General features: G+C 66.8%; 119 protein-coding genes and 2 tRNA genes (1 of these 121 cut by a window edge). 83 read left to right on the top strand and 38 right to left on the bottom strand.

What is annotated here, in order from left to right; genetic code table 11:
- Nucleotides 1-1505, top strand: the 3' end of a protein-coding gene (locus LOS8367_RS03230; RefSeq protein ID WP_085895021.1) for a DNA translocase FtsK. 2107 nt of this gene lie to the left of the window's left edge; only the last 1505 of its 3612 coding nucleotides appear in the window; the start codon falls outside the window, past its left edge; the stop codon is at nt 1503-1505.
- Nucleotides 1506-1724: 219 nt separating this feature from the next.
- Entirely contained in the window at nt 1725-2333 is a 609-nt protein-coding gene (locus tag LOS8367_RS03225; protein WP_085895020.1) for a LolA family protein, read from the top strand.
- 63 nt (nt 2334-2396) lie between these two features.
- Here LOS8367_RS03225 and LOS8367_RS03220 read toward each other — a convergent pair whose 3' ends face one another.
- From LOS8367_RS03220 to LOS8367_RS03210, 3 genes are all read right to left on the bottom strand, one after another.
- On the bottom strand, nt 2397-2885 hold the full coding sequence (locus tag LOS8367_RS03220) for a cupin domain-containing protein (RefSeq protein WP_165761376.1): 489 nt from the start codon (nt 2883-2885) through the stop codon (nt 2397-2399).
- A 144-nt stretch (nt 2886-3029) separates the two neighbouring features.
- Nucleotides 3030-3614, bottom strand: a complete 585-nt coding sequence (locus LOS8367_RS03215; RefSeq protein ID WP_085895018.1) for a transglycosylase SLT domain-containing protein — start codon at nt 3612-3614, stop codon at nt 3030-3032.
- 73 nt (nt 3615-3687) lie between these two features.
- Complete coding sequence (locus LOS8367_RS03210) at nt 3688-4572, bottom strand: AEC family transporter (protein WP_085895017.1); 885 nt, start codon at nt 4570-4572, stop codon at nt 3688-3690.
- A gap of 83 nt (nt 4573-4655) precedes the next feature.
- On the opposite strand from LOS8367_RS03210, the gene hspQ reads away from it, so the two are divergent.
- The 4 genes from hspQ (at nt 4656) to LOS8367_RS03190 (ending at nt 6853) form a co-directional block, all read left to right on the top strand.
- A complete protein-coding gene (gene hspQ, locus LOS8367_RS03205; protein WP_085895016.1) occupies nt 4656-4982 on the top strand; it encodes a heat shock protein HspQ in 327 nt (108 codons plus the stop codon).
- Nucleotides 4983-5056: 74 nt separating this feature from the next.
- The gene (msrC, locus tag LOS8367_RS03200) at nt 5057-5539 is read left to right on the top strand and encodes a free L-methionine (R)-S-oxide reductase MsrC (protein ID WP_085895015.1); all 483 of its coding nucleotides are present in this window, start codon (nt 5057-5059) and stop codon (nt 5537-5539) included.
- 59 nt (nt 5540-5598) lie between these two features.
- Entirely contained in the window at nt 5599-6186 is a 588-nt protein-coding gene (locus LOS8367_RS03195) for a helix-turn-helix domain-containing protein (protein ID WP_085895014.1), read from the top strand.
- On the top strand, nt 6170-6853 hold the full coding sequence (locus tag LOS8367_RS03190) for an RluA family pseudouridine synthase (protein WP_085895013.1): 684 nt from the start codon (nt 6170-6172) through the stop codon (nt 6851-6853). Before LOS8367_RS03195 ends, LOS8367_RS03190 begins: the two co-directional genes overlap by 17 nt.
- Here LOS8367_RS03190 and LOS8367_RS03185 read toward each other — a convergent pair.
- The 3 genes from LOS8367_RS03185 to LOS8367_RS03175 all read right to left on the bottom strand — a co-directional run bounded on the left by LOS8367_RS03185 (nt 6850) and on the right by LOS8367_RS03175 (nt 9987).
- Complete coding sequence (locus tag LOS8367_RS03185) at nt 6850-7443, bottom strand: alpha/beta hydrolase (protein ID WP_085895012.1); 594 nt, start codon at nt 7441-7443, stop codon at nt 6850-6852. The two genes, LOS8367_RS03190 and LOS8367_RS03185, sit on opposite strands and share 4 nt — an antisense overlap.
- Entirely contained in the window at nt 7440-8378 is a 939-nt protein-coding gene (locus tag LOS8367_RS03180; RefSeq protein WP_085895011.1) for a ring-cleaving dioxygenase, read from the bottom strand. The genes LOS8367_RS03185 and LOS8367_RS03180 overlap by 4 nt, the downstream gene beginning before the upstream one ends.
- A 160-nt stretch (nt 8379-8538) precedes the next feature.
- Complete coding sequence (locus LOS8367_RS03175; protein ID WP_085895010.1) at nt 8539-9987, bottom strand: aldehyde dehydrogenase family protein; 1449 nt, start codon at nt 9985-9987, stop codon at nt 8539-8541.
- Nucleotides 9988-10105: 118 nt separating this feature from the next.
- Between LOS8367_RS03175 and LOS8367_RS03170 the strand changes: the two genes are divergently transcribed.
- Nucleotides 10106-10759: a peroxiredoxin gene (locus LOS8367_RS03170; protein WP_085895009.1), complete on the top strand. Its 654-nt coding sequence runs from the start codon at nt 10106-10108 to the stop codon at nt 10757-10759.
- Between the two features lie 43 nt (nt 10760-10802).
- On the opposite strand, the gene LOS8367_RS03165 is transcribed toward LOS8367_RS03170, so the two are convergent.
- From LOS8367_RS03165 to LOS8367_RS03125, 9 genes are all read right to left on the bottom strand, one after another.
- A complete protein-coding gene (locus LOS8367_RS03165) occupies nt 10803-11366 on the bottom strand; it encodes a L,D-transpeptidase (RefSeq protein WP_085895008.1) in 564 nt (187 codons plus the stop codon).
- Between the two features lie 141 nt (nt 11367-11507).
- Nucleotides 11508-12176, bottom strand: coding sequence for a hypothetical protein (locus LOS8367_RS03160; RefSeq protein WP_085895007.1), 669 nt, complete (start codon nt 12174-12176; stop codon nt 11508-11510).
- 184 nt (nt 12177-12360) lie between these two features.
- Nucleotides 12361-14493: a polyribonucleotide nucleotidyltransferase gene (pnp, locus tag LOS8367_RS03155; RefSeq protein WP_085895006.1), complete on the bottom strand. Its 2133-nt coding sequence runs from the start codon at nt 14491-14493 to the stop codon at nt 12361-12363.
- A 185-nt stretch (nt 14494-14678) separates the two neighbouring features.
- Complete coding sequence (gene rpsO, locus LOS8367_RS03150; RefSeq protein ID WP_085895005.1) at nt 14679-14948, bottom strand: 30S ribosomal protein S15; 270 nt, start codon at nt 14946-14948, stop codon at nt 14679-14681.
- Between the two features lie 159 nt (nt 14949-15107).
- The gene (locus LOS8367_RS03145; protein WP_085895004.1) at nt 15108-16064 is read right to left on the bottom strand and encodes a calcium-binding protein; all 957 of its coding nucleotides are present in this window, start codon (nt 16062-16064) and stop codon (nt 15108-15110) included.
- Nucleotides 16065-16154: 90 nt separating this feature from the next.
- Nucleotides 16155-16727 (bottom strand): cob(I)yrinic acid a,c-diamide adenosyltransferase, encoded by a 573-nt coding sequence (locus LOS8367_RS03140; RefSeq protein WP_085895003.1) that lies wholly within the window; start codon nt 16725-16727, stop codon nt 16155-16157.
- The gene (locus tag LOS8367_RS03135) at nt 16727-16930 is read right to left on the bottom strand and encodes a twin transmembrane helix small protein (RefSeq protein ID WP_085895002.1); all 204 of its coding nucleotides are present in this window, start codon (nt 16928-16930) and stop codon (nt 16727-16729) included. The genes LOS8367_RS03140 and LOS8367_RS03135 overlap by 1 nt, the downstream gene beginning before the upstream one ends.
- A 75-nt stretch (nt 16931-17005) precedes the next feature.
- A complete protein-coding gene (locus tag LOS8367_RS03130) occupies nt 17006-17836 on the bottom strand; it encodes an SDR family oxidoreductase (protein ID WP_085895001.1) in 831 nt (276 codons plus the stop codon).
- An 85-nt stretch (nt 17837-17921) separates the two neighbouring features.
- Nucleotides 17922-18425 (bottom strand): SH3 domain-containing protein, encoded by a 504-nt coding sequence (locus LOS8367_RS03125; RefSeq protein ID WP_085895000.1) that lies wholly within the window; start codon nt 18423-18425, stop codon nt 17922-17924.
- Nucleotides 18426-18564: 139 nt separating this feature from the next.
- Here LOS8367_RS03125 and parC point away from each other — a divergent pair, with 139 nt between their 5' ends.
- Nucleotides 18565-20883, top strand: coding sequence for a DNA topoisomerase IV subunit A (parC, locus tag LOS8367_RS03120; RefSeq protein ID WP_085894999.1), 2319 nt, complete (start codon nt 18565-18567; stop codon nt 20881-20883).
- Nucleotides 20884-21023: 140 nt separating this feature from the next.
- Nucleotides 21024-22199 carry an elongation factor Tu gene (tuf, locus tag LOS8367_RS03115; RefSeq protein WP_085894986.1) on the top strand — a complete coding sequence of 392 codons (1176 nt, stop codon included), beginning with the start codon at nt 21024-21026 and terminating at the stop codon, nt 22197-22199.
- Nucleotides 22200-22290: 91 nt separating this feature from the next.
- On the opposite strand, the gene LOS8367_RS03110 is transcribed toward tuf (LOS8367_RS03115), so the two are convergent.
- Nucleotides 22291-22980, bottom strand: coding sequence for a lysophospholipid acyltransferase family protein (locus tag LOS8367_RS03110; RefSeq protein WP_085894998.1), 690 nt, complete (start codon nt 22978-22980; stop codon nt 22291-22293).
- A 138-nt stretch (nt 22981-23118) separates the two neighbouring features.
- Here LOS8367_RS03110 and LOS8367_RS03105 point away from each other — a divergent pair.
- From LOS8367_RS03105 to LOS8367_RS03060, 10 genes are all read left to right on the top strand, one after another.
- Nucleotides 23119-23194 (top strand) — tRNA-Trp (locus LOS8367_RS03105).
- 79 nt (nt 23195-23273) lie between these two features.
- The gene (secE, locus tag LOS8367_RS03100; protein ID WP_045320283.1) at nt 23274-23474 is read left to right on the top strand and encodes a preprotein translocase subunit SecE; all 201 of its coding nucleotides are present in this window, start codon (nt 23274-23276) and stop codon (nt 23472-23474) included.
- A gap of 185 nt (nt 23475-23659) precedes the next feature.
- Complete coding sequence (gene nusG, locus LOS8367_RS03095) at nt 23660-24193, top strand: transcription termination/antitermination protein NusG (protein ID WP_085894997.1); 534 nt, start codon at nt 23660-23662, stop codon at nt 24191-24193.
- A gap of 415 nt (nt 24194-24608) precedes the next feature.
- The gene (gene rplK, locus LOS8367_RS03090) at nt 24609-25061 is read left to right on the top strand and encodes a 50S ribosomal protein L11 (RefSeq protein WP_085894996.1); all 453 of its coding nucleotides are present in this window, start codon (nt 24609-24611) and stop codon (nt 25059-25061) included.
- Nucleotides 25062-25065: 4 nt separating this feature from the next.
- Nucleotides 25066-25767: a 50S ribosomal protein L1 gene (gene rplA / locus LOS8367_RS03085; RefSeq protein WP_085894995.1), complete on the top strand. Its 702-nt coding sequence runs from the start codon at nt 25066-25068 to the stop codon at nt 25765-25767.
- 255 nt (nt 25768-26022) lie between these two features.
- Nucleotides 26023-26535 carry a 50S ribosomal protein L10 gene (rplJ, locus tag LOS8367_RS03080; protein WP_085894994.1) on the top strand — a complete coding sequence of 171 codons (513 nt, stop codon included), beginning with the start codon at nt 26023-26025 and terminating at the stop codon, nt 26533-26535.
- Between the two features lie 69 nt (nt 26536-26604).
- The gene (gene rplL / locus LOS8367_RS03075; RefSeq protein WP_085894993.1) at nt 26605-26982 is read left to right on the top strand and encodes a 50S ribosomal protein L7/L12; all 378 of its coding nucleotides are present in this window, start codon (nt 26605-26607) and stop codon (nt 26980-26982) included.
- Nucleotides 26983-27230: 248 nt separating this feature from the next.
- Entirely contained in the window at nt 27231-31370 is a 4140-nt protein-coding gene (gene rpoB / locus LOS8367_RS03070; RefSeq protein WP_085894992.1) for a DNA-directed RNA polymerase subunit beta, read from the top strand.
- Nucleotides 31371-31444: 74 nt separating this feature from the next.
- Complete coding sequence (rpoC, locus tag LOS8367_RS03065; protein ID WP_085894991.1) at nt 31445-35686, top strand: DNA-directed RNA polymerase subunit beta'; 4242 nt, start codon at nt 31445-31447, stop codon at nt 35684-35686.
- Between the two features lie 167 nt (nt 35687-35853).
- Nucleotides 35854-36450: a carboxymuconolactone decarboxylase family protein gene (locus LOS8367_RS03060; RefSeq protein WP_165761374.1), complete on the top strand. Its 597-nt coding sequence runs from the start codon at nt 35854-35856 to the stop codon at nt 36448-36450.
- 22 nt (nt 36451-36472) lie between these two features.
- Here the strand turns inward: LOS8367_RS03060 and LOS8367_RS03055 are convergent, their stop codons facing one another.
- Nucleotides 36473-37471 carry a glycosyltransferase family 2 protein gene (locus tag LOS8367_RS03055; RefSeq protein ID WP_085895444.1) on the bottom strand — a complete coding sequence of 333 codons (999 nt, stop codon included), beginning with the start codon at nt 37469-37471 and terminating at the stop codon, nt 36473-36475.
- Between the two features lie 74 nt (nt 37472-37545).
- On the bottom strand, nt 37546-38673 hold the full coding sequence (locus LOS8367_RS03050; protein WP_085894989.1) for a TauD/TfdA family dioxygenase: 1128 nt from the start codon (nt 38671-38673) through the stop codon (nt 37546-37548).
- A gap of 506 nt (nt 38674-39179) precedes the next feature.
- Here LOS8367_RS03050 and rpsL point away from each other — a divergent pair.
- The 36 genes from rpsL (at nt 39180) to LOS8367_RS02870 (ending at nt 62653) form a co-directional block, all read left to right on the top strand.
- On the top strand, nt 39180-39551 hold the full coding sequence (rpsL, locus tag LOS8367_RS03045; protein WP_017930005.1) for a 30S ribosomal protein S12: 372 nt from the start codon (nt 39180-39182) through the stop codon (nt 39549-39551).
- Nucleotides 39552-39565: 14 nt separating this feature from the next.
- Complete coding sequence (rpsG, locus tag LOS8367_RS03040; RefSeq protein ID WP_085894988.1) at nt 39566-40036, top strand: 30S ribosomal protein S7; 471 nt, start codon at nt 39566-39568, stop codon at nt 40034-40036.
- Nucleotides 40037-40054: 18 nt separating this feature from the next.
- Nucleotides 40055-42178 (top strand): elongation factor G, encoded by a 2124-nt coding sequence (gene fusA, locus LOS8367_RS03035; RefSeq protein WP_085894987.1) that lies wholly within the window; start codon nt 40055-40057, stop codon nt 42176-42178.
- 64 nt (nt 42179-42242) lie between these two features.
- On the top strand, nt 42243-43418 hold the full coding sequence (gene tuf, locus LOS8367_RS03030) for an elongation factor Tu (RefSeq protein WP_085894986.1): 1176 nt from the start codon (nt 42243-42245) through the stop codon (nt 43416-43418).
- 133 nt (nt 43419-43551) lie between these two features.
- Entirely contained in the window at nt 43552-43866 is a 315-nt protein-coding gene (rpsJ, locus tag LOS8367_RS03025; RefSeq protein WP_021693211.1) for a 30S ribosomal protein S10, read from the top strand.
- Nucleotides 43867-43877: 11 nt separating this feature from the next.
- Entirely contained in the window at nt 43878-44693 is an 816-nt protein-coding gene (gene rplC / locus LOS8367_RS03020) for a 50S ribosomal protein L3 (protein WP_085894985.1), read from the top strand.
- Entirely contained in the window at nt 44683-45300 is a 618-nt protein-coding gene (rplD, locus tag LOS8367_RS03015) for a 50S ribosomal protein L4 (RefSeq protein ID WP_085894984.1), read from the top strand. Before rplC ends, rplD begins: the two co-directional genes overlap by 11 nt.
- On the top strand, nt 45297-45593 hold the full coding sequence (locus LOS8367_RS03010) for a 50S ribosomal protein L23 (protein ID WP_085894983.1): 297 nt from the start codon (nt 45297-45299) through the stop codon (nt 45591-45593). Before rplD ends, LOS8367_RS03010 begins: the two co-directional genes overlap by 4 nt.
- A 149-nt stretch (nt 45594-45742) precedes the next feature.
- Nucleotides 45743-46585, top strand: coding sequence for a 50S ribosomal protein L2 (gene rplB, locus LOS8367_RS03005; RefSeq protein WP_085894982.1), 843 nt, complete (start codon nt 45743-45745; stop codon nt 46583-46585).
- A 3-nt stretch (nt 46586-46588) separates the two neighbouring features.
- Nucleotides 46589-46867 carry a 30S ribosomal protein S19 gene (gene rpsS / locus LOS8367_RS03000; RefSeq protein ID WP_085894981.1) on the top strand — a complete coding sequence of 93 codons (279 nt, stop codon included), beginning with the start codon at nt 46589-46591 and terminating at the stop codon, nt 46865-46867.
- Between the two features lie 3 nt (nt 46868-46870).
- Complete coding sequence (gene rplV, locus LOS8367_RS02995; RefSeq protein WP_085894980.1) at nt 46871-47251, top strand: 50S ribosomal protein L22; 381 nt, start codon at nt 46871-46873, stop codon at nt 47249-47251.
- Nucleotides 47251-47958: a 30S ribosomal protein S3 gene (gene rpsC / locus LOS8367_RS02990; RefSeq protein ID WP_085894979.1), complete on the top strand. Its 708-nt coding sequence runs from the start codon at nt 47251-47253 to the stop codon at nt 47956-47958. The genes rplV and rpsC overlap by 1 nt, the downstream gene beginning before the upstream one ends.
- A 14-nt stretch (nt 47959-47972) precedes the next feature.
- Complete coding sequence (gene rplP, locus LOS8367_RS02985; RefSeq protein WP_085894978.1) at nt 47973-48386, top strand: 50S ribosomal protein L16; 414 nt, start codon at nt 47973-47975, stop codon at nt 48384-48386.
- A 193-nt stretch (nt 48387-48579) separates the two neighbouring features.
- Complete coding sequence (locus LOS8367_RS02980) at nt 48580-49104, top strand: GNAT family N-acetyltransferase (RefSeq protein WP_085894977.1); 525 nt, start codon at nt 48580-48582, stop codon at nt 49102-49104.
- A 156-nt stretch (nt 49105-49260) separates the two neighbouring features.
- Nucleotides 49261-49476 (top strand): 50S ribosomal protein L29, encoded by a 216-nt coding sequence (gene rpmC, locus LOS8367_RS02975; protein WP_085894976.1) that lies wholly within the window; start codon nt 49261-49263, stop codon nt 49474-49476.
- A 4-nt stretch (nt 49477-49480) separates the two neighbouring features.
- The gene (rpsQ, locus tag LOS8367_RS02970; protein WP_085894975.1) at nt 49481-49711 is read left to right on the top strand and encodes a 30S ribosomal protein S17; all 231 of its coding nucleotides are present in this window, start codon (nt 49481-49483) and stop codon (nt 49709-49711) included.
- A 76-nt stretch (nt 49712-49787) separates the two neighbouring features.
- A complete protein-coding gene (gene rplN, locus LOS8367_RS02965; RefSeq protein WP_017928025.1) occupies nt 49788-50156 on the top strand; it encodes a 50S ribosomal protein L14 in 369 nt (122 codons plus the stop codon).
- On the top strand, nt 50156-50461 hold the full coding sequence (gene rplX, locus LOS8367_RS02960) for a 50S ribosomal protein L24 (RefSeq protein ID WP_085894974.1): 306 nt from the start codon (nt 50156-50158) through the stop codon (nt 50459-50461). The genes rplN and rplX overlap by 1 nt, the downstream gene beginning before the upstream one ends.
- A complete protein-coding gene (gene rplE / locus LOS8367_RS02955; RefSeq protein WP_085894973.1) occupies nt 50461-51024 on the top strand; it encodes a 50S ribosomal protein L5 in 564 nt (187 codons plus the stop codon). The genes rplX and rplE overlap by 1 nt, the downstream gene beginning before the upstream one ends.
- A 21-nt stretch (nt 51025-51045) precedes the next feature.
- Entirely contained in the window at nt 51046-51351 is a 306-nt protein-coding gene (gene rpsN, locus LOS8367_RS02950) for a 30S ribosomal protein S14 (RefSeq protein ID WP_017928028.1), read from the top strand.
- A gap of 13 nt (nt 51352-51364) precedes the next feature.
- Entirely contained in the window at nt 51365-51757 is a 393-nt protein-coding gene (gene rpsH, locus LOS8367_RS02945) for a 30S ribosomal protein S8 (protein ID WP_085894972.1), read from the top strand.
- Between the two features lie 12 nt (nt 51758-51769).
- A complete protein-coding gene (gene rplF, locus LOS8367_RS02940; RefSeq protein WP_085894971.1) occupies nt 51770-52303 on the top strand; it encodes a 50S ribosomal protein L6 in 534 nt (177 codons plus the stop codon).
- Nucleotides 52304-52315: 12 nt separating this feature from the next.
- The gene (rplR, locus tag LOS8367_RS02935) at nt 52316-52675 is read left to right on the top strand and encodes a 50S ribosomal protein L18 (protein WP_085894970.1); all 360 of its coding nucleotides are present in this window, start codon (nt 52316-52318) and stop codon (nt 52673-52675) included.
- 11 nt (nt 52676-52686) lie between these two features.
- Nucleotides 52687-53244 (top strand): 30S ribosomal protein S5, encoded by a 558-nt coding sequence (rpsE, locus tag LOS8367_RS02930; protein ID WP_021693348.1) that lies wholly within the window; start codon nt 52687-52689, stop codon nt 53242-53244.
- Between the two features lie 11 nt (nt 53245-53255).
- Nucleotides 53256-53441 carry a 50S ribosomal protein L30 gene (gene rpmD, locus LOS8367_RS02925; RefSeq protein ID WP_017928033.1) on the top strand — a complete coding sequence of 62 codons (186 nt, stop codon included), beginning with the start codon at nt 53256-53258 and terminating at the stop codon, nt 53439-53441.
- A 182-nt stretch (nt 53442-53623) separates the two neighbouring features.
- Nucleotides 53624-54262: a DUF1326 domain-containing protein gene (locus LOS8367_RS02920; RefSeq protein ID WP_085894969.1), complete on the top strand. Its 639-nt coding sequence runs from the start codon at nt 53624-53626 to the stop codon at nt 54260-54262.
- Nucleotides 54255-55046: a DUF2182 domain-containing protein gene (locus LOS8367_RS02915; protein WP_242665488.1), complete on the top strand. Its 792-nt coding sequence runs from the start codon at nt 54255-54257 to the stop codon at nt 55044-55046. Before LOS8367_RS02920 ends, LOS8367_RS02915 begins: the two co-directional genes overlap by 8 nt.
- A 134-nt stretch (nt 55047-55180) precedes the next feature.
- Nucleotides 55181-55657 carry a 50S ribosomal protein L15 gene (gene rplO, locus LOS8367_RS02910; RefSeq protein ID WP_085894968.1) on the top strand — a complete coding sequence of 159 codons (477 nt, stop codon included), beginning with the start codon at nt 55181-55183 and terminating at the stop codon, nt 55655-55657.
- A gap of 106 nt (nt 55658-55763) precedes the next feature.
- Nucleotides 55764-57137: a preprotein translocase subunit SecY gene (secY, locus tag LOS8367_RS02905; protein ID WP_085894967.1), complete on the top strand. Its 1374-nt coding sequence runs from the start codon at nt 55764-55766 to the stop codon at nt 57135-57137.
- Nucleotides 57137-57799, top strand: a complete 663-nt coding sequence (locus tag LOS8367_RS02900; RefSeq protein ID WP_085895442.1) for an adenylate kinase — start codon at nt 57137-57139, stop codon at nt 57797-57799. Before secY ends, LOS8367_RS02900 begins: the two co-directional genes overlap by 1 nt.
- Nucleotides 57800-58011: 212 nt before the next feature.
- On the top strand, nt 58012-58380 hold the full coding sequence (rpsM, locus tag LOS8367_RS02895; RefSeq protein ID WP_085894966.1) for a 30S ribosomal protein S13: 369 nt from the start codon (nt 58012-58014) through the stop codon (nt 58378-58380).
- 12 nt (nt 58381-58392) lie between these two features.
- On the top strand, nt 58393-58785 hold the full coding sequence (gene rpsK, locus LOS8367_RS02890) for a 30S ribosomal protein S11 (RefSeq protein ID WP_072780049.1): 393 nt from the start codon (nt 58393-58395) through the stop codon (nt 58783-58785).
- A gap of 115 nt (nt 58786-58900) precedes the next feature.
- On the top strand, nt 58901-59917 hold the full coding sequence (locus tag LOS8367_RS02885; RefSeq protein ID WP_085895441.1) for a DNA-directed RNA polymerase subunit alpha: 1017 nt from the start codon (nt 58901-58903) through the stop codon (nt 59915-59917).
- A gap of 109 nt (nt 59918-60026) precedes the next feature.
- Entirely contained in the window at nt 60027-60446 is a 420-nt protein-coding gene (rplQ, locus tag LOS8367_RS02880) for a 50S ribosomal protein L17 (RefSeq protein WP_085894965.1), read from the top strand.
- 154 nt (nt 60447-60600) lie between these two features.
- Nucleotides 60601-61212 (top strand): autoinducer binding domain-containing protein, encoded by a 612-nt coding sequence (locus LOS8367_RS02875; protein ID WP_085894964.1) that lies wholly within the window; start codon nt 60601-60603, stop codon nt 61210-61212.
- A gap of 91 nt (nt 61213-61303) precedes the next feature.
- Entirely contained in the window at nt 61304-62653 is a 1350-nt protein-coding gene (locus LOS8367_RS02870) for a replication-associated recombination protein A (RefSeq protein WP_085894963.1), read from the top strand.
- Nucleotides 62654-62657: 4 nt separating this feature from the next.
- Here the strand turns inward: LOS8367_RS02870 and LOS8367_RS02865 are convergent, their stop codons facing one another.
- Nucleotides 62658-63461 (bottom strand): sterol desaturase family protein, encoded by an 804-nt coding sequence (locus LOS8367_RS02865; protein WP_085894962.1) that lies wholly within the window; start codon nt 63459-63461, stop codon nt 62658-62660.
- A gap of 21 nt (nt 63462-63482) precedes the next feature.
- A complete protein-coding gene (locus tag LOS8367_RS18975) occupies nt 63483-63779 on the bottom strand; it encodes a putative quinol monooxygenase (protein ID WP_085894961.1) in 297 nt (98 codons plus the stop codon).
- Nucleotides 63780-63976: 197 nt separating this feature from the next.
- Between LOS8367_RS18975 and LOS8367_RS02855 the strand changes: the two genes are divergently transcribed.
- From LOS8367_RS02855 to LOS8367_RS02820, 8 genes are all read left to right on the top strand, one after another.
- Nucleotides 63977-64330, top strand: a complete 354-nt coding sequence (locus tag LOS8367_RS02855) for a fluoride efflux transporter FluC (protein ID WP_085894960.1) — start codon at nt 63977-63979, stop codon at nt 64328-64330.
- Nucleotides 64327-65385, top strand: coding sequence for an RluA family pseudouridine synthase (locus tag LOS8367_RS02850; RefSeq protein ID WP_085894959.1), 1059 nt, complete (start codon nt 64327-64329; stop codon nt 65383-65385). The genes LOS8367_RS02855 and LOS8367_RS02850 overlap by 4 nt, the downstream gene beginning before the upstream one ends.
- Nucleotides 65382-66053: an HAD-IA family hydrolase gene (locus tag LOS8367_RS02845; protein WP_106534983.1), complete on the top strand. Its 672-nt coding sequence runs from the start codon at nt 65382-65384 to the stop codon at nt 66051-66053. Before LOS8367_RS02850 ends, LOS8367_RS02845 begins: the two co-directional genes overlap by 4 nt.
- Entirely contained in the window at nt 66053-66760 is a 708-nt protein-coding gene (locus tag LOS8367_RS02840) for an ATP12 family chaperone protein (RefSeq protein WP_085894958.1), read from the top strand. Before LOS8367_RS02845 ends, LOS8367_RS02840 begins: the two co-directional genes overlap by 1 nt.
- Before the next feature lie 259 nt (nt 66761-67019).
- A complete protein-coding gene (locus LOS8367_RS02835; RefSeq protein WP_085894957.1) occupies nt 67020-68039 on the top strand; it encodes an amino acid ABC transporter substrate-binding protein in 1020 nt (339 codons plus the stop codon).
- Between the two features lie 135 nt (nt 68040-68174).
- Nucleotides 68175-69701 (top strand): amino acid ABC transporter permease, encoded by a 1527-nt coding sequence (locus LOS8367_RS02830; protein ID WP_085894956.1) that lies wholly within the window; start codon nt 68175-68177, stop codon nt 69699-69701.
- A 1-nt stretch (nt 69702) separates the two neighbouring features.
- Nucleotides 69703-71019, top strand: a complete 1317-nt coding sequence (locus LOS8367_RS02825; RefSeq protein WP_085894955.1) for an amino acid ABC transporter permease — start codon at nt 69703-69705, stop codon at nt 71017-71019.
- 10 nt (nt 71020-71029) lie between these two features.
- Nucleotides 71030-71821, top strand: coding sequence for an amino acid ABC transporter ATP-binding protein (locus LOS8367_RS02820; RefSeq protein WP_085894954.1), 792 nt, complete (start codon nt 71030-71032; stop codon nt 71819-71821).
- 85 nt (nt 71822-71906) lie between these two features.
- On the opposite strand, the gene LOS8367_RS02815 is transcribed toward LOS8367_RS02820, so the two are convergent.
- From LOS8367_RS02815 to ttcA, 6 genes are all read right to left on the bottom strand, one after another.
- On the bottom strand, nt 71907-72401 hold the full coding sequence (locus tag LOS8367_RS02815; protein WP_085894953.1) for a SixA phosphatase family protein: 495 nt from the start codon (nt 72399-72401) through the stop codon (nt 71907-71909).
- Nucleotides 72398-73294 (bottom strand): acetylglutamate kinase, encoded by an 897-nt coding sequence (gene argB / locus LOS8367_RS02810; protein ID WP_085894952.1) that lies wholly within the window; start codon nt 73292-73294, stop codon nt 72398-72400. The genes LOS8367_RS02815 and argB overlap by 4 nt, the downstream gene beginning before the upstream one ends.
- A gap of 33 nt (nt 73295-73327) precedes the next feature.
- Entirely contained in the window at nt 73328-73978 is a 651-nt protein-coding gene (yihA, locus tag LOS8367_RS02805; RefSeq protein WP_085894951.1) for a ribosome biogenesis GTP-binding protein YihA/YsxC, read from the bottom strand.
- 5 nt (nt 73979-73983) lie between these two features.
- Nucleotides 73984-75819 carry a membrane protein insertase YidC gene (gene yidC / locus LOS8367_RS02800; protein WP_085894950.1) on the bottom strand — a complete coding sequence of 612 codons (1836 nt, stop codon included), beginning with the start codon at nt 75817-75819 and terminating at the stop codon, nt 73984-73986.
- A 138-nt stretch (nt 75820-75957) separates the two neighbouring features.
- Nucleotides 75958-77505, bottom strand: a complete 1548-nt coding sequence (locus tag LOS8367_RS02795) for a putative bifunctional diguanylate cyclase/phosphodiesterase (protein ID WP_085894949.1) — start codon at nt 77503-77505, stop codon at nt 75958-75960.
- Between the two features lie 122 nt (nt 77506-77627).
- Complete coding sequence (gene ttcA / locus LOS8367_RS02790; protein ID WP_085894948.1) at nt 77628-78491, bottom strand: tRNA 2-thiocytidine(32) synthetase TtcA; 864 nt, start codon at nt 78489-78491, stop codon at nt 77628-77630.
- Nucleotides 78492-78575: 84 nt separating this feature from the next.
- On the opposite strand from ttcA, the gene LOS8367_RS19360 reads away from it, so the two are divergent.
- Complete coding sequence (locus tag LOS8367_RS19360) at nt 78576-78707, top strand: hypothetical protein (RefSeq protein WP_278247956.1); 132 nt, start codon at nt 78576-78578, stop codon at nt 78705-78707.
- Nucleotides 78708-78722: 15 nt separating this feature from the next.
- On the opposite strand, the gene yidD is transcribed toward LOS8367_RS19360, so the two are convergent.
- Genes yidD through rpmH form a run of 3 tightly spaced genes read right to left on the bottom strand, consistent with a single transcriptional unit; the run spans nt 78723 to nt 79488 of the window.
- Nucleotides 78723-78944, bottom strand: coding sequence for a membrane protein insertion efficiency factor YidD (yidD, locus tag LOS8367_RS02785; RefSeq protein ID WP_085894947.1), 222 nt, complete (start codon nt 78942-78944; stop codon nt 78723-78725).
- Entirely contained in the window at nt 78941-79321 is a 381-nt protein-coding gene (rnpA, locus tag LOS8367_RS02780) for a ribonuclease P protein component (protein WP_085895439.1), read from the bottom strand. The genes yidD and rnpA overlap by 4 nt, the downstream gene beginning before the upstream one ends.
- A gap of 32 nt (nt 79322-79353) precedes the next feature.
- A complete protein-coding gene (gene rpmH, locus LOS8367_RS02775; protein ID WP_017928060.1) occupies nt 79354-79488 on the bottom strand; it encodes a 50S ribosomal protein L34 in 135 nt (44 codons plus the stop codon).
- A gap of 242 nt (nt 79489-79730) precedes the next feature.
- On the opposite strand from rpmH, the gene LOS8367_RS02770 reads away from it, so the two are divergent.
- From LOS8367_RS02770 to LOS8367_RS02750, 5 genes are all read left to right on the top strand, one after another.
- Nucleotides 79731-80477 carry a TVP38/TMEM64 family protein gene (locus tag LOS8367_RS02770; protein ID WP_085894946.1) on the top strand — a complete coding sequence of 249 codons (747 nt, stop codon included), beginning with the start codon at nt 79731-79733 and terminating at the stop codon, nt 80475-80477.
- Entirely contained in the window at nt 80474-81892 is a 1419-nt protein-coding gene (locus LOS8367_RS02765; protein ID WP_085894945.1) for a dihydrolipoyl dehydrogenase family protein, read from the top strand. The genes LOS8367_RS02770 and LOS8367_RS02765 overlap by 4 nt, the downstream gene beginning before the upstream one ends.
- A gap of 34 nt (nt 81893-81926) precedes the next feature.
- Complete coding sequence (locus LOS8367_RS02760; protein WP_085894944.1) at nt 81927-83324, top strand: sensor histidine kinase; 1398 nt, start codon at nt 81927-81929, stop codon at nt 83322-83324.
- A gap of 106 nt (nt 83325-83430) precedes the next feature.
- A tRNA-Arg gene (locus tag LOS8367_RS02755) sits at nt 83431-83507 on the top strand.
- A 147-nt stretch (nt 83508-83654) separates the two neighbouring features.
- The gene (locus tag LOS8367_RS02750; protein WP_085894943.1) at nt 83655-84173 is read left to right on the top strand and encodes a DUF2934 domain-containing protein; all 519 of its coding nucleotides are present in this window, start codon (nt 83655-83657) and stop codon (nt 84171-84173) included.
- A gap of 87 nt (nt 84174-84260) precedes the next feature.
- On the opposite strand, the gene LOS8367_RS02745 is transcribed toward LOS8367_RS02750, so the two are convergent.
- The gene (locus LOS8367_RS02745; RefSeq protein ID WP_085894942.1) at nt 84261-84944 is read right to left on the bottom strand and encodes a tellurite resistance TerB family protein; all 684 of its coding nucleotides are present in this window, start codon (nt 84942-84944) and stop codon (nt 84261-84263) included.
- A gap of 154 nt (nt 84945-85098) precedes the next feature.
- Between LOS8367_RS02745 and LOS8367_RS02740 the strand changes: the two genes are divergently transcribed.
- Nucleotides 85099-86235 carry a glycosyltransferase gene (locus LOS8367_RS02740; protein WP_085894941.1) on the top strand — a complete coding sequence of 379 codons (1137 nt, stop codon included), beginning with the start codon at nt 85099-85101 and terminating at the stop codon, nt 86233-86235.
- Between the two features lie 6 nt (nt 86236-86241).
- On the opposite strand, the gene LOS8367_RS02735 is transcribed toward LOS8367_RS02740, so the two are convergent.
- From LOS8367_RS02735 to LOS8367_RS02725, 3 genes are read right to left on the bottom strand one after another with little or no spacing between them, the layout of a single operon-like run.
- Nucleotides 86242-87168, bottom strand: a complete 927-nt coding sequence (locus LOS8367_RS02735) for a galactosyltransferase-related protein (protein ID WP_085894940.1) — start codon at nt 87166-87168, stop codon at nt 86242-86244.
- 16 nt (nt 87169-87184) lie between these two features.
- Nucleotides 87185-88306, bottom strand: coding sequence for a glycosyltransferase (locus tag LOS8367_RS02730; protein ID WP_085894939.1), 1122 nt, complete (start codon nt 88304-88306; stop codon nt 87185-87187).
- Nucleotides 88303-90348: an HAD-IIB family hydrolase gene (locus LOS8367_RS02725; protein ID WP_165761373.1), complete on the bottom strand. Its 2046-nt coding sequence runs from the start codon at nt 90346-90348 to the stop codon at nt 88303-88305. The genes LOS8367_RS02730 and LOS8367_RS02725 overlap by 4 nt, the downstream gene beginning before the upstream one ends.
- Before the next feature lie 159 nt (nt 90349-90507).
- Between LOS8367_RS02725 and LOS8367_RS02720 the strand changes: the two genes are divergently transcribed.
- The 4 genes from LOS8367_RS02720 to LOS8367_RS02705 all read left to right on the top strand — a co-directional run bounded on the left by LOS8367_RS02720 (nt 90508) and on the right by LOS8367_RS02705 (nt 95659).
- Nucleotides 90508-91299, top strand: a complete 792-nt coding sequence (locus LOS8367_RS02720; RefSeq protein WP_085894937.1) for a sulfotransferase family protein — start codon at nt 90508-90510, stop codon at nt 91297-91299.
- Nucleotides 91300-91402: 103 nt separating this feature from the next.
- Nucleotides 91403-93082 carry a coiled-coil domain-containing protein gene (locus tag LOS8367_RS02715; RefSeq protein WP_085894936.1) on the top strand — a complete coding sequence of 560 codons (1680 nt, stop codon included), beginning with the start codon at nt 91403-91405 and terminating at the stop codon, nt 93080-93082.
- A 20-nt stretch (nt 93083-93102) separates the two neighbouring features.
- Nucleotides 93103-94128: a sodium:calcium antiporter gene (locus LOS8367_RS02710; RefSeq protein ID WP_085894935.1), complete on the top strand. Its 1026-nt coding sequence runs from the start codon at nt 93103-93105 to the stop codon at nt 94126-94128.
- A 94-nt stretch (nt 94129-94222) separates the two neighbouring features.
- A complete protein-coding gene (locus LOS8367_RS02705) occupies nt 94223-95659 on the top strand; it encodes an alanine/glycine:cation symporter family protein (protein ID WP_085894934.1) in 1437 nt (478 codons plus the stop codon).
- Nucleotides 95660-95720: 61 nt separating this feature from the next.
- Here the strand turns inward: LOS8367_RS02705 and LOS8367_RS02700 are convergent, their stop codons facing one another.
- From LOS8367_RS02700 to LOS8367_RS02680, 5 genes are all read right to left on the bottom strand, one after another.
- The gene (locus LOS8367_RS02700; RefSeq protein ID WP_085894933.1) at nt 95721-96371 is read right to left on the bottom strand and encodes a trimeric intracellular cation channel family protein; all 651 of its coding nucleotides are present in this window, start codon (nt 96369-96371) and stop codon (nt 95721-95723) included.
- Nucleotides 96372-96466: 95 nt separating this feature from the next.
- Nucleotides 96467-96862, bottom strand: coding sequence for an antitoxin Xre/MbcA/ParS toxin-binding domain-containing protein (locus tag LOS8367_RS02695; protein WP_085894932.1), 396 nt, complete (start codon nt 96860-96862; stop codon nt 96467-96469).
- A 107-nt stretch (nt 96863-96969) separates the two neighbouring features.
- The gene (locus tag LOS8367_RS02690; RefSeq protein ID WP_085894931.1) at nt 96970-97899 is read right to left on the bottom strand and encodes a LysR family transcriptional regulator; all 930 of its coding nucleotides are present in this window, start codon (nt 97897-97899) and stop codon (nt 96970-96972) included.
- A 72-nt stretch (nt 97900-97971) separates the two neighbouring features.
- Entirely contained in the window at nt 97972-98625 is a 654-nt protein-coding gene (locus tag LOS8367_RS02685) for a hypothetical protein (protein ID WP_085894930.1), read from the bottom strand.
- Between the two features lie 74 nt (nt 98626-98699).
- Entirely contained in the window at nt 98700-99467 is a 768-nt protein-coding gene (locus LOS8367_RS02680) for a DeoR/GlpR family DNA-binding transcription regulator (protein WP_085894929.1), read from the bottom strand.
- 269 nt (nt 99468-99736) lie between these two features.
- Here LOS8367_RS02680 and glpD point away from each other — a divergent pair, with 269 nt between their 5' ends.
- The 9 genes from glpD to LOS8367_RS02635 all read left to right on the top strand — a co-directional run bounded on the left by glpD (nt 99737) and on the right by LOS8367_RS02635 (nt 110091).
- Nucleotides 99737-101329, top strand: a complete 1593-nt coding sequence (gene glpD / locus LOS8367_RS02675; RefSeq protein ID WP_085894928.1) for a glycerol-3-phosphate dehydrogenase — start codon at nt 99737-99739, stop codon at nt 101327-101329.
- Nucleotides 101330-101358: 29 nt separating this feature from the next.
- Nucleotides 101359-102447 (top strand): ABC transporter ATP-binding protein, encoded by a 1089-nt coding sequence (locus LOS8367_RS02670; protein ID WP_085894927.1) that lies wholly within the window; start codon nt 101359-101361, stop codon nt 102445-102447.
- A 1-nt stretch (nt 102448) separates the two neighbouring features.
- Complete coding sequence (locus LOS8367_RS02665) at nt 102449-103543, top strand: ABC transporter ATP-binding protein (protein WP_085894926.1); 1095 nt, start codon at nt 102449-102451, stop codon at nt 103541-103543.
- Nucleotides 103543-104415, top strand: coding sequence for a carbohydrate ABC transporter permease (locus tag LOS8367_RS02660; protein ID WP_085894925.1), 873 nt, complete (start codon nt 103543-103545; stop codon nt 104413-104415). Before LOS8367_RS02665 ends, LOS8367_RS02660 begins: the two co-directional genes overlap by 1 nt.
- Nucleotides 104415-105308 (top strand): carbohydrate ABC transporter permease, encoded by an 894-nt coding sequence (locus tag LOS8367_RS02655; protein WP_085894924.1) that lies wholly within the window; start codon nt 104415-104417, stop codon nt 105306-105308. Before LOS8367_RS02660 ends, LOS8367_RS02655 begins: the two co-directional genes overlap by 1 nt.
- A 15-nt stretch (nt 105309-105323) precedes the next feature.
- The gene (locus LOS8367_RS02650; protein ID WP_085894923.1) at nt 105324-105596 is read left to right on the top strand and encodes a DUF2160 domain-containing protein; all 273 of its coding nucleotides are present in this window, start codon (nt 105324-105326) and stop codon (nt 105594-105596) included.
- A gap of 65 nt (nt 105597-105661) precedes the next feature.
- Entirely contained in the window at nt 105662-107383 is a 1722-nt protein-coding gene (locus LOS8367_RS02645; RefSeq protein ID WP_085894922.1) for an ABC transporter substrate-binding protein, read from the top strand.
- Between the two features lie 90 nt (nt 107384-107473).
- The gene (glpK, locus tag LOS8367_RS02640) at nt 107474-108955 is read left to right on the top strand and encodes a glycerol kinase GlpK (RefSeq protein WP_085894921.1); all 1482 of its coding nucleotides are present in this window, start codon (nt 107474-107476) and stop codon (nt 108953-108955) included.
- Nucleotides 108952-110091 carry an iron-containing alcohol dehydrogenase gene (locus LOS8367_RS02635; protein ID WP_085894920.1) on the top strand — a complete coding sequence of 380 codons (1140 nt, stop codon included), beginning with the start codon at nt 108952-108954 and terminating at the stop codon, nt 110089-110091. Before glpK ends, LOS8367_RS02635 begins: the two co-directional genes overlap by 4 nt.
- Nucleotides 110092-110515 lie beyond the last annotated feature (424 nt).

Genomic DNA, 110515 nt, shown 5'->3' with positions numbered 1-110515 from the left:
TGCTGATGGACCCCGCCGCGATCGAGCGGCACCACCTGCCGGATGCGCAGCTCGAAGAGAACGCGCGCCAGCTCGAAAGCGTGCTCGAGGATTACGGCGTCAAGGGCGAGATCGTCTCGGTCCGCCCCGGCCCTGTGGTCACCATGTACGAGCTGGAGCCCGCGCCGGGCCTCAAGGCCAGCCGCGTCATCGGCCTCGCCGACGATATTGCGCGCTCCATGTCGGCGCTCTCGGCGCGGGTCTCGACCGTGCCGGGCCGCTCGGTGATCGGCATCGAACTGCCCAATGCCAAGCGCGAGATGGTGGCGCTGCGCGAGATCCTCACCGCGCGCGACTACGGCGACAACCAGATGAAGCTGCCGCTGGCGCTCGGCAAGGATATCGGCGGCGAGCCGGTAATCGCCAACCTCGCCAAGATGCCGCACCTTCTGATCGCCGGTACCACCGGCTCGGGCAAGTCGGTGGCGATCAACACGATGATCCTGTCGCTGCTCTACAAACTCACCCCCGAGGAATGCCGGCTGATCATGATCGACCCGAAGATGCTGGAACTCAGCGTCTATGACGGCATCCCGCATCTGCTCTCGCCCGTGGTCACCGACCCCAAGAAGGCGGTCGTCGCCCTGAAATGGGTCGTGGGCGAGATGGAGGAGCGCTATCGCAAGATGTCGAAGATGGGCGTGCGCAACATTGACGGCTATAACGGCCGGGTGCGCGACGCGCTGTCCAAGGGCGAGATGTTCTCGCGCACGGTGCAGACTGGCTTCGACGAGGAGACGGGCGACCCGATCTTCGAGACCGACGAGTTCCAGCCCGAAGTGCTGCCCTACATCGTCGTCATCGTCGATGAGATGGCCGATCTGATGATGGTCGCGGGCAAGGAGATCGAAGCCTGCATCCAGCGCCTCGCGCAGATGGCGCGGGCCTCCGGCATCCACCTGATCATGGCGACCCAGCGCCCCTCGGTCGACGTCATCACCGGTACCATCAAGGCCAACTTCCCGACCCGGATCTCCTTCTCGGTCACGTCGAAGATCGACAGCCGCACGATCCTCGGCGAACAGGGCGCCGAGCAGCTCCTGGGCATGGGCGACATGCTCTACATGGCGGGCGGCTCCAAGATCACCCGCGTGCACGGGCCGTTCTGTTCGGACGAGGAGGTCGAGGAGATCGTGACCTACCTCAAGGGCTTCGGCCCGCCCGATTACGTGGGCGGCGTGGTCGAGGGCCCGGACGAGGACAAGAGTTCGGATATCGACGCGGTGCTGGGCCTCGCGGGGGGCGGCTCCTCGACCTCCGGCTCCGACAGCGAGGACGCGCTCTACGACCAGGCGGTGCAGATCGTCGCCAAGGATCGCAAATGCTCCACCTCCTACATCCAGCGCAAGCTGGCGATCGGCTACAACAAGGCCGCGAGGCTGGTCGAACAGATGGAGGATCAGGGCGTGGTCTCCTCCGCGAACCACGTCGGCAAGCGCGAAGTGCTGGTGCCCGAGGTGCACTGACATTGCCGCGAGTCCTCCGTGAGGGGGCCGTGATCCTAGATTTTCCAATGGGTTAAGCCCCCTGCCCCGCCGGGCGGGGGGCTTTTCATGGCGCGGTCATTGACTGGCGGCGCGCGCGATATCGCCTAGCGGCGGACAATCCGGCAGACCGACCCTATATCGAGTGCCAAGGCGCCCTGCTGTCCATTCGGGGCCACGACATGAAGGACAACGCGAGACATGACCATGATCCGACGCAGCTTCCTCGCCTCGCTCGCCGCGGCCGCCACGCTGGCGGTCACCACCGGGCCGGCCTTTGCGCGCCAGCTCTCGCTGGGCGAGATTTCGAACTATCTCAACCAGCTCCAGTCGGCGACCGCGGGCTTCACCCAGATCAACGGCGACGGCTCAATCAAGACCGGCACGATGTATATCAAGCGGCCCGGCCGGATCCGCTTCGAATACGCGGGCGACCGTTCGATGATGATCGCCGGTGGCGGTCAGGTCGCGGTGTTCGACGCCCGCTCCAACACCGGGCCCGAGCGCTACCCGCTGAACCAGACGCCGCTCAACATCATCCTCGAGCGCAACGTAAATCTCGGACGGGCGGGCATGGTGACGGGGCACACCTCCGACGGCACCAAGACCACGGTGACCGCGCAGGACCCGGCGCATCCCGAGTACGGCTCGATCCAGATGGTGTTCACCGCCGATCCGGTGGAACTGCGCCAGTGGATCGTCACCGACAATGCCGGGCAGAAAACCACCGTGGTGCTCAACGACCTGCGGCCGGGCGCGGGCATTTCGGATGCGAAGTTCAACATCCGCTCCGAGATGTCGAAGTGGTGACGGGCCACGCCTGAACCCTCTCGGGGCCGCCGGTCATCCGACCGGCGGCCCTTTTCGTCGTGGTCAGTTGGTCTGGCCGCGCGGATCGTCGGCGGGATCGAGGTAGGTCACCGCGAACGGCCCCTCGCCATTGATCTGAATCACGGTCTCGCCTTCGGCCGTCGCCCGGTGCGGGTGGTCGGGAGGGATCATGATGAAGCCGCCGGCCGCGACCGGCTGCGGCTCAGCCGTTGCGGGGTCCTCGCCATGGGCGAAGAGCAGGGTGCCGGAGATCACCGTCACGTGCTCTGCGGTGGGGTGGGTGTGCGGTGGCACCGCGAAGCCGTCTGGAAAGCGCAATCGCACCACGAAGGGGCCGGCCTCCATCGGGTTGCCGCTCAGCACGGCAAGCTCGGCGCCCTCGGGCAGGGTGGGCGGCCCGGCGCCCCACTCCAGCATATCCGGCGCCATCGATTTCGCCATGTCGTCCATGCCGAAGGCCATGGAGCCGGTCAGGGCGAGGACAAGGGCGATGCCCCCGCCGCGCCACGGGTGATCTGGGAATCGAAACATGTCGAGTATCTCCCATGATCGGGCCGCAACTCGGCCCGTGCCGCAGGGTAGGCTTCGCGCCCCGAGTCGCACAGCTCCCCGAAGGGACTGCATCGGCCTGCCGCACAAGGAAAGGGCGGCCCTAGGGCCGCCCGCATCCGTGGTTCAGCGCTTGCCGCAGGCGCGCAGCTGGCTGTCGTAAAGCAGCGTGCGCCGCGCCAGTGCGTCGGAGACGTTGATTAGCCAACCCTTGGACTTCCAAGTGCCACGCCGGTAGCCCGCGCGCCCATCGTGATAGGCAAGGTACTGGTTGCGGGTATCGTAGAGCGGGATGCCCAGTTCGCGCTGGGTGCCGTTCATGTACCAGCCCATGAAGTTGGTCGCGTGCTCGATCCGGTCACGCTTGTGCCGGAAGCCGCCCTCCTGCTCCATGTACTCCTCCCAGGTGCCGTCGAGCGCCTGGCTGTAGCCATAGGCCGAGGATTGCCGGCCGACGGGAATCACCCCGAGCTTCCACTGGAACGGCGTGCGCGCGTTGCCGATGAATTTGCTCTCCTGGTAGATGATCGCCATCTGGACCGGGACCGGCACGCCCCATTTGCGCTCGGTCGCCTTGAAGGCACGGAGATAGTCGGGATGCTGGCGCACGATGCTGCAGGCGTCGTCCAGCTCGCGCGGGGCGGCGAAGTCGCGCGGCCCGCATCCGGCCAGGACGGCCAACAGAATCATGGCGCGAAAGAGTCTGCTCATCTGCCCCTCGCAAGTGCTCGTTTTTTTGCGAGCCTAGCCGAAGCCGGGCCGCCGTGGAACAGGGCAGGGTAGATCAAGCGATCACGATTGCCAGTATGAGCGGCAAAGCGATCACCGAGAGCAACGTGGATGTGACCACCAGACCCGCCACGGCCTGCGCGTCGGAGCCGTATTTCTCGGCAAGCAGGTAGGAGGTCACCGCCACCGGGGTCGAAATCTGCAATACCAGCACCGCGAAGGCCACCGGCGGCAGGCCGAACCACAACCCCAGCCCCACGGCGACACCGGCGCAGAGCGCAATTTTGGTGGCCGAGAGCCCGGTCGAGAGCGCCAGCGTGCCGGGCCTGAGCCGCGCCACCGCGACGCCCAGCGTGATCAGCATCAGCGGAATTGCCATCTGGCCCACCAGCTCCAGCGTGTTGGTGACCACCTGCGGCGTCTGCCAGCCCTGCCACAGGAACAGCGCGCCCAGCACCGTGCCCCAGACCAGCGGTTCGCGCAGCACCCGGCCCAGCGATCCGCGCCCCGCCACCAGCCAGATGCCGAATGTGAAGGAGCCGATTGCCATGACCGCGAAGACCACGACCGCGTAGCCCAGCCCCTCCTGCCCGAAGGCGAAGAGCGCCAGCGGCAGGCCGAGATTGCCGGTATTGCCGAAGATCAGCGGCGCCAGATAGGTCGGCATGTCGAGCCGCATCACCGCCAAAAGCGCCGCGAGGAGCGCCGCCAGCACCGCGTAGCTGAGGGCGGCGGCGAACGAGAGGGTGGCCAGCGCCGAGGGGTCGATCTCGGTCTGCATCAGCGCCACGAAGATCAGGCAGGGTACGGAGATGGTCATCGCCATGCGGCTGACGAAGGGCACGTCGTAGGCGAGGCCGAGTCGCACCCAGACGAAGCCGATCGTGGCGAGGGCGAAGACCGGCGCGGTGATCTCCAGCACTGTCAGGACAAGGTTCACGGACTGTTTCTCCCCTACTTGACCGCCCCGCATGGACCTGTGAGGGGCTTTGCGGGTATTACTGGTGGAAAGGACGGTCTGCCATGCTGAAGTCGCGCGCGAAATATTCCTTGGGTCAGGTGGTCCGCCATCGCAAGCACCCGTTCCGGGGCGTGATCTTCGATGTCGACGCGATCTTCTCGAACACCGAGGAGTGGTATCAGTCGATCCCCGAGGACAGCCGTCCGGCCAAGCAGCAGCCCTATTACCACCTGCTCGCAGAGAACGCGCAGAGCTATTACGTGGCCTATGTGAGCGAGCAGAACCTCGTCGCCGACTATTCCGGCGAGCCGGTCGATCACCCCGATCTGGACGATCTTTTCGGTCCCTTCGAGGACGGGCACTATCCCCTGCAGGTGGATCTCAACTAGAGGGGCGCCGTCAAAGGGTTGCGCGGGCCGCGCCGCTCGTTACACCTGTTGGATCGCCTCAGCGGGAGCCCCTCATGACGACGACCACACTGCCTTTCGACGAGTTGCGCGCGCGTATCCTCGCTTTGACCGAGGGGGAAACCGACGAGATCGCGCTGATGGCGACCATCGCCTGCGAGTTGCACCACGCCGATGACCGCTTCGACTGGACCGGCTTCTACCGGGTGACGGCGCCCGGCCTTCTCAAGATCGGGCCCTATCAAGGCGGCCATGGCTGCCTGACCATTCCCTTCGACCGCGGTGTTTGCGGCGCCGCCGCGCGCAGCGGAGAGACCCAACTCGTGCCGGATGTCGAGGCGTTCCCGGGCCATATCGCCTGCGCGGCTTCGACCCGTTCGGAGTTGGTGATTCCCCTGCGCGATTCGCAGGGCGAAGTCTTTGCCGTGCTGGACATTGACAGCGACCAACCGGATGCCTTCGACGCGCAGGATGCCGCACGCTTGGAGGCGCTCATGAAAACCGTGTTCTTTGGACATCAGCGCGCCGCGCGCGGTTGAATCGTGTTGCGGTGTGCTTCGCCTTGGTAGAGAAGGCGCCGTGCCCTGTACTAAAGGCCATGTGGTTGATGAGTGACGCTTCGCCAGAACGCGGCAGTTTGGGGCGGGACCTGCGACGCCTTCGAAAGTCGCGGGGGTTGAGGATCGCGGATCTCGCGGCTCTTACCAACCGCTCCACCGGCTGGATCAGCCAGGTGGAGCGGGATCGCTCCCAGCCCGGTTACGCCGATCTGGTCGCCATCGCGCGGGCGTTCGATCTGCCGTTGTCGCAGCTGTTTCTCCGCGATGCGGAGCCGATCCCCGAGGCGGGCAACGTATTGCGCGCCGGTCAGCGCCGTCCGCTGCCGGCCGACAATACCGGGGCGATCGATGACCTGCTCGCACCGCTCGTCCACGGAATCCAGTTCTATCGCAGCACTCTCGACGCCCATTCCGCTTCGGACCAGCCGAGCCGAAGGGGCGGGGTCGAGATGGGCTACGTGCTGGAGGGCCGGTTCGAGATCCGGATCGGCGGGCGGCATCATGCGCTTGGCCCCGGCGACAGCTTCTGGGCCCGGGGCGAGGAGATATCCTGGCTCAATCCCCACGACACCCCTTGCACGGTGGTCTGGCTGCTGGCACCGCTGCGGGATGACCCGGACGCCTGACACCCCGCCCGAACCCGATATCGGCAGCGCCTACGACCCGCCGATGGAGCCGCTCGTCGTGATTCACGAGGACCACGAGGTGCTGATCGTCGACAAGCCCGCCGGGCTTCTTTCGGTCCCGGGCAAGGGCGAACACCTTGCCGACTGCCTGCTGGCCCGGGTGCAGGAAGCCTATCCGATGGCACTCTTGGTGCATCGGCTCGACCGCGATACCTCGGGCGTCATGGTCTTCGCACTGACGCCGCACGCCCAGCGCCATCTCGGGCTGCAATTCGAAAAGCGCCAGGCGAAGAAGACCTATGTCGCGCGGGTACGGGGACGGCTGGAGCCCGCGACCGGCACCGTCGACCTGCCACTGATTGTCGACTGGCCGAACCGGCCACGGCAGATGGTCGATCACGAGAACGGGCGACAGGCGGTCACCGACTGGCGGGTGCTGCGCGCCGATGCGGACGAAAGCCGGGTGCGGCTGATGCCGAAGACCGGGCGCAGCCACCAACTACGCGTGCACATGCTGGCGCTCGGTCACCCGATCCTTGGCGACCCGTTCTATGCCGAGGGCAAGGCGCGCGATCATCCGCGGCTGATGCTGCATTCCGAAACCCTGCAGTTCCGTCACCCCGATGGCGGCAAGGGCGTACGTTATACCGCCAAGGCGCCGTTCTAGCCGACGAAGTCTCTCACAGCGTCGATCTCGGCGGGCCGGATTTCGTGGCCGCCGGGATGCCAGGCTTGGGTGATTTCGGCCCCCTGCGCCTGAAGATAGGAGATGAGGGCCCGTGTCATCGGCGCCGGGCAGATCGGATCGCGTTCGCCAGCGGAAATGAGCACGCGGCGACCGGAGAGGCCGGGCTGCGGTGCCGGGGTCCACGGGATCAACGGGTGCAGCAGCGCCAGATCGGTGAATAGATCGGGCCGCTCCAGCGCCACGGCGGCGAGGATGTTTGCGCCGTTGGAATAGCCGAGGCCCAGAACCCGCGTGGCGCCAGTCCGGGCGATCTCGGCTGCAACGAATTCCGCCATTTCGTCGCGGCGCAGCGCCAGATCCTCCATGTCGTAAACGCCCTCGGCACGGCGCCGGAAGTAGCGCAGCGCGCCGCCCTCGTTCACCGTGCCGCGCGGCGAAACGACATGCGCACCGGGTAGCAGTTCGGTGCCGAAGCGATGGAACTGCTGCTCGCCGCCGCCCGTGCCGTGAAAGGTCAGGAGGAGGGGCGCGCCGGGGCGCCCGTCTTGGCGCGCGGCGTGAAGCGTCACGCGCCATCTCCCAACGGCTCGAGCCGGCGCTCGAGTTCGGCGCGCAGATGTTCGTGCTGCTTGGGCAGCTTCAGCGCCTCGCCCAGATGCGCGCGATCCTCGTCGCGGTCGAAGCCGGGCTCGTTGGTCGCCACTTCGAACAGCACGCCGCCCGGGCTGCGGAAATAGATCGCGAAGAAGTAGTCGCGGTCGATCTGCGGCGTGGTGGGCCAGCCGGCCCCGGCCAGCCTTTCGGCGACCTCGGCCTGCGCAGCGCGGTTTTCGACAGCGAAGGCGATGTGGTGCACCGAGCCCGCGCCGGCCTGTGCACGCGGCGCCGCAGGATCGACCCGGATGTCGATGCGGCTCGCCGGGTTGCCACCCGCGATCTCGTAGCGTGTCACTGCTCCGTCAGCGGCCGCTTCGCGGTATCCCATGAATTCCAGCAGCTCGACCGTCGCCGCCTTGTCGCGCAGCAGCATTTCGACCGAGTGAAAGCCGCGAATCGCGATCTCTTCCGACACGCCCCCGGCGGTCCACGGCGAACGCCCGTCTGCCGCTGCCTCGACCAGCGCCAGCCTTTCGCCATCGGGGCCGTCGAACAGGAGGCGGGGGGCACCGAAGCTGCTGTCGCGAAGGATGTTCTCGACATGGCGCTCGCGCAGCCGGGTCTCCCACGCATCGGTGCTGCCCTGCGGAATGGCGAAGGCGGTCAGCGCCACCTCGCCCGCGCCGCGACGCCCCCGCCCGGCATTCGGGAATGGGAAATAGGTCATCACCGTGCCGGGCGTTCCGATCTCATCGGCATAATAGAGGTGATAGACGTCGGGCGCGTCGAAATTCACCGTCTTCTTCACCCGGCGCAGGCCGAGCGTATCGGTGAAGAAGGCGTTGTTGGCCCGGGCCCCAGACGCCATCGAGGTGACGTGGTGCAGGCCCCTGATCTGATCCAGCATGGCATTGGCTCCCCTGTGCTCGGCTCAGAGATAAGCTAGCACGGTCGAGCCGAAATCCCCGGTCCGGGCGCGGGATCGGTGCATGGGCGCACAGGTCGCACATGCTTGGCCGGAACCGAGGCGTGAACGGGCGCGCCCCGAGAGGGACGCGCCGCCATGGCTATTCCGCGGCGTCGAGGCCCCAGCCGGAGATCGCCTTGACCTCCAGAAACTCCTCGATGCCCCAGACCCCGCCCTCGCGAGCCCGGCCCGACTGGCCGACGCCGCCAAAAGGCGCGCCTGCGCCGCGCGGCCGGCCATTCATCTCGATCATGCCTGCATGCAGCGCAAGCGCGAGACGGTTGCGCCGTGCCGGGTCGGCGGACTGTACGTAGTTGGTCAGGCCATAGGGCGTGTCGTTGGCGATCTCGATCGCCTGCGCCTCGTCCTCGAAGGGCATGATCGAGAGCACCGGGCCAAAGATCTCTTCGCGCGCGATGGTCATATCGGGCGTTACGTCGGCAAAGACCGTGGGCCGCACGAAGTAGCCGCGATTGACCCCCTCGGGCAGGCCGGGGCCACCCGCGACGAGCCGCGCGCCCTCCTTGATGCCGGTCTCGATCAGATCCTGCACCTTGGTCCATTGCGTTTTGTTGACGAGCGGGCCGATATGGCGGCCCTCCTGGCTCGCCGGACCGACGCCGGTTTCCTGCGCGGTGCGGGCGGCGATCTCCACCGCCTCGTCGTAGAAACCGCGCTCGACCAGCATCCGGGTCGGCGCGTTGCAGGACTGGCCGGTGTTCTGCATGCAGTGCCGCACACCGCGCACCACCGCCTTTTCCCCGGCATCGCCGAAGATCAGGTTGGCGCCCTTGCCGCCCAGCTCCAGCGTTACCCGCTTGAGCGTCTCGGCCGCGGCCTTGGAGATAGCGCGGCCGGCCCGGGTCGAGCCGGTGAAGGAGATCATCTGCACGTCCTCGTGGGTCGACAGCTGCGTGCCGACGCCGGCGCCATCGCCGTTGACAAGGTTGAACACGCCCGGCGGAACGCCGGCCGCGTCGAGCATCTCGGCGAAGACGATCGAGGACAGCGGCGCTTCCTCGGAGGGCTTCAGCACCACGGTGCAGCCCGCCAGCAGCGCCGGGATCACCTTGAGCGTGACCTGGTTCATCGGCCAGTTCCACGGCGTGATCAGCCCGACCACGCCGATCGGTTCGAGCGAGATCATCGTGTCGGGCGCATGATCGCCCAAGGGCCGCAGCCAGTCGATCTTGTCGAAAGCAGTCAGGAAATTCTCGAGGTGATAGGGCAGGGAGGTGGCCTGGCTGTTGCGCGCCAGATCGATCGGCGCGCCCATCTCGCGGCTCATCGCCTGCGCCAGATCCTCCTTGCGGGCCTCGTATTGCTCGAGGATGCGCGCGACCACGGCGCGCCGCTCGGCGGGCGGGGTGGCGCGCCAGCCGGGGCCTGCGCGCTTGGCAGCGGCGACGGCAGCATCGGTGTCGGCCTGACCGCCGAGAGAGATGACGGCGCAGGGCTCTTCAGTCGAGGGGTCGATCACCTCGCAGTCGCGCCCGTCCAGGGGCGCGGTCCAGCGGCCGTCGATGTAGAAGTCGCGTTTCTCGATCATGGGGATCTCCTCCGTGTCGCGGCGCAGAGTGTCACCGGCGGATCGGGGCCGCAAGCTATGGCAGGCGGTGCCGCGGCTTCCTATGTTGGCCACGGGAACAGTGTTACAGGAGGTTACCATGGCCCTGCGCATCAATGACGAGATTCCGAATCTGACCGTCAAGACCGACCAGGGCGAGTTCGCCCTGCATGACTGGGTCGGCGATAACTGGGCGATCATCTTCAGCCATCCCAAGGACTTCACCCCCGTCTGCACCACCGAGTTCGGTGCCGTGGCACGGCTCGACGCCGAGTGGAAGAAACGAGGCACCAAGGTGCTCGGCGTCTCGGTGGACGGAGTCGATGAGCATGTCCGCTGGAAGAAGGACATCGAGAAGGCCGGCGGCGTTGCGCCCGAGTTCCCGATCGTCGCCGATGACGGTCTGGACATCTCCAAGGCCTTCGACATGCTGCCCGCCGACGCCTATCTGCCCGACGGCCGCACCCCCAATGACAGCGCCACCGTACGTGCCGTCTTCGTCATCGGTCCCGACAAGCAGCTGAAGCTGTCGATGACCTATCCGATGACCGTCGGTCGCAACTTCTCGGAGGTGCTGCGCGCGCTCGACGCGCTGCAACTCACCACCGGCAAGGGCGTGGCGACGCCGGCCGACTGGCAGGTCGGTCAGGACGTGGTGATCCCGGCCACGCTCTCGGACGAGGACGCGAAGGCCAAGTTCGGCGAGTTCGAGACCGTGCTGCCCTATCTGCGGATGACCAAATCGCCGCAGTAAGGCGAAACGCGCGGCGCGCCCCGTCGAGAGGGGCGCGCCGGGTTTAGATGACGACGACCGTCGTGCCGATCGGCACGCGGTCGTAGAGATCCTCGACATGCTCGTTGATCAGCCGCACGCAGCCCGACGAGAATTTGCGCCCCATGGTCCAAGGCTGCGGCGTGCCGTGGATGCGGTAATAGGTGTCGCGCCCGTTCTGATAGAGATAGAGAGCGCGCGAGCCGAGCGGGTTGCGGGCATGGCCGCCGGGCAGCCCGCCCGAATAGGGGCCGTAAACTGCCGGTTCCTGCCGGATCATGTTGGCGGTGGGGGTCCAGGCCGGCCATTCGGCCTTGCGCGCCACCTGGGCGGTGCCGGTGAAGTTGCGCCCCGCCGCGCCGAGCGCCACGACATAGCGGATCGCCCGGCCATTGCCCAAGGTCCAGTAGAGCCTGTTCTGCGCGATCCGCACATGGATCTGCCCCGGCGCCAGCGCCTCGTTGACGTTGATCTCGGTGGGCAGCCACTCGCGCGGGATCTTCACCACGCGCGGGGGGGCGGCCAGAACCGGTCCGGTGGCCACGATCGCGGCGGCAGCCGCAAGTACGCCTCGTCTCGAGAGTTTCATGCCTGCTCCTGTCCGGGCTCTGCGGCCCGTTTCGCCTCTGTCCGGGCAGCATAACACCGAATCGCCGCGCCGTGGTTAAGCTCGTCGCAGAAAAATGGCCGGCCCCGGAAGGGGCCGACTAAAGAGGCATAAGGCCCTGTTTCAGAAGCGGTAGCTGACGCCGAGCGAGAGCCAAGGATAGACGACCAGATCGCTGCCGGTCTCGTTGGCGTCGTCTTCCATCTCCTGCAGGTCGGCTTCGAACTCCGCATCGACGCTCGGATCGCCGCTGGTGCCGTCGAGCGCCACCTCGACGCCACCGATGCCGATCAGGCCGATCTCGCTCTCGAAGCCCCAACCATGCGCGCCGCCGCTCGTGTAGCCAAGCGCCAGCATCGGCGCGACCTCGTTCTCGAAGCGGACCGAGGCATCTACACGCGCATCGTCGTAGGTCATGCCGTCATCCGCCTCGAAGCCACGGCCGCTGCCGTCGAGATCGCTGCTGGAAAAGAACAGGCCGCCCGAGACGCGGAAGCCGCCGCCATAGGGGTGGTAGTCCGCCAGCGCGGCGATGCCGCCAAAGCTGCCATCGGCGGTGATCTCCGTGCCGAAATCATCTTTGTCGCCTTCGAACTCGAAATCCGGAAGGCCGGTGAGGACGCCGCGCAAGCGCAGCTTGGGCATCACCTCGTAGGCGGCAGAGCCGTAGAGACCGAAGCTGGAAACGCCGAAGCCGGTGGAGGCGCCTTCGACGCTGTCGGTGAGTGATTGCGCCTGAACCGTCGTGGCGACGAGCAGGAAAGCGGCGGCGAGGGGGAGGCTGGGACGCATGGGGGATCCTTGTTGTCTTGCAGGCGCATCTGCCGAAGACGGCAGGGTGGCCACAACCCAAGGGCGGCCTGCCCCTATCGATCACCAATACATGTGGTCGAGGCGCCGCAGGTCTGGCGACGCGCAGGGATCGGACATGAAAAAGGGGCCCGAAGGCCCCTTTTCCGTCTTGATGCAAGCCGGATCAGTCGGCCTGCGCATCTTCCTTGGCTTCTTCGCCGGTCTCCTGGTTCACGACCTTCATCGACAGGCGCACCTTGCCGCGATCGTCGAAGCCCAGCAGCTTGACCCAGACCTCCTGGCCTTCCTTGAGGACGTCCGAGGGGTGGTTCAGGCGGCGGTTCTCGATCTGGCTGACATGCACGAGGCCGTCACGCTTGCCGAAGAAGTTCACGAAGGCGCCGAAGTCGACGAGCTTCACGACAGTGCCCTTGTAGACCTTGCCTTCTTCGGGCTCGGCCACGATCGAGTAGATCATGTCATAGGCCTTCTGGATCGCCTCACCGTTGGCCGAGGCGATCTTGATCACACCGTCGTCGTTGATGTCGACCTTGGCGCCCGAGACTTCGACGATCTCGCGGATCACCTTGCCGCCCGAGCCGATCACTTCGCGGATCTTGTCGGTCGGGATCTGCATCGTTTCGATGCGCGGCGCGTGGACCGAGAACTCACCAACGCCGGAGAGCGCCTTGTTCATCTCGCCGAGGATATGCAGACGGCCGGCCTTGGCCTGCGCCAGCGCCTTCTTCATGATCTCGGGCGTGATGCCAGCGACCTTGATGTCCATCTGCAGCGAGGTGATGCCGGTCTCGGTGCCCGCGACCTTGAAGTCCATGTCGCCGAGGTGATCCTCGTCGCCGAGGATGTCGGTCAGCACCGCGTAGGAGCCGTCGTCCTCAAGCACGAGGCCCATCGCCACGCCGGCCACGGCCGATTTCAGCGGCACGCCCGCATCCATCATGGCCAGCGAGCCGCCGCAGACCGACGCCATCGAGGACGAGCCGTTCGATTCGGTGATCTCAGAGACGAGGCGGATCGTGTAGGGGAAGTCGGTCGGTGCCGGCAGCACCGCCTGCAGCGCGCGCCAGGCGAGCTTGCCATGGCCGATCTCGCGACGGCCGGGAGAGCCCACGCGGCCCACTTCGCCCACCGAGTAGGGGGGGAAGTTGTAGTGCAGCAGGAAGTTCGATTTGAAGTTGCCGTGCAGCGCGTCGATGAACTGCTCGTCATCGCCGGTGCCGAGCGTGGTCACGACCAGCGCCTGGGTCTCGCCACGGGTGAACAGCGCCGAGCCGTGGGTGCGCGGCAGCAGGCCGGTCTCGGCCACGATGTCGCGAACGGTGTCGAGGTTACGGCCGTCGATGCGCTGGCCCTTCTTGACCACGTCGCCGCGCAGCACGCTCGATTCGAGCTTCTTCAGCGCGGAGCCGAGGTTCGCGTCCTCGAGCTGTTCCTCGGTGAGCTGGGCCTTGATGTCCTCGCGGGCCTGAGCGACGGCGGCCGTGCGCTCCTGCTTGTCGGTGATCGCGAAGGCGGCGCGCATCTTCTCTTCGCCGGCGGCCTTCACGGCGTCGTAGAGCGCCGAGTAGTCCGGGGGGGTGAAGTCGAAGGGCTCCTTGGCGCATTCCTCGGCCAGATCGATGATCAGGTCGATCACCGGCTGGATCTGCTCATGCGCGAAGGTCACGGCGCCGAGCATCTCGTCCTCGGTCAGCTCGTAGGCCTCGGACTCGACCATCATGACCGCGTCCTTGGTGCCGGCGACCACCAGGTCGAGGCGCTGCTCGGGGTTCGAGCGCAGGTTCTGCATGTCGTCGACGGTCGGGTTCAGCACGTATTCGCCATCGACGTAGCCGACGCGGGCACCGGCGATCGGGCCCATGAAGGGGGCGCCGGAGATCGTCAGCGCGGCCGAGGCGGCGATCATCGCGACGACGTCGGGATCGTTGACGAGGTCGTGGCTCAGCACGGTGCACATCACCAGCACTTCGTTCTTGAAGCCCGGCACGAAGAGCGGACGGATCGGCCGGTCGATCAGGCGCGCGGTCAGCGTCTCCTTCTCGGTCGGGCGCGCCTCGCGCTTGAAGAAGCCGCCCGGGATCTTGCCGGCGGCGTAGTATTTTTCCTGGTAGTGGACGGTCAGGGGAAAGAAGTCCTGACCCGGCTTCGGCGCCTTGGCGAAGGTGACGTTGGCCATCACGCTGGTTTCGCCCAGCGTCGCGATGACCGAGCCGTCGGCCTGGCGCGCGACCTTGCCGGTTTCCAGCGTCAGCGTCTCTTCGCCCCACTGGATCGATTTTTTCACGTCGTGAAACATCGTCTTTTCCATTCTGGCCCGACCTTCGGGCCCTTGTGCCCCCCTAATGCGTGAACAGTCCCTGGGGGCGGGTTGCGGAGGGGCCGGATGCCCCTGGCTCTCGTGTTTCCGTGACGCGGGTCGAGCCCGGTCCGCGCCATCCCGGATAGCAAAGGGACCGCGCCGTGGCGCGGTCCCTGAAAACCTTAGCGGCGGATGCCGAGGCGGCCGATCAGGGCCTGGTAACGCTCGACGTCCTTGTTCTTCACGTAGTCGAGAAGCTTGCGGCGGCGGGCGACCAGCTTGAGAAGGCCACGGCGACCGTGGTTGTCCTTCTTGTGGGTCTTGAAGTGCTCGGTCAGGGTCGCGATGCGCGAGGTCAGGATCGCGACCTGCACTTCGGGCGAACCGGTGTCGCCGTCTTTGGTGGCGAAATCGCTGATGACCTTGGCCTTGTCTTCCACGGTGATCGACATCGGGGTCTCCTTTCGGGATGAGAGTGATGGCGCAAGCCGGGATGTCGTCCAGCAGGGCCCATGGAGTACCGTCTCCATATAGGACGACGGATGGGTGCCCATAGGGGAAATCGTCCGAAAAGGAAAGCGGTTTGCTGTGGCGCGGGGACGCGGCGGGACTCAGGCGACGGGATCGGTAAGCAGCAGCACCGCGCCCGGCGCGAGCGCGTCGATCCCGTCGAGCCGCAGCAGCGCCGCGCCGTCGGCGCGCAGCAGCAGCCCCTCAGGCCACGGCTCCAGCGTCAGTTCCGGCGCGGCGCCCTCGGGATGCAGCACCACGATCCGATCCTGGGCGGCGTCGAAATCGGCGAGTACCGCCGGGTCGCCCGCCTCGACGCTGCGCAGCGCGAAGATGTCGCCGCCGGTTCCGCCATGCGCCGTGTCGCCAGCGCCCGCCGCGATGACGTCGTCGCCTGCGCCACCATTGAGGAAATCGCTCGCCCCGACGCCCGAGCCGTCACCGGTGCCGTCGAGCCGATCGTCGCCGGCGCCGCCATGCAGCACGTCGCGTCCTGCGCCGCCATGCAGCATGTCGTCGCCCAGATCGCCGCCCAGCGCGTCGTGACCCGCACCCCCGAACAGCCGGTCATGGCCGGAGCCGGCGCGGATCGCGTCGTCTCCGGCGCCGCCACGAAGCAGGTCGTCGCCGACATGCCCCCACAGCGCGTCATCGCCGATGCCGCCCGCAAGCCTATCCTCGCCGCGCCCGCCATGGATCTCGTCATCGCCAGCGCCGCCATCGGCCCGGTCTGGGCCATCGCGCAGATCGACATGATCGTGTCCCGCGCCGGCCTCGACATGGTCGGCCATCCCCGAGGCGAGGATGTCGCCGTAGATCACGTCGGGGGCTTCGCTGCCCGTGTCGGACAGGCGCTGCGGCAAGGTTGCTGCGGATTCGAGGGCGGAATCGCCGTCCAGCTCGAAGGCTGCTTCGAGCGGTACGGTCCTCGACGGCGCGTCGGGCCCGTCGGTGTCGGACTCATCGGTGTCGGCCTCGGGGCCGCCCTCGGTGATCATGGGCGGCAGCAACGCCGCACCGGTAAGGGCAAGACCGAGCAGTCCGAGCAGGGCGAGCATGGCAATCTCCGCGACGAGGGCGAAGTGCAGGCTCGCATGAGGCGAAGGGCTTATGGCCCGGAACCGTCCGGCAGGGTTAAGGGCGGGGGATCAGCGGTTGGCGCCGGGCTGCCACAGCACGTCGGCGCGGCCCGAATCATTGGCGATCCGCGCCGCGACGAAGAACCAGTCCGAGAGCCGGTTCAGGTAGCGCGCCGCATGCGCGTTCACCGCCTCGGCGCGACCCAGCGCCACCGCCAGCCGCTCGGCCCGGCGCGAGACGGTGCGGCACAGGTGCAGATGCGCGGCCAGCGCCGAGCCGCCCGGCAGCACGAAGCTGCGGAGCGGCTCCAGCGCCTCGTTCATCGCGTCGATCTCGCGCTCCAGCCGCTCGGTCTGGCCGGCGGTCATGCGCAACACCGGGTATTTCGCCTCGGAATCCCGGTCAGGATCCGGCCGGCACAGATCGGCCCCCAGATCGAACAGGTCGTTCTGGATACGGCCCAGCGCGGCGTCCATCTCGTCCTCGGCATGCAGGCGCGCCAGCCCGATCGTGGCATTGGTCTCGTCGACCGTGCCATAGGCCTCGACCCGCAGCGCGTCCTTGTTCACCCGGCTGCCATCGCCCAGCGCGGTGTCGCCCTTGTCGCCGGTACGGGTATAGATGCGGTTCAGCACGACCATCAGTTCACCCCCCGCAGGAACACGTAGAGCAGGATCAGCAGCACCGCGACGAATTGCGCGCCGATGCGCCAACGCATGATCTTGTTGGCGTATTTGCGGTTGAAATCGCCGCCCTTTCCGAAGGTGCCGACGCCGAACATCAGGATGCCGGCGACGATCAGGACGGCGAGAACGACGAGGATGAATAGCGGATCTTCGAACATGGGGCGCCTTTCGCGGTTGCCCTACCATCTAGCGGCCGTGTGGCTCGAGGCAAAGCGGGGCGCGGTGTCGCGGGTTCACCCCCGGGCCACTACCCAGTCGAGCGCCCGGGTCGGCAACAGCCGCCGCAACGTGCCGGAAACATGCGTGGGCGTGGTGACGTAGTAACGCGGTCGCGGCCGTCGCGCCTCCAGCGCATGGGCGAGCTTGTCGGCCACCGCCTCGGGCGGCAATTCGAACCGGTCCGGGCCGCGCTCGGCATAGAGCCGGTGCAGCAGGCCTTCGTATTCCGCCCGCCGGGCCGAACCCTTCCAGTCGATCCAGCGCTCGAAATGCGGAATCGAGTTGGCGCGGATCCGCGAGGTTACGGGGCCCGGCTCGATCAGCGAGATGTGGATGCCGGTCCCGGCCATCTCGAGCCGCAACACGTCGGTCAGACCCTCCAGCGCGAATTTGGTCGCGACATAGGCGCCGCGCCACTTCACCCCTACGAGGCCGAGCACCGAGGAGCAGTTGACGATCCGGCCCGCGCCTTGGGCCCGCATCACCGGGATGACCCGCCGGGTCAGGTCGTGCCAGCCGAACAGGTTGGTCTCGAAGATTTCCGCCAGCGCCTCGCGCGGCAGGTCCTCGACCGCGCCGGGGCAGGCGAAGGCGCCGTTGTTGTAGAGCGCGTCGAGCCGTCCGCCGGTGGCTTCCAGCACCGCGGCCAGCCCTTCCGCCACGCTGTCCGGCTCGGCATAGTCGAGCCGCGGTGCCTCGAAGCCCTCGGCCCGCAGCCGCGCGCAATCGGTCTCGGCCCGGCAGCTGGCAAAGACACGCCAGCCCCGGTCGCGCATGTGGCGCGCGCAGGCAAGACCGATGCCGGAGGAGGAGCCGGTGACGAGGAGGGAGCGGGAGGTGTCCATGCGGGTCTCATGGCGGGGCAGGGGGCAGGGTGCAACGAAAAAGGCGCCCCTTGGGGGCGCCTCTTCGGGCAGATTGGTTTCGGGCTCAGCCTTCGACGGGGGCGAGCAGCCGTTCGGACATCCAGCCGGTCTCGCCAGTCGAGGTGATCTCGATCCTGGCCCAGCCACCGGCGCTTTCGATCAGCCGGGCTTCGGTGCCGCGGGGCAGGGTGTCGAGCACGGCGTGGCTGGTGCCGGGGCCTTGGCGCATGTTGACCCAATCGCCGCTGATCTGGCGCAGTTGGATATCCGACATGGTTTCGGCAACGGCCGGCGTGGCGACGGTCTCGACCGGCTCGGCCTTGGCCGGCTTCGGCATGAAGGAGGCCGAGATCAACTCGACATTCTCGGGAAATTCGCGCATCGCGGTGACCGGAATACCCGACTCGCCGCGCTCGACGTCGTGACGGGCGATCATCTCGGGGGACGGGGTGCTGGCCTGCACCGCGCCGATCATCGTCTGCGGCCGGAAATCGGCGCCGCCGGACATTTCGTAATAGCCCACGCCGAGCAGGAGAAAAGTGGCACCGATGCCGAAAACATGTTTCATGAAAACCTCTTGTTCTGCTCAACACCCCGCCGGTTTGGTCACTCTCATGTGACGCTCTCCGCGGCGCAGGATCTCGCTGATCCGTTACCTGCCCAACCGCGACTTTACGCCGATGGTTCCCGTCGATAGGAAGCTTTTCATGCCAGACCCCCTTGACGACGCCCTCCCGGCCCTGCCGGAGCAGGACCTGACCGAGCCGCTGCGCCGTGCCATAGGCGAGCGTTATCTGAGCTATGCGCTCTCCACGATCATGAACCGGGCGCTGCCCGACGCGCGCGACGGTCTCAAGCCGGTGCATCGGCGTATCCTTTATGCCATGCGCGAGCTGAAGCTCTCCTCGACCGGCGGCTTCCGCAAATCCGCGAAGATCTCGGGCGACGTGATGGGCAACTATCACCCGCATGGCGACGCCGCGATCTACGACGCGATGGCCCGCCTCGCGCAGGATTTCGCCGTGCGCTACCCGCTCGTGGACGGGCAGGGCAACTTCGGCAACATCGACGGCGACAACCCGGCCGCCGCGCGCTACACCGAGGCCCGCCTCACGGCGGCAGCCGAGGCGCTGATGGAAGGGCTGACCGAGAACGCGGTCGATTTCCGCCCGAACTACGACGGGACCCTCGAAGAGCCCGTGGTGATGCCCGCGGCCTTCCCGAACCTGCTGGCCAACGGCTCGTCCGGAATCGCGGTCGGCATGGCGACCAATATCCCGCCGCATAACCTGCACGAGCTGATCGAGGCTTGCCTCTACATGATCAAGACGCCGGGCGTCTCTGACGAGAAGCTCGTCGATCTGGTGCCCGGCCCCGATTTCCCGACCGGCGGCGTGCTGGTCGAGCCGCGCGAGAACATTCTCACGGCCTACCGCACAGGGCGCGGCTCTTTCCGGCTGCGCGCGCGTTGGGAGGTCGAGGAGCTGGGCCGCGGCCAGTGGCAGGTGGTGGTTACCGAGATTCCCTACCAGGTGCAGAAATCGAAGCTGATCGAGCGCCTCGCCGAGCTGATCCAGACCCGCAAGATCCCCCTTCTGGCGGATGTGCGCGACGAGAGCGCCGAGGATGTGCGCATCGTGCTGGAGCCGCGCGCCAAGACGGTCGAGCCCGAGATGATGATGGGGATGCTGTTCAAGAACAGCGACCTAGAGATCCGCTTCGGTCTCAACATGAACGTGCTGATCGACGGGCTGACGCCCAAGGTCTGCTCGCTGAAGGAGGTGCTGCGTGCCTTCCTCGATCACCGGCGCGAGGTGCTGCAGCGGCGCTCGCAGCACCGACTGGAAAAGATCGACCACCGGCTCGAGGTGCTCGAGGGCTTCATCACCGCCTTCCTCAACCTCGACCGGGTGATCGACATCATCCGCTACGACGATCAGCCCAAACAGGCGCTGATGGCCGAGGACTGGGACCGCGACCACGTCCGCGCCGTCTCCGAGCGCGACTACCGCTCGCCGTTGACCGAAGCGTTGGGTGGCGGTGGCCTCACCGAGGTGCAGGCCGAGGCGATCCTCAACATGCGGCTCAGGAGCCTGCGCCGGCTGGAGGAGCTGGAGCTTCTCAAGGAGCAGGACGCGCTGATGCAGGAGCGGGCCGGGCTCGAGGACCTGCTCGCCTCCGAGGACAAGCAGTGGAAGTCGATCGCGGATCAGTTGCGCGAGACCCGCAAGCTGATGGGCCATGCCTCGCCCGGCGGACAGCGGCGCACCGGCTTCGCCGAGGGCACCGAGATCCCAGACGTGCCGATCGAGGCGATGATCGAGCGCGAGCCGATCACCATCGTCTGCTCCGAGATGGGCTGGATCCGCGCGATGAAGGGCCATATCGCGCTCGACAGCGAGCTGAAGTTCAAGGATGGCGACAAGGGCCGCTTCGTGCTGCATGCCGAGACCACCGACCGGCTCTTGGTGTTCGGCTCGAACGGGCGGTTCTACACCGTCTCGGCCAGCAGCCTGCCCGGCGGGCGCGGCATGGGCGAGCCGCTGCGCCTGATGGTGGATCTGCCGAACGAGGCGCAGATCGTGGCGCTGCATCTCTACCGTCCGGAGCGGCGACTTCTGGTCGCCTCCTCGGCCGGTGACGGCTTCATCGTCAACGAGGACGAGGTGCTGGCGCAGACCCGCGCGGGCAAGCAGGTGCTGAACGTCAAGGACGAGGTGGTGGCGAAGATCTGCAAGCCCGTGACCGGCGACGCGGTGGCGGTGGTGGGCGACAACCGCAAGGTGCTGGTGTTCCCGCTCGACGAGCTGCCCGAGATGACCCGGGGCAAGGGCGTGCGGCTGCAGAAGTACAAGGATGGCGGGCTGTCGGACGCCACTACCTTCGTGCTGGAGGCGGGGCTGTCCTGGAAGGACCCGGCGGGCCGGACCCGGACCGAGAGCGACCTTGCCGACTGGACCGCCAAGCGCGCCACCGCCGGGCGCATGGCGCCGCGCGGCTTCCCGCGCGACAACCGCTTCAACTGATCTCGTTTCGTCGAGGGAAGAGGCGCGCGGTGCAAGCCGCGCGCCTCTTGGCGCTTGATTTCCCTCTCCGATGCAAATACATCGCCCGCGATGTCGAACCGGGCCAGGGAGGCCCCCGAACACGCGAGGCGCCAGCGCAGATGGCCAAGGCAAAATTCGAACGCACCAAACCGCACGTGAACATCGGGACCATCGGTCACGTGGACCACGGCAAGACGACGCTGACGGCGGCGATCACCAAGTATTTCGGTGACTTCCGCGCCTACGACCAGATCGACGGCGCGCCGGAAGAGAAGGCCCGCGGGATCACCATCTCGACCGCCCACGTCGAGTACGAGACCGAGTCGCGGCACTACGCCCACGTCGACTGCCCCGGCCACGCCGACTACGTGAAGAACATGATCACCGGTGCGGCGCAGATGGACGGCGCGATCCTGGTGGTGAACGCTGCCGACGGCCCGATGCCGCAGACCCGCGAGCACATCCTGCTCGGCCGCCAGGTGGGCATCCCCTACATGGTCGTCTACATGAACAAGGTCGACCAGGTGGATGACGAGGAGCTCCTGGAGCTCGTCGAGATGGAAATCCGCGAGCTGCTGTCGTCCTACGACTACCCGGGTGACGACATTCCGATCATCAAGGGCTCGGCGCTCGCCGCCATGGAAGGCCGCGACGAGGCGATCGGCGAGAACTCGATCCGCGAGCTGCTGAAGGCCGTCGACGAGTACATCCCGACCCCGGCCCGCGCCGTCGACCTGCCGTTCCTGATGCCGATCGAGGACGTGTTCTCGATCTCCGGCCGCGGCACCGTGGTGACCGGCCGCGTCGAGCGTGGCGTGATCAATGTCGGCGACGAGATCGAGATCGTCGGCATCCGCGACACCAAGAAGTCGACCTGCACCGGCGTCGAGATGTTCCGCAAGCTGCTCGACCGCGGCGAGGCGGGCGACAACGTCGGCGTGCTGCTGCGCGGCATCGACCGTGAAGGCGTCGAGCGTGGCCAGGTGCTGTGCAAGCCCAAGTCGGTCGCACCGCACACCAAGTTCGAGGCCGAGGCCTACATCCTCACCAAGGAAGAGGGTGGCCGCCACACGCCGTTCTTCGCGAACTACCGCCCGCAGTTCTACTTCCGGACCACCGACGTCACCGGCACCGTCGTCCTCCCCGAGGGCACCGAGATGGTGATGCCGGGCGACAACCTGAAGTTCAACGTCGAGCTGATCGCACCGATCGCCATGGAAGACGGCCTGCGCTTCGCCATCCGCGAAGGCGGCCGCACCGTCGGCGCCGGCGTCGTCTCGAAAATCATCGAGTGATCCCGGTCTCCGGGCGGTATCGCCGCCCGGACCCGTCACGATCGAAGGGCCGCCCCGAGGGGCGGCCCTTTTCGCATTCGAGGGATGGGGCTCAGTCGCCCGGGGGCAGGCCCAGCATCGCGTCGGCCTCGGCCGTGGTCGCGTCGAGCGCCGCCTTCATCGCGGCCCGCGCCGCCTCGCGCGCCGCTTCGTCCGCCTTGCGCGGCATCTGCCGGTCCCAGGGCCGGAACACCACCGCGCCGCGGCCGCCCGGGCGCGGCAGCAGCAGCCGGTCCCAGCTATTCGCCCGGCTCTGCCTCTCGGTGGAGTAGGCGTAGAAGAACACCGGTCGCCCGGTGATCCGGGCCCAGTCGAGCGGCGGATCGTTGATCTCGCCAGCGGGGCCCAGCGGGCCGTCGGCGGTGATGCCGATGCTGGCGCCGGCGCGCAGCCGTTCCATCACCATGCGCGACATCGCGAGATTCGAAAGCCGTCGCGACATCGCCACCGGCGTCAGCCCGCGCCTGCGATGCGTGTCGCCGGCGATTCGCGCGATCGGCGAGGTGTCGTGCAGGGTCGAGAGATCGCCGGCCTCGCGCGGCCAGTGGAACGGCCCCAGCATCAGCCGCGAATGGCGCAGCACCAGCAGCACCGGACCTTCGGCCAGTGCCGCGCGCAACCCGTCCTCGCCGCGTAGTTCCCACGACGTGTTGCGCTGGCAATGCGCGAGCCACGCATGGGCGATTCCCCCCATTCCGCGGGTCACGGCGGCGCTCTTGGCCAGTCTCTTGCCGATCGACATGGGGTTCCTCCGGGCTGCGCCGCGCATCTTGCAAGGCCCCGCCGCGAGGGCAAGGGCGGGGGAGGGGGCTTTGGCGTCCGAATGAGTTCCGGGGGCCTTGATCCCGGCGCGAATTGCGACTACTCGGGGGGCGGTCCTAGGGGTATAGCTCAGTTGGTAGAGCATCGGTCTCCAAAACCGAGGGTCGTGGGTTCGAGTCCCCCTGCCCCTGCCAGGACCACTGCGGCGCGCCCGCTTGCAGATCGCGCGGCGTCCCCGTATGTCCCGCATCGATCCCCGGAAAGGTGTAGATGATGGCCAGAACCAACCCCGTCCAGTTCGCGCAGCAGACCCGCGCCGAGATCGCCAAGGTGGTCTGGCCGACCCGCCGCGAAGTGCTGCTGACCACGGTGATGATCTTCATCCTCGCCGCCGTCGCCGCGCTGTTCTTCAGCCTCGTGGATCTGGGCATCCGCTCCGGTCTCCAGGCAGTGCTGGAAGGGCTGGCCGGCTGATCCCGCCCATCGGGCATCGGGCCGTGGGGCTTGATCTGCGCCGCGCCGGGCGCTACTGACCGGCGGACTTGGGAAACGGCGCGCGAGTGCGCGCCGCTTTGCCGTTTGAGAGGCCCCGATCGGGGGCCGGGAATTGCAACGAGGCTCCGGCGTTTCGCCGGCTGCGACGGAAGGTGTCGGGCAACATGGCGAAACGCTGGTATTCGGTTTCCGTGCTCTCGAACTTCGAGAAGAAGATCGCCGAGCAGATCAGGACCAAGGTCGCCGAGCAAGGGCTCGAGGACGTGATCGACGAGGTGCTCGTCCCCACCGAGGAGGTGATCGAGGTCCGTCGCGGCAAGAAGGTCTCGACCGAGCGCCGCTTCATGCCCGGCTACGTGCTGGTGCACATGGAGATGTCCGACAAGGGCTATCACCTTGTCACCTCGATCAACCGGGTCACCGGCTTCCTTGGGCCGCAGGGTCGGCCGATGCCGATGCGCGACGCCGAGGTCGAGGCGATCTTGGGTCGGGTGCAGGAGGGCGAGGAGAGCCCGCGCACCCTGATCCGCTTCGAGGTCGGCGAGAAGGTGAAGGTCAAGGACGGCCCGTTCGAGGATTTCGACGGTCTGGTCGAGGAGGTCGACGAGGACAACCAGCGCCTCAAGGTCACGGTCTCGATCTTCGGCCGCGCCACCCCGGTCGAGCTGGAGTTCACTCAGGTGGCCAAGCAGGGCTGAGCGCGCCCCGGCCGCCACGCGTTTTGTTTTCCGAAAGGGGCCCCGTGGGCCCCTTTCTTCGCTTCCGGGGTAGGGCGGTATTGCTAGCGGCCGAGCGATCGGGTCGCGAAGGACGTCCCGCTGTTCACTTCGAAAGAGTGGGCTTCTCGGGGTGGCCCGCGCGATCGGGTCTAGGCTCGCCCGTTCTATCGCGGAGGGTGATCGACGGGGATCAGGCATGGGGTTGACGCCCGGCCGTTGCCGGGCTATGCGGCGACCTTCCCCGGGGACGGTTTCGGCCGATCTCCGGCCGCGATTCGCGCCAAGCGCGCCTCGCGGATGTGGGAGGCGAGCCGGGCGCGCCCGGTCGAGCCGCACCACGCCAACCATAGCCGTCCGGACGCGTCCGGAGGGTGTTGTGACAAGGAGAGGCCCGATGGCCAAGAAAGTGATGGGGCAGCTGAAGCTCCAGGTGAAGGCAGGCGAAGCCAACCCGTCCCCGCCGGTGGGCCCGGCGCTGGGTCAGCGCGGCATCAACATCATGGAATTCTGCAAGGCCTTCAACGCGAAGACCGCGGATATGGAAAAGGGTTCGCCCTGCCCGACCGTGATCACCTACTACCAGGACAAGTCCTTCACGATGGAGATCAAGTCGCCGCCGGCGTCGTTCTTCCTCAAGAAGGCGGCCGGTCTCAAGCCCGTCGGCAAGCGCAACCGCCCCAAGGGCGCCGTGCAGCCCGGCAAGGAGACCGCCGGCACCGTGACCCTCGCCCAGGTGCGCGAGATCGCGGAAGCGAAGATGAAGGACCTGAACGCGACCTCGATCGAGGGTGCGATGCAGACCGTCCTTGGCTCTGCCAAGTCGATGGGTATCGAGGTGAAAGGCTAAGATCATGGCAAAACTCGGTAAACGCACCCGCGCCGCCCGCGAGGCCTTCGCCGGCAAGGAGAACGTCCAGCTCTCCGAAGCCGTTTCGCTGATCAAGTCCAACGCCAGCGCGAAATTCGACGAGACCGTCGAGATCGCGATGAACCTGGGCGTTGACCCGCGCCACGCCGACCAGATGGTCCGCGGCTCGGTCACCCTGCCCAACGGCACCGGCAAGACCGTGCGCGTCGCTGTCTTCGCCCGTGGCGAGAAGGCGGAAGAGGCCAAGAAGGCCGGGGCTGACATCGTCGGCGCCGAGGACCTGATGGAGACCGTGCAGTCCGGCAAGATCGAGTTCGATCGTTGCATTGCGACGCCGGACATGATGCCGATCGTCGGTCGCCTCGGTAAGATCCTCGGTCCGCGCAACCTGATGCCGAACCCGAAGATCGGCACCGTCACCATGGACGTCGCCGATGCGGTCAACGCCGCCAAGGGTGGCCAGGTGCAGTTCCGCGTCGAGAAGGCGGGCGTGATCCATGCCGGCATCGGCAAGGCCTCGTTCGAAGCCTCGAAGCTCGAAGAGAACATCCGCGCCTTCGTCGAGGCGGTGAGCCGTGCCAAGCCGGCCGGCGCCAAGGGCACCTACCTCAAGAAGGTGGCGCTCTCCTCGACCATGGGCCCGGGCGTCAGCGTCGACCTGGCCTCGGCCACCGGCGCGGCCTGATAGAGATTTCACCCCTGCCGCGGCGGGGATGAATGGCGGGGCGTTCGCGCCCCGTCCTGTCCGAGACGGAGGGCAGGGGGAGACCCCGCTAAGGCCTTCCCGAGATGGGAAACGAGAGTTGGATTTCCGTTCGGAAGCGCACTGCTTTCCTTCGGGCGATCGCGGCCTCGGGACCCTGAAGCGGACCCGAACGGCCCCCGGACGATCAGGGGGTCAGACAGAGCCGGGGGGAAACCCCCAAACTTGGAGTAAACCGTGGATAGAGCCCAGAAAGAGAAAGTGGTCGAGGAACTCGGCCAGATCTTTGAAAGCTCTGGCGTCGTAGTGGTTGCCCACTACGAAGGCATGACGGTTGCCCAGATGCAGGACCTGCGCGCGAAAATGCGTGAAGCGGGCGGGTCCGTGCGTGTTGCCAAGAACAAGCTCGCCAAGATCGCCCTTGAGGGAAGGCCCTGCGCAAGCATCGCCGATTACCTCACGGGCATGACCGTGCTCTCCTACTCCGAAGACCCCGTGGCAGCTGCCAAGGTGGTCGACGCCTATGCGAAGACCAACGACAAGCTGGTCATCCTCGGCGGCGCGATGGGAGACTCGGCTCTGGACGTCGCCGGTGTGAAAGCCGTGGCCCAGATGCCGTCGCGTGAGGAGCTCATCGCTTCGATCGTCGGCTGCATCGGTGCCCCGGCATCGAACATCGCCGGTGCCATTGGCGCGCCCGCAAGCAACATCGCAAGCATTCTCTCGACCATCGAAGAGAAGGCTGCCTAAGGCAACCCGACACCTCGGGGGCTTGAAAGCCCTCGCGTTGGAACACAATTGAACGAACGGAAAAGTAAAATGGCTGATCTGAAGAAACTCGCCGAAGAGATCGTTGGTCTGACCCTTCTCGAGGCGCAGGAACTGAAAACCATCCTCAAGGACGAGTATGGCATCGAGCCCGCCGCCGGCGGCGCCGTGATGATGGCTGGCCCGGCCGGTGGCGACGCTGGCGCCGCTGCCGAGGAGAAGACCGAGTTCGACGTCGTCCTGAAGGACGCCGGCGCTCAGAAGATCAACGTGATCAAGGAAGTCCGCGGCATCACCGGCCTCGGCCTGAAAGAAGCCAAGGACCTCGTCGAGGCCGGCGGCAAGGTCAAGGAAGGCGCGCCGAAGGCGGAAGCCGAAGAGATCAAGGCGAAGCTGGAAGCTGCTGGCGCCAAGGTCGAGCTGGCCTGATCCCGGGCGGGCGCGCGCCAAGCGCGCCACGCCTCAAGAATTGGCTGGATCCGCGGATTTCGCGGGTCCAGCCGAACCCGTCTTGGAAGGGGGTCGCGCGCGACCCTCGTCTCGGGCAGGTTCCATGGTCGGGAGGTCATCGGTGGGACGGTGATCGCGAATGGACCGGAACTCCCCTCTCGCAAGGATGACGCGGCCTTCCCCGCCGGTCGCGCCGATCCGCAGAGACCTGAAAGGTGACGACACCCATGGCTCAGTCCTTCCTCGGCCAGAAGCGTTTGCGCAAGTATTACGGCAAGATCCGCGAAGTGCTGGAGATGCCGAACCTCATCGAGGTGCAGAAATCCTCCTACGACCTGTTCCTGAAATCGGGTGACCAGCCGCAGCCGACCGACGGCGAAGGCATCAAGGGCGTGTTCCAGTCGGTCTTTCCGATCAAGGACTTCAACGAGACCGCCACGCTCGAATTCGTGAAATACGAGCTGGAAAAGCCGAAATACGACGTCGAGGAGTGCCAGGCCCGCGACATGACCTACAGCGCGCCGCTCAAGGTGACGCTGCGGCTGATCGTGTTCGATGTCGACGAGGACACCGGCGCCAAGTCCGTCAAGGACATCAAGGAGCAGGACGTCTTCATGGGCGACATGCCCCTGATGACCCAGAACGGCACCTTCATCGTCAACGGGACCGAGCGGGTGATCGTGTCCCAGATGCACCGTAGCCCCGGCGTGTTCTTCGATCACGACAAGGGCAAGACGCATTCCTCGGGCAAGCTGCTCTTCGCCTGCCGGATCATCCCTTATCGCGGCTCCTGGCTCGACTTCGAATTCGATGCCAAGGACCTCGTCTTCGCGCGCATCGACCGGCGCCGCAAGCTGCCCGTGACCACGCTGCTCTACGCGCTGGGTCTCGACCAAGAAGGCATCATGGATGCCTATTACAACACGGTCGAATACAGCTTCGACAAGAAGGCCCGCTCCTGGGTCACCAAGTTCTTCCCCGAGCGCGTGCGCGGTACCCGCCCGGCCTATGACCTCGTGGATGCCGCCACCGGCGAGGTGATCGCCAAGGCTGGCGACAAGGTCACCCCGCGCGCCGTCAAGAAGCTGATCGACGAGGGCAAGGTCACCGACCTGCTCGTGCCGTTCAACAACATCGTCGGCAAGTTCGTCGCCCGAGACATCATCGACGAGGACACCGGTGCGATCTATGTCGAGGCCGGCGACGAGCTGACCATCGAGACCGACAAGGATGGCGAAATCACGGGCGGTACGCTCAAGGACCTGATGGATGCGGGCATCACCGACATCCCGGTTCTCGACATCGACAACGTCAATGTCGGCCCCTACATCCGCAACACCGTCGCCGCCGACAACAAGGCCTGGAACCGCGAAACGGCGCTGATGGAGATCTACAAGGTCATGCGCCCCGGCGAGCCGCCGACCGTCGACGCCGCCTCGGCGCTGTTCGACACGCTGTTCTTCGACGCCGAGCGCTACGATCTCTCGGCCGTGGGCCGCGTGAAGATGAACATGCGCCTGAACCTCGACGCCGAGGACAGCCAGCGCACGCTCCGCAAGGAAGACATCGTTGCCTGCATCAAGGCGCTGGTCGAGCTGCGTGACGGCAAGGGCGAGATCGACGACATCGACCACCTCGGCAACCGCCGGGTGCGCTCGGTCGGCGAGCTGATGGAGAACCAGTACCGCGTCGGCCTGCTCCGCATGGAGCGCGCGATCAAGGAGCGCATGTCCTCGGTCGAGATCGACACGGTGATGCCGCAGGACCTGATCAACGCTAAGCCCGCCGCCGCCGCGGTGCGCGAGTTCTTCGGCTCCTCGCAGCTGTCGCAGTTCATGGACCAGACCAACCCGCTGTCGGAAGTGACGCACAAGCGTCGTCTCTCGGCGCTCGGGCCGGGCGGTCTGACCCGCGAGCGCGCCGGCTTCGAGGTGCGCGACGTGCACCCGACGCATTATGGCCGGATGTGCCCGATCGAAACGCCGGAAGGCCCGAACATCGGCCTGATCAACTCGCTCGCCACCTTCGCGCGGGTGAACAAGTACGGCTTTATCGAGACCCCCTACCGCAAGGTGGTGGACGGGCAGGTGACCGACGAGGTGAACTACCTCTCGGCGACCGAGGAGATGCGCCACACCGTCGCCCAGGCCAACGCCTCGCTCGACGAGAACGGCAAGTTCGTCAACGAGCTGGTGAACACCCGTCAGTCGGGCGACTACATGCTTGCGCCCTCCGAGAGCGTCGACCTGATCGACGTCAGCCCGAAGCAGCTCGTCTCGGTCGCGGCCTCGCTGATCCCGTTCCTCGAGAACGACGACGCGAACCGCGCGCTGATGGGCTCGAACATGCAGCGTCAGGCCGTGCCGCTGCTGCAAGCCGAGGCCCCGCTGGTCGGGACCGGCATCGAGGAGGTCGTGGCCCGCGACTCGGGCGCCGCGATCATGGCGCGCCGCGGCGGCATCATCGACCAGGTCGACGCGACCCGGATCGTGATCCGCGCCACCGAGGATCTCGAGCTCGGCGATGCCGGGGTCGACATCTACCGGATGCGCAAGTTCCAGCGCTCGAACCAGAACACCTGCATCAACCAGCGTCCGCTGGTGAAGGTGGGTGACCGGGTCGGCAAGGGCGAGGTGATCGCCGACGGTCCCTCGACCGACATGGGCGAGCTGGCGCTCGGCAAGAACGTGGTCGTCGCGTTCATGCCGTGGAACGGCTACAACTACGAGGACTCGATCCTGATTTCCGAGCGCATCGTGCGCGACGACGTCTTCACCTCGATCCACATCGAGGAATTCGAGGTCGCGGCCCGCGACACCAAGCTCGGGCCGGAAGAGATCACCCGCGACATCCCCAATGTCGGCGAGGAGGCCCTGCGCAACCTCGACGAGGCGGGCATCGTCTATATCGGTGCCGAAGTGGGACCGGGCGACATCCTCGTGGGCAAGATCACCCCGAAGGGTGAATCGCCGATGACGCCGGAGGAGAAGCTGCTTCGCGCCATCTTCGGCGAGAAGGCCTCCGACGTGCGCGACACCTCGCTGCGTCTGCCGCCGGGCGATTTCGGCACCATCGTCGAGGTCCGGGTGTTCAACCGCCACGGCGTCGACAAGGACGAGCGGGCGCTGCAGATCGAGCGCGAGGAAGTCGACCGTCTGGCGCGTGACCGCGACGACGAGCTGGCGATCCTCGACCGCAACATCTACGCGCGTCTCAAGGACCTGATCCTCGGCAAGACCGCGGTGAAGGGTCCGCGCGGCGTCAAGGCCGGCTCGACCATCGACGAGGAACTGCTGGGCACGCTGTCGCGCGGCCAGTGGTGGCAGCTTGCCCTCGAGGACGAGGACGATGCCAAGATCGTCGAGGCGCTCAACGAGCAGTACGAGATCCAGAAGCGCACGCTCGACGCGCGGTTCGAGGACAAGGTCGAGAAGGTGCGTCGTGGCGACGACCTGCCGCCGGGCGTGATGAAGATGGTCAAGGTCTTCGTCGCGGTGAAGCGCAAGCTGCAGCCGGGCGACAAGATGGCCGGCCGTCACGGCAACAAGGGCGTCATCTCCCGCGTCGTGCCGATGGAGGACATGCCGTTCCTCGCCGACGGCACGCCGGTCGACTTCTGCCTCAACCCGCTGGGCGTGCCGTCGCGCATGAACGTCGGTCAGATCCTCGAGACCCATATGGGCTGGGCCGCGCGCGGCCTCGGCATCCAGGTCGACGAGGCGCTGCAGGAGTATCGCCGCTCGGGTGATCTCACCCCGGTGCGCGAGGCGCTGCGCATCGCTTATGGCGACGATGTCTACGAAGAGGGCATCGCCGGCATGGACGAGGAGCGCGTCGCCGAGATCGCGACCAACGTGCATCGCGGCGTTCCGATCGCCACCCCGGTCTTCGACGGCGCCAAGGAGCCCGACGTCAACGACGCGCTCAAGCGCGCCGGCTTCGACACTTCGGGCCAGTCGGACCTGTTCGACGGCCGCACCGGCGAGAAGTTCTCGCGCAAGGTGACGGTGGGCGTGAAGTACCTGCTCAAGCTGCACCACCTCGTGGATGACAAGATCCACGCGCGTTCGACCGGGCCGTACAGCCTCGTCACCCAGCAGCCGCTGGGCGGCAAGGCGCAGTTCGGTGGCCAGCGCTTCGGCGAGATGGAGGTCTGGGCGCTGGAAGCCTACGGCGCCGCTTACACGCTGCAGGAAATGCTGACCGTGAAGTCGGACGACGTGGCGGGCCGGACCAAGGTCTATGAGAGCATCGTCAAGGGCGAGGACAACTTCGAGGCCGGCGTGCCGGAATCGTTCAACGTTCTCGTGAAGGAAGTCCGGGGCCTCGGCCTCAACATGGAACTCCTGGACGCGGAGGACGAGTAACGGCGTCCCGCCGCGCGCCCCCGATGGGGGTGCGCGGCACGCCGTCGCCCTCTGCCTAGATTCAAGGATTTGAAATGAACCAGGAACTCACCAACAACCCGTTCAACCCGCTGACCCCGGCCAAGACCTTCGACGAGATCAAGGTATCGCTGGCGTCGCCGGAACGGATTCTCAGCTGGTCCTTCGGCGAGATCAAGAAGCCCGAGACGATCAACTACCGGACCTTCAAGCCCGAGCGCGACGGCCTGTTCTGTGCCCGCATCTTCGGGCCGATCAAGGACTACGAATGCCTGTGCGGCAAGTACAAGCGCATGAAGTATCGCGGCGTCGTCTGCGAGAAATGCGGCGTCGAGGTGACGCTGCAGAAGGTCCGTCGCGAGCGCATGGGCCATATCGAGCTGGCCGCGCCCGTCGCCCATATCTGGTTCCTGAAGTCGCTCCCGAGCCGGATTGGCCTCATGCTGGACATGACGCTTCGTGATCTCGAGCGGATCCTCTACTTCGAGAACTACGTCGTCATCGAGCCGGGTCTCACCGATCTGACCTATGGCCAGCTGATGACCGAGGAGCAGTTCCTCGACGCGCAGGACCAGTACGGCGCGGACGCGTTCTCGGCCAATATCGGCGCCGAGGCGATCCGCGAGATGCTGGCCCAGATCGACCTCGAGGGCGAGGCCGAGCAGCTGCGCGCCGACCTCAAGGAGGCGACCGGCGAGCTGAAGCCCAAGAAGATCATCAAGCGTCTGAAGATCGTCGAGAGCTTCATCGAAAGCGGCAACCGTCCCGAGTGGATGGTGCTGACCGTGATCCCGGTGATCCCGCCCGAGCTGCGCCCGCTGGTGCCGCTCGATGGCGGCCGCTTCGCGACCTCGGACCTCAACGACCTGTATCGCCGGGTGATCAACCGCAACAACCGCCTCAAGCGGCTCATCGAGCTGCGCGCGCCCGACATCATCGTGCGCAACGAGAAGCGGATGCTGCAGGAATCCGTGGACGCGCTGTTCGACAACGGTCGCCGCGGCCGCGTCATCACCGGTGCCAACAAGCGTCCGCTGAAGTCGCTGTCGGACATGCTCAAGGGCAAGCAGGGCCGCTTCCGCCAGAACCTTCTGGGCAAGCGGGTCGACTTCTCGGGCCGCTCGGTCATCGTGACCGGCCCCGAACTGAAGCTGCACCAGTGCGGTCTTCCCAAGAAGATGGCGCTCGAGCTGTTCAAGCCCTTCATCTACTCGCGGCTGGAGGCCAAGGGTCTCTCCTCGACCGTGAAGCAGGCGAAGAAGTTGGTGGAGAAGGAGCGTCCCGAGGTCTGGGACATCCTCGACGAGGTGATCCGCGAGCATCCCGTGATGCTCAACCGCGCGCCCACCCTGCACCGTCTCGGCATTCAGGCCTTCGAGCCGCAGCTGATCGAGGGCAAGGCGATCCAGCTTCACCCGCTGGTCTGCTCGGCCTTCAACGCCGACTTCGACGGCGACCAGATGGCTGTTCACGTGCCGCTGTCGCTCGAGGCGCAACTCGAAGCGCGCGTCCTGATGATGTCGACGAACAACGTTCTGTCGCCCGCCAACGGCGCGCCGATCATCGTGCCGTCGCAGGACATGGTTCTCGGCCTCTACTACACGACCATCATGCGCGAAGGCATGAAGGGCGAGGGCATGTCGTTCAACTCGATCGACGAGGTCGAGCACGCGCTGAACGCCGGTGAAGTGCACATGCACGCCAAGATCACTGCGCGGATCAAGCAGATCGACGAGGAGGGCAACGAGGTCGTCAAGCGGTTCGAGACCACCCCGGGCCGTCTGCGGCTCGGCGGTCTGCTGCCGCTCAACGCCAAGGCGCCGTTCGAGCTGCTGAACCGTCTGCTGCGCAAGAAGGAAGTCCAGCAGGTCATCGACACCGTCTACCGCTACTGCGGCCAGAAGGAGTCGGTCATCTTCTGCGACCAGATCATGTCCGCGGGCTTCAAGGAGGCCTTCAAGGCAGGCATCTCCTTTGGCAAGGACGACATGGTCATCCCCGACGCGAAGTGGACGCTGGTCGACGAGACCCGCGACCAGGTCAAGGACTTCGAGCAGCAGTACATGGACGGCCTGATCACTCAGGGCGAAAAGTACAACAAGGTCGTGGACGCCTGGTCGAAGTGCAACGACAAGGTCACCGAAGCGATGATGACCACCATCTCGGCCAACAAGAAGGACGAGAACGGTGCCGAGGCCGAGCCCAACTCGGTCTACATGATGGCCCACTCCGGTGCGCGTGGCTCGGTCACCCAGATGAAGCAGCTGGGCGGCATGCGCGGCCTGATGGCCAAGCCGTCGGGCGAGATCATCGAGACGCCGATCATCTCGAACTTCAAGGAAGGCCTGACCGTGCTCGAGTACTTCAACTCGACCCACGGTGCGCGGAAAGGTCTGTCGGACACCGCGCTCAAGACCGCGAACTCGGGCTACCTGACGCGTCGTCTCGTCGACGTGGCGCAGGACTGCATCGTGCGCGAGCACGACTGCGGCACCGACCGGGCGATCACCGCTGAAGCGGCGGTCAATGACGGCGAGGTGGTCTCGCCGCTCTCCGAGCGCGTTCTGGGCCGGGTCTCGGCCGACGACGTGCTGCGTCCGGGCACCGACGAGGTGCTGGTGGCGGCGGGTGAGCTCATCGACGAGCGTCGCGCCGACATTATCGAGCAGGCCGCGGTGCAGAAGATGCGCATCCGCAGCCCGCTTACCTGTGAGGCCGAGGACGGCGTCTGCGCCATGTGCTACGGGCGCGACCTTGCGCGCGGCACCATGGTGAACCAGGGCGAGGCCGTCGGTATCATCGCGGCGCAGTCGATCGGTGAGCCGGGTACCCAGCTGACGATGCGGACGTTCCACATCGGCGGCGTGGCACAGGGTGGCCAGCAGTCCTTCCTCGAGGCGAGCCAGTCGGGCAAGGTGGAGTTCCGCAACGCCAACCTCCTCGAGAACGCCGCAGGCGAGCAGATCGTCATGGGCCGCAACATGGTCATCGCGATCATGGGCGAGGATGGCGAGGAGCGCGCCAGCCACAAGATCGGCTACGGCACCAAGGTCTTCCTCAAGGAAGGCGCCGAGGTGAAGCGCGGCGAGAAGATGTTCGAGTGGGACCCCTACACCCTGCCGATCATCGCCGAGAAGGCCGGTACCGTGCGCTTCGTCGACCTGGTGAACGGCATCGCCGTGCGCGAGGACACCGACGACGCGACCGGCATGACCCAGCGGATCGTCACGGACTGGCGTTCGGTGCCCAAGGGCAACGAGCTCAAGCCCGAGATCATCGTGGTGGGCGAGGATGGCGAACCGGTCCGCACCGACAGCGGCAACCCGGTGACCTACCCGATGTCGGTGGACGCGATCCTCTCGGTCGAGGACGGCCAGCAGATCCAGGCCGGCGACGTGGTGGCGCGGATCCCGCGCGAGGGTGCCAAGACCAAGGACATCACCGGCGGTCTGCCGCGGGTGGCGGAACTGTTCGAGGCTCGTCGTCCCAAGGACCACGCGATCATCGCCGAGATCGATGGCTATGTGCGCTTTGGCAAGGACTACAAGAACAAGCGTCGCATCGCGATCGAGCCCACCGAGGAAGGGCGCGACAAGGTCGAGTACATGGTGCCCAAGGGCAAGCACATCCCGGTGCAGGAAGGCGACTTCGTGCAGAAGGGTGACTACATCATGGACGGCAACCCCGCGCCGCACGACATCCTCGCCATCATGGGTGTCGAGGCTCTGGCCGACTACATGATCGCCGAGGTGCAGGACGTCTATCGACTGCAGGGCGTGAAGATCAACGACAAGCACATCGAGGTGATCGTTCGCCAGATGCTGCAGAAGATCGAGATCATGGACTCGGGCGAGAGCACGCTGCTGAAGGGCGAGCATGTCGACAAGGCCGAGTTCGACGAGGCCAACGAGAAGGCGATCTCCAAGGGCGGTCGTCCGGCGCAGGGCGTGCCGGTCCTGCTCGGCATCACCAAGGCGTCGCTGCAGACCCGCAGCTTCATCTCGGCGGCGTCGTTCCAGGAAACCACCCGCGTGCTCACCGAGGCTTCGGTCCAAGGCAAGCGCGATAAGCTGGTGGGTCTCAAGGAGAACGTCATCGTCGGCCGCCTGATCCCGGCGGGCACCGGCGGCGCGACCAGCCGCGTTCGCAAGATCGCCCACGACCGCGATCATTCGGTGATCGAGCAGAAGCGCGAGGCCGCAGAGCAGGCCGCGGCGCTGGCGGCTCCCTCGGAGCAGCCGATGTCGGACGACCAGTTCGACACGATCTCGGCCCGTGCCGAGGACAGCCGCGACTGATCGCAGGTCGATCATCGTGAAACGCCGAAGGGCCCCCGGGAAACCGGGGGCCCTTTTTGCTGCGGGCTCCGCGCAAGCCCGTTGGCAGGATCGTCGCGCGGGCGGATACTGTATGCGGGGGCCCAAGGCCGCTTGGCCGGGCCCATGGTCCTGTCATGGAGGCGCAGATGAGCTTCATCGCCGAAATCGGGGAGGCGGAGGCGTCTGGTCCCGCCGCCGCTTTTTATGCCGCTGCCAAGACGCAGCATGGGCAGATCTACAACCTGCACCGGACCTGCGTGCGATTGCCGGAACTGGCGGAGCATTTCGAGGCCATGACGGCGGCGCTCAAGGAGCGGATGGGGCTGCGGCGCTACGAACTCGTCACGCTGGCCGCCGCGCTGGCGCTGCGCAGCTCGTACTGCGCGCTGGCCCATGGCAAGGTGTTGCTCGACAACGGCATGACACCCGAAGAGCTGGAGCGGATCGCGACCGAGCGGGGCCATACCTCGATCACCCCGCAGGAGGCCGATCTGATGGGCTATGCCGCCGATATCGTCGAGGATGCCACGGCGATCGGCCCGGCGCGGATCGCGGGGCTCAGGGCGCATGGGCTGTCGGACGATGAGATCGCGCAGGCCGCCGCGGCGGCGTCGCTGCGCTGCTATTTCAGCAAGTATCTCGACGCGCTCGGCACGCGGCCGGACCCGGCCTTCATGGAACTGCCCGAAGCGCTGCGCACGGCCTTGGCACGGGGACGGGCAATCGAGGAACCCGAGGATTAGGCCGCCGCCACACGTGAAACACTCAATCCGCCGCCTCGGCCGCCGCGATCTCCGCGTGCCATCTCGGATCGTCCTGCGGCGCGCGGCCCTGATGCGCGCAGAGCCGCGCCACGAGATCGGCGCAGCACAGGTGATGCAGCCGCGCGACGCCGGGCAGTGCCAACGCCTCGGCATGAATGCGGTCGAAGGCCGCGGCATGGGCCAGCGCCGATAGGTCCCGTCGCCCATTGCGGTCGCGCGCGTCGAAGAACGCCTGCGTATAGCGGTCCTTGGCCGCCGTGGCCGAGAGGGTGCCGCGCTTGGCCTCGAACTGTTCGACCGAGCGCAGCACGTAATGGTTCATCTGCGCATAGCGATGCGTCACCTGTGAGACATCGGTATAGCGGATCGGATGCGGACCGGTGAGAAGCTGCTCGATGATCCGCCCTTCGCTGTCGACGATGCGGTTCGTGCCCCGGTCCCATTCTCCGTCGAACGCCCAAGGCATGTGATCGCTCCAGCGTTCGAAGCGGCGCGGGGTGCGGAACAGCGTCTTGACCATGACGTTTGCGGGGCGCTGCGAGGGGCCGCGCCGCCGAAATTGCCGATGCACGAGGCCCGGCCGGTAGCGCTTCCAGCCGCCCGTGCCGAAGCACTGCCAGTGGAACGCGACACCCAAGAAGTCCCGGCCCAGATCGTCGAGATAGGACGCGATCGTGCCGTCGCCCCGGTGCAGCACGAGGAACTCGTCCACATCGCAGATCAGCAGCCAGTCGGCCTCGGCCGTGGCGGGGTGGCGCTGCGCGTGACGATGCGCGGATTGCTTGGGCGGCGTGCCCTCTGGCGGGCGGTGCTCGAACCAGCGCAGCCAACCGGCTTGGGCGAAGGCGTCGAGCAGGGCAGGGGAGCGGTCGGTGCAGTCATTGACCCCGATGAGGATCTCAAAGCCCAGCATCCGGTACCAGGAGATCCATTCGACGAGAAACGCGCCCTCGTCGCGCATGCCGGCAAAGACGAGAAAGCGTTCGGGGCGATCGTACATGCGGCGGATGATGCACAGATGGCCGCCGCCGTCCATCCCGGGTGGAGGACGCGCGCGGCGCCCTCCACGTGTTCTCAGACGGGTTCGGTCCGAGCGGCGGCGCGGGCGAGCACCCGCATCCGGCTGTCGAACTCGCCCCTATCGACATAGCAGCCGCGCAGGTGCCGAAAGCCGGTCGACGGGTCGAAGGCGGCGCGCCCATGCAGGACGCGGCGGTTGTCGAACACCACCATCTCGCCGGCCTTCAGCTTCAGCGTCACCAGATAGGCCGGGTCGCGGGTCATCTGCATCAGCCGACGATAGGCGGCGTAGTAGCCCGGCATGATCGCCGGATCGATGTCGAGGATGTCCGCCAGATGCGCGTTGAAGCAGATCTCCTCGACGCGGCCGCCTTCACCGCGCCGGATCACCGTCTTGCGGGTCCGGATGTCGGTCTCCGCATCGTGGAAGCGGAACGGGATGTCGACGCTGGCAAGAAGCTCAAAGCCCTCGGGGTCCTCGAGCGCCAGATCCTCGGCCACGGCGACGCCGTCGCAGAATACCGAGCCGCCGCCTTCGGCCTCGTTGGCGAGGCAGTGCAGGAATTGCCAGCCCGGCGGCAGCTCCTGATTGGTCAGATCGGTATGCAGCGGCAGCGCATCCGCGGTGTAGGCGAGGTTGTTCGGGTCGGGCTTCGAGACCACCTCGAAGGTGACGCCGAAATTGGTCTCGCGCAGGAAGCCGATGCGCCGGGCGATGCGGCAGCCCGCCTCGACGTCGTCGGCCAGGCCCTCGACGATCGACAGGCCCATGGCCTTGCTGCGCCGCAGCCAGTCGGCGAGCGCCGCGTCGCTCTCGGCGACATCCGCGGCGCGGGCGCGCGGTATCCCGGCCGCGCCGAGATCGCCGCGCCAGCTGCTTGCGGGCACATGGGCCGGGTCGGGCCGCCGCCGGCCCGGGCGATTCTCGCGCAGCCAGTTCAGGTCGAACCGGCTCGGTGCGGCGTCACCGGGCCAGTCTAGCACCAGCGCCTCGTCCTCGATCCGCGCCGCCTCGGGCGCGAGATCGAGCGGCACCGAGGTCAGGTCGAAGACCCGCTCGCCGGTGCGCGGGTGAAACCCGGCCGGGTCGGTGTCGCGCAGCCAGATATAGGGAAAGGCATCGCTGCCGCCATCGGCCCAGTCGAGCCAAAGTTGCCGCGCCTCGAGGCGCGCTCGTGCCATGTGTCGCATGGATCGTCTCCGTGATGTCAGTGGGAATCGGTCTTGGTCGGCACGGCTTGCCTCGGCGGCGGCCACCAGTCATAGGCCTTCGCATGCGGATGGCCCGGACGCCTTCCCAGAACGACACACATCTGCGGCCCGGCCCTTTCCATCTGGCTGAAACGATCTCCGGCGGGCAGACTAGCATGGGCGCGAACGCCTGTCATTGCAGCTCCGGAGCGGCCCCGGGGACGGGTGGCCCCCGGCGCAGTTGACACCCTCCGCGACTCCCCCTATACGGCCACCACTTGGGCAGGGGGCAGTCCGCTTTCCGCCCTGATATCAGAGCTGAAGTGGTCACGATCCGGGCCTTGCGCCCCGATCCTCTGGAGACCCACCGCATCGTGTCCGGAAGAGGGGCGCGTTCGCGGGTTTTTGTGCTTTACGGACGCGTGAAGTGCGAGGAATCGAAATCGGCGGGCCGTCCGGTCCGTGACACATGTGCAGGAAACGGGGAAAGACGCCCAATGCCAACGATCCAGCAGCTGATCCGCAAGCCGCGGCAGCCGAAAGTCACCAAGTCCAAGTCGCAGCACCTCGAGTCCTGCCCGCAAAAGCGTGGCGTGTGCACTCGGGTGTACACCACGACGCCGAAGAAGCCGAACTCGGCCATGCGGAAAGTCGCCAAGGTGCGTCTGACCAATGGCTTCGAGGTCATCAGCTACATCCCGGGCGAAAGCCACAACCTTCAGGAGCACTCGGTGGTCCTGATCCGTGGCGGCCGGGTGAAAGACCTTCCGGGCGTCCGTTACCACATCCTCCGCGGCGTGCTTGACACCCAAGGGGTCAAGAACCGCAAGCAGCGCCGCTCGAAGTACGGCGCGAAGCGTCCGAAGTAAGGAGAGAGAGCGCCATGTCGCGTCGTCACGCCGCCGAGAAACGTGAGATCCTGCCCGATGCCAAGTTCGGCGACCGGGTCGTCACGAAGTTCATGAACAACCTGATGATCGACGGCAAGAAAGCCGTCGCCGAGCGCATCGTCTACAACGCGTTCGACCGGGTCGAGACCCGCCTCAAGAAGGAGCCCGTCGAGGTGTTCCACGAGGCGCTCGACAACATCAAGCCGTCGGTCGAGGTCCGCTCGCGCCGCGTCGGCGGTGCGACCTACCAGGTCCCCGTCGAAGTCCGCCCCGAGCGCCGCGAGGCGCTGGCGATCCGCTGGCTGATCGACGCCAGCGCGAAGCGCAACGAGAACACCATGGAAGAGCGCCTGGCCGGCGAGCTGCTCGATGCAGTGAACGGCCGCGGCACCGCGGTTAAGAAGCGCGAAGACACCCACAAGATGGCCGACGCGAACAAGGCGTTCAGCCACTACCGCTGGTAAGCGGGAAGGAGTCCAGACATGGCACGCGACTATCCTCTGCAGCGCTACCGCAACTTCGGCATCATGGCCCACATCGATGCCGGCAAGACCACCACGACCGAGCGGATCCTCTTCTACACCGGCAAGTCCCACAAGATCGGCGAAGTCCATGACGGCGCCGCGACCATGGACTGGATGGAGCAGGAGCAGGAGCGCGGCATCACGATCACGTCCGCGGCGACGACCACTTTCTGGCAGCGCCAGGAAGATCCGACCGCCGAGGGCACTTCGGATACCAAGTACCGCTTCAACATCATCGACACCCCCGGCCACGTCGACTTCACCATCGAAGTCGAGCGTTCGCTGGCGGTGCTCGACGGTGCGATCTGCCTTCTCGACGCTAACGCCGGTGTCGAGCCGCAGACCGAGACCGTCTGGCGTCAGGCCGACCGCTACAAGGTCCCGCGCATCGTCTTCGTCAACAAGATGGACAAGATCGGCGCCGACTTCTTCAACTGCGTGAAGATGATCAAGGACCGCACCGGGGCGACCCCGGTTCCGATCGCTCTGCCGATCGGCGCCGAGGACAACCTCGAGGGCATCGTCGACCTGATCAAGATGGAAGAGTGGGTCTGGAAGGGTGAAGATCTGGGCGCGTCCTGGGTCCGTCAGCCGATCCGTGCCGAGCTCCAGGACGTCGCGACCGAATGGCGCGCCACGCTCATCGAGAATGCCGTCGAGCAGGACGATGCCGCGATGGAGGCCTATCTCGAAGGCGAAGAGCCCGACGAGCCGACCCTGCGCAGCCTGATCCGCAAGGGCACGCTGTCGCTGTCCTTCGTGCCGGTGGCCGCTGGCTCCGCGTTCAAAAACAAGGGCGTGCAGCCCCTGCTGAACGCCGTCATCGACTTCCTGCCCTCGCCGCTCGACGTGCCCGCCTATATGGGCTTCTCGCCGGACGACGAGACCGAGACCCGTAACATCCCGCGTCATGCCGACGACTCCGAGCCCTTCTCGGGTCTGGCGTTCAAGATCATGAACGACCCCTTCGTCGGTTCGCTGACCTTCACCCGCATCTATTCGGGCGTGGTGAAGAAGGGCGACACCATGATGAACTCGACCAAGGGCAAGCGCGAGCGTGTCGGTCGGATGATGATGATGCACGCCATCAACCGCGAAGAGATCGAGGAAGCCTTTGCCGGCGACATCATCGCGCTCGCGGGCCTCAAGGAGACCACGACTGGCGACACCCTGTGTGATCCCCAGAACCAGGTCGTCCTCGAGACCATGACCTTCCCCGATCCGGTCATCGAGATCGCGGTCGAGCCGAAGACCAAGGCCGACCAGGAGAAGATGTCCGCCGGTCTGCAGCGGCTTGCCGCCGAGGACCCGTCCTTCCGCGTCGAGACCGACCTCGAGTCGGGCCAGACGATCATGAAGGGCATGGGCGAACTCCACCTCGACATCCTGGTCGACCGCCTCAAGCGGGAGTTCAAGGTCGAGGCGAACATCGGTGCGCCGCAGGTGGCCTACCGCGAGACCATCGGTCACGCCGTGGAGCACACCTACACCCACAAGAAGCAGTCGGGTGGTTCGGGCCAGTTCGCCGAGGTGAAGCTCAACATCATGCCGACCGAGCCGGGCGAGGGTTACTCGTTCGAGTCGAAGATTGTCGGCGGCGCGGTGCCCAAGGAATACATCCCGGGCGTCGAGAAGGGCATCAAGTCGGTGATGGACTCCGGTCCGCTCGCGGGCTTCCCGGTGATCGACTTCAAGGTCGAGCTGCTGGACGGCAAGTTCCACGATGTCGACTCGTCGGTCCTCGCCTTCGAGATCGCCTCGCGGATGTGCATGCGTGAAGGTCTGCGCAAGGCCGGCGCCAAGCTGCTCGAGCCGATGATGAAGGTCGAGGTGCTGACGCCCGAGGAGTACACCGGTGGCGTCATCGGCGACCTGACCTCGCGTCGGGGCCAGGTGCAGGGGCAGGACACGCGCGGCAACGCCAACGTGATCAACGCCTTCGTGCCGCTCGCCAACATGTTCGGCTACATCAACACGCTGCGGTCGATGACCTCCGGTCGCGCACAGTTCTCGATGATCTTCGATCACTACGAGCCGGTGCCGCAGAACATCTCGGAAGAGATCCAGAAGAAATACGCGTGACGGTCGGCGGGGCCCCGCACGGGGCCCCGTCATCACGACGCCTGACAATTTGAAGGAGCCGATCATGGCCAAGGCAAAATTCGAACGCACCAAACCGCACGTGAACATCGGGACCATCGGTCACGTGGACCACGGCAAGACGACGCTGACGGCGGCGATCACCAAGTATTTCGGTGACTTCCGCGCCTACGACCAGATCGACGGCGCGCCGGAAGAGAAGGCCCGCGGGATCACCATCTCGACCGCCCACGTCGAGTACGAGACCGAGTCGCGGCACTACGCCCACGTCGACTGCCCCGGCCACGCCGACTACGTGAAGAACATGATCACCGGTGCGGCGCAGATGGACGGCGCGATCCTGGTGGTGAACGCTGCCGACGGCCCGATGCCGCAGACCCGCGAGCACATCCTGCTCGGCCGCCAGGTGGGCATCCCCTACATGGTCGTCTACATGAACAAGGTCGACCAGGTGGATGACGAGGAGCTCCTGGAGCTCGTCGAGATGGAAATCCGCGAGCTGCTGTCGTCCTACGACTACCCGGGTGACGACATTCCGATCATCAAGGGCTCGGCGCTCGCCGCCATGGAAGGCCGCGACGAGGCGATCGGCGAGAACTCGATCCGCGAGCTGCTGAAGGCCGTCGACGAGTACATCCCGACCCCGGCCCGCGCCGTCGACCTGCCGTTCCTGATGCCGATCGAGGACGTGTTCTCGATCTCCGGCCGCGGCACCGTGGTGACCGGCCGCGTCGAGCGTGGCGTGATCAATGTCGGCGACGAGATCGAGATCGTCGGCATCCGCGACACCAAGAAGTCGACCTGCACCGGCGTCGAGATGTTCCGCAAGCTGCTCGACCGCGGCGAGGCGGGCGACAACGTCGGCGTGCTGCTGCGCGGCATCGACCGTGAAGGCGTCGAGCGTGGCCAGGTGCTGTGCAAGCCCAAGTCGGTCGCACCGCACACCAAGTTCGAGGCCGAGGCCTACATCCTCACCAAGGAAGAGGGTGGCCGCCACACGCCGTTCTTCGCGAACTACCGCCCGCAGTTCTACTTCCGGACCACCGACGTCACCGGCACCGTCGTCCTCCCCGAGGGCACCGAGATGGTGATGCCGGGCGACAACCTGAAGTTCAACGTCGAGCTGATCGCACCGATCGCCATGGAAGACGGCCTGCGCTTCGCCATCCGCGAAGGCGGCCGCACCGTCGGCGCCGGCGTCGTCTCGAAAATCATCGAGTAAGGACGCCCCTTACCGGGACGTCGCCGCGGGGCGGGTGTTTCGCCCGCCCCGCACCACTTTTCCGACGGGTTCGACGTGGACCGGCAATTCCGCCCGGCCGACCTCTCAACCCGAACCCTTGAAGGGGAACAACATGGCCGCCCAAAGCCAGAATATCCGTATCCGGCTCAAGGCTTTCGACTACCGCGTGCTGGATGCCAGCACCGCGGAGATCGTCAGCACCGCCAAGCGCACCGGCGCCTCGGTCCGCGGGCCGATCCCGCTGCCCAACAAGATCGAGAAGTTCACGGTGCTCCGTGGACCGCACATCGACAAGAAATCCCGTGACCAGTTCGAGATCCGCACCCACAAGCGGCTGCTCGACATCGTCGATCCGACCCCGCAGACCGTGGACGCGCTGATGAAGCTCGACCTGGCCGCCGGCGTCGACGTCGAAATCAAGGTCTGAGGGGGGTAACGATGTTGCGTTCCGGAATCATCGCCAAGAAGGTGGGTATGACCCGCCTGTTCCTCGAGGACGGCAAGCAGGTCCCGGTGACCGTGCTCCAGCTCGACAACCTGCAGGTCGTGGCGCAGCGCACGATCGAGCGTGACGGCTACACCGCCGTCCAGCTCGGTGCCGGCACCGCCAAGGCCAAGCGCGTCAGCGCGCCGATGCGCGGCCACTTCGCCGCCGCCAAGGTCGAGCCCAAGCGCAAGGTCGCCGAGTTCCGCGTCGCCCCCGAGAACCTGATCGAAGTGGGCGAGGAAATCATCGCCGCGCACTACTTCGAAGGCCAGTTCGTCGACGTGTCGGGCGTCTCCATCGGTAAGGGTTTTGCCGGTGCGATGAAGCGTCACAACTTCGGCGGTCTGCGCGCGTCCCACGGCGTGTCCGTGTCGCACCGTTCGCACGGCTCGACCGGTCAGTGTCAGGACCCGGGCAAGGTCTTCAAGGGCAAGAAGATGGCCGGTCACATGGGCGCCGCCCGCGTGACCACCCAGAACCTCCAGGTCGTCAAGACCGATGCCGAGCGTGGCCTGATCATGGTCAAGGGCGCGGTGCCGGGCGGCAAGGGTGGCTGGGTCACGGTCAAGGACGCCGTGAAGAAGCCGCTGGCCGAGCACGTGGTCTTCCCGGCCGCGCTGAAGAGCCATGCCGATGAAGCCAAGCGTCTCGCCGACGAGGCCGCTGCCGAGGCCGCGGCTGCCGAGGAAGCCGCCGTCAAGGCCGCTGCCGAGGCCGAGCAGGCCGCGATCGACACCGCTGAGAAGGGTGAGAACAATGAAGGCTGAAGCGATCAAGCTGGACGGCGCCTCCGCGGGCTCCGTCGATCTCGACGACGCGATCTTCGGTCTCGAGCCGCGCGCCGACATCCTGCACCGCGTCGTGCGCTGGCAGCGTGCGCGTACCCAGCAGGGCACGCACTCGACGCTGGGCCGCTCCGAGGTCAGCTACTCGACCAAGAAGATCTACCGCCAAAAGGGCACCGGTGGCGCACGTCACGGTTCCAAGGGCGCGCCGATCTTCCGTCACGGTGGCACCTACAAGGGCCCGACGCCCCGCAGCCACGAGCACGACCTGACCAAGAAGTTCCGCAAGCTCGGCCTCAAGCACGCCCTCTCGGCGAAGGTGAAGGCCGGTGAGCTGGTGGTTCTCGACAGCATCGAGACCGAGGGCAAGACCTCGGTGCTCGCCAAGCAGGTCGCCAACCTCGGCTGGAAGCGGGCGCTGGTCATCGACGCCGCGGCGATCAACGAGGGCTTCGCCCAGGCCGCGCGCAACATCGCCAACCTGGACGTGCTCCCCTCGATGGGCGCCAACGTCTACGACATCCTCCGCAGTGACACGCTCGTGCTCACCAAGGCGGCTGTCGAAGCTCTGGAGGCTCGCCTGAAATGAGCGCGAAACCCGAACACTACGACGTGATCCGCAAGCCGGTCATCACCGAAAAGGCGACCCTGGCCTCCGAGGCCAACGCGGTGGTCTTCGAGGTGGCGATCGACGCCAACAAGCCGCAGATCAAGGAAGCCGTCGAGGCCCTGTTCCAGGTCAAGGTGAAGGCGGTCAACACCGTCGTCACCAAGGGCAAGGTCAAGCGGTTCCGCGGCACGCTGGGCACCCGCAAGGACGTCAAGAAGGCCTATGTGACCCTCGAAGAGGGCAACAGCATTGACGTCTCGACCGGTCTCTAATAGGTGACCCCATCGGCGCGGCCCCGGATTCGTCCGGGGCCGCTCCTTTTGACAACCGGGGGACCTTCGGGGCCCTTTGAATCGGGGACCTTCGGGGCCCTTCAACGACCGGGCCCTGGTGGCCCGCAAAGCAACGGAAGACACAAAGCATGGCACTCAAGTCGTACAAGCCGACGACGCCGGGCCAGCGCGGGCTGGTGCTGATCGACCGTTCGGAGCTTTGGAAAGGACGCCCCGTTAAGGCCCTCACCGAGGGTCTGAGCAAGTCGGGCGGCCGGAACAACACCGGACGGATCACGATGCGTCGTCGTGGTGGTGGTGCGAAGCGCCTCTACCGGATCGTCGATTTCAAGCGCAACAAATTCGACATGCAGGCGGTCATCGCCCGCATCGAATACGACCCCAACCGTACCGCCTTCATTGCACTGATCCAGTACGAGGACGGCGAGCAGGCCTACATCCTGGCGCCGCAGCGCGTCTCGATCGGTGACAAGGTCGTGGCCGGCGCCAAGGTCGACATCAAGCCCGGTAACGCGATGCCCTTCTCGGGCATGCCGATCGGCACGATCGTCCACAACATCGAGATGAAGCCCGGCAAGGGCGGCCAGATCGCACGTTCGGCGGGCACCTACGCCCAGTTCGTTGGTCGCGATGGCGGCTACGCCCAGATCCGTCTCTCCTCGGGCGAGCTGCGGCTCGTGCGTCAGGAATGCATGGCGACGGTCGGCGCGGTCTCGAACGCGGACCACTCGAACCAGAATCTCGGCAAGGCCGGTCGCAACCGCCACTTCGGCAAGCGCCCCGCCGTTCGCGGCGTCGCGATGAACCCGATCGACCACCCGCATGGCGGTGGTGAGGGCCGGACCTCCGGTGGCCGTCACCCGGTGACGCCGTGGGGCAAGCCGACCAAGGGTGCGCGCACCCGTGACAAGAACAAGGCGTCGTCGAAGCTCATCCTTCGTTCGCGCCACGCTCGCAAGAAAGGCCGTTAACACATGGCTCGTTCTGTTTGGAAAGGCCCTTTCGTCGATGCTTACGTGCTCAAGAAAGCCGAAGCGTCGCGCGAGTCCGGCCGCAACGAAGTGATCAAGATCTGGTCGCGCCGTTCGACGATCCTGCCCCAGTTCGTGGGACTGACCTTCGGTGTGTACAACGGTCACAAGCACATCCCCGTCAACGTCAGCGAAGACATGATCGGTCAGAAGTTCGGTGAGTATTCGCCGACCCGCACCTATCACGGTCACGCCGCCGACAAGAAAGCGAAGCGGAAGTAAGCCATGAGCAAGGACAAGAATCCCCGCCGCGTCGCCGATAACGAGGCGATGGCCAAGACCCGGATGCTGCGCACCAGCCCGCAGAAGCTCAACCTCGTTGCCGCGATGATCCGCGGCAAGAAGGTGGAGAAGGCCCTGTCGGACCTGACCTTCTCGAAGAAGCGCATCGCCGGCGACGTCAAGAAGTGCCTGCAATCCGCGATCGCGAACGCCGAGAACAACCACAACCTCGACGTCGACGAGCTGGTCGTCGCCGAGGCTTGGGTCGGGAAGAACCTGATCATGAAGCGCGGCCGTCCGCGGGCCCGTGGCCGGTTCGGCAAGATCGTCAAGCCGTTCTCGGAACTCACCATCAAGGTCCGCCAGGTCGAGGAGCAAGCCTAATGGGTAACAAGGTCAATCCCGTCGGCATGCGGCTTCAGGTCAACCGGACCTGGGACAGCCGCTGGTACGCCGACACCAAGGACTACGGCGATCTTCTTCTCGAAGACCTCAAGATCAAGGACTTCATCAAGAAGGAAGCCAAGCAGGCCGGCATCAGCCGCGTGATCATCGAGCGCCCGCACCGCAAGTGCCGGGTCACGATCCACGCCGCGCGTCCGGGCGTCATCATCGGCAAGAAAGGCGCGGACATCGAGACGCTGCGCAAGAAGCTGTCGAACCTGACGAAGTCCGAGCTGCACCTCAACATCGTCGAGGTCCGCAAGCCCGAGCTCGACGCTGCTCTCGTCGGCGAGTCCATCGCCCAGCAGCTCGAGCGTCGTGTCTCGTTCCGTCGCGCCATGAAGCGCGCGGTGCAGAACGCGATGCGCATGGGTGCCCTTGGCATCCGCGTCAACGTCGCGGGCCGCCTCGGCGGTGCCGAGATCGCGCGGACCGAATGGTACCGTGAGGGCCGCGTGCCGCTGCACACGCTGCGCGCCGACATCGACTACGCGCTGTCCGAAGCCGAGACCCCCTATGGCATCATCGGGATCAAGGTCTGGATCTTCAAAGGCGAGATCATGGAGCATGATCCGCAGGCGCGTGACCGCAAACAGGCCGAGCTGCAGGAAGGCCCCGTGCCTCGCGGCGCCGGCGGCCGCCGGTAAGGGAGGGCTGAGACATGCTTCAACCGAAGCGCACCAAGTTCCGCAAGCAGCACAAGGGCCGCATTCACGGTGAGGCCAAGGGTGGCTTCAACCTGGATTTCGGCGCCTATGGCCTGAAGGCCGTGCAGCCCGAGCGCATCACCGCGCGTCAGATCGAGGCTGCCCGCCGCGCCCTGACCCGTCACATGAAGCGTCAGGGCCGGGTCTGGATCCGGATCTTCCCGGACACGCCCGTGACCTCCAAGCCCACCGAAGTCCGGATGGGTAAGGGTAAGGGTTCGGTCGATTTCTGGGCCGCCAAGGTCAAGCCTGGCCGGGTGATGTTCGAGATCGACGGCGTGAGCGAGGAAATCGCCCGCGAAGCTCTTCGCCTCGCCGCGATGAAGCTGCCGATCAAGACCCGCACCGTGGTCCGCGAGGACTGGTAAGCCGGTCTGGAGTTTCGGCTCCGACGACGACATCGAAGCCCCCGCCGAGCGATCGGCGGGGGCTTTCTCGTACCGCGCCTAGGAGCCAACTGCGCGCTTGGCCTCGAGCCGCCTCGCCTGTGCACCATTCTGGTATGGTGCCTGATGCAACGAACAGCGGCGCGTCGCATGTGTCTCGCCGCGAAGAGGTGCCATGGCCGACATCCTCGGACCACTGATCCCCGAACGTCTGCGGAGCGTGCGGCTGGTGCTGCGGCGACCGGAGCCCCGCGATCTCAAACCCTATGTCAGCTTCTACGCGAGCAAACGCTCGGCGATGGCGCTGGGGCCGATGGACCGCCCGGAGGCGTTCGAGTCGCTCTGCGTCGAAATGGCTCTTTGGGACATCAAGGGGTTCGGCAATTACACGTTGCTGCGCCACGAGGTCCCGATCGGACTGACCGGTGTCTGGCATCCCGAAGGCTGGGACGAGGCCGAGATCGGCTGGAGTCTGTTGGAGGGCCATGAGGGGAGGGGCTACGCCACCGAAGCGGCCAAGGCGGTGCACGATCTCTTGGAGGATCTGGGCTGGCCGCCTCCGGTCAGCTATATCGATCCCGCCAATCACCGCTCGAAGACGGTCGCCCGACGGCTGGGTGCGCGCTTCGAGCGACACCACCCCCGCTGGCCCGACCCCGAGATATGGCGGCACCGCTCCCGGGTCCCGCCTGATCCGTGACGCCTGTACGAGGCTGCGGCGCCCCTTCGGGAGAAAGGGTTTGCATCCTGTGCCCATGTCGTCTAGGGACAGCGCTCATTCACCTAGTCCACCGGAATCAGGGTGACCCTCTCGATGATGAAAGGGGCCTTCCGGTGATGTCGAAAGGAAAGCCCCATGGCGCTCCATGCCAAGGAACTCCGCGACAAGACCGCGGACCAGCTCCGCGAGCAGCTTGTCGATCTGAAGAAAGAAGCGTTCAACCTGCGCTTCCAGCAGGCCACCGGCCAGCTTGAGAACACCGCGCGGATGCGCGTCGTCAAGCGTGACGTCGCCCGTATCCACACCATTCTGAACCAGAAGGCGGCCGCGGCCGCCGGCACGGAGGCCTGAGCCCATGCCCAAACGCATCCTGCAAGGCGTCGTGACCTCGAACCAGAACGCGCAGACCGTCACCGTTTCGGTCGAGCGTCGTTTCACGCATCCGGTTCTGAAGAAGACGATCCGTAAGTCCAAGAAGTACCGGGCTCACGACGAGGCGAACACCTTCAATGTCGGCGATACCGTCCGCATCCAGGAGTGCGCCCCGAAGTCCAAGACCAAGCGCTGGGAAGTGATCGCCGAGTAAGGCGCCTCATCTTCCAGCTTGAACGAAACCCTGGGGAGAAGGCCATTGAGAGCCCCCCAAAGGTCGGGAGAAACCCATGATCCAGATGCAGACCAATCTGGATGTCGCTGACAACTCCGGCGCACGCCGGGTGCAGTGCATCAAGGTCCTCGGCGGTTCGCACCGCCGGTATGCGTCGGTCGGCGACATCATCGTGGTGTCCGTCAAGGAAGCGATCCCCCGTGGCCGCGTGAAGAAAGGTGACGTCCGCAAGGCCGTCGTCGTGCGCACCGCCAAGGAAGTTCGCCGCGAAGACGGCACTTCGATCCGCTTCGACCGCAACGCGGCCGTCATCCTCAACAACAACAACGAGCCGGTCGGCACCCGTATCTTCGGGCCGGTGGTTCGCGAGCTGCGCGCGAAGAACTTCATGAAGATCATCTCGCTCGCGCCGGAGGTGCTGTAATGGCTGCCAAACTCCGCAAAGGTGACAAGGTCGTCGTCCTGACCGGCAAGGACAAGGGCAAGACCGGCGAGATCCAGTCCGTCGACCCGAAGGCCGGCAAGGCCGTGGTCGAGGGCATCAACGTCGCGATCCGCCACGTCAAGCAGAGCCAGACCGACCAAGGTGGCCGCCAGCCCAAGGCGATGCCGATCCAGCTGTCGAACCTGGCCATCGTCGATGCCAACGGCAAACCGGCCCGCGTCGGCTTCCGCGAGGAAGACGGCAAGAAGGTGCGTTTCGCCAAAACCACCGGGGACGTGATCTGATGCTCGATACCGCGAACTACACCCCGCGTCTCAAGGCGACCTTCGCCGACGAGATCAAGGCCAAGCTCCGCGAAGAGTTCGGCTACAAGAACGACATGCAGATCCCGCGCCTGGACAAGATCGTCCTGAACATCGGCGCCGGGGCCGAGGCCGTCCGCGATTCCAAGAAAGCCAAGTCCGCCCAGGACGATCTTTCGACGATCGCCGGTCAGCGCGCCGTCGTCACCAAGGCCAAGAAGTCGATCGCCGGCTTCCGCGTCCGCGAGGACATGCCGCTCGGTGCGAAGGTGACCCTGCGTGGCGACCGGATGTACGAATTCCTCGATCGCCTGATCACCGTGGCGATGCCCCGGATCCGCGACTTCCGCGGCGTCTCGGGCAAGAGCTTCGACGGCCGTGGCAACTACGCCATGGGCCTGAAGGAGCACATCGTGTTCCCGGAGATCAACTTCGACAAGGTCGATGAGGTCTGGGGCATGGATATCGTCATCTGCACCACCGCGAAGACCGACGCGGAAGCGAAGGCGCTGTTGAAGCATTTCAACATGCCGTTCAACAGCTGATCCGCGGGAGGAAAGAGAGATATGGCCAAGAAATCCATGATCGAACGCGAGAAGAAGCGCGAGCGTCTGGTAGCGCAGTATGCCGCCAAGCGCGCCGAGCTCAAGGCGATCGCGAACGACAAAGACAAGCCCGTGGAAGAGCGCTTCAAGGCGAACCTGAAGCTCGCGCAACTGCCGCGCAACAGCTCGCCCACCCGTCTTCACAACCGCTGCCAGCTGACGGGGCGTCCGCACGCCTATTACCGCAAGCTGAAACTCAGCCGGATCATGCTGCGCGAGCTCGGCTCGAACGGGGAAATCCCCGGCATGGTCAAGTCGAGCTGGTAAGGAGGGTCCACAGATGAACGATCCCATCGGTGATATGCTGACCCGCATCCGCAACGCGCAGATGCGTCACAAGTCCACCGTCATCACCCCCGCCTCCAAGCTGCGCGCCTGGGTGCTCGACGTCCTCGCGGACGAGGGCTACATCCGCGGCTACGAGAAGACGACCGGCAAGGACGGGCACCCCGCGCTCGAGATCAGCCTGCGCTACTACGAAGGCGCACCGGTGATCCGCGAGCTCAAGCGCGTGTCCAAGCCCGGCCGCCGCGTCTACATGAGCGTCCAGGACCTCCCGGCTCCGCGCCAGGGTCTCGGCGTCTCGATCGTCTCCACGCCCCGCGGCGTGATGTCGGATGCAAATGCACGCGCAGCCAATGTCGGCGGCGAAGTGCTTTGCACCGTATTCTAAGGAGGGTCCGGAATGTCTCGTATCGGTAAACGCCCGGTCGCTCTGCCGAGCGGCGTCACCGCCAACGTCTCCGGCCAGACGGTCGAAGTGAAGGGCCCCAAGGGCACCCGCAGCTTCACCGCCACCGACGACGTCACGCTGAAGCTCGAGGACGGCGCGATCTCGGTCACGCCGCGCGGCCTGTCCAAGCGCGCCCGCCAGCAGTGGGGCATGTCCCGCTCGATGGTCCAGAACCTCGTCACCGGCGTCTCGGAGGGCTTCAAGAAGGAGCTCGAGATCCAGGGCGTTGGCTACCGCGCGCAGATGCAGGGCAACACCCTGAAGCTGGCGCTCGGCTACAGCCACGACGTGAACTTCGAGGTTCCGCAGGGCGTCACTGTGACGGCACCCAAGCAGACCGAGATCGTGGTCGAGGGCATCGACCAGCAGCAGGTTGGCCAGGTTGCGGCGAACATTCGCGAGTGGCGTGCGCCCGAGCCCTACAAGGGCAAGGGCATCCGCTACAAAGGCGAGTTCATCTTCCGCAAGGAAGGCAAGAAGAAGTAAGGACGCGAAAAAATGGCAAACAGCAAACGGGATCTGTTCCTGAAGCGCCGTCAGCGCGTCCGGAGCAAGCTGCGTAAGGTGAATGCGGGGCGGCCGCGCCTCTCCGTGCACCGCAGCAACAAGAACATCAGCGTCCAGCTGATCGACGACGTGAACGGCGTCACTCTCGCCTCGGCCTCCTCGCTCGAGAAGGATCTGGGCATCGTCGGGAAGAACAACGTCGAGGCGGCCGCGAAGGTCGGTGCGGCGATCGCAGAGCGTGCGAAGGCGGCCGGCGTGTCCGAAGCCTATTTCGACCGCGGCGGCTTCCTGTTCCACGGCAAGGTCAAGGCGCTCGCTGACGCGGCCCGTGACGCCGGCCTGAAGATCTGAGGAGACGTAACATGGCAGAACGTGACAACCGTCGCCGCGACCGCGATGAGAACCCGGAATTCGCCGATCGTCTCGTGGCGATCAACCGGGTCTCGAAGACCGTCAAGGGCGGCAAGCGCTTCGGCTTCGCGGCGCTCGTCGTCGTCGGCGACCAGAAGGGCCGTGTCGGCTTCGGCAAGGGCAAGGCCAAGGAGGTCCCCGAGGCCATCCGCAAGGCCACCGAGCAGGCGCGTCGCAACCTGATCCGCGTGCCGCTGCGCGAGGGTCGGACCCTGCACCACGACATGGAAGGTCGCCACGGCGCCGGCCGCGTCGTGATGCGTGCCGCTCCGGCGGGTACCGGCATCATCGCCGGCGGCCCGATGCGTGCGGTGTTCGAGATGCTGGGCCTGCAGGACGTCGTGTCCAAATCGCTCGGCTCGCAGAACCCGTACAACATGATCCGCGCCACGCTGGACGGCCTCCGGGCCGAGCAGTCGCCGCGTGCGGTCGCCCAGCGTCGCGGCAAGAAGGTCGCCGACATTCTGCGCAAGCCCGAAGAGGCCGGCGCCGAAGTCGCCGAAGCCTGAGGAGAGCGGACATGGCAACCATCGTCGTCAAGCAGATCGGCTCGCCGATCCGTCGCCCCGCCTCGCAGCGTGCCACGCTGAAGGGCCTGGGCCTCAACAAGATGCACCGCACCCGCGAGCTCGAGGACACCCCCTCGGTGCGCGGCATGGTGAACTCGATCCCGCACCTCGTGCAGATCGTCGAAGAGAAAGCCTGAGCCACCGGCTCAGCGCGGATGGAGGGGCGTCGCGGGAAACCGCGGCGCCCCTTTCGTATGGGATCTCCCGCGACTCGGACGGCGCTGCTATGATTGCGTCAGGCGCGCGGCCGCGTGGCGGTCCGGCCCGGCCTCGATCCCGCCCCGCGCGGGCGGGCGGTTCCCAGCAGGGGGAGGCGGCCATGATCGACTGGTCCATCGAGGGCAGTTCCTTTGGAAACTGCAATTGCGGCTATGGCTGCCCGTGCCAGTTCGAGGATCTGCCGACCCATGGCCATTGCAGGGGCTTCGAGGCGCTCAGCATCGACACCGGCCATTTCGGCGACATCCGTCTCGACGGGTTGAGGATCGCGCTGCTCTACGCATGGCCCGGCCCGATCTTCGAGGGGGGCGGGGAGTTGCAGGCGGTGATCGACGAGCGCGCGGCGGCCGACCAGCGCAACGCGCTCGAACGCGTGCTGCATGGCGAGGAGACCGAGGAGGCGGCCACTCATTGGTGGGTGTTCCGGGCCATGTCGGACCTCCTCCACCCGACGCTGTACCGACCAATCGATCTCGACCTCGACATCGACGCCCGCCGCGCCCGTCTCTCGATCCCCGGGGTTCTCACCGGCGAGGGTCGGCCGATCCGCCCGCCGCATTCGGATGGCGAGCACCGGGTGCGGATCCAGATCCCCGGCGGGATCGAGTTCGAGCTTGCCGAAATCGGCAGCGCCACCTCGCGCAGCGGTGCCGACAGCGCCATCGCGCTGGATCTCTCCGATAGCTATGGACAGTTCAACAGGCTGCACCATAGCGGCCAAGGCGTCGTTCATGCCTGAGATGGCGCCCGCCGTGATGGCGGGACTGCTGCGGCGCGACCGTGCGCTATGCATCGTTCTGCTGGCTGCGATGTGCCTTTTGGCATGGGCCTACACGCTTGCGGGGGGCGGCGTGATGCCGCGCGACGGCATGATGCTCGGTCACGGGGGCGAGGCGGCCCCGGCTGGCCTCGACCGGTCCTTGGGTCATGGCTTGGCGATGATCGTCATGTGGTGGGTGATGATGGTGGCGATGATGCTGCCCTCGGCCACGCCCGTGATCCTGCTCGCGGCCGCGCTGAACCGGCGTGCCAGTGGCACCGCGCCTTTCCCTGCGACGGCGATCTTCGTGGCGGGCTACCTCTTGGTCTGGCTCGGCTTCAGCCTCGCTGCGACGGTGGCGCAGGCCCTGCTGTCGCGGGCCGGTCTGCTGACCCCGGGTATGGCGAGCGCCAGCGACGGGTTGTCCGGGCTGCTGCTGCTGGCCGCCGGCATCTGGCAACTCAGCTCCGCCAAGGCGGCTTGCCTGCGGCATTGCCGATCCCCGGTCGACTGGCTGATCCGGCATCGGGGGCAGGGCTGGCGCGGCGCACTGGCCGTGGGCCTCGGTCACGGCGGGTACTGCCTCGGCTGCTGCTGGGCGCTGATGCTGCTGCTTTTCGTGGGCGGAGTGATGAGCCCGCTCTGGATCGCCGGTCTGGCGCTACTGGTGCTGCTCGAAAAACTGTCTCCCGGCGGAGCGGTATGGAGGCGGATCACTGGCGCGCTCCTCCTGATATCCGGGGGGCTCGTGCTCTTGCCATAGGGCAGGGCGCTTGAAACCCGGGCCCGAGGGTCGTATACGCCGCCGGTGCCCCTTTGCGGGCCGAATCCCATTCGTCACGCCGTGTTTGCCCCATCCGTCGCTGGGGGGCAGTTCCGGCATCAAGGAGAAGCGACATGAAACTCAACGAACTGCGCGACAATCCGGGCGCGACCAAGAAAGCCAAGCGCGTCGGCCGTGGTCCGGGCTCCGGCACCGGCAAGATGGGCGGCCGTGGTATCAAGGGTCAGAAATCCCGTTCGGGCGTGGCCATCAAGGGCTACGAGGGCGGCCAGATGCCGCTCTACCAGCGTCTGCCCAAGCGCGGCTTCAACAAGCCGAACCGCCGCGAATACGCCGTCGTCAACCTGGGCCTGATCCAGAAGTTCATCGACGCGGGCAAGATCGACGCCGGTCAGGACATCACCGAGGACGCGCTGGTCGCGTCGGGCCTGATCCGTCGCAAGCGCGACGGCATCCGCGTCCTGTCGAAGGGCGAGTTCACCTCCAAGGCCAACATCGCCGTCACCGGCGCGTCGAAGGGCGCGATCGAGGCGGTCGAGAAGGCGGGCGGCAAGCTCACCGTCACCGCACCGGCGGCCGCCGCCGAATAATCGGTGGCCGGGGGGCCTTGCGCTCCCCGCCCCCGTCACCGACTGTTCCCGCGCCGCCGACCGGAAGACCCCGGTCCGGCGGCGCTGACATGACAAGAGAGCCCCGATGGCATCAGCAGCAGAACAGATGGCCGCCAACATGAGCTGGGGGGCCTTCGGCAAGGCCACCGAGCTCCGTCAGCGGATCCTCTTCACGATCGGTCTCCTGATCGTCTACCGGCTCGGCACCTTCATCCCCGTGCCGGGGATCGACGGCGCCGCGCTGCGCAATTTCATGGAGGGCGCGGCCTCCGGCATCGGCGGCATCCTGTCGATGTTCACCGGCGGCGCGCTGAGCCGGATGGGCATTTTCGCCCTCGGCATCATGCCCTACATCTCCGCTTCGATCATCGTGCAGCTCATGGCCTCGATGTACGAGCCGCTCAAGCAGCTCAAGAAAGAGGGCGAGCAGGGCCGCAAGAAGATTAACCAGTACACCCGCTACTTCACCGTGGTGCTGGCGACCTTCCAGGCCTACGGCCTCGCCGTCTCGCTGGAAGCGGGCGATCTCGTCACCGATCCGGGCCTGTTCTTCCGCGCCTCGACGATGATCACCCTCGTTGGCGGCACCATGTTCCTGATGTGGCTGGGCGAGCAGATCACCGCGCGCGGCATCGGCAACGGCATCTCGCTGATCATCTTCGTCGGCATCATCGCCGAGATCCCGGCAGCGCTGGCGCAGTTCCTGAGCCAAGGTCGGTCCGGCGCGATCTCCCCCGCGGTGATCCTCTTGGTGATCGCCATGGTGATCGGGGTGCTGACCTTCGTGGTGTTCATGGAGCGATCCCTGCGCAAGATCCACATCCAGTACCCGCGCCGCCAGGTCGGCATGAAGGTCTATGATGGCGGCTCCTCGCATCTGCCGATCAAGGTGAACCCGGCCGGCGTGATCCCGGCGATCTTCGCCTCGGCGCTCCTGCTGCTGCCGACCACGCTTTCGACCTTCTCGGGCGGCTCCACCGGGCCGGTCATGTCGACGATCCTCGCCTATTTCGGGCCGGGCCAGCCGCTCTACCTGATCTTCTTCGCGGCGATGATCATCTTCTTCACCTACTTCTATACCCGCGAAGTGGCGTTCAAGACCGATGACGTGGCCGACAACCTGAAGAACCAGAACGGCTTCATCCCCGGCATCCGACCCGGCAAGCGGACCTCGGAATACCTGGAATACGTGCTGAACCGGATTCTGGTGTTGGGCTCGGCCTACCTTGCCCTCGTGGCGCTGCTGCCCGAGATCCTGCGCAGCCAGCTGGCGATCCCGTTCTACTTCGGTGGCACCTCGATCCTGATCATCGTCTCGGTCGGCATGGACACGATCCAGCAGGTCCAGAGCCATCTGCTCGCGCATCAGTACGAGGGGCTGATCGAGAAATCGCAGCTGCGCGGCCGTCGCGGCGGCAAGACGAACAAGACCAAGGCGAGGGGGCCAGCACGTCGATGATCAACATCATTCTTCTGGGGCCGCCGGGCGCGGGCAAGGGCACGCAGGCCAAGCGTCTGGTCGAGGAGCGCGGCATGGTGCAGCTCTCGACCGGGGACATGCTGCGTGAGGCCCGTTCCTCCGGCACCGAGATGGGCCAGCGCGTCGCCGCCGTCATGGATCGCGGCGAGCTGGTGACCGACGAGATCGTCATCGGGCTGATCCGCGAGAAGCTGACCTCCGGGAGCGCATCGGGCGGCTACATCTTCGACGGCTTCCCGCGCACCTTGGCGCAGGCCGACGCGCTCGGCGCGCTGCTGGCGGAACTGGGACAGAAGCTCGACCACGTGATCGAGATGCGGGTCGATGACGAGGTGCTGGTCTCCCGCATCACCGGTCGTTCCACCTGTGGCAACTGCGGTGAGGTCTATCACGACGTGACCCGCCCGGTGCCGGCGGACGGCGTCTGCGTCAATTGCGGCTCGACCGAGATCAAGCGCCGCGCCGACGACAACGAGGAGGCGCTGCGTACCCGGCTTCTGGCCTATTACAAGCAGACCTCGCCGTTGATCGGCTACTACCACGCCAAGGGCCAGCTCGAGAGCGTCAACGGTCTGGCCGCGATCGAGGAGGTTTCGGCCGAGATCGCCGGTCTTCTGGGGCAGCAGACCCAGGACGCCTGAGGCCGGTTCCGGCCGGCCCCGGGCAGGGGGCTTGACCCTCTGCCCGGCAGCCCATAGACAGCCCCATCCCGAAAGGGAATCATTTCGCGCGAATTGTTGGGTCGCTCCCGGATCCGCGCGGATCACCTCGCAGGATGCGGCCCGGATCTTCCGGGCCTCAGTTGTGAAAAAAGGCTCCGGCATCACGGAGCCGCAACGAAAGGACGCTAAACGTGGCACGTATTGCCGGCGTGAACATCCCGACCGCGAAGCGGGTTCCGATCGCCCTCACCTACATCACCGGCATCGGTGACACCACCGCCCGCCAGATCTGCGAAGCCGTCGGCATCGACGTGACCCGCCGGGTCAACGATCTCTCCGACGCCGAGGTTCTGGCGATCCGCGAGCACATCGACGCCAACCTCACCGTGGAAGGCGACCTGCGTCGCGAAACCACGATGAACATCAAGCGCCTGATGGATCTCGGCTGCTACCGTGGCCTGCGCCACCGTCGCAACCTGCCGGTCCGCGGCCAGCGTACCCACACCAATGCTCGCACCCGCAAAGGCCCTGCAAAGGCCATTGCCGGCAAGAAGAAATAAGGGGACGCATCCATGGCACGTGATACCCGTCGCGGAGGCAAGAAGAAGGTCTCCAAGAACATCGCCGCAGGCGTGGCGCATGTGAACAGCTCGTTCAACAACACCAAGATCCTGATCTCGGACGTGCAGGGCAACGCGATCTCCTGGTCGTCCGCCGGCACCATGGGCTTCAAGGGCTCGCGCAAGTCGACCCCCTACGCCGCCCAGCTCGCTGCCGAAGATGCGGGCCGCAAGGCGCAGGAACACGGCGTGAAGACGCTGGAAGTCGAAGTGCAGGGCCCCGGTTCGGGCCGTGAAAGCGCGCTGCGCGCTCTGGCTGCCGTCGGCTTCAACATCACGTCGATCCGCGACGTGACGCCGATCGCCCATAACGGCTGCCGCCCGCCGAAGCGCCGCCGCGTCTGAGGCAATACCACTTGTTCGGGGCCGCGCCTGTCTGCGCGGCCCCGATCCGTCATTTTGAAACCTCGGGCGTCCGGCTCTTCGGGACCATGGAGCACGGACAGGAATGGAGGGACGCATGATCCACAAGAATTGGGCCGAGCTGATCAAGCCGACGCAGCTCGACGTCAAGCCGGGCAACGATCCGGCACGGCAGGCCACCGTGGTCGCCGAGCCGCTCGAGCGCGGCTTCGGTCTGACGCTCGGCAACGCGCTGCGCCGCGTGCTGATGTCGTCGCTCCAGGGTGCGGCCATCACCTCCGTTCAGATCGACAACGTGCTGCACGAGTTCTCCTCGATCTCGGGCGTCCGCGAGGACGTGACCGACGTGGTGCTGAACCTCAAGGGCGTCGCGATCCGCATGGAAGTCGAGGGCCCGAAGCGCCTCTCCGTCCAGGCGACCGGCCCGGGCGTCGTCACCGCCGGTGACATCTCCGAATCCGCGGGCATCGAGATCCTCAACAAGGATCACGTGATCTGCCACCTCGACGACGGCGCCAATCTCTACATGGAGCTGACCGTCAACACCGGTAAGGGCTACGTCGCGGCCGACCGCAACAAGCCCGAGGACGCGCCGATCGGCATGATCGCCATCGACGCGATCTACTCGCCGGTCAAGAAGGTGTCCTACGACGTGCAGCCGACCCGCGAGGGGCAGGTGCTCGACTATGACAAGCTGACCATGAAGGTCGAGACCGACGGCTCGCTGACCCCGGATGACGCCGTGGCATATGCCGCCCGCATCCTGCAGGACCAGCTGTCGATCTTCGTCAACTTCGACGAGCCGGAATCGGCCTCGGCCGGCGCGCTCGACGACGGTCTCGAGTTCAACCCGCTGCTGCTCAAGAAGGTCGACGAGCTCGAGCTGTCGGTGCGTTCGGCGAACTGCCTGAAGAACGACAACATCGTCTATATCGGCGACCTGATCCAGAAGACCGAAGCCGAGATGCTCCGCACCCCGAACTTCGGCCGCAAGTCGCTCAACGAGATCAAGGAAGTGCTCTCGGGCATGGGCCTGCATCTCGGCATGGACGTCGAGGACTGGCCGCCGGACAACATCGAAGACCTGGCCAAGAAGTTCGAAGACCAGTTCTGAGACTCGTAGGGGAGGGGAAACCCTCCCCCCACCCGGGCATCCCGCCCCAAGGAGAGCGGTCGACACGCATCGGCCGCCGGACAAAGCAAAACGCTAAAGGAGACACCCAATGCGTCATGGAAGTGGCTACCGCCGCCTGAACCGTACCCACGAGCACCGCAAGGCGCTCTTCGCCAACCTCGCCGGCTCGCTGATCGAGCACGAGCAGATCAAGACCACGCTGCCCAAGGCGAAGGACCTGCGCCGCGTGATCGAGAAGCTCGTCACGCTGGGCAAGCGCGGTGACCTGCATGCCCGCCGTCAGGCCGCGGCGCAGCTCAAGCAGGACGCCCACGTCGCCAAGCTGTTCGAGATCCTCGGGCCGCGCTACGCCGAGCGTCAGGGTGGCTATGTCCGCGTGCTGAAGGCCGGCTTCCGCTACGGTGACATGGCGCCGATGGCGATCATCGAATTCGTCGATCGCGACGTCGACGCCAAGGGTGCGGCCGACCGCGCCCGGCTCGAGGCCGAAGACGCCGCAGCCGAGTGATCGCGCCACGGTAGTGATATGGAAACGCCTCGCCCCGCAAAGGGCGAGGCGTTTTCGATTCTGCCGTCACGTCATGGGCCTGGGCGTGGAATGGCGGCGTACCCAAGGCATAGATGCCTGTTATCCTTTAAATATATCAGCTGATCAGGGCGCCATGTCTCTTAGAGCCGGAATCGACATCCAGACGCGCAAGCTCGAGGCTCTTGCTCCCGGGGGATTTTTCTTCGCCCTGCATATCCGTTTCGCGCTGCCGCTCTTGAGCCACCAGACTTATCCCGCGGCTTGGACCGAGCGCTATACCGAGGAAGCCTACGCCCTGCGGGACCCGGTGATCGCCTGGGGCTTCAGCACCACCGGGCGCTGCCGCTGGAGCGAGATCGAGATCCCTGATCCCTTCGACATCTTCGGACAGGCGCGCAGCTTCGGCATGGTCTATGGCTTCGCGGTGTCCTGCGGCCCGATGAAGTCGCGAACCATCGCTTCGGCCAGCCGCGCGGATCGCGAGTTCACCGATGACGAGATGGCCGAGTTCGAGCAGCTGATCGTCCAGTTGCACGATATCACCGAGCCGCCCACGGCGCTGAGCAAGGCGCAGGTCGAGGCGCTGCGCTGCGTCGCCGAGGGGGATCGCTATGCCGCCGCCGCGGCCAAGCTTGGCATTTCCGAAAGTGCGCTGAAGGCGCGTCTCGCCTCGGCGCGCTCGACGCTTCTCGCGCGGACCACGACCGAAGCCGTGCAGCGGGCGCGGGATTACCGCCTGCTCTGAGGATCGGCCATTCCCTGCCTACCTCCCCCAAGATTTCGGTAGCGATACCAAATCCCTTGGCACTTATCCACAGGCGTACTAGATTTGGGGCATGGCCGATCTGTTCGACAACCTGCCCGACATCCAGCAGGAGCGCGCTCCGGCGGCTGTGCCTGAACCGTCGGGGCACCGGCCCCTGGCCGACCGGCTGCGCCCGCGCAGCCTCGGTGACGTCATCGGGCAGGAGCAGGTTCTGGGGCCCGAGGCACCTCTGGGCGCCATGCTCGCCGCCAAATCGCTTTCCTCGCTGATCCTCTGGGGGCCGCCGGGCGTTGGCAAGACCACCATCGCTCGGCTTCTGGCGGACGCCACCGACCTCGCCTTCGTGCAGGTCAGCGCGATCTTCACGGGCGTGGCCGATCTCAAGAAGGTGTTCGAGGCGGCCAAGCTCCGGCGCGGGCAGGGGCGTGGCACGCTGCTTTTCGTCGACGAAATACACCGCTTCAATAAGGCACAGCAGGACGGTTTCCTGCCGCATATGGAAGATGGCACCATCCTCCTCGTCGGCGCTACCACCGAGAACCCCTCCTTCGAACTGAACGCAGCGCTTCTGAGCCGGGCGCAGGTGCTGGTGCTGACCCGGCTCGACCTCGCTGATCTCGAGCGCCTTGCTCAGCGTGCCGAAAAGGAGCTGGGCCGATCGCTGCCGCTCGACGGTGCGGCGCGCGAGGCGCTGCTCGAGATGGCGGATGGCGATGGCCGGGCGCTATTGAACCTGATCGAGCAGGTGGCGGCGTGGAAGACCGAGACGCGGCTTGGGGTCGAGGCGCTGACCACCCGGCTGATGAAGCGCGCCGCGAAATACGACAAGTCCGGCGACGAGCACTACAATCTCATTTCGGCACTGCATAAATCCGTGCGCGGCTCCGATCCGGACGCCGCGCTCTACTGGCTGGCGCGGATGCTGACCGGTGGCGAGGACCCGCGCTATCTTGCGCGGCGCATCACCCGCATGGCGGTCGAGGATATCGGTCTTGCCGACCCGCAGGCGCAGACGATCTGTCTGCATGCCTGGGAAACCTACGAGCGGCTCGGCTCCCCTGAGGGTGATCTGGCACTGGGGCAGGCGGTGATCTACCTCGCTCTCGCACCCAAATCCAATGCGGGCTACGCCGCCTTCAAGGCGGCCATGGCCGAGGCGCGCAAGACCGGCTCCGAGCCGCCGCCCAAGCACATCCTCAACGCGCCGACCCGGCTCATGAAGGAGCAGGGCTATGGCAAAAGCTATGATTACGACCACGACGCCGAGGATGCCTTTTCGGGGCAGAACTACTTCCCCGAGACGATGAAGCGCCCGGTCTACTACACCCCGGTCGATCGCGGACATGAGCGCGAACTGCGCAAGCGGGTCGAGTTCTTCTCCGGGCTACGCGAGAAGCGCCGCCGCGGCGAGGGGCATTGAGGTCCTACCGCCGCCGCAGCGGCTGCAGCAGCATCCGGTCGACCCAGAGGTCGCGCCGCGTGCGGAACCGGTCGATGCCCAGCGTCATCCCGAGATGCCCGCTCTTGGGCTGCGCCCGGTAGGTGCCGAGCAGCCGGTCCCACCATGGCAGGTTGAAGCCGTAATTGCTGTTGGCCTCCTCGGGCAGCACCGAGTGGTGCACCCGGTGCATGTCCGGCGTCACCACGATCCAGCGCAGCCACCGGTCCGTGCGGGAAGGGATATCGATGTTGGAATGGTTGAACATCGAACTGGCATTGAGGAGCACTTCGAAGATCAGCACCGCGACGGCGGGCGGGCCGAGCGCCGCGACCAGCCCCAGCTTCAGCCCCATCGACAGCAGGATCTCGACCGGGTGAAACCGTACCCCCGTCGTCACGTCGAACTCCAGATCGGCATGGTGCATCCGGTGAAGCCGCCACAGCGCGGGCACCGCGTGGAACAGCACGTGCTGGAGATAGATCGCGAAATCGAGCACCACCACTGACAGCGGCACCGCGATCCAGCCGGGGGTGCCGAACGCGTTGAAAAGGCCCCAGCCGCGCTCCTCTGCAATGACCGCGAGACCCACCGCCACGATGGGAAAGGCGATCCGCAACGCCACCGCGTCCAGCGCAACCAGCGCGAGGTTGTTGGACCAGCGCAGCAGGCGCGGGATCTCGCGGCGCCGCCGGGGTGCGAGGATCTCCCAGAAAGCCATCGCTGCGAGCACCCCGAGAAAGGCGGCGAGCCGGATCACCGGTTCCCGGGCAAGGAGCATCTCGTCCATCGGTGGAGAACTCCGGGCCGGTCAGGCCAGCGTCGAGGCGACGCGCGTGATCTGCGTGGTCTTCGGCGGCGCGGTAAATCGAGGCCCAGCGCCGTCGCGATAGGCGGCGAAGGCGCGGCTGTCGAGAAAGCGCCGCTTGGCGGCCTCGTCGTCGAACTCGAGCACGCCGATGAAGCGTGTCGGATCATCGGTGGCGTAGCCGGTGTAGCTGAAGCCCTCCAGCCCCTCGGCCTTCAGGCCCGAGACCAGGTCCTTCAGCGCCGCAGTCTGGGCCTCGGACTGGCCTTCGGCAAGGCTGTATTCGACGAGCAGTCCCATGGTCTCACTCCTTCGCATGGCCGATTCGCCCCGGCTCGGGGCAGGCCCGATCAATACTAGCACGGCCCTTCCGGAGAGGGGTCGCCCACCCGCCGCACCTCGCGTCATCCGGCACGGGCTGAACTTGTGGGCCGCTGCGGACCGGGCCGGGCGGGCCGCCGCTTGACAAGCAGGGCGCACCCAACGACACCGCGCGGATGATGACATCCCTTGCATTGGTGGCCTTCGGCGGCGCCGCAGGCGCGAGCCTGCGATTTCTCGTGGGGCAGGCCGTGGCCTTTCCCATGGGCACGTTCGCCGTGAACGTCGCGGGCAGCTTCGCGATCGGCGCGCTGTTCGTGTGGCTTGCGGGGCGCGGCGCGCCGCTGGCACCGTTGCTGATCACCGGGCTGCTGGGCGGCTTCACCACCTTTTCGGCCTTCTCGCTCGACGCGCTGCGTCTTGTCGAGGCGGGCCGCATGAGCGCGGCGCTGGCCTATGTGGCGGGATCGGTCATTCTCTCAATCGTGGCCTGTGCTTTGGGCCTCTGGATCGCAAGGAGCCTTTCATGAGCGGCGTGCAGACCATCACCGTCGGGGCCGACGAGGGCGATCAGCGGCTCGACCGCTGGCTCAAGCGGCGGTTTCCCCATCTGGCCCAGACCCGGATCGAAAAGATGTGCCGCAAGGGCGAGCTTCGGGTCGAGGGCGGTCGCGTGAAGCCCGCGACGCGGCTCGAGGTCGGCCAGAGCGTGCGCGTGCCCCCCATTCCCGAGGCGCACGAGGTCGAAAGCCGGCCCGTCGACCGCAGCCAGATTTCCAAGAAGGACGCGGAGATGATCCGCGGCTGCGTGATCTACCGCGACGACCACATCATCGCGATCAACAAGCCCGCCGGCCTGCCGACCCAAGGGGGATCCGGCGTTTCCAAGCATGTCGACGGCCTCGCCGAGGCGCTGCGCGACGGCTTCGAGGACAAGCCGCGCCTTGTGCACCGGCTCGACAAGGACACCTCGGGCGTGCTGCTGCTGGCGCGCACCCGCATGGCGGCCAAGGGTCTGACCGAGAACCTCAAGCACCGCGAGACCCGCAAGATCTACTGGGCCGCCGTCGCCGGTGCGCCGCAGCCGCGCGCGGGCATCATCAAGTATGGTCTCGTGAAGGCGATGGGCCATGGCAAGGGCGGCGAGGGCGAGAAGATGCAGTGCATCCACCCCGCCGAGGTCGACACGACGCCGGGCGCCAAGCGCGCCACCACCGAATTCGCCACGATCAGCGCGCTGGGACAGCGGGTGTCGTGGATGGCTCTGGTGCCGGTGACGGGGCGCACCCACCAGCTGCGCGCCCACATGGCCGAGATCGGCCACCCGGTGGTGGGCGACGGCAAATATGGCGGTTCGAGCCAGGAAAATCTCGGCGATGGCTGGGGGTCCGGCCTTGGCGCCGAGATCGACCGCAAGCTGCATCTGCATGCGCGCTCGCTGAAGATCGAGCACCCGGTGACCAAGGCGGTGCTGCAGCTCGTGGCGCCGCTGCCCGAGCACATGGAGCGGACTTGGGACTTTCTCGGCTGGGATGCGCGCGAGGCGCCGATGGACCCCTTCGATCCGAACGACCCGCTGGCATGAGCGACCTGCGGCTGGTGATCTTCGACGTCGACGGCACGCTGGTCGACAGCCAGCGCGACATCCTCGCCGCCATGGCGGCCGCCTTCGCTTCGGAGGGGCTGGAGACGCCGCCGCGCGAGCGGGTCCTGTCGGGGGTCGGGCTGTCGCTGCCCGAGACCTTCCTGAGGCTGGCCGGCGATCGAGACAGCGACACCCGCGCCCGCATGATCGCGACCTACTGCACCGCCTATGCCGATCTGCGGCGGGCGCATGGGCCCGAGAGCAGCCCCTTCTATCCCGGGGCGCGCGAGACGCTCGACCGGCTTGCGGGCGAGCCGTTCACGCTTTTGGCGGTGGCAACGGGCAAGTCGCGGCGCGGGCTCGACCGGCTGATCGAGGCGCATGAGCTGGAGGGGATGTTCCACAGCCGGCAAACCGCAGACGACCACCCCTCCAAGCCGAACCCGGCGATGATCCAAGCCGCGCTCATTGAAACCGGCGTGGCGGCGCAGCGGGCTGTGATGGTGGGCGACACCCGCTTCGACGTCGACATGGCGCGCGCCGCAGGCGTGGCCTCGATCGGGGTGGGCTGGGGCTACCAGCCGGCGGCCGGGCTCATGGCCGACCGGATCATCCACGACTGGGCCGGGCTCGCGCCCGCGCTCGACGACCTGACGGAGACGACCTGATGAGCGAATGGAAGGCCAAGCGGTTCTGGAAAGAGGCTGGCATCGCCCCCGCAGAGGGCGGCTGGCAGGTGCTGCTCGACAGCCGGCCTGTGCGCACCCCCGCCAAGGCGGCGCTGGTGCTGCCAACGCAGGCGCTGGCACGGGCGGTCGCTGCCGAGTGGCAGGCCCAGGAGGAACGGATCGATCCCCGCAGCATGCCAGTCACCCGCACCTCGAACTCGGCGATCGACAAGGTCGCCTTGCAGCGTGCCGAGGTGGCCGAGATGCTGGCGGCCTATGGCGGCTCGGACCTCCTGTGCTACCGCGCCCTGGGCCCGGCCGAGCTGGTGGCCCGGCAGGCGGTCGAGTGGGACCCCTTGCTCGACTGGGTCAGGGAGCGTTACGGCGCGGAGCTCTCCACCGTATCCGGCGTCATGCCGGTGACGCAGGACGCGGCCGCGCTGGAGCGGCTGTCCGCCCCGGTGCGCGAGATGGAGCCATTCGCCCTCGCGGCCTTTCACGATCTCGTGGCGCTGTCGGGGTCGCTGGTGTTGGCGCTCGCGGTCATCGAGGAGCGTCTGGAGGCCGAGGAGGCCTGGCGGCTGTCGCGGCTCGACGAGGAATGGCAGATCGAACAATGGGGTGCCGATGAGGAGGCGGAGGCGATGGCGCAGGTCAAGCGCACCGCCTTTCTCGACGCGGCCTCCTTCTGGCGGCTGCTGCACTAGGCGGCACCTCAACCGGTTCTGCGCATCCTGAGCGGGCGGTTCATCGATGAACCGCCCGTTTTGCATGCGCCCCTGCTTATTTACCCCGCGTCTGTGTCCGGCAAGGACAGGGGGCAGCCCTTGACCTGACGGCGAAAGATTGCCCAACTGGCGCCGTCGGGATCTTAACGGTCCTTGCAGATCGTCGTGCCGCGCGGCGGCCCGGCAACAAGAATGCCGCCCCCGCCAAGAGGGGCCGCAACTCAGGAAGAGGTTATTCATGAAGAAATCCGTACTCTTCGGCGCGCTGACCGTCACCGGTCTCGTCGCCGGAGCGGCGCAGGCCGCCACGCTTGACGATGTCAAGGAGCGGGGCGAGCTGAACTGCGGCGTGGTGACCGGCCTGGCCGGCTTCGGCGCCCCCGACGCCAACGGCGTCTGGGAGGGCTTCGACGTCGCCGTCTGCCGCGCCGTCGCCGCCGCCGTGCTGGGCGATCCGACCGCTGTCAACTTCGTGCCCACCACCGGCCAGACCCGCTTCACCGCGCTGGCCTCGGGCGAGATCGACATGCTGGCGCGCAACACCACCTGGACCTTCTCGCGCGACACCGATCTCAAGTTTGATTTCGCCGGCGTCAACTACTATGACGGCCAGGGCTTCATCGTGCCGACCGCGCTGGGCGTGTCCTCGGCCAAGGATCTCGACGGCGCCACCGTCTGCATCCAGACCGGCACCACCACCGAGCTGAACCTCGCGGACTTCTTCCGCAACAACAACATCAGCTACGAGCCGGTCCCGGTTGAGACCAACGCCGAGGCGCAGCAGCAGTACCTCGCCGGTGCCTGCGACGCCTACACCACCGACGCCTCCGGCCTCGCCGCGACCCGCGCCACCTTCGAGAACCCGGGCGAGCACGTGATCCTGCCCGAGATCATCTCCAAGGAGCCGCTCGGCCCGCTGGTGCGCCACGGCGACAACGAGTGGGGCGACATCGTGCGCTGGACCCTCAATGCGCTGATCGCGGCCGAAGAATTCGGCGTGACCTCGGCCAATGTCAATGAGCTGGCGGCCGCGCCGGGCACCAACCCCGAGGTGAACCGCCTGCTGGGCACCGAGGGCGAGCTGGGCGCGATGATCGGCCTCGAGAACGAGTGGGCCAAGAACGCGATCGCCGCCGGCGGCAACTATGGCGAGATCTTCGAGAAGAACATCGGCGAGAACACCCCGATCGGTCTGGCGCGCGGTCTGAACGCGCAGTGGACCAATGGCGGTCTGATCTACGCGCCGCCGTTCCGCTAAGCATCCCGGGAGGGGCGTTCTGCGCCCCTCCCCACCAATCACGGACAAGGCGCGAAGCGCCGCCGCCCCCCGAGTGCAGGGCGCAGCCGGAGCAACCGGCGCGCAACCGGCGAGGGGACCAACGGGGACCATTGCATGACCACGACCTCGGATGCTCCGAAGGCCGGTTTCCGGCCGAGCCAGCTCATCTACGATACCCGCTACCGCTCCCTCACGATCCAGGTGATCGCCTTCATCGCGCTGATGCTGGGGTTGAGCTGGCTGGTATCGAACACCATCGCCAACCTCTCGGCGCTCGGCAAGGATTTCGACTTCGGCTTTCTCGGCCAGCGCGCGGGCTACGATATCAACCAGCGCCTGATCGAATATGACAGCGCCTCGACCCATGGCCGCGCCGCGCTGGTAGGGATTCTCAACACGCTGCTGATCGCGGTGCTGGGCTGCGCGCTGGCCACCGTCGTCGGCGTTCTGGCAGGGGTGCTGCGCCTGTCCAAGAACTGGCTCGTGGCCAAGCTGATGGCCGTCTATGTCGAGGGCTTCCGCAACATCCCCGTGCTGCTGTGGATCCTCCTCATCTTCGCCCTGATGACCGAGGCCACGCCGCAGCCCCGCGATTTCCGCGAGGGCGGCGACGCCTCGATGATCCTTGGCGACACCATCGCCATCACCAATCGCGGCGTGTTCATCCCGGCGCCGTTCTGGGGCGCGGGCGCGGGCATCCTGCTCGCCGTGTTCCTCGTGTCGCTGGTCGCGATCTTCTTCTGGCGGCGCTACGCGCATCGCACGCAGGAGCAGACCGGGCGCATCCTGCCGATCGGCTGGGGTACGCTGGGACTGCTGATCGTTCCGACCGCCGTCGCCTTCCTGGCGCTGGGCATGACCTCGGGCCGGGTGACGCAGCCGGTGCTGGCCACCGGCGCTACCGAGGGCATGACGCTGACCGATTACGCCGCCAGCCAACAGACGATCAACGCCTGCGCGGTGCCGTTCTCCACCGAATCGCTGAACCTGCGCCGGCTGATGCGCAGCCAGGAGATCCGCTTCAACTACGTCGCTGTCGAGGATGCCGCAGGCGCGCTCGCCGCGCTCGAGGCGGGCAACTGCAACATTCTGTCGCTGCCGGCCTCGGTCGATCTCGCCACCGTGCCCGCAGGCGCCGTGGCGCTGTCCGACACGATCCGGCGCGGCATGCCGGTGGAGTTCGAGCGCCCGGTGTTGGGTGGCTTCAACTTCGAGGGCGGGCTGCAGCTTCGCAACTCGCTGATCGCGCTGTGGCTGGCGCTGTCGCTCTATACCGGCGCATTCATCGCCGAGAACGTGCGCGGCGGCATCCTGTCGGTCTCCAAGGGCCAGACCGAGGCGGCCTATGCGCTGGGCATCAAGCCTTCGCGCACCATGCGACTGGTGATCTTGCCGCAGGCGCTGCGCGTCATCATCCCGCCGATGATCTCGCAATATCTCAACCTCACCAAGAACTCGTCGCTGGCGATCGCGGTGGGCTACATGGACGTGCGCTCGACACTGGGCGGCATCACCATCAACCAGACCGGCAAGGAGCTGGAGGGGATGCTGCTGCTGGGGCTGTTCTACCTGGTCACCAGCCTGATCATTTCGAGCGCCATGAACCTCTACAATTCCCGCGTGAAACTGAAGGAGCGCTGAGATGTCCGACACGCATGCGCAGACCGTCTCCTTCGTCCGCGAGAGCATGATCCCGCAATCCGAGCCGCCGGCGGGCAACCGCGGCGCCGTCCTCTGGATGCGCGAGAACCTGTTCTCCGGCTGGTTCAACATCATCACGACGCTGATCTCGCTCTACGTGATCTGGTGGGCGCTGTCGCACACCATGCCATGGGTGATCAGGGGCATCTGGGACGCCTCGTCGCTCACCGAATGCCGCGAGATCCGCGACGCCACGCTGCCCGAGGGCACCTCCGCCGCCTGCTGGGCAGTGCTGACCGACCGCTGGCAGCAGCTGATGTTCGGCTTCTACCCGCGCGAACTCTACTGGCGCCCGGTGCTGTCACTGATCATCTTCCTCGCCGCCATCGCGCCGGTGCTGTTCCCGCATACGCCGCGCAAGGCGCTCGCGCTTACCGCGATCTCGCCCTTCGTGATGTTCTGGCTGCTCTGGGGCGGCTCGGTCTGGTTCCCGGTTTCGGTCGCACTCGGCTTCGTGCTGGGCTGGGCCGCGTGGCGGGCGCTGGCGCCTCTGGCGGGCACGCTCATCGCCTCCATCGTCGCAGCGGCGCTGCCCATTATCTACTGGCTCTACACCGCGGGCCCGCTCGCGCGGGAATTGGAGCAGGCGGTGGCGCTGAGCATCGAATACGTGCCGAGCCAGGATTTCGGCGGCTTCATGCTGTCCTTCATCATCGGCATCGCCGGCATCATCCTGTCGCTGCCGCTGGGCATCCTCCTGGCGCTGGGGCGGCAGTCGGACCTGTTCATCATCAACAAGATCTCGGTGGGCTTCATCGAGATCATCCGTGGCGTGCCGCTGATCGTCTGGCTGTTCACCGCGTCCCTGCTGCTGAACTACTTCCTGCCGCCGGGGACCAACTTTGACCTGATGCTGCGGGTCATCATCATGGTGACGCTCTTCGCCGCGGCCTATATCGCCGAGGTCGTGCGCGGCGGCCTCGCGGCGCTGCCCAAAGGCCAGTACGAGGGCGCCGACAGCCTCGGCCTGTCCTACTGGCAGTCGATGCGGCTGATCATCCTGCCGCAGGCCCTGAAGATCTCGATCCCCGGCATCGTCAACACCTTCATCGGCCTGTTCAAGGACACGACGCTGGTGGTGTTCATCGGCCTCTTGGACCCGATCGGCCTCAGCAACGCGATCCGCGCCTCGACCGAGTGGAACGGCATCTACTGGGAGCTTTTCGTCTTCATCGGCCTGCTGTTCTTCATCTGCTGCTTCAGCATGTCCCGCTATTCGCTGTACCTGGAGAAAAAGCTCCAGCGCGGCCACAACTGAGGAGGGTGTGATGACCGACACCACCGCCGCCCGCACCATCGACCGCAGCCAGATGCAGGTCTCCGACGAGGTCGCGATCGAGATCTCGAACATGAACAAGTGGTACGGCTCGTTCCACGTGCTGCGCGACATCGACCTCACCGTCTATCGTGGTGAGCGGATCGTGATCTGCGGGCCTTCGGGCTCGGGCAAATCGACGCTGATCCGCTGCATCAACCGGCTCGAGGAGCATCAGGCCGGCAAGATCGTCGTCGACGGGATTGAGCTCACCTCGGATCTGAAGAACATCGACAAGATCCGCTCCGAGGTCGGGATGTGCTTCCAGCACTTCAACCTCTTCCCGCATCTGACGATCCTTGAGAACTGTACCCTCGCACCGATCTGGGTTCGCAAGACCCCCAAGCGCGAGGCCGAGGAAATCGCGATGCATTTCCTCGAGAAGGTGAAGATCCCCGAGCAGGCGCACAAGTATCCCGGCCAGCTCTCGGGCGGTCAGCAGCAGCGCGTCGCCATCGCGCGAAGCCTGTGCATGAAGCCGCGGATCATGCTGTTCGACGAGCCGACCTCGGCGCTCGATCCGGAGATGATCAAGGAGGTGCTCGACACCATGATCGAGCTGGCCGAGGAAGGCATGACCATGCTCTGCGTGACCCACGAGATGGGCTTCGCGCGGCAGGTCGCCAACCGAGTGATCTTCATGGATCAGGGCCAGATCGTCGAGCAGAACGAGCCGGAGGCCTTCTTCAAGAACCCGAAATCCGACCGGACGAAGCTGTTCCTGAGCCAGATCCTCGGCCATTGACCGCGACGCGGCTCGAAGGGCCGCGAAGACGAGCGGTCACGAAACGAAGCAGGGAAGGGGGCGCGAAAGCGGCCCCTTTCGCCGTTCAGAGGTCGGCGGGTATGGCGAAGGCGGCGACGCGGCCCTTGCCGATCGCGGCCCAGTCCCACGCATCGAATTGCAGCACGGTGACCGCGCAGGTCGGGTAGTCGTGAAAGCGCGGATGCGCCGGGGCCTCGGCCGCTAAATCGGCGGCGAGGCGGCCGATGCCGGGGTTGTGCGCGACGAGCGCCACCCGCCGGGTCCGCACGCCCTTCAGGGCCGCCAGAAGCTGCCGCGGCGGGGCGGCGTAGAGCGTGGCCTCGTGGCGGATCTCGGGCGTCTCGGCCCATTCTGGCTGCATCAGCGCCAGCGTCTCGCGCGTACGCACGGCATCCGAGCAGAGCACCAGTTGGGGCACGTGTCCGCCCGCCGCGAGCCAAGCACCCATGCGTGGCGCATCGCGGCGGCCGCGTGCCGCCAGCGGCCGGGCGTGGTCACGGAGCCCGGAATCGCCCCAATCGGACTTGGCGTGGCGGATCAGGACGAGCTCGAGGCTCATGTCTCGTTGCGCGGCTTCATCCGGCTCTCGCTCGAGCGGATGATCGAACCGGCGCCATGCTCGGTGAACAGTTCCAGCAGCGAGGCGTTGGGCAGACGGCCGTCGAGGATCACCACGGCGCGCACGCCCTGCTCCAGCGCCATCAGCGCCGTCTCGGTCTTGGGGATCATGCCGCCGGCGATGGTGCCGTCGGCGGTCATCTGACGGACCTGCTCGGGGGACAGCTGGGTGACGACCTCGCCGCTCGCATCCTTGACGCCCGACACGTCGGTCAGCAGCAGCAGCCGGTCCGCCTTGAGTGCGCCGGCGATGGCACCGGCGGCGGTGTCGCCGTTGACATTGAAGGTCTCGTTCGGGTCCATGCCAGTCGCCACCGGCGCGACCACCGGGATGATGCCGGCGCCGAACATGTCGCGCAGCACCTGCACGTTCATCTCGACCGGGCGCCCCACGAAGCCCAGCTCCGGGTCGTCGGCCACCGCGACCATCAGGTCGTCATCCTTGCCCGAGAGACCGACGGCGCGGCCGCCCTCATCCATGATGGCTTGAACGATGCGCTTGTTGACGAGACCGGTCAAAACCATTTCGACCACCTCGACGGTGGCCTGATCGGTGACACGCTTGCCGCGCACGAAATCGGACTTGATGCCGAGCTTGCCGAGCATCTCGTTGATCATCGGCCCGCCGCCATGCACGACCACCGGGTTCACGCCGACCTGGCGCATCAGCACGATGTCGCGGGCGAATTCGGCCATCGCATCGGCGTCGCCCATGGCGTTGCCGCCGAACTTCACCACGACGATCGCGCCGGAATAGCGCTGCAGGTAGGGCAGGGCTTCCGAGAGCGTCTTGGCGGTGGCGATCCAGTCTCGATCCATCTTCTGCGTCCTCATCAGAGGCCCCTGTTCAATGCGTCAGGAAAGGCGTCAGGAAAGCCCCGCGATGATCGCGCGGAGCGTCTCGATGCCGTCGCCCTTCTCGGAGCTGGTCAGCACCAGCTCGGGATAGGCGGCCGGGTGTTTGGCCAGCGCGGCGCGAGTCAGGCCGAGACTCTGCTCCAGCTCGCTTTTCTTCACCTTGTCGATCTTGGTCATCACGACCTGGAACGGCACGGCGGAGCGGTCGAGCAGGGTCATGATCTCCTCATCAACCTTCTTGGCACCGTGGCGCGCGTCGATCAGCACGAAGGCCCGGCGCAGGGTCGGTCGGCCCGAAAGGTACTGCTTCAGCAGCCGCTGCCACTTTTCGACCACCGCGACCGGCGCGTTGGCAAAGCCGTAGCCCGGCAGGTCGACAATGTAGTGGCTGTCGGCGGCGGTGAAGAAGTTGATCTCCTGAGTGCGCCCCGGCGTGTTGGAGGCACGCGCCAGCGCCTTGCGCCCCGTGAGTGCGTTGATCAGGGAGGACTTGCCGACATTGGAGCGGCCCGCGAAGCAGACCTCCAGCCGGTCGGCGGGCGGCAGGCCCGACATCGCGACCACGCCCTTGAGGAACTCGACCTCGCCGGCAAACAGAAGCCGCCCCGCCTCGGCCGCATCGGGCTCGGGCGGGGCGGCCTCGGGAAAGCTCATCTGCATGCCACTCACTTCTTCGGCTTCCCGGGCGCGTTGGCGGCCTTGGCCTCGGCGGGTTTGGGCTTGCGCTTGAAGCCCGAGCGGATGTTGCCGAACACGTCCGGCTTGGCACCGTGGCTGCGCATGATCGCGTATTGCTGGACGAAGGTGATCACGTTGTTGGTGATCCAGTACAGCACCAGACCGCTGGCGAAGTTACCCAGCATGAACATGAACACCCACGGCATCCAAGCGAAGACCATCTTCTGGGTCGGGTCGGTGGGGGCCGGGTTCAGCTTCTGCTGCAGCCACATCGAGATGCCCAGAAGGATCGGCAGCACGCCCAGCGAGATGATCGCGAGGAAGCTGGTGGGATCGGGCGCGTCGAAGGGCAGCAGGCCGAACAGGTTCAGGATCGAGGACGGGTCCGGCGCAGAGAGGTCGCGGATCCAACCGAACCATTCGGCATGGCGCAGTTCGATGGTGACGAAGATCACCTTGTAGAGCGAGAAGAAGATCGGGATCTGCAGCAGGATCGGCAGGCAGCCCGAGGCCGGGTTCACCTTGTTCTCCTTGTAGAGCTTCATCATGCCCTGCTGCATCTTCTGGCGATCGTCGCCGGCTTGCTCCTTGAGCTTCTCCATCTCCGGCTGCAGTTCCTTCATCCGCGCCATCGAGACGTAGGAGCGGTAGGCCAGCGGGAACACGATCGCCTTGAGGATCACGGTCAGCGCGATGATCGCCCAGCCCATGTTGCCGATCAGCCCATTGAGGAAATGCAGCAGCATGAAGATCGGCTTGGTCAGGAAGAAGAACCAGCCCCAGTCGATGCTGTCGACGAAGCCCTCGATGCCGCCTTCGTTCTGGTAGCCGCGGATCGCCTCCCATTCCTTGGCACCCGCGAAGAGGCGGGTCTCGGAGGAGGCGGTGGCGCCGGGCGCAACCTCGACCGCCGGCAGCACGGCGTCGGTCTGGTACACCTCGGAGCGGTCGGAATAACGCACCACGGAGCGGAACGGCGTGCCCGGCTCGGGGATCAGCGTGGTCATCCAGTACTTGTCGGTGAAGCCGGTCCAGCCGTTGCCCGCGACCTCGGCCACGTCGACCCGGCCCGCGCCGCGGGCATCGGGTTCGAGATCGGGCATGTCGCCGTAGTCGATCTCTTCGAGCGTGCCGTCGGTCATCCGCACCACGCCTTCATGCAGGATGAAGAAGCCTTGGGTATCCGGCTCGCCATGCCGCGCCACGAAGCCATAGGGCGCGAGGGTGACGGCCGCGTCGGTGGTGTTCTCGACTGTCTGCTCGACATCGAACATGAACTTGTCATCGACCGAAACGGTGCGGCGGAAAACGAGGCCTTCGCCATTGTCCCAGGACAGCGTCACCGGGCTGTCGGTGGTCAGCGTCTCGCCGCTCTCAAGCGTCCACAGCGTGTCCGGGCCGGGCAGGGGGCCGGCCTCGCCGCCGACCGGGGCCCAGCCCCAGACCGCGTAGTAGGGCGTGTCGGAGCCGACCGGCGACAGAAGCCGCACCAGCGGGCTCTCGGGATCGAGCGTCTCGTGGTAGTCGGCCAGGGACAGGTCGTCGATCCGGCCGCCGCGCAGCGACAGCGAACCGGTCAGGCTCGGCGTTTCGACGGTGACGCGGGGCGCTTCCTGCGCCACCGGGGCAGCTTGCTCCAGGGCGCTGCCGGGTACCGCGTCAGAGGCGGTGCCGGGGCCCAGATCCTCGGTGGGCGCGGTCGAGATCTCGTCGATCTCCGGCGAGGGCGCCTGCTCCTCGGGAGGAAAGATCAGGAACCAGCCCAGGATCACCACCAGGCTGAGCACTGTCGCCAGGATCAGGTTCTTGTTCTGATCGTCCATGAAAAGCCGCCTCGGATCGCCGGAAAAGGTCAGTGGCGGTTCAACAGGGCGAGGGTCCGAAGGTCAAGCTCTTTCGCCCGCGGCGCGCCCTTGCCGCAGCGCCGTTCGCCCGTTCCGGCAGGGGCTCGCGCGTGGCGTTCAGATGGCGCGGCGGGCGCGATCGGGGGCGGTCGCATCCGGGAGGCGGGCCCGGATCCAGGCCTCGGCCTCGGGGCGCGGCAACGGGCGGGCAATGCCAAAGCCTTGGGCATGGCCGCATCCCAGCTTGGCCAGCATCTCGCGCTCGCCCTGGGTCTCGACCCCCTCGGCCAAGGTCTCGAGCCCGAGTCGCTCGGCCATGGTCAGGATCGCCGAGACCATCTTTTGCTGCTCGGCGTCGCAGTCGATGCGGCTGACGAAGGAGCGGTCGATCTTGATGCGCTGGATCGAAAAGCGGCGGATCGCGGTGATCGCGGCATGGCCGGTGCCGAAGTCATCGAGGTCGAGCCGGCAGCCCAGCCGGGCCAGCCCGGAGAGGTTGCGCACCACCATGTCCTCGATGCGCTGCGCCACGACCGTCTCCAGCACTTCGATCACGAGCCGGTCCGGCGACAGGTCGAAGCGGTCCAGTTCCCAAGCCAGCCGATCGATCAGGCGGGGGTCGGCCAGCTCGCTTTGCGAGAAATTGACCGCGACCCGGGGCACCGCCAGCCCCGCTGTGTCCCAAAGCCGCAAGGCGTTGAGCCCGTCCTGAACCATCACTTCGCCCAGCCGCCCCATCAGCCCGGCCTGTTCCGCGACGGGCAGGAATTCGGCGGGGGGAATCAAGCCCCGGTCGGCGTGGTGCCAGCGCGCCAGCGCCTCGACACCGCTGACCCGACCGTCCGGGATCGAGATCTGCGGCTGGAAATGCGCGGTGATGTCGCCGCGATCAAGGGCCGCGGCGATCTCGTCCGAGAGGCTGTTGCGGATGCTGACGCGGTGCTGCATCGCGCTGGAATAGCTGCGGATCGAGGCCGCGCCGCCGCGCTGCGCCTCGATCAGAGCCAGGGTCGCCGCCTGCAGCAGCGCGGTTCCGTCGGAGGACGGGCTTTTCCCCGCCAGCGCAAAGCCAACCGAGGCGGTGACATGCGCCTGCGTGTCCCCCACCTTGATCGGTTCGGCCAATGCCTGTTGCAACCGCTGCCCCAGCTGGATTGCGGTTTCGAGGTCGAGCCGACGGTCGGGGGCGAGCGCCACGCCGTAGCAGGGCCCGTCGAGTCGCGACAGGCTGTCATCGGCGCGGAGCCCGTCCTGCAGCCGCTCGCCCACCTTCCGCAGCACCCGTTCGACCGCCAAGCGGTCGCAGCGCTGCTCGATCCGTTTGAAGTCGTCGATCTCGATCACCATTGCTGCCAACCCCTGCGCCCCGCCGTGGCGGCGCAGCAGCATCCGGTCGAGTACGGCGGTCAGGGACCGGCGGTCGCCCAGCCCGGTGAGCGAATCCCGCGCGGTGCAGGTCGACAGGATCGGCCGGCCCAGAGCGGCGGCGATGGTGAGCGGCAGCGCTACCGCCACCATTGCGGCGCCAGGCGCCCCGCCCAGAAGGAGCGCGCCCAGCAGTAGCAACGGTGCAAGGACCTGGCCCAGCAGCCGCGCCGGCCCGCCGATTCGCCCGAGAATTGGGGCGCATCCCTGAAGCAGGTGGGTTCGAGCCGTGCTGCGCATCCATGCATCCATTCCGCGATGGGTGGCGGAGCGCGGCGGCGCCCAGCCTGAACGGATTGCAGGTTAGGATAGCGATCTGAGCGGCGCGTTAACGGCCGGGAGGGGGAGTTGTTAGAATTGCCTCAATCGCCGGCCCCATCGCCGCTGCCGCTCAGGCCGAGCCCCGCGAAGTCGAACAGCGCCGGATCGAGCATGTGGCTTGGCCGGACCTGGCTAAGCGCGGCGAACATCTTCTGCCGTCGGCCGGGCGCGTTCTTCTCCCACTGGTCGATCATCTGTTTGATCTGCTGGCGCTGCAGCCCGTCCTGACTGCCGCAGAGATCGCAGGGGATGATCGGATAGTTCATCGCGGTCGCGAACTTCTCGCAATCGGCCTCGGCCACATGCGCGAGCGGGCGGTAGAGGAACAGGTCGCCTTCGTCATTGACCAACTTGGGCGGCATCGTCGCGATCTTGCCGCCGTGGAACAGGTTGAGGAAGAAGGTCTCGAGCATGTCGTCGCGGTGATGGCCCAGCACCACGGCCGAGCAGCCCTCCTCGCGGGCGACGCGGTAGAGATTGGCGCGGCGCAGGCGCGAGCAGAGCGCGCACATGGTGCGCCCCTGCGGGACCTTGTCCATGACGATGGAATAGGTGTCCTGATACTCGATGCGGTGCGGCACGCCCATGCGTTCAAGGAACTCCGGCAGCACGGTCGCCGGAAAGCCCGGCTGGCCCTGATCGAGGTTGCAGGCCAGGATCTCGACAGGGAGCAGCCCGCGCCATTGCAGCTCGGTCAGCGCCGCCAGCAGGGTGTAGCTGTCCTTGCCGCCCGACAGGCAGACGAGCCAGCGCGCGCCACGCTCGACCATGCCGTATTTCTCGATCGCCTCGCGGGTGTCGCGGATGATCCGCTTGCGCAGCTTGCGGAACTCCGTGGTCTTGGGCGCGCCGGCAAAGAGCGGGTGGATGTCGTCCTGAAGGTCGTCCTGAGCGTCGTCGAGCATGATCGGGGCTCCTTTCGATCGGCGGGGATATGCCACGCGCGCGCCCGCGAGGAAAGGCCCGGGAGCAGGGGGCGGGCGGGCGGTTTGGAAGAGGGTGCCGAGGAAAGCCTCTTCGACGAAGGCGGCTTGGCGATCGTCATCCACATGAACCCGGACACCTACCAGGCCGGGGCCGGCGTTCGGATCGCCTGCGGCGTCATCACGCTTCGGCAGTAACCGGCCCTTTAGGCGTCAGTCAGGCACGTTGTCGATGCCGCTGCCGCCCCATGGGTGGCAGCGAGCGAGGCGGCGCAGCACCAGCCAACCGCCCTTGAGCCCGCCCTGCCGTTCCAGCGCCTCGAGCGCATAGGCCGAGCATGTCGGGTGAAATCGGCAGCCATGGCCGACCATCGGCGAGAAGGTGAGGCGGTAGAGCCGCACCGGCAGGGCTATGACCTGCGCGAGCGGGCTCATGCCTGGGCATGGACGCGGGACAGCGCCCATTCGAGATCGCGGGCCATCTGCGCGAGATCATGCGTGGCGGTGATCTCGGCTCGACCGATCAGCACATAGTCCCAGCCGGCGCGGCCCTGTTCTGGCAGCACCTTGCGGGCCACCTCGCGCAGGCGACGCTTGGCCCGGTTACGCGCGACCGCGTTGCCGACCTTCTTTGAGCAGGTGAAACCGACGCGCATGGCCTCGGAGCCATCGCCGCGCGGATTGGCCTGCAGGTGGAATCCGGTCGTACCCTGCCGCAGCGCCCGGGCGGCACGCAGGAAGTCGGGACGTTTGCGGATCTTGTCGACACCAACGCCGAAAGACCCCTTCGCGGCGGCATCTCTGCCGACCACGGGGGTCTTCTGGTCCGTCACCACTTGGGTGATCAGGCGCTCAGCACCTTGCGGCCCTGCGCGCGGCGGGCGTTGATGATCTTCCGGCCGGCCTTGGTGGCCATGCGGGCGCGGAAGCCGTGACGCGACTTGCGCACACGGTTCGAGGGTTGGAACGTGCGTTTCATTGCGCTTTCTCCGTCTCAAGGGGCCGCGCCGTCCGCCGTCCATGCCGGATTCGGGGCCTGCCATCATTCGAAGCCCGTGCCATAAAGAGGCATCGGCGGCCTGTCAACGCGGGGCAGGCCGGAATCCTGCCCGATGCGCAATGTTACAGTCGCGCGCTACGGATCAACAGGGCGCGAGGGGGCTGGGCGCGGCCCCGGCGCCGGTGCATGTCTGGAGATATGACATGTCCGGTGAGGCACTTATGAGCAGCGAAAACACAGATGAGCCGGGGCCTGCGCGCTCCGGCTGGACCCGCTACCTGCCGATTCTCGTGATCGGCGCGGTGGCACTGATCGGCGCCTTCTTCCTGCGGGACGTGCTGAGTTTTGAGACGCTGCGCGACAACCGCGAGGCGCTGATCGCTTGGCGTGACGCCAACTACGCGCTTGCCGTGGCGGGTTTCATCGCCGCCTATGTGGCGATCGTGGCCTTCTCGCTGCCCGGTGCCACCGTGGCGACGCTCACCGGCGGTTTCCTGTTCGGGACCTTTCCAGGCGTGCTGTTCAATGTCGTCGGCGCGACGCTGGGGGCGGTGCTGATTTTCCTCGCGGCGCGCGCCGGGTTGGGGCGGCGGCTATCGAAGGGCATGGACACCTCCGAAGGCAGGCTGAAACGGATCAAGGAAGGCATCCAGGAAAACCAGTGGTCGATGCTGTTCCTCATGCGCCTGCTGCCGATCGTGCCCTTCTTCGTGGCCAACCTGCTGCCGGCGCTGGTCGGCGTGGGGCTGGTGCCCTTCGCGATCACCACGCTTTTGGGCATCACGCCGGGTGCGCTGGTCTTCACATCCGTCGGTGCAGGCCTGGGCGCGGTCTTCGCCGCCGGCGAAACCCCCGATCTCGGCATTATCTTCGAGCCGCAGGTGCTTTTGCCGCTGCTCGGTCTGGCCGCGCTTTCGGCGCTGCCGCTTCTCATCAAGGCCGTGAAGGGCCGGAAAGGCCTCGCATGAGCCATATCGACTGCGACACCTGCATCATCGGCGCCGGATCGGGCGGGCTTTCGGTCGCGGCCGGCGCGGCGCAGATGGGCGCGCGCGTGGTGTTGATCGAGAAGGGCGAAATGGGCGGCGACTGCCTCAATAGTGGCTGCGTGCCATCCAAGGCGATGCTGGCTGCGGCCAAGCAGGCGCATGCGATGACCAAGGGCGCCGAGATGGGTATCACGCCGACCGTACCCGATATCGACTTCGCCGCGGTGAAGGATCATGTCGCGCGCAGCATCGCCACCATCGCGCCGGTCGATTCGCAGGAGCGTTACGAGGGCTTCGGTGTCACGGTGATCCGCGAGCATGCCTGCTTCACCTCTCCCGACGAACTCCGGGCGGGCGATACGACCGTCAAGGCGCGCCGCTTCGTGCTCGCTACAGGCTCGCGTCCGCTGGTGCCGCCGATCGACGGCATCGAGGAGACGCCTTTCCTTACCAACGAGACGATCTTCGATCTGCGCGAGAAGCCGGATCATCTGCTGATCATCGGCGGCGGGCCGATCGGCCTCGAAATGGCGCAGGCGCATCGCAGGCTCGGCTGCGAGGTGACGGTGATCGAGGGCGCCCGGGCGCTGGGCAAGGACGACCCCGAGCTGGCGGGCCAGCTTCTGTCGATGCTGCGCGAGGAGGGCATCCGCATCGAGGAGCAGGCCAAGGTCACGCGCGTTTCCGGCAAGGCCGGCGCGATCCGGGTCGAAACTGAGACGGGCGCCTTCGAGGGCACGCATCTGCTGATTGCCGTGGGCCGCGAGGTGGTGACCGACGGGCTCGGGCTCGAGGTGGCACACGTGAAACATGGCCCCAAGGGCATCGCCGTCGGTGCCGATCTGCGCTCGGAGACGAATCGTCGCGTCTATGCCGTCGGCGACGCCGCGGGCGGGCTGATGTTCACCCATGTGGCAGGCTACCATGCCGGAGTAATCATCCGCTCGATGCTGTTCGGCCTGCCATCCAAGGCCAAGACCGCGCATATCCCTTGGGCCACCTATACCGATCCGGGTCTCGCGCAGGTGGGATTGACCGAAGCGGAGGCGCGCGAGAGGCATGGCGATGCGCTCAAGGTGATCCGCGCGCGCTTCGACGAGAACGACCGCGCCATCGCCGAGGGCCGCACCGAGGGGATGCTGAAGCTGATGGCGGTCAAGGGCCGCCCCGTGGGCGCGACGATCCTCGGGCCGGAGGCAGGCGACCTGATCGGCGTCTGGGCCATCGCCATCGCCAGCGGCACCAAGCTGTCGAAGATCGCCGGCGCCGTGCTGCCCTATCCGAGCCGTGGTGAAATCAACAAACGTGCAGCGGGCAACTATTTCAGCGCCAGCCTGTTTGATAACGAATGGGTGAAGACAGCCGTCCGGGCGGTCCAGCGCTGGGTTCCTTGAGGGTCCGGCCGCCCGGCGGCGCAAAAGGGACCAGATGTTCAATACCCTCTCCGGACGATTCCTCGCTCTGACCACGGTCTTCGTGATGCTGGCCGAGGTGCTGATCTTCGTCCCTTCGGTGGCGCGGTTCCGGCAGGATTACCTGCAGCTGCGGCTCGAGCGGGCGCAGATCGCCTCGCTGGCGCTGTTGGCCTCGGAGACGCTCGATGCCGATCTCGAGGCGGAGCTTCTGGAGAATGCCGGCGTCTACAACGTCGTGCTCCGGCGTGACGAGGTACGCCAGCTCGCGCTGTCCTCGCCGATTCCCGAGCCGATCCACGCCACCTACGATCTACGCAATGATTCCGCGCTGCAACTGATCCGCGACGCTCTGCGCACCCTTCTCGACGCCGATGAGCGGATCATCCGGGTGATCGGCGACCCGGTGCAGCAGGGCGGGCTTCTGATCGAGGTGACGATGGACGAGGCGCCGTTGCGCGCCGAAATGCTGGAATACGGTCTGCGCATCCTGATTCTCTCGGCGGTGATCTCGGTGGTGACGGCGGCGCTGCTCTTCGCCGCGGTGCAGGCTTTTCTCGTGACCCCGATCAAGCGGGTGGTTGCGCAGATCCAGAGCTATGCCGACGCGCCCGAGGATGCGCGCCGGATCATCGCGCCGCGCGCCGGGCTGCGCGAGCTGCGCGAGGCCGAGACGGCGCTGCAGGCGATGGAAACGCAGCTCACCTCGGCGCTGCGCCAGAAGGACCGGCTGGCCCAGCTAGGCTCCGGCGTGGCCAAGGTCAGCCATGACCTGCGCAACATCCTCACCTCGGCCCAGCTCTTCGCCGACCGGCTCGACAGCTCCGAGGATCCGCTGGTCAAGCGCATGGCGCCCAAGCTGGTCGGCTCGATCACCCGCGCGGTGAACCTGTGCGAATCGTCGCTGGCCTTCGGCCGTGCCGAGGAGCCGCCGCCACAGCTCGCCCGGCTGCCGCTGGCGGCCTTGGTCACGGAAGTGCTGGAGGCGGAGCGGCTGGCCGCGGGCGAGGGCGGCGAGGTCGAGTTCCACGACGAGGTGCCGCCGGGGCTGGTGCTGCGCGCCGATGCCGAGCAGCTGTTCCGCGTGCTGTCGAACCTCGTGCGCAACGCGCGCCAGGCGATCATGGCGAAGGGCGGGGGCGGGCGCGTCACCGTTTCGGCGCGCGAGGACGAGGATGCATGGTGGATCTATGTCACCGATACCGGGCCGGGCTTGCCGCCCAAGGCGCGGGAGCATCTGTTCCGGGCGTTTCGCGGCGGCGTGGCCAAGGGCGGCACCGGGCTGGGCCTCGCCATCGCCGCCGAGCTGGTGCGCGGCCATGGCGGCCGGCTCGAACTGACGCGCAGCGACGAGACCGGCACCCAGTTCGCGATCTGCCTGCCGCGCAGCGCTCCACAGTTGGCAGTCGGCTAGGCCTGCCGCCACGGCAGGAGGGAGGTCGGGCAGAAACGTGAAGATTTCTCGAAAACGGCCCTTGCATGTCCCGGCACCGGACGGTAGATCGGCCTCACTCTACAGCGGACTGGTAGCTCAGTTGGATAGAGTACTTGACTACGAATCAAGGGGTCGGGGGTTCGAATCCTCCCCAGTCCGCCACTTCCTCCCATTCGGAACGAGAGATCGATGAAGCCCCTCCGGGGGCTTTCGTCGTTTCAAATGCTATCTTTTCAGACCGGGGACTCGAAATCCTGCGAAGCCGCGATACCTCCGGAAAAGAACGTGGATTCAACCGGGAGGACCCCGATGGCCGAGGACAGGGAAGAACGGATCCGGCAGCGCGCCTATGATCTGTGGCAGCGCGAGGGTGCGCCCGAAGGGCGCCACCAGGATCACTGGCACGAAGCGGTGGCGCAGATCGACGCCGAGGACGCGACCGATACCGACGTGGCGCCTGATACGGCTGCCGCGGCGGGGCTTGCCGGTCGCAGCGATGACCTGCCCTTGAACGCGGACGGGCTCGACGAGATGGACGTGCAGCAGGCCCGCGAAGGCATGCCGGAGGCCCCCGGCGAGCAGATCGCCGACACAACCCCCGCCACCGGCGGGCGCCGCAAGAGCGCTGCCAAGAAGACCGAGCCCGGCGCCGCACCCAAGCGTGGTCGTCCCCGCAAGAGTGCCAAGGTCGATCCCGACAAGGCGGGGGCGGCCGAGGGCGGCAACACCGTGAAACCGGGCGAAAAGAAGGTCTCCCGCCGGGCCGTGCGCTCTGGCCCGGAGAAGACCGCCGACGCCTATGCCAAGGGGCCGAGCGAAACCCGCTGAGGCCGGATGCCGAACGGGCATGACAGAAAAAGGGCCGCTTCCGAGTGGAAGCGGCCCTTTCGCGTTTCAAGACGCGACAAGGCGGGATCAGGGAGCGAGCTCCTCGGCCTCGCGCGCCTCTTCCTCGGTGATGCCGAGCCGATTTCTGAGCAGCGTCAGATAGGCGCGGTTCGCCTCCGTCTCGGAATCCACCGCGGCGCGGGAGGCAAGGTAGAACTCGATCGCCGTATCATGGTCGTCGATCCGCGAAAGCAACGTGTCGATCGGCTTGGGGTTCTCGATTTCCGTGGCGATCAGCCGCCGCTCATCGGCGCTGGCCTCGGCCTCGTCGAGCTGGCCGGCGATGCGGTGCCGCTCATCCGCCGAGAGATTGCCGTCCGCATGGGCCGCCGCGATCATGCCCCGGATCAACAGCAGGGCGCGGTCGTCGCTCATCGCCTCGGCGGCCTGCTGGTGGCGCGGATCGGGCGTCTCGGTCGATTGCGCCTCGCCGCCCAGCGCCCCGGCGATCTGGTCGAAGATGCCGCTTAGCCCCGATCCGGAGCCGCTGGAGGCCGCATGGGCGGTGGAGCCGCTGGCGCGTTGGCGCGATTGGTGATCGCGATAGGCCTGGTAGGCCATGTAGCCCAGCGCCGCGACGCCGGCCTTGCCGCGCAGCCCGCGGCCACCAAGACCGCCGAGCAGCGCCGCGCTGCCGAGGCTGCCGCGGCGCCGACCGCGCCCGGCCATCCGCGAGGCCAGCATGACGCCGAGAATCCGTTTGAGGCTCATGGGATCATCCTTTCCGCCTGGGTTCGCAGGTGGAACGACGCGGTCGGGCGCTTCGTTCCGTGGGCTTTGCGCCGGTGCGGCCCCGCACCCGGCCTTGACCCCTCCGGCGTGGAGCGCAGTTGTCAGCCATGAAAGACCGCTAGGGAGCGTATGTGTGAAGATCGCCCTGATGACCCATATCCGCCACCCGCTGCGGCCGCCCTTCATGGGGGGCATGGAGGCGCATGGCTGGCACCTCGCGCGCGAACTGGCGGCCCGGGGTCACGAGGTCACGCTGTTCGCCAGCGGCGACAGCGCCCCGCCGCCGGAAGTGCGACTGCATGCGGTGTTGGAGGAGCATTACGACCGCCGCTACCCGTGGCATGATTTTCACGGCACCGACACGCTCAACGACCTGCTCGATGCCACGTTCGCGGCGGCCTGCCGCGATGTGGCGGCAGGGGCGTTCGACGTGGTGCACAACAACACGCTGCACCGCTTTCCGCCGCGCCTGTCGCGGGCGCGGCGGCTGCCGATGGTGTCGTCGATGCATGTGCCACCCTTCGTGGCGCTGCGCCGGGCGATGGGCGACAGCGTGGCACCGTGGCACCTCGTCACCACCTGCTCACGGTTGCAGCTCGGGCGCTGGTGGGAGGTTCCGCCGGCCTCGGCTCGGGTCGTGGGCAACGGCATCGCCCTGGCGGACTGGCCGTTTTCGGCCTCGGGCGATGGATCGGCGGTCTGGGCCGGGCGGATCACGCCGACAAAGGGCACGCATCTGGCGGTGCAGGCGGCGCGGATCGCGGGCGTGCCGCTGACGCTCTACGGGGTGATCGAGCACCGCGATTACTTCAAGGACGAGATCGCGCCGCTTCTGGGAGGCGATATCCGCTATGGCGGCCATCTCGCAGGGGCGAATCTGGCCTCGGCCTTCGGACGAGCCTCCGCCCTGCTCTTCACCCCGCTCTGGGACGAGCCCTTCGGCCTTGCGGCGATCGAGGCGATGGCATGTGGCCTGCCGGTGGCGGCAGTCGAGATGGGTGCGGTACGGGAAGTGATCGGCCCCTGCGGCACCTATGCCCCGCCGAATGATGCCGAGGCCTTGGCCCAAGCGCTCGTCAAGGCGATGAGCTTGCCGCGCGAAGCGGCGCGGGCCCGGGTCGAGGAAAAATTCTCGATCCGCGCGATGGTGGATGGCTATGAGGCGCTTTACGCCGAGGCGGTCGCGGCGCGCGAGGCGGACTGGCCGGGCATCGCATATGCACCGCACGAGCTGGAGGTCGCCCCGGAGGTCGTGACCGCCGGGGCCTGAGACCCTCTATTCCGCTGCGACCGGGGCGGCGCTGGGCACCGCACGGCGCCGCTCGATCTCGCGGATCACCTCGGCCGAGTTGCAGTAAGGCCGGTAGCTCTGGTGCCGGGTCAGCGCCAGATCCCCCTCGGAGGGCGCGCGCAGAATGCGGATCGCGGTTTCGTCTTGCGCGATCAGCCCCATCAGTTCGAAGGCATGGAGCCAGTGCCCCATGGTACGATGGCCCCATTTCCCGCGGAACAGCTCGGCGTTGCGCACGACGCTTTCGAGATGGTGCACGGGCGGCATGTGGTGCGGATGGTACTGGTGATAGGCACGCGCGCCCTTGGCCCAGCCGATCTTCATTCCCGCTTCCTCGAGCGATCGGCCGAAATCGGTATCCTCTCCGCCATAGCCGTGAAACCGCGTGTCAAAGCCGCCGATACGCTCGAAATCGGCGCGGCGGATCGCGAAGTTCAACGACCAGAAGCAGCGGTAGTCGGTGCAATCCCGGATGCCCTGCGGCGGCGGGCCCTGTCGGTCGGAATGGCGCTCGGCCACGGCCTCGAAATCGGCATAGTCCCAGCCGTCGCGGTTCACGCCATCGGGCAGATACATGACCTCGCCCATCACCAGCCCTTTGAAACCGGCGAGGTGGCGGCGGTAATCGGCTACGAAATCCGGATCGGGGATGCAGTCGACGTCGAGGAACAGCAACTCGTTACCTTGTGCTTCGCCGGCGGCGAGGTTGCGCGCTTCGGCGAGCGGCAGGCTGTCGCGGATCAGCGCCACTTGCCGCACCGGGAAGGGGGCGTCGGGCAGGGCGTACGTCGCTTCCTGCATGCGCACGATCACCAGCTCTGTCGGCATCTCGGTCTGGCGCGACAGCCCGCGCACGAGATTGGCAAGATGCGCATCGCGCCCGCGGGCGATGGTCAGGACGGAAGCGGTCATGGGTAACTCCTGGGGTTCATTCGGCAACGAGGGCGAGCGGGGCGCTTTGGTCCCAGCCCCGCCGGATCAGCGTTTCGAGCCATGCGGCAGCGTTCTGGGCGGCATCGGGGGAGACGAGCGCGCGCATGCGCGCCGCGTCATGGCGCGCCAAGACCGCATCGACCGCCGCGCGCCAAGCATGGACCGAGGAGGGGAGATGCGGCTCGACATGGGCGACACCGGCCGCATCGAGGGCGCGGGCCTTGGCGTGCTGCTCGTCGAAGTAGCGCCATTCCGGCACCGCGATCCACGGCACCCCAGCCGCCATCACCTGATGGCAGGTGGTGTTGCCGGTCGAGGCAATGACCAGATCGGCGGCCGCGATCCTGTCGGGCGCGTCATCGACCCAGCCGTGATGGATCAGGTTTCCAGGCTCGGTGGCGTGCCAATCGCGCGCAACATGGCCGATGCTGTGCCACTGCCAATCGGGAAAGGCGCGGGCGCCGACACCAATCGGCGCCTGCGCAAAGCCCGAGCCGCCACCGCCGGAGACGACCAGAGTAACCCTTTCATCGGCGGCGATGCCCAGCCGGGCGCGGGCCTCGGTGCGCCCGGGCATCGGGGCGATCCCGAGACCGCCCGCGAAATGCGTCTTGTCCCGCATTCCGCCCGACCAGTCGGGCTGCGCCAGATCCTCGTGGCAGGGCGCGAGCAGTCCCAAGGCCCCGCGATAGGCGGCGACATGTCCGGGATCGCTCCGGTCGCCATGCTGCAGCACCTTCACATGCGGAACCGAGCAGATCCGCGCAAGTTGCGCGATCTCGGCCGAGACGTCGCAGACCATCAGCGCCGGATCGGCCTCGCGGAACCAACCCGCGATTAGACCCATCGCCTCGCGGATGCCGGGCCAGCCCACCGGTGCGCAATGCAGCGTGTCAGGCGTGTCGAGATCGGCGAGGCCCGGCGCCTCGGCCCCGCTTGCCTCGAACAGCGACGGGATGGTGACGATCTGCGCGTGGGACGGCAGTGACGGCAAGATATCGTCGCGGGCGCAGAAGATGGTGATCGGCCGCTCCGGCGGCAGCGCCCAGGCCAGCGCGGCGCAACGCTCGGCATGGCCGCGCCCTTGGTGGTGTACGAAGTAACCCAGCGGCCTCATTCCGCAGCCACCCGCATGACCGGCTCATTCATTTCCTGCGGCGTCAGCCCGGCCCAGCTCAGCCCGTCCATCAGCCCCGCCGCATACGCCAGCGGGCTTCGGTAAAGGCCGGGCCGGCGGGGCAGGCGGGCGAGATCGCCATCGGCGTTGCCCACGATGATGGCACGCCCGGCCGCGCGCAGCATGCATTCGTCATTGCCGGAATCGCCCGCTGCCACGCAGTGGTCGAGGCTCAGCCCGTGGCTGCGCGCGAGATGGCCCAGCGCCGCGCCCTTGCCCGCGCGGACGGGAACGACGTCGATCAGACGCCCATGCGACGCAATGACCCGCGCCGCGAGCCCCGCCATGTCGAGCCGATTGCGGATCCGCATCGCCTGTCGTGCATCACCGAGATAGCCCAGCTTCCAGCGCCGCTGCTCGATCTCGGGCTGCATCCGGATCGAGGGGCTGTCGAGCGCGTCGCGGATCGCATCGCAGCGCCAGTCGCACTCGATCTCGTGGGCCCAGCTTTTGTCGAAGATCAGCCGACCGGTCGCGTCGCGGCGGTAGATCTCTGTGCCGACCGAGGTAATGAAGGCGTCGGGCTCGTCGATTTCCCACTCCGCGAGGATACGCCGCGCCTCGGTGATGGTGCGTCCCGTCGCCACGGCGAAGAGCGCGTGGCCTCCCTTGCGCCATTGCGCGAAGCCGTGCAGCGCGTCGCGATCGCCGGTCAGCGTATTGTCGATGTCGCTGGCAAAGATCCGGGTGGGGATGGGCAGGGGGCGCGGCGCGGCGATACGCGCGATGAGCGCGGCGACCCGGGCAGCCCAGTGGCCCCATGAATAGGCGGTTTCGTGCGACGCGGCGGCCTCGCGGCAGCGCGCATGCATCTCGGCATCGCCGATCAGCCGCGACAACGCCGCGCCAAAGGCCTGCGCATCGTTCGGCTCCGCGGTCAGCCCGTGGCCGATCCGCGCGACGATATCGGAAGGGCCGCCATGGCAGGTCGCGACCACGGGCAGTCCTGCGGCCGCGGCCTCAAGGATGGTCAGGCCGAACGGTTCCGTCAGCGCCGGATTGGCAAAGACGCCGCGCCGCTCGGCGGCGAGACGGTAGAGGCCGCCAAGGCTCGCCGCGTCATGTTCGGGCGGCAGGGCCACCCGTCCTTCGAGCCCGTGGGTGCGTATCGCCTGTCGGATCCCCACGATCACGCGCCGCTGCTCCTCGCTGCCCTGACGGCCCGGGCCGCGCAGCCCGGCGAGGATCACGAGGTTCGCACGATCGCGCAGACCCGGCGCCGACGCATAGGCGGTCACCAGACCGGCGAGGTTCTTCTTTTCGACCGGGCGCGCCACGGCGAGGATGAAGGGGCGTTCGGGATGGGCCAGTTCGGGCGAGATCAACGCCCTTGCGGCCTGCATGTCGGCGGGGCCGGGCAGTGTGGCGCCCGGCGCAATGCAGTGGATTCGGGCGGGGTCGGCCCCGTCATAGGCCACCACTTGCCGCTCGGCCTCGTCGCGGGAGGAAACGACGGTGGCGCAGGCGCCCGCGATGGCGCGGGTTTCGGCTGCGATGCGCCGCGACATCGCGTCCCCTTGGCCCTGCATCGCCCGAGCCTTGTCGAGCCCGAGAGAGTGCGGCGTATAGATCACCGGGATACCGAAGCGTTCGCGGGCCGCGAGAGCCAGTTCGGCCGCATCGGCAAAATGCGCGTGGATCGCGTCGGGCTTGCGGGCGAGCCCGGCGAGGTGGTCGAGAAACGCCTCGGTGATCGCGGGAATCCGGGCCTCCAGCGCCTCCTTGGAGAGGTAGTCGGCGCAGCCGTCGTCCAGCCGCAGGATACGCGATTTCGGCCCCAGCCTCTCATGCGGGCGGGCATGGGCGATGCCCAGATCCGGCCGGTGGAAGCGGCGTGTCACCACGTCGATGCGATCGATGTCGGACCGCGCCTCGAGCGCGCGGGTCGCGGCAAGCACATAGGCAATATGACCGCCCGTATCGTCGGTCAGGCCATAGTGGATCGGCGGCGCCTTGAGGCAACCGCCGAGCGCGATCTGCATCACGAACATTGGGGGGACTTTCGGTGTGTCTCGTCTGTTGGCGCCCCAATGCGATTGGCGACCGCCGGGTTCCCTCCCCGTTCCGGTTCAAGCCGAGGCTGATCAAATGCCATGCCGCGCTAGCTTGCGGGCTGCAGGCAGGCGCGGGGACCAAGAAACATGAAGCATCGTTACCTTTTTATCGGTGGGTTGCACCGCTCCGGTACCTCGCTGGCGGCGCGACTTGCCGGCTCGATCGCCGGGCTGGGTACGCTTTCGAACGTGCCTGTTCCCGAAAACGAGGGGGTCTACCTGCAAGGCGCGATCCCGCATGACGCGCTGGCGGGAGAGCCGGGGGCCTTCGCCTTCGACCCGGATCAGCATCTCGTCGAGGGCTGTCGTTTCGACCGGCTAGAGGTACGCGAGCGGATCGAGGCGGATTGGGCGCCGTGGTTCCCCGACACGGCTTGGCGCGTCGAGAAGTCTCCGGTGAACCTGCTGCGGATGCGGCTCTACCAGCAGCTGTTCCCGCTGTCGCAATTCGTCATCGTGGCGCGCCATCCCCTCGCGGTGGCGCGGGCCACGGCGAAGTGGAGCGATCGCAGCGAGGCCGATCTGGTCGCGCATTGGGCCCAAGCCTACCGGATCGCACTGGGAGATGCCCGGCGGCTCCATGCGCGGCTGATCCTGCGCTACGAGGATCTCGTGGCCGCCCCCGACGCCGCGCGCCGGGCCTTGGCCGCGTTCTGCGACAGACCTTGCGACGGCGCGGCGCCGGAGCCGGTGCGCGACGGCAATCGCGATTACGATCTGCGCGCGTCCATGCCGTTGCCGAAAGGGGCGGCGGCGGTGATGGACGCGCTGGGATACGGGCCGGACGGCGCAGTGGTGCCGCTGCCCACTGCGGCAGTCGCGCACCCGCTCAGGACAGTGCGCGAGGCGGTCGAGACGGTCTGGCCTCCGAGGCGCTGAGGATTTTTCACCTTTGCCCGGAACCCCTTCGCGCTTGCCCCTGTTGCTCCTTGGCGAGAAGAATGCGGCGCGCGCAAGGCGTCACGAGGGGAGATTGCACGACATGACCGATACAGCTGAACCCGCGAAGCGGCCAAGCTCGTCCCGATTCTGGATCGCGGTGGCCGCCGCGGTGATCGGCTGGATCCTGGTGTTATGGCTGCTCATCGCCCGCGCCTCGATCGGCGGCGATCTCGAAGCGGCGCAGGCGCGGATCGTCGAGGTCGAGGATCAGGTGGCGATCCAGACCGAGACCATGGGCAGCATCGAGGCGCTGCGCGCCGAACTCGAAGGGCTCCGGGTCGAGGAGCAGGAGCTCGAGAACCGCCGCGCCACCATCGAGGCCGAGATCGCTCCGGCCGAGGCGCGGCTGCAGGAGCTGTCGGGCCAGATCGAGACGGCGGAAGCCGATCTCGAGGCGGCGCAGGAAAAGACCCGCACGCTTGAAGAGGAACTCGCGCCACTGCGCAGCGAACTCGATAGCTTCGAGACGCGTCGCGCCGAGGCCCAGTCGCGTGCCGAGGCCGCGACCGCCGAGCTGAACGAGGTCACACAGCGCCTTGAGCAGGCACGCGGCGAGGAGGCCGAGCTGCGCCAGTTGATCGCCACGCTGAGCAGCGAGGCGGCAGAACTGACCGAGCAGGTTTCGCAGGCCGAGACCGAGCTGAGCTCGGTTCGCGAAGAGAGCGACACCATCAAGGCCGAACTGGCTCAAGCGGAGGCCCGCGTTGCCGAGCTGACCGAGCGCCGCGACAATCTTGAAACCGAAGTCAGCGCGCTGAGCGAGGAGCAGGACTCGCTCGCCCAGGAAGTCGCGGCGGCCCGGGAGCAGAGACAGCTGTTGCAGGAAGAGGTGGCGCAGCTGGCGCAGAACCTCGCGCAGCGGGCCGAGGAACTGGCCCGGGTCGAGCGTCGCATCGCTGGCGTGGCGGCGCCGGGGGTGGCGATTGCCGATCGTCCGCAAGTGACCGATCTGCCCGCAGAGACCGAAGCTTCGGAAGCGCCAGTGGAGCCTGAAGCTACGGAAACGGACGAGGCCGCCGATGCCGCGCCTGCCGCCGAGCGTCCGCAAGTGACCGATCTGCCTGAGGAAGCCGCAGCAGTGGCCGAAGGGGGCGAAACCGAGACGGCCGAGCCGATCGTGCCCGCTGCTGGCGTGGATGCCCCGGCAGGCGATGCCGCCTTGGCAGGTGACACGACCGATGCGGCGGAAAGCGAAACCGAGGTGGTGCCCACTGACGAAGCAGCCGCGGCCCCCGAAGCAGGCGAGGCCGTGGCGCGTCCGCGGGTCACCGATCTGCCGGAGCAGGAAGCGTCGACCGAGGCCGATCTCGCGGAGGTCGCCGAGGCCGAAACCGCCTCGACCGACACCGTCATCGGCGGTGAACCCGGCACCCCGCCCGCGGGTCCCGCCGCCGCGCCTGCCGATAGCGACGCGCCCACCGCTGCATCTTCGGAAGTCGCGAACCTGTCGCCGGGTCTCTACACGCTTGGCCCGATCGCGGTGAAATTCTCGGAGGACGGGCGCTTCACCATGGCGGGCAGCGACCAGATGGGCCGCGTCAACGGGCGCTATGTCGTCGAGAACGGCGTGCTGACGCTCGATCAGGTGCAAGGCGACACCGGCTCCGCGATCTTCCCCATGCGCTGCGAGCTCGCCCCGAGCGAAAGCGGTTTCGCCATCGGTGACAGCGACGGCTCTTGTGCCCTGTTCGAAGGGCGGGAGTTCACGATCGCGGAATGACCGGCCGTCCGGTTCGCTGAATGGACCTGTCGGGACTCTCCCTCTTGGCCGTCGCCGGCATCTTCGCGATGGCGGCGGCGGCGATCATGCTGGCGGGCGTACGGCTCGCCCATGTCGCCGATGCGTTGGCCGACCGAACCGGCATGGGCGAGGTTGTTGCCGGCGCGCTCTTCGTCGGAGCGGCGACCTCGCTGCCCGGCGCCATCACCTCCATTTCCACCGCCGCGCAGGGGGCCTCCGGCCTTGCCGTGGGCAACGCGCTGGGCGGGCTGACCGCGCAGACTGCCTTCATCGCCGTGGCCGACCTGTTTTATCGCCGCGCCAATCTCGAACATGCCGCCGCCTCGGTCACCGGCCTCGCGCAGGGCGTGCTGCTGGTGGTGCTGCTCTCGATCCCGCTCATCGCCTCGGCCGAGCCGCAGATCGCGATCTGGGGCGTGCACCCCGCCTCGCTGCTGATCCCGGTCGGCTATGCCTTCGGCCTGCGGCTGCTGTCGCGGATCCATGACGATCCGATGTGGCATCCGGTCCAGACCGACGAAACTCGCGAAGAGGTTTCCGAGCCCGACCGCGAGGGCAGCAGGTCGGATAGCGGGCTCTGGCTGCGCTTCGCGCTCTATGCAGGGGTGACGGCTGTGGCGGGCTGGGTGATCGGCGAGGCGAGCCTCGCCCTCGTCGAGCTGACCGGCATGGGTGAAAGCGCGGTGGGCACGGTCTTTGCGGGCGTCGCCAATTCCCTGCCCGAACTGGTTACCGCCATCGCCGCGGTGCGGATCGGCGCGGTCAGCCTTGCGGTGGGCGACGTGATCGGCGGCAATGCCTTCGAGGTGATGTTCCTCTCGGCCGCCGATTTCTTCGACGAAGGCTCGATCTACGGCGCCCTCACCCCGGCCGACCGGACCACCGCGCTCATCGCCATGCTGATGACCGGGGTGCTGCTTCTGGGGATGCTGCGACGCGAGAAGACCGGCCCGGTGCGGATCGGCTTCGAAAGCGTTCTGGTGCTGGGTCTCTATGCGGGCTCCGTGGCACTGGTGCTTCTATGATCGCTTGTATCGGAACAATGCGTTGCGCCCCTTGCGCAAACGCGCCACAGAGCCGCACCGTTGAAGTTGCGCGCGACAGGGGAGACAGGACCGCATGACACAATTGCAGACGCTATTCGGCTGGATCGGGGACGCCACGTGGGGCTGGGCGCTGATCCCGTTCCTCGTGATACTCGGCGGCACCTTCACCCTGATCTCGGGCTTCGTACAGCTGCGCTTCTTCGGGCGCATGTGGGGCGTGCTCTCCGATGGCGGCGACCGCCAAGGCGGCGTGTCCTCGCGCGAGGCGCTTTTGGTATCGGTGGGCGGTCGTGTCGGCGGCGGCAACATCGCCGGTGTCGCGGTGGCTATCACGCTGGGCGGACCCGGCGCGGTGTTCTGGATGTGGGTGGTGGCGCTGATCGGCATGGCCACCTCGCTGTTCGAATGCGCGCTGGCGCAGCTCTACAAGCGCGCTGAGCCCGATGGCACCTTCCGTGGCGGGCCCGCGCAATACATCATCCACGGGCTCGGGGCGCATTTCAACTGGCTCGCCATCCTCTACGCGATATGCCTGCTGGCCTCTTTCGGGCTCGGCTTCTCGGCGTTCCAAGGCAACACCGTGGCGGTGGCCGCGCAGGACAGCCTCGGGCTCGACCCGATCCTCGTCGGCGCGGGCCTCGCGCTGGTGACGCTCGTCATCGTGTTCGGCGGCATCAAGCGGATCGCCCGCGTCTCGGACGTGATCATCCCGATCATGGCGATCGGCTACATCGTTCTGGCGCTGGCAGTGATCGTGCTCAACATCACCGAGGTGCCGGCGGCGCTCTGGACCATCGTGGCCAACGCGGTGGGCCTCGAGGAAGCCGTCGGTGGCGGTGTCGGCGCGGCGGTGGCGCAAGGCATGCGGCGTGGCCTGTTCTCGAACGAGGCGGGCCTCGGTTCGGCGCCGAACGTGGCGGCGGCGGCGGCGGTGCCGCACCCAGTCAGCCAGGGCATCGTGCAGTCTCTCTCGGTGTTCATCGACACGATGATCATCTGCACCTGTACCGCGATGGTGATCCTTCTGGGCGATGTCTACGTGCCCGGCGCCACGGATGTGGACGGCGTCGCGCTGACCCAGCAGAGCCTGGTCGACCATCTGGGCAGCTGGGCGCAGTACTTCCTGACCGGCGCAGTGCTGCTCTTCGCCTTCAGCTCGATCATCTACAACTACTATCTCGGCGAGACCGCGCTGAGCGTGCTGTGGGACAACGGCATCGCCCGGGTGCTTCTGCGGCTCGCGGTGCCGATGGTGGTGTTTCTCGGGGCGGCGGCACCCGGCGCCACGGCGGTGTTCTTCTTCTCGGACCCGCTGATGGGGCTTCTGGCGCTGGTCAACCTGCTGGCACTGACCATGCTGTTCCCGGTCGGGCTGCGGCTTCTCAACGACTACCGCAGGCAGTTGCGCGCGGGCGCGGTGGAGCCGGTGCTGGAGATCGAGGATTACGCCGATCTCGACATCGACCGCGCCGCATGGGCCGTGCCGGCCCGGACCCGGCCGCTCGGCTGAGCGCGATCAGGCGACGAGATCGAAAGGGGGGCGGCGACGCCCCCCTTTTTCGTGGGATGCTTCAGAAGCCGGTGGGCGGGTTCTTGCGGCCGGGGCGAGAGCGGTAGGCCGGCAGCGACCAGCCGCGCCACAGCGCCACGATCCGGAGCGTGAAGGCGAGGCCAAAGCCCGCCAGCGCCGCCGCCTCGCGCCCCGCGCCTGAAAGCACGAGCGCGGCGCAGGCCGCGGCCCCCAGCATCGAGGCCGCGACATAGATCTCGCGGCGCAGGATCACCGAGGGCTCATGGCCCAGCGTGTCGCGGATGATGCCGCCGACATTGGCGGTGATCACGCCCATCGCGATCGCCACCGTGACGCCCGCTCCTGCATCGAGCGCCTTAAGCGTGCCCACCACGCTCACCAGCGCCATGCCGAAGGCATCGAGCCACAGGATGTATCGGTAGCGGTATTCCATCATGTGCGCTGCGAAATGCGTGACGATGGCGGTGAGGATGCAGGCGATCACCGGGGTCGGATCCTCGACCCAGAACACCGGCTCTCCGAGGATCAGGTCGCGCGTTGTGCCACCGCCGACGCCGGTGATCACCGCGAACCAGACGAAGCCGAGGATGTCGAGCTCCTTGCGCGAGGCGACCAGCGCGCCGGTCGCTGCGAAGGAGACGGCTGAAACGAGATCGAGCGCCGCGAGCAGCGGGGCGAGGGGCAGGTCCATGGCGGGGCTCCGGGCGTCAGGAGGGGCGGGAGCGCTCTCCTAGCCGCTGGCGGGCCCGTGTCAACGCGGACGCATCCCGCGCCCGGGATACGCGATCAGGCGGCGATGGAAGCGAAGGCGTCGCGCAGCCGGATCAGATCCTCGATCCGGCCCGACCCCATCATCTGCAGCGGACTGCGGCCGCCAAGGGCGGGCTGGCGGGCACGGATCCAGTCGGCAGCGCCGAGCGTCGCGCTCGCGCCGCGGGTGGCGACGTGGATGTCGCGGAGAAGCGCCATGCGGCGCAGCCGCTCGCGGTCGACGATCTCGACCTGACCAGCGCACCAGCGGCGCCAACTCTCGGGTTGCATCCCACCGAGGATGGCCACCATCTGCGCATCGCGCAGCTCCCAGACCCGGGCGAGCAGCACGGCAGTGCGGACGAGCGGACCGGTTTCCGCAGGGCTGACAGGACGTTCGGGGGCCTCGATGGACCGGACGGCTGCGAACAAGGGCGCTCTCCTCTGTCTCTGCCCCCCGCTATACCCGAGTCGCGTAGAGCGGGCAGAAACGGTTCCAGCATCTCCGTGTGATGGGCGAAAATTTGCCGATTTTGGGCCTAGCAGGCCCCGGCGACAGCCTCGGCGGCCGCAACCGCACCCCCGATCCGCTCGGCCATATGGTCCATGAAGAGCCGCATCTTTGGGTCCTGCAGCCGACGATGGGTGAATAGGCAGGCCATCTGCACCGGCAGGGGCGGCGTTTCGATGCAAACCGGCACCAGCCGGCCCGCCGCCAGATGATCGGCGATCTCGAAGACCGGTTTGAGCGCGATTCCGGCCCCCGCCAGGGCCCAATCCGTGAGCACGTCGCCATCATCGCATTCGAGCCGCCCGCTCACCGGGTAGGCGCGCGGACCTTCAGGGGTCATCAGGGTCCAGCGGAACTCGGTGGCACCGGGAAAGCGCAGGTTGAGGCAGTCATGCGCGCCGCTTACCAAGGCCGCGCCGTCGCGCGGGCTGCCGCGCCGGGCGATGTAGTCGGGCGCGGCGCAGAGCAGCCTTGCGCAGCTGGCGATCTGGCGGATCGTCAGATCGCTGTCGGCGGGGCGACCGAGGAAAAACCGCAGATCGATCGCCTCGGCGGCGAGATCGATCATCCGGTCCGACAGCCGCAACCGCAGATCGACCTGCGGATAGGTGGCGGCGAAGCCCGGAAGCTCCGGCGCGATCAGGCGCCGCCCGACGCCCAGAGGGGCCGCGACGTGGATCGTGCCGCGCGGGTTTTCGGTGATCCGCGAGACCAGCGCTTCCGCCTCTTCGACCTTTTCCAGCACCGCGCGCGCGCCTTCGTAGAAGCTGCGGCCCTGTTCGGTGGGGGCGAGGCTGCGTGTGGTGCGCTGGAACAGCCGCACGCCCAGATGCGTCTCGAGCTGGCCGATCCGGGCCGATGCCACGGCGGCCGATACCCGCAGATCGCGCCCCGCCGCCGACATCGAGCCCAGCTCGTAGACCCTGACGAAGGTGCGGATGTTGTCGAGATAGGCCAAGTCGCGCTCCCATCGCTGTCAACTGGGGCTTGGTTACGCCGCCTCGCGGGGTTCGGCCAGTGGCAGCCGGACCTAGCCCAGTATGCCGGGGCCGATCAGCATCACCGCGAGCGGCAACGGCGCGGTGGCTAGCAGCATGGTCAGCGCCACGGCAACCGGTTGGAACAACCGGCTCAGCCCGGCGGCCAGCAGGATGCCACCGCCGCCGCCGATCAGCGAATTGCCCGGCAGGTTCACCAAGAGTGCCAGAACGAGATAACGCCGCCGCAGCACCCAGCGCCGGGCCCAGCGCGGCACGCTGTCCTCAAGCTTGCGCATCCGTGCCTCTGGGTCGGTTTCGCGCAGCTGCGCCAAAGCCGCGGCAGCCCGGTCGAAGCCCAGCCGGTCCAGCGCCAGACAGACCCGCTGCGCGGCGAGCGCCCGACCGGCCCCGAAGGCCAGCATCAGCCCCACCGCTGTCGCGCCCCAGACGATGGGTGCGGCGGCGGCGCCATGCGCCATCAGCAGCGCCAGCCCGATCTCGGCCCCCGGCACGAAGGGAATCGCCAGTACTACCGCGTAGAGCAGGAGCAGACCCGCGACCGTGAGGCCGAGCAGTTCCATCCGACCCTGCGCGGCCATCTCGGCGGCGAAGTCGCGCAGCCAGAAGGCCAGCCAGAGATTGACCGCGATCAGGATCGCGACCAGCGCGAGGCGCAGGACCAGTCGGGGCAGGGTGGTACGCATCGGCACTCCGGGCGCGCGGGCAGGAAAGGCGCATCCCCCTTTATGCCTCGAAGGGGTGAATCACCAGTGCAGGGCTAGTCCGGTCGTGCGACGACGATGCGGGTGCCCCATTCGGCGCAGCGCTGCGCCAGCTCGGCGGGCGGCGGCGCGTCGGTATAGAACACGTCGATCTCGCGCAGCGAGGCGATGCGTGCGGGCGCGGAGCGCGAGAACTTGGAGCGGTCGGCCACCAGGACGGTACGGCGCGAGCGGCGCAGCAGGCTCTGGTTCACCCCGACCTCCTCGATGTCGAAATCGAGCAGGTCGCCGGTCTCGTCGAGCGCCGAACAGCCGATCACCGCGAGGTCGAACTTGAACTGCTGGATCGTCTGGGTGGTGAGCGAGCCCACGAGCCCGCCATCCGAGCGTCTGAGCGCGCCGCCGGTAACGATCACCTGCGCCTCGGCGTTCTCGGCGAGGATGGTTGCGACGTTCATGTTGTTGGTGACCACCATCAGCCCGCGATGGCGCAGCAGCGCCCGCGCCACCGCCTCGGTCGAGGTGCCGATGTTGAGAAAGATCGAGGCGTCGTCCGAAATATCGGCGGCGCAGGCGGCGGCGATCGCGGATTTGGGGCCGGGATTGAGGCCGCGACGATGTTCGTAACCGATATTAACGGTGCCCGATGGCAGTACCGCACCGCCATGCACCCGGTCGAGCCGGCCGGCCTCGGCCAGATCGGTCAGGTCGCGGCGGATCGTCTGCAGGGTCACCCCGAAATGTTCGGCCAGCCCCTCGACCGTGACCCGCCCTTCGCGGCGGGCGATCTCGAGGATTTCTGGCTGCCGAAAGCTCTGTGACATCGCGCGGATCCCGTTATGGATGTTCCATAATGCGCGGAATCCGGCAGAATGCAACGCAAACGCGGGATTGCTCCCCGCAGTGCACAGAGACCCGACGCCCGTCTTTCGCGCAAAACGTGCGAGAAGCTTTGCAAATTCCGGCTTCTACATCCGTGAGCGGGACAGGCGCGGATCGAGGAAAGCGAACCTAAACGAAAAATTCCTCTTGCTTGGCGCGCATCTCGGAGTCAGGATTACGGCGAACCGAACTTGGGGCGGGGGGCATCCACTTGTCGGCAGTCCAGACATCCGAAGATGTCAGCGATCTCTTCGTGATCGGTGGCGGCATCAATGGCTGCGGCATTGCCCGCGACGCTGCCGGGCGCGGGTTGTCGGTGGTTCTGGCCGAGATGGACGATCTTGCGCAGGCGACCTCCTCCTCCTCGACCAAGCTGTTTCATGGCGGGTTGCGTTACCTCGAATATTTCGAGTTCCGGCTGGTGCGGGAGGCGCTGATCGAGCGCGAGACGCTGCTGCGCGCCATGCCGCACATCTCTTGGCCGATGCGCTTCGTGTTGCCCTATCATCCGTCGATGCGGTTCGAGAGCGATACCCCGACCTCGAAGCTTCTGGGCACGGTGATGCCTTGGATGAAGGGGCGGCGCCCGGCCTGGCTAATCCGGCTCGGTTTGTTCATGTACGATCATCTGGGCGGACGAAAGATCCTGCCCGGCACCCGCACGCTCGACCTCAGGCGCGACCCGGCCGGCGGCCCGCTCGATCCCAAATTCGAGACCGCCTACGAATACTCCGACTGCTGGATCGAGGATTCGCGCCTCGTCGTTCTGAACGCCCGCGACGCCGAGGCGCGCGGCGCGCGGATCATGACCCGGACCAAGGTGCTGCATGCGACGCGCGAGGGCGATCTCTGGGCCGTCGAGGTCGAGGACCGGGAGACTAGCGCGCGGCGCACGCACTTGGCCCGGATGCTGGTCAATGCGGGCGGTCCCTGGGTCGGCAAGCTGCTTAAGGGTGCGATCGACGTGGAAACCCGCGAGGGCGTGCGCCTCGTGCGCGGCAGCCACATCGTCACCGAGCGGCTCTACGACCACGACAAGTGCTACTTCTTCCAGGGCACCGACGGGCGGATCATCTTCGCGATCCCCTATGAGACCGATTTCACGCTGATCGGCACCACCGATGCCGACCACCCCGATCCCTCCGAGCCGGCGGTCTGCACGCCCGAGGAGCAGGAATATCTGTGCCGCTTCGCGAGCCGCTATTTCGAGCGCGAGGTGACGCGCGACGACATCGTCTGGACCTATTCGGGGGTGCGTCCGCTCTATGACGACGGCGCGTCGAGCGCCACGGCGGCGACGCGGGACTACACGCTCAAGGTCGATGCCGAAGGCGGCGCGCCGGTGCTCAACGTTTTTGGCGGCAAGATCACCACCTATCGTCGCCTCGCCGAGAGCGCGATGGAGAAGATCGCGCCCTATTTCGAGACGACGAAGGGCCGTTGGACCGCCGGCGTCGCGCTGCCGGGCGGGGATTTCCCGGTCGACGGCGTCGAGGCGCTGATCGAGGGGCTCGAGGCGGATTACCCGTTCCTCGACCGGCGCTGGGCGCGGCGGCTGGTGCGCGCCTATGGCACCGAGGCGCGGTCGATCCTCGGCAAGGCCAAGAGCGCGCAGGATCTGGGCCGCGATTTCGGCGCGACGCTGACCGAGGCCGAGGTCGCGTGGCTCGTCGAAAAGGAATACGCTCGCAGCGCGGATGACGTGCTGTGGAGAAGATCGAAGCTGGGGCTGCGCCTGACGGGAGATCAGGCCGCCGCCCTCGAAGACTGGATGCAGGGAGAGAGGGCCGCGCGGCACGGCTGAGACGGGCCGCGCGACCGGGGAGGACGATCATGACGCTGACGCTGGAGAGCGTGTCGAAGCGGGTGGAGGGGCAGACCCATATCCACCGCACCGACCTCACGTTGCAAAACGGCACGATGAACGTGCTGCTGGGCCCGACCCTGTCGGGCAAGACCACATTGATGCGGCTGATGGCGGGGCTCGACGCGCCCACGACCGGCCGCATCCTGTGGAACGGCGAGGACGTGACCGGCGTGCGCGTGCAGGACCGCAAGGTGGCGATGGTCTACCAGCAGTTCATCAACTACCCGTCGATGACGGTCTACGAGAACATCGCCTCGCCGATGCGGATCTCGGGCAAGTCGAAGGACGAGATCGACGCCGCCGTTCGAAAATCGGCCGAAATGATGAAGCTGACCCCGCTTCTCGACCGCAAGCCGCTCGAGCTGTCGGGCGGCCAGCAGCAGCGTTGCGCGCTGGCCCGCGCATTGGTCAAGGATGCGGGTCTGGTGCTGCTGGACGAGCCGCTGGCCAACCTCGACTACAAGCTGCGCGAGGAACTGCGCGCCGAAATCCCCAAGATCTTCGAGGAGGCGGGCTCGATCTTCGTCTACGCCACCACCGAGCCGGAGGAGGCGCTGCTGCTGGGCGGCCATGTCGCCACGCTCTGGGAGGGGCGGGTGACCCAGTTCGACGAGACGCCGCAGGTCTACCGCCACCCGGTGGACGCGACCACGGCGCGGGTCTTCTCCGACCCGCCGATGAACTTCCTGCCCTTCGAGAAGCGCGGGGCGGTCCTGCATCTCGACGGCGGCCGCGAAGTGCCGGCGGCGGGCGCGCTGGGCGGTTTGCGCGATGGTCGCTATCAGGGGGGCTTCCGCCCCAACCACATGGAGCTGGAGCGCCGGCACGAGGGCGACATCACTTTCGAAACCCGGCTCGCGGTGACCGAGATCACCGGCTCCGAAACTTTCGTGCATCTCGACCATCACGGCACCCGCTGGGTCGGGCTGATCCATGGCGTGCGCAACCTGCGCCCCGGGCAGGCGCTCACCGCCTATCTCGACCCGGCGCATGTCTACGTCTTTGCCGAGGACGGACCGCTCGTCGCCCCTGCATCCTACGTGGAGGCCGCCTGACATGGCCAAGATCACGCTCGACAACCTCGCGCATTCCTACCTCAAGCAGCCGAAATCCGACGATGACTGGGCGCTCAAGGAGCTGAACCACGACTGGGCCGATGGCGAGGCCTACGCGCTCTTGGGCTCGTCGGGTTGCGGCAAGTCCACGCTGCTCAACATCATCTCGGGGCTGCTGCGGCCGAGCCGGGGTCGAATCCTGTTCGACGGGCGCGACGTGACCGACGCGCCGACGGCCGAGCGCAACATCGCGCAGGTATTCCAGTTTCCGGTGGTCTACGACACCATGACGGTGGGCGAGAACCTCGCCTTTCCGCTCAAGAACCGCGGCGCTGATCCGAAATACATCGCCGAGCGAGTGAACGCCATCGCGGCGATGATCGGCATGGAGGATCAGCTCAGGCGCAAGGCGCGCGGGCTCACAGCCGACGCCAAGCAGAAGATCAGCCTTGGTCGCGGCATGGTACGCGAGGACGTGAACGCGCTTCTCTTCGACGAGCCGCTCACCGTGATCGACCCGCATATGAAGTGGGAACTCAGGACCCAGCTCAAGCAGCTGCACCACGATTTCGGCCACACGATGATCTACGTCACCCACGACCAGACCGAGGCGCTGACCTTCGCCGACAAGGTGGTGGTGATGTATGATGGGCGCGTGGTGCAGATCGGCACGCCGCAGGAGTTGTTCGAGCGGCCCGCGCATACCTTCGTGGGCTTCTTCATCGGTTCGCCCGGCATGAACCTGTTCGACGCTCAGGTGTCGGGCGCAACTGCCACCGTGCAGGGCGTGGCGGTGCCGCTGGGCGACAGCTACGCCCCCGTCGCGGGTCAGGTGCAGATCGGCGTCCGACCCGAATTCGTCCGGCTGCATGCGGGCGGCGAAGGGCTGCCCGCGCGAATTACCCGCGTCGAAGATGTAGGCCGTCACAAGATCGTTCGGCTCGATGTCGGCGGCACCGCGGCCAACGCGATCCTTGACGAAGGTACGCCCGTGCCGGCGGGTGCCGACCGGGTGAGCTTCGATGCGGAGGCGATCAACGTCTATGCCGATGACTGGCGCGTCGCGCCGCAGAGCCTGCAGGGGAGGGCCGCGTGATGAACAAGACCGTCAACCAGAAAGCCTGGTTCCTCGTTCTGCCGGTGCTGATCCTCGTCGGCTTCTCGGCGGTGATCCCGCTGATGACCGTGGTGAACTATTCCGTGCAGGACACCTTCGGCAACAACGTCTTCTTCTGGGCCGGGCTCGACTGGTTCCGCGACATGCTCGAGAGCGAGCGGATGTGGAACGCGCTGGGCCGCCAGTTGGTCTTCTCGAGCATCATCCTCGCGATCGAGGTGCCGCTGGGCATCTTCGTCGCGCTCAACATGCCGAAAAAAGGCTTCTGGGCCTCGTTCTGCCTCGTGCTGATGTCGCTGCCGCTGCTGATCCCGTGGAACGTGGTCGGCACGATCTGGCAGATCTTCGGCCGGGTCGATATCGGGCTCTTGGGCTACGTGCTGGCCAAGCTGGGGGTAAACTACAACTACACCCAGAACGTGATCGACGCCTGGGCCACGGTCATCATCATGGATGTCTGGCACTGGACCTCGCTGGTGGCGCTCCTGGCCTATGCCGGCCTGCAATCGATCCCCGACGCCTATTACCAAGCCGCCAAGATCGATCAGGCCTCGCGCTGGAAGGTGTTCCGCTTCATCGAGCTGCCGAAGATGGCCGGCGTGTTGATGATCGCGATCCTGCTGCGGTTCATGGACAGTTTCATGATCTATACCGAGCCCTTTGTCGTTACCGGCGGCGGGCCGGGCAATGCCACCACCTTCCTGTCCATCGATCTCGTGAAGATGGCGCTGGGTCAGTTCGACCTCGGCCCGGCGGCGGCCTTCAGCCTGATGTACTTCCTCGTCATCCTGCTGATCTCCTGGGTGTTCTACACCGTCATGACCAACCTCGACAAAAGGGATGGTGTCTGATGTCCGATGCGACGACCTCCGCCCCCGGTGCGGCCTCGATCCCCGGCGACGTCAGCGCCGCCGAGCCGCGCGCCCGCAGCCGCCGCCGGTTCCGGCCGAACGGCTCGATGATCGTGATGGCGCTCTACCTGCTGTTCCTGATGCTGCCGATCTACTGGCTCTTGAACATGAGCCTGAAGACCAATGCCGAGATCCTGTCGGGTTTCTCGCTCTGGCCGCGTAACCTGACGTTGGCCAATTACGAAAAGATCCTGACCGATCCCTCATGGTACATGGGCTACGTCAACTCGATCATCTACGTGACGATGAACACCGTCATCTCGATCTCGGTGGCGCTGCCCGCGGCCTATGCCTTCTCGCGCTACAGCTTCATGGGCGACAAGCACCTGTTCTTCTGGCTGCTGACCAACCGCATGGCGCCGCCGGCGGTCTTCGCGCTGCCCTTCTTCCAGCTCTACTCCTCGGTCGGGCTGTTCGACACCCACATCGCTGTGGCGCTGGCGCATACGCTGTTCAACGTGCCGCTGGCGGTGTGGATTCTCGAAGGCTTCATGCGCGGCGTGCCGCGCGAGATTGACGAGACCGCCTATATCGACGGCTATTCCTTTCCGAAGTTCTTCGTGAAGATCTTCATGCCGCTGATCGCGAGCGGCATCGGCGTCGCCGCCTTCTTCTGCTTCATGTTCTCCTGGGTGGAGCTGCTGCTGTCGCGCACCCTGACGAGCGTCGATGCCAAGCCGATCGCGGCGACGATGACCCGCACCGTCTCGGCCTCGGGCCTCGACTGGGGCGTGCTCGCGGCGGCGGGGGTGCTGACGATCCTGCCCGGCGCGCTCGTGATCTGGTTCGTGCGCAACTACATCGCCAAGGGCTTTGCCCTGGGCCGCGTCTGAGAGAGGAGAGACGACATGGCATGGATGGCATGGACGATCCCCACGGCGATCTTCTTCGGCTCGATCGCGGCGCTGCTGATCATCTTCACGGTGCTGGCGATCCGTTATCCCGAGACGCCGCGCACCGGCGTTCTGGGGATCGAGACGACGCGCGGCGACCGGCTCTTCATCACGCTCCTGGGCTCCGCCTTCATCAATCTCGCCTGGCTGGGGCTTGTCGATGCGCCGCAGCCTTGGGCGATGCTGGTCTGCCTCGTTTACGCCGCCGCGGTGTTCCGCTGGGTCTGACGAGTTTCAACGAAGCGCCGTTCGGGGAGGACGGCGTGATGGTTCGATAAATGGGAGGAAACCATATGAACCCGCTTTTGAAATCCACCACCGCGCTGGGCCTCGCGCTCGGTCTCATGGCGGGGCCCGCCATGGCCGACATGGAGGCCGCGATCAGCTTCCTCGACGAGGAGATCGAGCGCTCCGCCCTCACCCGCGAGGAGCAGGAAGCCGAGATGCAGTGGTTCGTCGATGCCGCCGAGCCGTTCTCGGGCATGTCGATCAACGTGGTCTCCGAAACCATCACCACGCATGAATACGAGGCCAACGTGCTGGCCCCGGCCTTTGCCGCGATCACCGGCATCAACGTCACCCATGACCTGATCGGCGAGGGCGACGTGGTCGAGAAGCTGCAGACGCAGATGCAGTCGGGCGAGAACATCTACGACGCCTACATCAACGACAGCGATCTCATCGGCACCCATTGGCGCTACCAGCAGGCGCGCAACCTGACCGACTGGATGGCGGGCGAGGGCGCGGACGTCACCAACCCGAACCTCAATCTCGACGATTTCATCGGGCTGCAATTCACCACCGGCCCGGATGGCAAGCTCTACCAGCTGCCCGACCAGCAATTCGCGAACCTTTACTGGTTCCGCCATGACTGGTTCACCGACGAGAAGAACATGGCGGATTTCGAGGCCGAATACGGCTATCCGCTCGGCGTGCCGGTCAACTGGTCGGCCTATGAGGACATCGCCGCCTTCTTCACCGGCCGCGACCTGAGCCACATGGGCGTGTCGGGCGAGGTCTTCGGCCACATGGATTACGGCAAGAAGGACCCGAGCCTCGGCTGGCGCTTCACCGATGCGTGGATGTCGATGGCCGGCATGGGCGACAAGGGCGAGCCCAACGGCCTGCCGGTCGACGAATGGGGTATCCGGGTCAATGAGAACAGCCAGCCGGTTGGCTCCTGCGTGGCGCGCGGCGGCGCGACCAACAGCCCGGCGGCGGTCTACGCGATCGAGAAATACACCGACTGGCTGCAGAACTACGCCCCGCCCGCGGCTGCCGGCATGACCTTCTCGGAATCCGGCCCGGTTCCGGCGCAGGGCCAGATCGCGCAGCAGATGTTCTGGTACACCGCCTTCACCGCCGACATGGTCGGCGATGGCGCGGCGGCTGTGCTGAACGAGGATGGCAGCCCCAAATGGCGCATGGCCCCCAGCCCGCACGGCGTCTACTGGGAAGAGGGCATGAAGGTTGGCTACCAGGATGCGGGCTCTTGGACGCTGATGGAATCGACCCCGGTCGACCGCGCCAAGGCGGCCTGGCTCTACGCCCAGTTCGTCACCTCGCAGACCGTGGACGTCGAGAAGTCGCATGCGGGCCTGACCTTCATCCGCGAGTCGACCATCCAGCACCCGAGCTTCACCGAGCGGGCGCCCGAGCTTGGCGGCCTGATCGAGTTCTACCGCTCGCCCGACCGGGTGCGCTGGTCGCCCACCGGCACCAATATCCCCGACTATCCCAAGCTGGCGCAGCTCTGGTGGCAGAACATCGGTGACGCCTCCTCGGGTGCCAAGACCGCGCAGGAGGCCCTCGACAGCCTCTGCGAGCAGCAGGAGCAGGTGCTCGAGCGGCTCGAGCGCGCGGGCATCCAGGGCGATCTCGGCCCGGTCATGAACGAGGAGCAGGATCCGCAGTACTGGCTCGACCAGCCCGGCGCGCCGAAGCCCAAGCTGGAGAACGAGGACGAGGAGCCCGAGACCATCAGCTATGAAGAGCTGATCAAGTCCTGGCAGTAAGCCCGTGAACGACCGGGGCCCGCGGGCCCCGGCCTCCCGCGCCGCGGAGCCTCCCCTCCGCGGCGCGTCCACTCAAGACAAGAGCTTCCGATGACCCACATCCTCGCTATCGATCAGGGCACCACCTCGAGCCGCGCCATCCTCTTCGACGCGCAGATGAAGATCGTGGAGATGGCGCAGGAGGAATTTCCGCAGCACTACCCCGACAGCGGCTGGGTCGAGCACGACCCCGACGATCTGTGGCAGAGCACGCTGCGCGTCTGCCGCGCGGTGCTGGACAAGACCGGCGTGGCCGCCGCCGACATCGCCGGCATCGGCATCACCAACCAGCGCGAGACGACGCTGGTCTGGGAGCGCGAGACCGGCCACCCCATCCACAACGCCATCGTCTGGCAGGACCGCCGCACCGCACAATTCTGCCGCGACTGGCGCGCGCGGGGCGAGGAGGAAACCGTCACCGCCAAGACCGGCCTGATCATCGACCCCTATTTCTCCGGCACCAAGCTGAAATGGATTCTCGACCATGTCGACGGCGCGCGCGACCGGGCGCGGGCGGGCGAGCTGCTGTTCGGCACGGTCGACAGCTGGCTGATCTGGAACCTCACCGGCGGGCGCGTGCATGCCACAGACGCCACCAATGCCTGTCGCACCATGCTCTATGACATCCACAAGGGATGCTGGAGCAGCACCATCTGCGGCATGCTCGACATTCCGATGGAAATGCTGCCCGAGGTGCGCGACTGCGCCGCCGATTTCGGCACGACCGATCTCTTGGGCGGCGAAACCCCGATCCTCGGCGTCGCGGGCGACCAGCAGGCGGCGACGCTGGGCCAGGCCTGCTTCGCCCCCGGCATGCTGAAATCCACCTATGGCACCGGCTGCTTCGCGCTCCTGAATACCGGGGAGACGCCGGTGCGCTCGACCCATCGGTTGCTGACCACCGTGGCCTACCAGCTCGATGGCAAGCCGACCTATGCGCTCGAAGGCTCGATCTTCATCGCGGGCGCGGTGGTGCAATGGCTGCGCGACGGCCTTGGCCTGATCGACAAGGCCTCCCAGACCCAAGCGATGGCCGAGGCCTCGGACCCGCAGCAGCGGGTGATCATGGTCCCCGCCTTCACCGGTCTCGGCGCGCCCTATTGGGATCCCGACTGCCGCGGCGCGGTATTCGGGCTCACCCGCAACACCGGCCCGCGCGAGATGGCCCGCGCCGCGCTGGAAAGCGTGGGCTACCAGACCCGCGACCTGCTCGAGGCGATGCGCGCCGACTGGCAGGACGCCTCCGAGCGCGCGACGCTGCGCGTGGATGGCGGCATGAGCGCCAGCGACTGGACCATGCAGTTCCTCGCCGACATCACCGGCGCACCGGTGGATCGCCCCGAGATCACCGAAACCACGGCGCTGGGCGCGGCTTGGCTCGCGGGGATGCGCGCCGGCATCTATCCTGACATGGCAAGCTTCGCGCAGGGCTGGAAGCTGGAGCGCAGCTTCGCTCCCGAGATGGACGAGGAAAAGCGCGAAGCGGGCTATGCCGCCTGGCGCCGCGCCGTCGCCGCGACGCGCTCGGCATGAACGGCTTCGAGATCCTGACCGCGGGCCGCGTCGTCTTCGGTCGGGGGCGCGCCGAAGGCGCGGGCGCGGCGGTTCGCACCTGGGGCGCGCGCGTGATTCTGCTGCGCGGCTCTCACCCGGCCGCCGACCGGATCGCCGCCGAACTGCGCGCCGAAGGGGCCGCGGTGGAGGAGATCCGCCAGAAGGGCGAGCCCCTGATCGACGATCTCGACGCGGCGGTGGCGCGGGGACGCGCGCTTCGGGCCGAGGCCGTGGTGGCGCTGGGCGGCGGATCGGTGATCGACATGGGCAAGGCGGTCGCGGCGCTGATCCCCGCCGCCCGTCCCGCGATGAGCTATCTCGAAGTGGTGGGGGAGGGGCGGCCGCTCGATGCCGCGCCCTTGCCGTTCATAGCCCTGCCGACCACCGCCGGTACCGGGGCCGAGGTCACCAAGAACGCGGTTATCGGCGTGCCTTCGCATGGTCGCAAGGTGTCCCTTCGTGACGACCGGATGCTGGCCGATCTGGCGATCATCGACCCAAGCCTGACCGATAATACGCCGCGCTCCGTCACGCTGGCCTCGGGGCTCGACGCGGTGACGCAGGTGATCGAGCCCTACCTGTCGTGCCGTGCCACCCCCTTCACCGACGCGCTGTGCCGCGACGCGATCCCGCGCGGCCTTGCCGCGCTAACACGGCTCATGCAGGCCGAGGACGAAGGCGCTCGCGACGATCTCGCGCTTACCAGCCTGTTCGGCGGGCTGGCGCTCGCCAATGCGGGCTTGGGCGCGGTGCATGGCTTTGCGGGCGTGCTGGGAGGGCAGGCCGGTGCGCCGCACGGCGCGCTTTGCGGCCGATTGCTGCCGGGCGTGCTGCGCGCCAACGTCCAAGCGGTTGAGAAGCAGGGGGGTGAGATCACCCGCCATCGGGAGGTCGCGGGCTGGATCGCTGCGGCCTTGGGTGTCACGACCGATCCGCTCGACGCGCTGGAGGCCCGTATCACGGAGTGGGGCCTGTTACGCCTGTCCGAAATGGGCGTGGCTGCGGAGGAGATTCCTCAACTGGCCAAGGCCTCTCGCGCCTCCTCTTCAATGCGAGGCAACCCGGTCGACCTCTCGGAGGAGGCGCTGGAGGCAGTGCTGCGTGAGAGCCTCTAGGACCAGCAGAGGCACTTTCTAGGCACCGTTTTCTGGCCGGGAGTGAACTTTTTTGGGTCGAGGAGCGTTTTTGCTGTTGCGACTCACGTCCCCCGGGCCTAAATAGCCCCTCACCGGCGGCGCAGAGATGCAGCGTCGGTGGGAAATTCCGAAGGGGACTGGGCGGCGCGCCGGAAGTTAGGGCGCGGTTGTTTGGTTTTCTTCTCGCTCTTTGACATCGCAGATATCTGAAGAGATATGCGGGCGGCTTGGTTCAGTTCGATGGATCAACGTCTGTATGTCGCGCCGGTAGGGGCTTGCCCCGATGACCGGTGTCAGCTTCACCGTTTGACGGACTTTCGGTTTCTGATGAAACCTGGAAGCACAGTCAGACGGATGACTGTCCCATCCAGCCGGATGGGACGATGTGCAGAGGTTCGAACGT

This window comes from Limimaricola soesokkakensis (assembly GCF_900172345.1).
Taxonomy (GTDB): Bacteria; Pseudomonadota; Alphaproteobacteria; order Rhodobacterales; family Rhodobacteraceae; genus Limimaricola; species Limimaricola soesokkakensis.
Note: the sequence above shows the minus strand (reverse complement) of the source record. Positions and strands in the feature narration are given on the sequence as shown.

Bases quoted from the DNA above. Each gene is read 5' to 3' on its own strand.
- LOS8367_RS03225 (WP_085895020.1), top strand. From the start codon at position 1,725: ATGACCATGATCCGACGCAGCTTCCTCGCCTCGCTCGCCGCGGCCGCC.
- LOS8367_RS03220 (WP_165761376.1), bottom strand. From the start codon at position 2,885: ATGTTTCGATTCCCAGATCACCCGTGGCGCGGCGGGGGCATCGCCCTT.
- LOS8367_RS03215 (WP_085895018.1), bottom strand. From the start codon at position 3,614: ATGAGCAGACTCTTTCGCGCCATGATTCTGTTGGCCGTCCTGGCCGGA.
- hspQ (WP_085895016.1), top strand. From the start codon at position 4,656: ATGCTGAAGTCGCGCGCGAAATATTCCTTGGGTCAGGTGGTCCGCCAT.
- msrC (WP_085895015.1), top strand. From the start codon at position 5,057: ATGACGACGACCACACTGCCTTTCGACGAGTTGCGCGCGCGTATCCTC.
- LOS8367_RS03195 (WP_085895014.1), top strand. From the start codon at position 5,599: ATGTGGTTGATGAGTGACGCTTCGCCAGAACGCGGCAGTTTGGGGCGG.
- LOS8367_RS03190 (WP_085895013.1), top strand. From the start codon at position 6,170: ATGACCCGGACGCCTGACACCCCGCCCGAACCCGATATCGGCAGCGCC.
- LOS8367_RS03180 (WP_085895011.1), bottom strand. From the start codon at position 8,378: ATGCTGGATCAGATCAGGGGCCTGCACCACGTCACCTCGATGGCGTCT.
- LOS8367_RS03175 (WP_085895010.1), bottom strand. From the start codon at position 9,987: ATGATCGAGAAACGCGACTTCTACATCGACGGCCGCTGGACCGCGCCC.
- LOS8367_RS03170 (WP_085895009.1), top strand. From the start codon at position 10,106: ATGGCCCTGCGCATCAATGACGAGATTCCGAATCTGACCGTCAAGACC.
- LOS8367_RS03165 (WP_085895008.1), bottom strand. From the start codon at position 11,366: ATGAAACTCTCGAGACGAGGCGTACTTGCGGCTGCCGCCGCGATCGTG.
- LOS8367_RS03160 (WP_085895007.1), bottom strand. From the start codon at position 12,176: ATGCGTCCCAGCCTCCCCCTCGCCGCCGCTTTCCTGCTCGTCGCCACG.
- pnp (WP_085895006.1), bottom strand. From the start codon at position 14,493: ATGTTTCACGACGTGAAAAAATCGATCCAGTGGGGCGAAGAGACGCTG.
- rpsO (WP_085895005.1), bottom strand. From the start codon at position 14,948: ATGTCGATCACCGTGGAAGACAAGGCCAAGGTCATCAGCGATTTCGCC.
- LOS8367_RS03145 (WP_085895004.1), bottom strand. From the start codon at position 16,064: ATGCTCGCCCTGCTCGGACTGCTCGGTCTTGCCCTTACCGGTGCGGCG.
- LOS8367_RS03140 (WP_085895003.1), bottom strand. From the start codon at position 16,727: ATGGTCGTGCTGAACCGCATCTATACCCGTACCGGCGACAAGGGCGAC.
- LOS8367_RS03135 (WP_085895002.1), bottom strand. From the start codon at position 16,930: ATGTTCGAAGATCCGCTATTCATCCTCGTCGTTCTCGCCGTCCTGATC.
- LOS8367_RS03130 (WP_085895001.1), bottom strand. From the start codon at position 17,836: ATGGACACCTCCCGCTCCCTCCTCGTCACCGGCTCCTCCTCCGGCATC.
- LOS8367_RS03125 (WP_085895000.1), bottom strand. From the start codon at position 18,425: ATGAAACATGTTTTCGGCATCGGTGCCACTTTTCTCCTGCTCGGCGTG.
- parC (WP_085894999.1), top strand. From the start codon at position 18,565: ATGCCAGACCCCCTTGACGACGCCCTCCCGGCCCTGCCGGAGCAGGAC.
- tuf (WP_085894986.1), top strand. From the start codon at position 21,024: ATGGCCAAGGCAAAATTCGAACGCACCAAACCGCACGTGAACATCGGG.
- LOS8367_RS03110 (WP_085894998.1), bottom strand. From the start codon at position 22,980: ATGTCGATCGGCAAGAGACTGGCCAAGAGCGCCGCCGTGACCCGCGGA.
- secE (WP_045320283.1), top strand. From the start codon at position 23,274: ATGGCCAGAACCAACCCCGTCCAGTTCGCGCAGCAGACCCGCGCCGAG.
- nusG (WP_085894997.1), top strand. From the start codon at position 23,660: ATGGCGAAACGCTGGTATTCGGTTTCCGTGCTCTCGAACTTCGAGAAG.
- rplK (WP_085894996.1), top strand. From the start codon at position 24,609: ATGGCCAAGAAAGTGATGGGGCAGCTGAAGCTCCAGGTGAAGGCAGGC.
- rplA (WP_085894995.1), top strand. From the start codon at position 25,066: ATGGCAAAACTCGGTAAACGCACCCGCGCCGCCCGCGAGGCCTTCGCC.
- rplL (WP_085894993.1), top strand. From the start codon at position 26,605: ATGGCTGATCTGAAGAAACTCGCCGAAGAGATCGTTGGTCTGACCCTT.
- rpoB (WP_085894992.1), top strand. From the start codon at position 27,231: ATGGCTCAGTCCTTCCTCGGCCAGAAGCGTTTGCGCAAGTATTACGGC.
- rpoC (WP_085894991.1), top strand. From the start codon at position 31,445: ATGAACCAGGAACTCACCAACAACCCGTTCAACCCGCTGACCCCGGCC.
- LOS8367_RS03060 (WP_165761374.1), top strand. From the start codon at position 35,854: ATGAGCTTCATCGCCGAAATCGGGGAGGCGGAGGCGTCTGGTCCCGCC.
- LOS8367_RS03055 (WP_085895444.1), bottom strand. From the start codon at position 37,471: ATGTACGATCGCCCCGAACGCTTTCTCGTCTTTGCCGGCATGCGCGAC.
- LOS8367_RS03050 (WP_085894989.1), bottom strand. From the start codon at position 38,673: ATGGCACGAGCGCGCCTCGAGGCGCGGCAACTTTGGCTCGACTGGGCC.
- rpsL (WP_017930005.1), top strand. From the start codon at position 39,180: ATGCCAACGATCCAGCAGCTGATCCGCAAGCCGCGGCAGCCGAAAGTC.
- rpsG (WP_085894988.1), top strand. From the start codon at position 39,566: ATGTCGCGTCGTCACGCCGCCGAGAAACGTGAGATCCTGCCCGATGCC.
- fusA (WP_085894987.1), top strand. From the start codon at position 40,055: ATGGCACGCGACTATCCTCTGCAGCGCTACCGCAACTTCGGCATCATG.
- tuf (WP_085894986.1), top strand. From the start codon at position 42,243: ATGGCCAAGGCAAAATTCGAACGCACCAAACCGCACGTGAACATCGGG.
- rpsJ (WP_021693211.1), top strand. From the start codon at position 43,552: ATGGCCGCCCAAAGCCAGAATATCCGTATCCGGCTCAAGGCTTTCGAC.
- rplC (WP_085894985.1), top strand. From the start codon at position 43,878: ATGTTGCGTTCCGGAATCATCGCCAAGAAGGTGGGTATGACCCGCCTG.
- rplD (WP_085894984.1), top strand. From the start codon at position 44,683: ATGAAGGCTGAAGCGATCAAGCTGGACGGCGCCTCCGCGGGCTCCGTC.
- LOS8367_RS03010 (WP_085894983.1), top strand. From the start codon at position 45,297: ATGAGCGCGAAACCCGAACACTACGACGTGATCCGCAAGCCGGTCATC.
- rplB (WP_085894982.1), top strand. From the start codon at position 45,743: ATGGCACTCAAGTCGTACAAGCCGACGACGCCGGGCCAGCGCGGGCTG.
- rpsS (WP_085894981.1), top strand. From the start codon at position 46,589: ATGGCTCGTTCTGTTTGGAAAGGCCCTTTCGTCGATGCTTACGTGCTC.
- rplV (WP_085894980.1), top strand. From the start codon at position 46,871: ATGAGCAAGGACAAGAATCCCCGCCGCGTCGCCGATAACGAGGCGATG.
- rpsC (WP_085894979.1), top strand. From the start codon at position 47,251: ATGGGTAACAAGGTCAATCCCGTCGGCATGCGGCTTCAGGTCAACCGG.
- rplP (WP_085894978.1), top strand. From the start codon at position 47,973: ATGCTTCAACCGAAGCGCACCAAGTTCCGCAAGCAGCACAAGGGCCGC.
- LOS8367_RS02980 (WP_085894977.1), top strand. From the start codon at position 48,580: ATGGCCGACATCCTCGGACCACTGATCCCCGAACGTCTGCGGAGCGTG.
- rpmC (WP_085894976.1), top strand. From the start codon at position 49,261: ATGGCGCTCCATGCCAAGGAACTCCGCGACAAGACCGCGGACCAGCTC.
- rpsQ (WP_085894975.1), top strand. From the start codon at position 49,481: ATGCCCAAACGCATCCTGCAAGGCGTCGTGACCTCGAACCAGAACGCG.
- rplN (WP_017928025.1), top strand. From the start codon at position 49,788: ATGATCCAGATGCAGACCAATCTGGATGTCGCTGACAACTCCGGCGCA.
- rplX (WP_085894974.1), top strand. From the start codon at position 50,156: ATGGCTGCCAAACTCCGCAAAGGTGACAAGGTCGTCGTCCTGACCGGC.
- rplE (WP_085894973.1), top strand. From the start codon at position 50,461: ATGCTCGATACCGCGAACTACACCCCGCGTCTCAAGGCGACCTTCGCC.
- rpsN (WP_017928028.1), top strand. From the start codon at position 51,046: ATGGCCAAGAAATCCATGATCGAACGCGAGAAGAAGCGCGAGCGTCTG.
- rpsH (WP_085894972.1), top strand. From the start codon at position 51,365: ATGAACGATCCCATCGGTGATATGCTGACCCGCATCCGCAACGCGCAG.
- rplF (WP_085894971.1), top strand. From the start codon at position 51,770: ATGTCTCGTATCGGTAAACGCCCGGTCGCTCTGCCGAGCGGCGTCACC.
- rplR (WP_085894970.1), top strand. From the start codon at position 52,316: ATGGCAAACAGCAAACGGGATCTGTTCCTGAAGCGCCGTCAGCGCGTC.
- rpsE (WP_021693348.1), top strand. From the start codon at position 52,687: ATGGCAGAACGTGACAACCGTCGCCGCGACCGCGATGAGAACCCGGAA.
- rpmD (WP_017928033.1), top strand. From the start codon at position 53,256: ATGGCAACCATCGTCGTCAAGCAGATCGGCTCGCCGATCCGTCGCCCC.
- LOS8367_RS02920 (WP_085894969.1), top strand. From the start codon at position 53,624: ATGATCGACTGGTCCATCGAGGGCAGTTCCTTTGGAAACTGCAATTGC.
- LOS8367_RS02915 (WP_242665488.1), top strand. From the start codon at position 54,255: ATGCCTGAGATGGCGCCCGCCGTGATGGCGGGACTGCTGCGGCGCGAC.
- rplO (WP_085894968.1), top strand. From the start codon at position 55,181: ATGAAACTCAACGAACTGCGCGACAATCCGGGCGCGACCAAGAAAGCC.
- secY (WP_085894967.1), top strand. From the start codon at position 55,764: ATGGCATCAGCAGCAGAACAGATGGCCGCCAACATGAGCTGGGGGGCC.
- rpsK (WP_072780049.1), top strand. From the start codon at position 58,393: ATGGCACGTGATACCCGTCGCGGAGGCAAGAAGAAGGTCTCCAAGAAC.
- LOS8367_RS02885 (WP_085895441.1), top strand. From the start codon at position 58,901: ATGATCCACAAGAATTGGGCCGAGCTGATCAAGCCGACGCAGCTCGAC.
- rplQ (WP_085894965.1), top strand. From the start codon at position 60,027: ATGCGTCATGGAAGTGGCTACCGCCGCCTGAACCGTACCCACGAGCAC.
- LOS8367_RS02875 (WP_085894964.1), top strand. From the start codon at position 60,601: ATGTCTCTTAGAGCCGGAATCGACATCCAGACGCGCAAGCTCGAGGCT.
- LOS8367_RS02870 (WP_085894963.1), top strand. From the start codon at position 61,304: ATGGCCGATCTGTTCGACAACCTGCCCGACATCCAGCAGGAGCGCGCT.
- LOS8367_RS02865 (WP_085894962.1), bottom strand. From the start codon at position 63,461: ATGGACGAGATGCTCCTTGCCCGGGAACCGGTGATCCGGCTCGCCGCC.
- LOS8367_RS18975 (WP_085894961.1), bottom strand. From the start codon at position 63,779: ATGGGACTGCTCGTCGAATACAGCCTTGCCGAAGGCCAGTCCGAGGCC.
- LOS8367_RS02855 (WP_085894960.1), top strand. From the start codon at position 63,977: ATGATGACATCCCTTGCATTGGTGGCCTTCGGCGGCGCCGCAGGCGCG.
- LOS8367_RS02850 (WP_085894959.1), top strand. From the start codon at position 64,327: ATGAGCGGCGTGCAGACCATCACCGTCGGGGCCGACGAGGGCGATCAG.
- LOS8367_RS02845 (WP_106534983.1), top strand. From the start codon at position 65,382: ATGAGCGACCTGCGGCTGGTGATCTTCGACGTCGACGGCACGCTGGTC.
- LOS8367_RS02840 (WP_085894958.1), top strand. From the start codon at position 66,053: ATGAGCGAATGGAAGGCCAAGCGGTTCTGGAAAGAGGCTGGCATCGCC.
- LOS8367_RS02835 (WP_085894957.1), top strand. From the start codon at position 67,020: ATGAAGAAATCCGTACTCTTCGGCGCGCTGACCGTCACCGGTCTCGTC.
- LOS8367_RS02830 (WP_085894956.1), top strand. From the start codon at position 68,175: ATGACCACGACCTCGGATGCTCCGAAGGCCGGTTTCCGGCCGAGCCAG.
- LOS8367_RS02825 (WP_085894955.1), top strand. From the start codon at position 69,703: ATGTCCGACACGCATGCGCAGACCGTCTCCTTCGTCCGCGAGAGCATG.
- LOS8367_RS02820 (WP_085894954.1), top strand. From the start codon at position 71,030: ATGACCGACACCACCGCCGCCCGCACCATCGACCGCAGCCAGATGCAG.
- LOS8367_RS02815 (WP_085894953.1), bottom strand. From the start codon at position 72,401: ATGAGCCTCGAGCTCGTCCTGATCCGCCACGCCAAGTCCGATTGGGGC.
- argB (WP_085894952.1), bottom strand. From the start codon at position 73,294: ATGAGGACGCAGAAGATGGATCGAGACTGGATCGCCACCGCCAAGACG.
- yihA (WP_085894951.1), bottom strand. From the start codon at position 73,978: ATGCAGATGAGCTTTCCCGAGGCCGCCCCGCCCGAGCCCGATGCGGCC.
- yidC (WP_085894950.1), bottom strand. From the start codon at position 75,819: ATGGACGATCAGAACAAGAACCTGATCCTGGCGACAGTGCTCAGCCTG.
- LOS8367_RS02795 (WP_085894949.1), bottom strand. From the start codon at position 77,505: ATGCGCAGCACGGCTCGAACCCACCTGCTTCAGGGATGCGCCCCAATT.
- ttcA (WP_085894948.1), bottom strand. From the start codon at position 78,491: ATGCTCGACGACGCTCAGGACGACCTTCAGGACGACATCCACCCGCTC.
- yidD (WP_085894947.1), bottom strand. From the start codon at position 78,944: ATGAGCCCGCTCGCGCAGGTCATAGCCCTGCCGGTGCGGCTCTACCGC.
- rpmH (WP_017928060.1), bottom strand. From the start codon at position 79,488: ATGAAACGCACGTTCCAACCCTCGAACCGTGTGCGCAAGTCGCGTCAC.
- LOS8367_RS02770 (WP_085894946.1), top strand. From the start codon at position 79,731: ATGAGCAGCGAAAACACAGATGAGCCGGGGCCTGCGCGCTCCGGCTGG.
- LOS8367_RS02765 (WP_085894945.1), top strand. From the start codon at position 80,474: ATGAGCCATATCGACTGCGACACCTGCATCATCGGCGCCGGATCGGGC.
- LOS8367_RS02760 (WP_085894944.1), top strand. From the start codon at position 81,927: ATGTTCAATACCCTCTCCGGACGATTCCTCGCTCTGACCACGGTCTTC.
- LOS8367_RS02750 (WP_085894943.1), top strand. From the start codon at position 83,655: ATGGCCGAGGACAGGGAAGAACGGATCCGGCAGCGCGCCTATGATCTG.
- LOS8367_RS02745 (WP_085894942.1), bottom strand. From the start codon at position 84,944: ATGAGCCTCAAACGGATTCTCGGCGTCATGCTGGCCTCGCGGATGGCC.
- LOS8367_RS02735 (WP_085894940.1), bottom strand. From the start codon at position 87,168: ATGACCGCTTCCGTCCTGACCATCGCCCGCGGGCGCGATGCGCATCTT.
- LOS8367_RS02730 (WP_085894939.1), bottom strand. From the start codon at position 88,306: ATGAGGCCGCTGGGTTACTTCGTACACCACCAAGGGCGCGGCCATGCC.
- LOS8367_RS02725 (WP_165761373.1), bottom strand. From the start codon at position 90,348: ATGCAGATCGCGCTCGGCGGTTGCCTCAAGGCGCCGCCGATCCACTAT.
- LOS8367_RS02720 (WP_085894937.1), top strand. From the start codon at position 90,508: ATGAAGCATCGTTACCTTTTTATCGGTGGGTTGCACCGCTCCGGTACC.
- LOS8367_RS02715 (WP_085894936.1), top strand. From the start codon at position 91,403: ATGACCGATACAGCTGAACCCGCGAAGCGGCCAAGCTCGTCCCGATTC.
- LOS8367_RS02710 (WP_085894935.1), top strand. From the start codon at position 93,103: ATGGACCTGTCGGGACTCTCCCTCTTGGCCGTCGCCGGCATCTTCGCG.
- LOS8367_RS02705 (WP_085894934.1), top strand. From the start codon at position 94,223: ATGACACAATTGCAGACGCTATTCGGCTGGATCGGGGACGCCACGTGG.
- LOS8367_RS02700 (WP_085894933.1), bottom strand. From the start codon at position 96,371: ATGGACCTGCCCCTCGCCCCGCTGCTCGCGGCGCTCGATCTCGTTTCA.
- LOS8367_RS02685 (WP_085894930.1), bottom strand. From the start codon at position 98,625: ATGCGTACCACCCTGCCCCGACTGGTCCTGCGCCTCGCGCTGGTCGCG.
- LOS8367_RS02680 (WP_085894929.1), bottom strand. From the start codon at position 99,467: ATGTCACAGAGCTTTCGGCAGCCAGAAATCCTCGAGATCGCCCGCCGC.
- LOS8367_RS02670 (WP_085894927.1), top strand. From the start codon at position 101,359: ATGACGCTGACGCTGGAGAGCGTGTCGAAGCGGGTGGAGGGGCAGACC.
- LOS8367_RS02665 (WP_085894926.1), top strand. From the start codon at position 102,449: ATGGCCAAGATCACGCTCGACAACCTCGCGCATTCCTACCTCAAGCAG.
- LOS8367_RS02660 (WP_085894925.1), top strand. From the start codon at position 103,543: ATGAACAAGACCGTCAACCAGAAAGCCTGGTTCCTCGTTCTGCCGGTG.
- LOS8367_RS02655 (WP_085894924.1), top strand. From the start codon at position 104,415: ATGTCCGATGCGACGACCTCCGCCCCCGGTGCGGCCTCGATCCCCGGC.
- LOS8367_RS02650 (WP_085894923.1), top strand. From the start codon at position 105,324: ATGGCATGGATGGCATGGACGATCCCCACGGCGATCTTCTTCGGCTCG.
- LOS8367_RS02645 (WP_085894922.1), top strand. From the start codon at position 105,662: ATGAACCCGCTTTTGAAATCCACCACCGCGCTGGGCCTCGCGCTCGGT.
- glpK (WP_085894921.1), top strand. From the start codon at position 107,474: ATGACCCACATCCTCGCTATCGATCAGGGCACCACCTCGAGCCGCGCC.
- LOS8367_RS02635 (WP_085894920.1), top strand. From the start codon at position 108,952: ATGAACGGCTTCGAGATCCTGACCGCGGGCCGCGTCGTCTTCGGTCGG.